Below are 115,343 nucleotides of genomic sequence, written 5' to 3'. Positions count from 1 at the left end.
CAAATCAACATCATTCTTAAAACTATCCTTCTTATTTTCTATATTTAATAGCTCAACTTTTTTTACTCTACCTTTCCAGTATTCTTTTAAAGTTCTTTCAAGAAGGGGATCATTTGCTGGGATTATTACAACTCCTTCGGGATTTAAAAACTTACTAATTTCACACTTTGCATGAGTAATATTTTTTTTTGAGCCTAATAATCCAATATGGGCTGTCCCAATGTTAGTAATTACTGCAATATCAGGTTCACTATATTTAGATAAATTTTCGATCTGTCCAAGACCTCTCATTCCCATCTCAAGAACCAAAACATTGTCTTCCATATCTGTCTCAAGAATAGTAAGACCAACACCAATCTCGTTATTAAAATTTGCGTGGGAAAGTTTAATTTTTCCAAGTTTCTTTAAAACTTCACCAATCATTTCTTTTGTAGTTGTTTTACCAACTGAACCAGTTATCGCAACCAAAGGAATATTTAATTTTTTTCTTTTGAGCAATGTTAATTTTTGAAATGCTTCTAAAGTGTCATTGACAACCCAACAAGGAAAATCATAAGGCAGTGATTTCTGCATACCTTCTTTAATAACTACTGATTTAACTCCTTTCTCTAAAACCTCTGGGAGAAAACTATGTCCGTCAAAATTTTTACCCTTAATAGCTATAAAAAGATCATCTTTAAATAAAGTTCTACTATCAATACTTATATTTTTAAAATTTAAAAATTTTTTTTTATCCTCGTCTAGATTTTTAATATTACCTAAAACAGCATTTAATTCTGACAAATAAAGGTCCATTAAAGTATTAAGTCATCCTTTATTTAAAGATGGATCAGCTGATTGTCCGTAAGAGAACTTTTCAACTTCTGCAACATCAGGTGAGGGTTCCTTTATTCCGCAAACATCTTTGTACATAATTTCGTATTCGAGTGCCGATCTTTGCCAGCTGAACTCTTGGCTCATAGCTCTTTTTTGCAGTAATTCCCAACTATCTTTATGCCTGAATGCCTCCCAAGATCTGACTAAAGAAGTATAGAAATCTATAGGTTCAAAACGATCAAAGCAAAAACCTGTACCACTATTATTTTCTGGATCATGAGGTAAAACTGTGTCAACTAAACCTCCAACTCGCCTTACTATTGGAATCGAGCCGTACCTCATAGCAAGAAGTTGACTAATACCACATGGTTCGAATCTACTTGGCATCAAAAATGCATCAGAGCCACCATAGATAAGCCTTGATAAAGAATCATCATAGGTAAGAAATACTGAAAATCTTCCTGGGTAATCTAATGCCAGTTGCCATAATCCTGACTCTAAAAACCGATCTCCAGTTCCTAAAACAGCTATTTGCGAATCTGTATATGCTAAAAGTCTTCTTGAAACTTGTAGAAGTAAATCAACTCCTTTTTGATCAACCAACCTACTAACCATCCCTAAAAGATATTTTTTAGGATTAACTTCAAGACCCATTTCTCTCTGAAGTATTTTCTTATTTTCACTCCTCTTTTCTAAATTCTTAATACTAAATTTAGCTGGCAAAACTGGATCTTTGGCTGGATTCCATTCATCTAGATCTATACCATTAAGAATACCTCGTAATTTACCTGATATGTAACAAAGTAATCCTTCGAGGCTTTCCCCGTATTCATGGGTTTTAATTTCATCTGCATAAGTCGGAGAAACAGCATTGACCCTATCTGCGTACAACATTGCCGCAGCCATTGTGTGGTCTCCATGCATATACCAAGGACACCAAGTCATTTTTTCAAGTTTCCATCTCCAAGGGCCTTGGTATTTTAAATTATGAATTGTGAAGACAGTACTAATTTCTGGGTCCTGGTGCATCCAGACGGGAATCATTCCAGTGTGCCAATCATGGCAATGGAGAACTTGAGGTTTCCAACAATTCCAGGCAAATTCTGCAGTGGCACTGGCAAAAAATGTAAAGCGCCAGTCCTCATTTTCGCCTCCGTATATTTGGTCAGAGTCAAATGTTGGATGACCCACTAGGTAAATCACATAATTATGAATGGGATGTTTTGCTTTATATACAGCAAAATCAGTGCCCATTGTATTTGCTCTAAAGACTGGCTCATTCGATACCTCTAAAAGACTCCACAATTTTCCATATCCTGGAATTATTACCCTTACATCGTGACCAAGTTTTATCAAAGATGGAGGCAACGAACCAACCACATCTCCCATACCTCCAACTTTGATCATTGGAGCACATTCGGCAGCGGCAAGAAGAATTCTCATTGATAATTATTTAAAAAAGTCCTTTTGAAAAATAAACTAGGGTGTCCACTTATATTCAGAGAAGTCTGGTGGACGCTTTTCAAGAAAGGCATCTCTACCTTCTTGGGCTTCTTCAGTCGAATAGAATAATTGAGTTGCATATCCAGATAATTCCTGAATACCAGCAATCCCATCATTCTCCGCATTGAATGAAGCTTTAAGAATACGAATAGCAGTTGGACTATTTCGTAAAATCTCTCTTGCCCAGATTACACCCTCAGCTTCTAATTCTTCAATCTTTGTAATTGCATTTATCAAGCCCATCTCAAGAGCTTCCTTGGAATTATATTTTCTACATAAAAACCAAATTTCTTTTGCTTTTCTTTGACCAACAACCCTTGCTAAATAACTAGATCCAAAACCGGCATCAAAACTACCAACTCTTGGGCCTGTTTGACCAAATATTGCATTTTCAGAGGCGATACTGAGATCACAAATTAAATGAAGTACCTGTCCTCCTCCAATTGCAAAACCGGGGACTAAGGCAATAACCACTTTAGGCAAACTTCTTATTAATCTTTGAAGTTCAAGTACATTTAATCTTTGCTGCCCTTCATCATTTTTATACCCATTTTTACCCCTTACACACTGATCACCTCCAGAGCAAAAAGAATAAATGCCTTTCTTGTCAGGTCCCGCACCTGTAAAGAGAACTACGCCAATAGTTTCATCATTTCTTACGATATCAAATGCGTCAATGAGTTCATCTATAGTTTGTGGCCTAAATGCATTTCTTTTTTCAGGTCGATTAATTGCAATTCTCGCAATTCCCTCATCTGATTTGTGAAACAATATATCTTCATAAGATTTGCACTCTGACCAATTTAAAGTTGTTTTACCAGGTAATACTTTCATGAAATCTAATTATTCAAAAATAGAAAATGATAAATTTAACTGCCAATTATTTTTTCTAGCAGGGCATTTTTTTCACAAATTTCATTTTCTGGATCAACATCAACTTTAATTATTACAGATTTCTGGATAGAAATGCTCCAATCTAATGCCTCTCGTAATTTTTTAAAATTTGCCACGCTTTTAAAGTTTACCTGATAGCCTTCCAAGAGTTTTGGCCAGTTTATTTCTTTTGGCATAAGGAACAGTTTTTTTAAATCATCTTTTTGTAAATTTTTTTTATAAATACGATTAAATATATTTCCGCCATTATTATTTATTAGAAGAATTGTTAAATTCATGTCGATTGAATTTTCAATCAGCCAACCATTTATATCATGAATAAAAGCCAAATCTCCAGTCACAAGAAGTAAAGGATTTTTAATTCTAGAAATACCCAATGCAAGAGATAAAGTACCGTCTATGCCAGAAGCACCCCTAAAGCTGAAACAGTCTCTTGTTAAAGTACCATTCTCAGAAAATGTGAGCCAATCTCTAATTGGGCTGCTTGCGGAGAGCATTATAGGATTTTCAGCTGGCCAAATTTTTGGTACAAGGTTTGCAAGCATATACTCAGTAATTTGATTATCTTGAGTAATTTTCTCTTTTAAAATTTCTTTTATTTGCTTACCTTCCTCTATAAGATCTTGGGCTAACGGCGTAAGAGACTTTTTGTTTTTTTCGTTAATTGATAATTCTTCTAGCAATAGAGTAGTAAAATTTAAAAGCCCAAAATCATATTCAAATGATTTTTTTATAGGATCCAATTTTCTATAGTTTTTTTCTTTTATAAGAATTTGTATACCTCCGAAAGTTATTAAAAATTTCTCCAAATCAATTGAAGATGACATGGGGCCAAGCCTCAAAAGTTGATGACAATTTATTGAATTTTTATTTTTTCTTAAGACTAATTCCCAATTCACAACTAATCCTCTCAAATCAGAATTAACTCCTGAAACAGGATCAGCAAATACTGGCCAACCAGTAATTTCTTGCAATCTTTCTAAAGATTTATTGAAAGAAATCAAATCATTCATGGAACCTTGATAGGGACCTACCAAAATAATGCCGGATTCATCTAAATTTAAACTTTTTGAAATTTCTAAGAATTTGTTTTTATCAGATTTTATTTCAACTTCCTGAAATGTATATTTTTTCTTTAAATAAATTCTTTCAAAAACCTCTAAAACATTTTTTTTATTTAAAAGTGAAATATCTAAAGGCTTATCAATAGGAATATTTAAATGAATAGGCCCAGGGAAAATTGATATTTGTTTCTCAGTAATTCGAACTAAATTCAGGATCTCGTTTTCTTGTGTTTCATGAAGTCCATTTAGATTTGTACTTAAAACCCTTCTGCAGACTGAAGTCAAAAAATCTTCTTGATTTACTGTTTGATTAGCGCCACAATCTTTTAATCTTAAAGGTCTATCAGCAGTAAGAAATATAATACCTTGACAAGATCGGTCTGCCTCAACTGCTGCTGGCAATAAGTTACTTACGGCAGTCCCAGAAGTGGTAATAACTAAAGAAAGATTACCTGATGCAGTAGAAATCCCAAGAGAGTGGAATCCCGCAGATCTCTCATCTATTGAATTAAAAATATTTACTAATCCTAATTTATTTAATTCTCCAGCAGCTATCGCTAGGGGTGCTGATCTACTACCTGGACATAGTATTAAATTTTGAACTCCTATTTTTATTAAGAGATTCAAAAGTTGTAAACTTCTAAGAAAATTTTTGCATTCAATAGATGATGTCATAATTTATATAAATGCTTTGGGATTTTCCTTATAACTGAATTAAATAAAACATGTCTAAAACTCAAGAAAAAAGAAATTCAATACTAAAAGATTTAAAAAATCTTTTAATCTGGATATCTATAGCTTTAATTATACGATGGCAGGTTATAGAGCCAAGATGGATCCCATCCGGTTCAATGCTTCCAACTCTTCAAATACAAGATAAAATTCTTGTTGAGAAGGTAACCCCCAAAATCACTTCCAAATCAAATCTTTCAAAATTAAAAAATAAAATAGTTGTTTTTAACGTTCCGGAACAATTAATTAATGCTGGTTATGAAGCAGATACTGCACTAATAAAAAGAGTAATTGGAACACCTGGAGACAAAGTAGAAGTAAGAGAAGGTAACCTTTACTTAAATGATATCGCTCAAAGAAATTACGTTTTTGACAAAAATATTAATTATTCTATAGGGCCTTTTATTGTCCCAGAAAAGTCATTATGGGTGATGGGAGATAATAGAAATAACAGTATGGACTCACATATTTGGGGGTTTTTACCCTATGACAAGGTTATTGGTAAAGCTATTTTTAGATATTGGCCGTTTAATAAAATTGGACCTATTCGGTTCCCTGCCCTTAATAATTTAGATTAATGGGTACGTGATGTTGTAGGGTTTTTATATCTTGAAGTTGTAGAAATGTTTAATCCAGAATTTCTTGCTACTGAAAATAATGACCCAAACGATGAGAATGATTTAATCCAATATTTACAAAAACAATCTCCAGAAGTTTTGCAAAGAGTAGCAAAATCAGCTAGTGAAGATATTCAAGAAATTATTAGACATAATGTTCAAGGTCTTCTTGGAATGCTTCCTTCAGATCAATTTGATGTAAAAATAACATCCTCAAAAGACAACATTGCAAATTTATTATCTTCTGCAATGATGACAGGATATTTCTTAAGACAAATGGAGCAAAGAAAAGAGCTGGAACAAACTCTTAAAAATGATGAGAAGATGTCTATTGAATAATAGTTGTTTTTAAAGATTTACTTCTTCAGGAATTATTCCTAGTTCAAACAACTTTTTATATAAACCCATCAAAAATTTATTATCCTCAGGAAGTTTGTCCCACTTTTGGGAATTAATTTCATTAATTAATTTTTGACAATCTTCTATTGTAAATTTTATAGGAGCCGTAAAATGAGCTGGAATTAAATATTCCATATCTTCAAAAGACTTGATATTTTCTAACCATTTGAGTAAAACTTCTTTTGAACGCGGAAAAATTAATTTCTGTAAAACTGGTGCAATTTGAATCTTAGGAGTATCTTTACCCATTATTTCAACAAGAGAAGATTCCCAATCTTCGTCCCATAAAAAGGGATAAATGCCGAAATGAGATCTCCAATTCCTCAGATCTTTTTTGAATGAATACTTAAATATTTTTTTTAAAGGTGGAATATTTAATTTACCTGGTTTTAAAAAAGATGAAAACAAGACTAATCTTTTCCATCCTTTTTTTCTATATTCGATGGAGTCAATCAAAGGTTCGTCTCCTCTCTCTCTAGAATGAAAAAGAAGTGGAGTTGGATCAAAATCAAATATCTCAGGGGGATTGGAGTCTATTCCAACTATTGCGTCTGTCACATGAAGTGTTTTCGTAGGATAATGGAAACAGCTTATCTCCTGATATCTTCCAAGTCCTAAATTCAGAGGGCCTAATGAAGACCATTTAAAGTAATTTGTATGTGGAGTACCTTCCTCAAAAAGTATTCTTGATCTTTTTGATGGAATTCCTAAGAAATCTAGTGGTAAATTTATGGGGAAACTCCATTGTCCTGGACAAAGCCAAATTTCTGCATCTTTAAAAGTTCTTGAAAGAGCTGGCAATCCGATTTTATGTTCTAGTCCAGAGGCACTCGGTAGAATTATTGTTTTTACTTTGCCATGAATCGAAATTAATTTTTCTAACTCATTTATTAATTCTTTTGTCGGAGGCAGTGGATTTATTAGCATCAATCCATTATCAACCTTTATTACCGTCATTCTTATTGGAACCGCAACATAATAAAGTCCCTGTATTTGTTCCAAGGACCATATTTGATCAGGAATTAATTCTTTTAAAATTGTTTTCTTTTTCCCATAAGGATATAAGGGGAATAATGGCCACCAATTCCACTTTTTATTTAAAGTTTCATCCACTACAATCATTTATACCCAGCAAATAATTTCTTTAACTTAAATATTCCGTATCTTGGGGCGAATAAAAAAGCAAATAAAAATATAAAAGTTTGTGCCAAGACAATTGATCCACCTGTTTCAAGATCAAACCAAAAACTAACATAGATTCCGATAAGGCTTGAGATGATTGCACTTAATACTGAAATTACTGTCATATTATCAAACTTATCCGTAAGTAAATATGCTGTAGCCCCTGGTGTAATCAACATTGCAACTACCAAAATAATTCCAACAGACTGCAGCCCCACAACAGCTGCCAAAGATAAGCATGTGAGGAGTAAATAATGAAGAAAAAATACATTAATCCCAACTGTTTTTGCATGCCTAGGATCAAAACAATAAAGCATTAAATCTTTTCTGAAAATTGATAAAAGGATTACTACCAATAAAGAAATGAATATAGTTTGTTTTACATCTGAAAGCGATATTCCTAATGGACTACCAAAAAGAATAGAGTGTAGATCAATATTACTTTTAATCTTAGAAACCAATACTATTCCAAGAGCGAAAAATCCAGTAAATACCAACCCAATAACAGTATCTTCCTTAACTCTAGATTTCTGCTTAATAAACCCTATCAAGGCTACAGAACCGACTCCGAAAATAAATGCCCCTAATGAGAAGGGAAGACCTAATGCATAAGCAACCACAACACCAGGCATTACCGAATGTGACACTGCATCTCCCATTAAAGCCCATCCTTTAAGAGTCAAATAACTTGATAGAAAACCACAAACAGCTGCAACTAATGAACTCATAAGAAGTGCTTTTCTCATAAAGTCATGAGTTAAAGGATCTGTGATGAATGAATCTAAAGTTAAAAAAGAACAGAGCTCCATATAAATTAAAATTTAGGATTCAGGTCCAAACAAGAAATCAGGTGAGATCCCTCCAAAAGTGGTTGTAATATTTTCAGGGGTAAACACTTCAGAGGTTTCACCATAAGCTACAACAGTTTTATTTATTAAAAGAACCAAATCACAAAATTCACGGACATGAATCATATCGTGCGTTGATAATAATATGGTTTTCCCCTCATTTTTAAATTGAATAAATAATTCCGAGATAAGTTTTTCAGTTCTTATATCAACACCTGAAAAAGGCTCATCAAGAAGAAGTATTGATGCTCTTTGCGCAATTGCTCTAGCTAAAAAAGTTCGTTTTCTCTGACCTCCAGATAAGTTTCCAATAGGTGTAGATAAATGATCAGTAAGATCAACTCTCTCAATAGCATCTTTGACCGCCTGAACATCAGATTCTCTAGGACACCTAAAAATATTCATCGAACCATATCTTCCCATCATTACTACATCCCAAACACTTATTGGAAATTGACTATCAATTCCCTCATTTTGAGGAACATAAGCAATTGTCTGATCTTTTTGAGCAGATCTTAGAGACTCTCCATTTATTCTAATTTTTCCCTTTGAAATATTTACAAAGCCAGTTAAAGCATTAAAGAAAGTTGTTTTACCAGCCCCGTTCATCCCTACTAACCCACAGATTTGGCCAGGTTGCAATCTTAAATTGGCATCATACAAAGCCACCTTACCGTTGTAATCTACGCAAATATTCTCTGCCTCAATCCTAAAGTTTTGATAATTGATTGTTTCCATAATTCAAAAAAGTCCTCTTTTAATCAAATCCAAATTATGCTCAAGCATTTTTATATAGGAACTAGCTGGCCCACTATCATCAGATAATGAATCAACATAAAGATTTCCTCCAAAATTAGCCCCAGTTTCGTTTGCAACAACCATTTGAGATTCGTTACTTACAGTACTTTCGCAAAATACAGATGGAACATTTTTTTCTTTAACTAGGGAAATTGTTCTTGCCATTCTTTTGGGAGTAATTTGACTCTCAGCATTAACTGGCCACAAATAAACTTCCTCTAATCCATAATCATTTGTTAGATACGAAAAAGCACCTTCACAACTTACTAGATACCTCCTGTCTTTATTTAAGTTATTAATAAAAAGTGAGAATTCTTTATCTATTTTAGATAGTTTATCTTTATAAATTTTTCCATTTTCTTCAAATAATGTCCTTTTGGATGGCCTCAATTCTGATAAAGAATCCACGAGAATATCTACGTATAGGATCCCTCTTTTTGGTGAAATCCAGGCATGAGGATTGGGTTTCCCTTTGTAAAAATCTTCACTTATAAAAATAGGATCCAAATCTTCCGCGACTGTAATTCTTTTAACTTTTAAATTAGAAACAAATTTTTCAGCCCATAATTCAAATCCAAATCCATTATCAAAAAAAACAAAAGCATTAGAGGCATTTACCAAATCGCTTGGAGTTGGTTGGTAGCCATGAACTTCAACTCCAGGTTTCGTTATTGATCTAACAATAAAATCATCTTTAGCGACATTGTTAATTATATCCGCCAAAACAGTGAAACTTGCCAGTATTACTTCTTTAGTTTCATTTTTATTTGATATTCTCTTACATGAGCCTGAAGCAATAGAAAGAAGAAGTATCAAACTTAAAAAAAAATATTTTTTTTTCATATTTAACATTCATCCCAAGATTATGAATTAAAAGATAGTTTCATAAGTGGTTTTCTAAGATCAGAAATAAATCCTTTCCAATTTATTTTTTCTTTTTCAAAAGCTTCTTGAACAATTTTCTTAGAATTTTTCTTTATAAAATCCAAATCAGGTTCTTCTACTCCTTTTGTTATTGCCATAAAATCAGCCAAAGAACTTGATACTACTCTTGTTAAATAAGCAGCACTGACAGCCTGAAATGTTCCAGAGACAAGCCAATTTGGGCCATGTAATTTTGTTATGCCAATTAGAGTCTGTCCACTCCATTCAATAACTCCTTGAGCAATTGCAGTCTTTAAAATCTCTTTGGATACCTTATCTAACATTTCAGGAGACCAATTACATCCCCATATAGACTTAATTTCTTTAATCATTAAAGAATTTAATACTGTCATTGCCATAACATCAATTGAAGGGATAGGAGATAAGAAAACAGTTGTTGCGACAAGAATTTGATTTTTTCTTTGTATACCTTTTAACTGCATTCTTCTAATACCTTCAATTTCAGATTGCCAGGCAGCATGAAGTTCTTTCAAGAGCCTTTTTTTTGTATTTTCAATATTTTTAGATGAACTTATGAAAAACTTCCTTAAAGAAAAAGGTATATTTGTTACTTCACTCTTATTCGCATCAAAAGTAATAATTTTGTTTATAAAGTCACTTGAAATTTGAGACTTTAGGTCTTCTATCTGATTTTTGCCTTCTATTTGGTTGGAAGTTAAAGCCACCAACCAGATTGGCATATTTTTAGGAAACTTTTCCAGCCACAAAAAATCATTTGCCGACAAAGGCAAGTTTATAAAATACAAGATTGCATCACTCTTCAAAGCTTCTTCTGGAATAACTTGAGAAGAATTGTATTTAGGGAGTTTTTCGTATAAATCCAAGTCAAACTTATCTGCTTTGAAATTACTTTTCATAACAGATTGAAAACTTTGATAATCTTTTTGTCCAAAGCAACTTATTTTTTCTTTTTCACATCTTTTAAGAATAGATTCAAGTGTTTTTTGTCTTTTTGAATTCTGTTTTTCTAATTCATTTATTGCTTCAAGTTCTTCAAAAAAATTTAAATCTTCATTACATAGATTTATCCAACCATCTAAATTATTTGGCTCATTAAATTTAGGTTTATCACTTTTCAAGTAAAAATATCCCCCCAAACACAAAGCAAAAAATCCTATTGAGCCTCCTGCAAAATGAATTAAGTCACTGACAAACCATTCCCCAAAACCTAACAATAATAAAATAATAAGAAGATTTTTTTTTGGAAACTTTATGAAATCCTTTAAAAGGTTGTCTTTACTAATATCAAACACAATATTTTATTTTTCTAATTTTATTTTAATGCAAGTTGTGAATGAGAAAAGCAAAATTTCATAAGTCGTTAATCAAAAGATAAAAATTTAACCCTTTTAAAAAGACTTATTGCGTAACAAGATGCTAAGTTAATAGACTATTTAAATAACTTAAGAAACATTAAGATGTCTAATTCAAATTTCAGCAATAATCCTAGACAAGAAAATTACAGAGGTCGTTCTAACAATGAAAGATCTAATTTCAGAGATAGATCGGGTGGCAGAAGAGATGGAGGAGGATTCCGCATAAGATTGAGTGATAACGAAATGAAAGCTGTTAAATCAATTCAAGAGACCTTTCAATTAAGATCTACCGTTGCAGTTCTGGGTTTCTCTGTTAGAACACTTAGCGAAATGATCAAAGACGAAAAATTGATTGATTCAATCAAAGAATATGCAAAAAACAATAAAAACTCTTCTCCGAGTAGACAATCACAAAATTCTTATGAAGAAAAGACAACAACAGCACCTGACCCTTTTGCAAGACCTGTAAAAAGTACATCAACTGAAGAGATCCAATCTAGCGAAGTAGAAGAGGATGGCAAATAAAAAAAGAATTCTTTCGGGGGTTCAACCCACTGGTGATTTACATATTGGGAATTGGCTTGGGGCCATAAATAATTGGGTTACGCTTCAAGAGCAATATGAAACATTTTTATGTGTAGTTGATTTGCACGCAATAACAGCTTCACATAATCCCAAAGAATTATCTCAGAACACTATCTCTACAGCTGCTTTGTACGTCGCTTGTGGGATTGATCCAAATATATGTTCAATTTTTGTCCAAAGTCATATTTCAGCGCATTCAGAACTTTGTTGGATATTAAATTGCATGACCCCAATAAATTGGATGGAAAGAATGATTCAATTTAAAGAAAAATCCATACAACAAGGTAATAATGTATCTATTGGATTATTTGACTATCCAATACTTATGGCTGCAGATATCCTTCTTTATGATGCTGACTTCGTACCAGTAGGTGAGGATCAAAAACAACATCTTGAACTTGCGAGAGATATTGCACAACAGAGAATTAATGCCAGATTTAGTAAGGATAAAAATATTTTAAAGATCCCTCAACCAATCATCATGAAGAATGGTTCCAAAATAATGAGTTTAATTGATGGTTCAAAAAAGATGAGCAAAAGTGATCCTAATGAGGGCAGTCGCATTAATTTATTAGATCCTCCTGAAATAATCACAAAAAAAATTAAAAGAGCAAAAAGTGACAGTTCTATTGGAATTGAATTTAACAACCCTGAGAGACCAGAATCTAAAAATCTTTTGATGATTTATTCAATATTATCCGGCAAAGAAATTTCTCAATGTGAAAATGAATTTTTAGAGACTGGATGGGGGGCATTTAAAAAATTAATTACCGAACAACTTATTGAATCACTAGAACCTATTCAGAAAAAATATAAATTATTAATTAATGATCCCTATCAACTAAATAAAATCCTTAATGAAGGGAAGGAAAAAGCTGAAGATTTAGCGAATCAGACTTTAAAAAGAGTCAAATCAAAATTGGGATTTTTTGAAATGGAGAAATAAATTATGCCAATAATTACCTTGCCTGATGGTTCAAAAAAAGTTTTCGAAAAATCTGTAACGATTCTAGAAATTGCCCAGAGTATAGGTGCTGGATTAGCTAAAGCAACAATTGCTGGGAAAGTAAATGATGTTCTTCTTGATGCAACAATCCCTATAAATAAAGATTCCAAAGTTGTAATCATCACATCAAAAGATAAAGAAGGAATTGAAATAATAAGACATTCTTTCGCTCACCTTATTGGTCATGCAGTTAAACAAATTTACTCTGATATTAAAATGGCGATTGGACCTGTAATTGAAGATGGTTTTTATTACGATATTTTCTCTGAATACAGATTTACTCCTGAAGATTTAATAAAAATCGAAAATAGAATTAATAAATTAATAAAAACAAACTATGACGTTGAGATTTTACAAGTTTCTAAAGAAGAAGCAATTAAAACTTTTCAAGAAAGAGATGAGACTTTTAAATTAAGAATAATTGAAGAAATTCCTGAAGAAGGTCTCATCAATTTATACAAGCACGAAGAATACATTGACATGTGTAGAGGGCCTCACGTGCCTAACACTAGACATTTGAGACACTTTAAATTACTTAAATTATCAGGTTCATATTGGAGAGGTAATAGTGAGAATGAATCATTACAGAGAATTTATGGAACTGCATGGGCAAAAGAAAAAGAACTCAAAGATTATTTAACAAGAATTGAAGAAGCGGAAAAAAGAGATCATAGAAAACTTGGAAAAAAACATTCACTATTTCATATACAAGAAGAATCTCCAGGAATGATTTTTTGGCATCCAAATGGATGGACAATCTACCAAGTACTGGAAAAGTACATAAGAGAAATACTCAAAAAAAATGATTATTTAGAAATTAAAACCCCACAAGCTGTTGATAAATCTCTTTGGGAGAAATCCGGTCATTGGGAAAAATTTAGAGACGATATGTTCACTACTGCATCAGAAAATAGAACTTATGCAATTAAACCAATGAATTGTCCATGCCATATTCAAGTATTTAATCAAGGTTTAAAAAGTTATAAGGATTTACCTATTCGTCTTGCTGAATTTGGTTCTTGTCACAGAAATGAGCCCTCTGGAGCACTGCACGGCTTAATGCGAGTAAGAAACTTTACTCAAGATGATGCACACATTTTCTGCACAGAAGAGCAAATTCAAGAAGAGGTATCAACCTTTATAGATCTTGTCTTCGAGGTTTATAAAACTTTTGGTTTTGATGAAATCATTATCAAATTATCAACCCGTCCTGAAAAAAGGGTAGGTAGTGAGGAGATTTGGGATAAATCAGAGGAGGCTCTTACCAAAGCTCTCGATAATAAGAACCTAAAATGGGAACTCCAACCAGGAGAGGGGGCTTTTTATGGTCCCAAAATAGAATTCTCATTAAAAGATTGTCTTAAGAGAGTTTGGCAATGCGGTACTATTCAGGTTGATTTCTCAATGCCTATTAGATTGGATGCAACTTATGTAGATATTGATAATGAGAAAAGAAATCCAGTTATGCTTCATAGAGCAATTTTAGGATCCTTTGAGAGATTTATCGGAATCTTAATTGAACAATATGAGGCAAAATTCCCAATTTGGCTTGCGCCTTATCAAATAATTTTATTGAGTATTACTGATAGAAATATTGAAAAGTGTTTAAAGTTTAATGATTTAATAAATAATAATGGTTACCGATCAAAAGTTGATGTTAGGAATGAAAAAGTAGGATATAAAATAAGAGAGGCAACTCTCGATAGAGTCCCCTTAATTGCTGTTATTGGGGATAAAGAAGAGGAAATTGATTCAGTCGCTTTAAGAGCTTTGGATGGAACAAATTTAGGTATTTTCAACCTCCCTAATCTATACAAATTAATGGATGAATTAATAGAAAAAAAAGGCAGAACAAAATAATTTAGGGTAGATGAATTTTCTGGCTTGTGATTTAGGAGGTACCAAGGTTCTATTGGGAATATTTGAAAAAGTAGTAAATGATGATTCGCCTAAATTGTTATTCAAAAAGAAATATATATCTTCTGATTGGGAGTCTTTTGAACTGATTCTAGAAGATTTTCTCAAAAATGAATGCAAAAATATTAATCATCCTTCTTCTGCATGTTTCGCGGTGGCTGGTCCTTTATCTAACAACAACGCAAAAATCATTAACTTGTCATGGGGTATTTCTGGAAATGCTTTACAGAACAAATTTAATTTTAAAAGCTGCGAGCTAATAAATGATTTTGCAGTACAAATTTATGGAATTCCTTTCTTAAAAAAAAATCAATATTCAACTATCCAGTATGGATCACAATCTGAAGGGACTAACAATGATTTACATGCCATTGTTGGAGCGGGTACTGGTTTGGGGATTGCAAGAGGAATAATATCAGGGAAAAAGGTAAAAGTTTTAGCTAGTGAAGGTGGCCATGTTGAGTACTCCCCAAAGTCAGAATTTGAGTGGGACTTGAAGACTTGGCTCAAAAATTCCTTAAATATTGAGAGGATATCTTGTGAAAGGATCGTTAGCGGCACTGGTTTATCAAGAATTGCTGAATGGAGACTTAGCAAATCTGATGCCAAAAACCATCCTCTACAAGAATTTTTTAGAGAAACTAAAATTTCTGAAAGTTTGAGAAAAGAGCTGCCCGAAAAAATTTGCAAGCTTTCTAAAGAAGGTGATCAGCTAATGATTGAAGTTGAGAGGATTTGGTTAGGCGCTTATGCCTCTTTATTGGGAGATGTTGCTCTTCAAGAATTATGCTTTGGTGGATTATGGATTTCTGGAGGAACAGCATCAAAACATTTCAAAAACTTTAAATCAGACTTATTTTTTAAACAATTTTTCGACAAGGGAAGATTAAAAGATATTCTTAAAACAATACCTATAAAAATAATTTTAGATGAAGAGTTTGGACTTTTTAGTGCAGCCTGCAGAGCAAAAATGCTTTTAAGAACTTAAAAAAAAAATGTCTATTCCTGAAGTAGGTAAAAAAATAAGGGTAACAGTGCCTTCCACAACTGCCAATTTAGGGCCTGGATTCGATTGCCTTGGAGCAGCATTAGATTTATATAATGAGTTTATTTTTACAAGAATTGAAGGTGGTGGAGATAGATTTGATTTAATAATGGAAAGTACAGATGGTAATCATTTAAGAGGAGGACCTGAAAACTTAGTATTTAGAGCAGCCCAGAAAGTATGGAATAGCGCAAATATCGACCCTTTCGCACTCGAAGCAAGAGTTAAGTTAGCAGTGCCGCCTGCACGCGGGCTTGGAAGTAGCGCTACTGCAATAGTTGCCGGATTAATCGGAGCAAATGCAATAATGAACTCTCCATTGACCAAAGAAAAACTCCTTGAACTTGCCATTGATATAGAAGGTCATCCTGATAATGTAGTTCCCTCTCTTCTGGGTGGGCTTTGCTTGACAGCCAGATCTTCTTCTCAAAGATGGAGAATCATTAGATGTGATTGGCACGATACAATTAAAGCTGTTGTAGCAATACCTGCAATTCGTTTAAGCACAAGTGAAGCAAGAAAGGTTATGCCCAAGAATGTACCTATATCTGATGCAGTTACAAATATGGGGGCACTTACTTTGTTACTAAACGGCTTAAAAGCAGGTAATGCGGAACTTATAAAAGAAGGAATGTTTGATAAGTTACATGAACCCTACAGATGGAAACTTATTAGGGGTGGATTAGAAGTCAAAGATGCCGCACTAAATGCAGGCGCTCTAGGATGCGCAATCAGTGGGGCTGGACCAAGTATCTTAGCTTTGTGTAAAAAAGAACATGGTAAAAACGTCAGTCAAGCAATGGTGAAAGCGTGGGAGAAGTCAGGTGTACCTAGCAGAGCACCGTTCTTAAACGTTCAAACAACTGGCAGCCAATTTAGCACTATCTCTGGTGAGTAGTTTTACTTAGGCATTTTTAATGTTATAGTCTCAAGCTAGTACAACTTCAACTAGAATAAAAAAATTATTCATTACATAAATGAATTTAGAATCTTTTCCTTGGCTATCATCTATTGTTTTACTGCCTTTAATTGGGGCATTGATAATGCCTTTCTTGAGTTCAAAAGAAGGAGAAGATAACTCACTCCCCAGAAATATCTCATTAAGTTTTTTATTTATAGATTTTTTATTAATAATTGGCGTCCTTTTTCAAAAATTCAATACTTCAGATAGTTCTTTACAACTAGTAGAAAGAGCTTCTTGGTTACCATCAATAGGCTTAGAGTGGTCTCTTGGCGTAGATGGGTTATCTGCTCCTTTAATAGCTTTAAGTGGGTTAATTACTTTTTTATCAGCTGCGGCTAGTTGGAAAATTAAGAAAAAATCTAATCTATATTTTGCTCTTTTATTAGTCCAAGCATCAGCACAGGCACTAGTTTTCCTCTCTCAAGATTTCCTATTATTTTTCTTGGCATGGGAACTTGAATTAGTTCCGGTATATCTTCTTATTGCGATTTGGGGAGGAAAAAAGAAATTATATGCGGCCACTAAATTCATTCTTTATACAGCTTTAGCTTCTTTATTGATACTCATAAGTGGGTTAGCACTTGCCTTGAGTGGTGATACCTTTACTTTAAATATTACTGATTTAACCAATAAACATGTATCCGGCAGCCTAGCTTTATTATCTTATTTAGGATTTTTAATTGGTTTTGGAGTAAAACTTCCTATCTTTCCATTACATACATGGTTACCTGATGCACATGGAGAGGCTAATGCTCCAGTTTCAATGTTACTAGCTGGAATACTCTTAAAAATGGGAGGTTATGCTCTCTTAAGATTCAATGTTCAAATACTTCCTGAAGTACATCTAAAAATTGCCCCTGCTTTAATTATTCTTGGAATCATTAATATAATTTACGGAGCTCTAAATGCATTTGCACAAGATAATGTTAAAAGGAGAATTGCATGTAGCTCTGTAAGTCATATGGGTTTTGTTCTTTTAGGGATTGGAGCAGTAGATGCTTTAGGGATAAGTGGAGCAATGCTACAAATGATAAGCCACGGACTTATAGCTGCAGCTATGTTCTTTGTTACGGGCTCATTCTATGAAAGAACAAATACTCTTTCTATACCAAATATGGGCGGCTTAGCAAAGGTCTTGCCTATAACTTTTGCTTTTTTCTTAGCAAGCTCTTTAGCCTCTCTAGCACTACCTGGGATGAGCGGTTTTATAAGTGAAATAACTGTATTTTTAGGTATCACTAGTCAAGAAGGATTTAGCTCTATCTTTAGATCAATCACGATTCTAATTGCAGCCATAGGATTAGTTCTAACACCAATATATCTATTATCAATGTGTAGAAGAGTATTCTTTGGCCCTAGAATTCCAGCACTAGCTACAGTTAAAGAAATGAATGGTAGAGAATTGACTATTGGTTTCAGTTTATTGTTACCTACATTGGTAATAGGTTTTTGGCCCAAAATCGCCATAAATTTATACGAATCTTCAACCAATGCTCTCAGTCAGCAGCTCACTTTAGCTAAATTGGTTGGACTAATCCCAACTTTTGTTAATTAAATTATCTTAATAAATGGATACAACAATTTTTAAATATGGAGAGTTACCACAATTTAAAAAATTTACTCCCGAAACCATAGGTAAACAATTTCCAGTAGTATTAGAAAAGATAACTGAAGAATTTAAAAACATAGAAAAAAATTTATCTAATTATTTGATTCAAAATGATTTAAATTGGGAAAAGGTAATAAATCCTTTAAATGAAATAAATGAAATTCTTAGATGGAGTTGGGGAGTAATAAGCCACCTAAATGCGGTAAATAATTCTGAAAGTTTAAGAAATATTTATTCAAAATTTCTTCCAGAGATTATTAGCTTGAGTAATAAATTTGGGCAAAGCAAAGTAATCTACAATTCTTTAGTCAAGCTTAAAGAAACAAATAACTTAGATCAAATTAAAAACAGAATTTTAGATAAAGAAATTCTTGAGATGCAACATAGAGGAATTTCACTACAAAAAAATGATCAGGAAGAATTTAACAAAATTTCAGAAAAACTTGGTAATCTGTCAACCGAGTTCAGTAACAATGTTCTTGATGCCACTAACGAATGGTTTTTAATATTAAATAAAAAATCTGAAGTCGATGGTCTTCCTGAACGAGTTCTTGAAATGATGGCAATTTCTGCACACAATCACTTAAAAAAAGATGAAGAAGTTGATATTGAAAATGGTCCTTGGAAATTAAGTCTAGATGTTCCAACTTATACTTCTTTCATGACTTATTCCACCGAGCGTAATCTTAGAGAAAAACTATACAAGGCATTCGTTAGTAGGGCATCTCAAGGAGAAAAAAATAATTCTCACATCATTGAAGATATATTATCTCTCAGAACTAAAAAAGCTAATCTTCTCGGTTATAAAAGTTGGGCAGAACTAAGTTTGTCAACGAAAATGGCGAAAGAAATTAAAAATGTAGAAAACCTTTTAGAAGAATTAAGAGAACCAGCATTCAAAACCGCAAAAATTGAATTAGAAACGCTCGATAAGTTTTCTAAAGCTAATGGGTTTCCAAAATCGCAGAATATTGAGCCATGGGATATTAGTTATTGGTCTGAACTTCTTAGAAAGGAAAAGCTCAATTTGGATCAAGAGTCTTTGAGACCTTGGTTCCCACTAAATGATGTTTTGAAAGGTTTATTCAAATTAAGTGAGAAGCTTTTTGAAATTAAAGTAGTTGAGGCGACTGATGAAGCTCCTCTATGGAATGATGACGTTTTATTTTTTAATATCCTTAATAAAGAAGATAAGAAAATAGCATCTTTTTACCTGGATCCATACTCTAGGCCTGAATCAAAGAGAGGAGGGGCTTGGATGGATGAATGTCTGAATAAAAATAATGTTGGCAAAAAGACCCTCCCGGTAGCTTATCTCGTTTGTAATCAGACTCCACCATCAAAAGATAAACCCAGTTTGATGAGTTTTGAGGAAGTTCAAACACTTTTCCATGAATTTGGTCATGGTCTTCAACACATGCTTACTACTGTAAATCTTCCTCAAGCAGCTGGTATAAACAACGTTGAATGGGATGCAGTCGAACTTCCGAGTCAATTTATGGAAAACTGGTGTTTTCATAAAAATACACTTATGAATATTGCTAAGCACTACAAAACAGGAGAAAAATTATCCGATGAGAATTTTGAGAAGCTCCTAAAGAATAGAACGTTTAATTGTGGTATGGCTACGCTTAGACAACTACATTTTGCAATTACAGACCTCAGATTGCATAGTAGTATTGATAAAAACGAAGGTAAAACAGCAGATGAAATAAGAAGAGAAATTGCAAAACAAACTACTGTTATTGATCCAATTCAAGAAGACCACTTTCTTTGTTGTTTTAGTCATATATTTGCAGGAGGGTATTCTGCAGGATATTACTCATATAAATGGGCTGAAGTTTTAAGTGCTGATGCATTTTCAATGTTTGAGGAAGCTGATCTAGAAAACTCTGAAGATTTAAAGTTAATAGGAAAGAAATTCAAAGATACAATACTTAGCTTAGGAGGAAGCTTACCTCCATTAGACATATTTAAACTATTTAGGGGAAGAGAGCCACAAACTGATTCCTTAATAAGACACTTAGGTCTATCTGGAGCTACATAATAATTTCATCGATTATTTTGTCAACCACAGATTTATTTCTAACAAGGTTTCTATGTTTATATACTTTTACTGATATTTTTTTTCCAAAATTTAAATTCGTCCACCAGCCAGGGAAAACCATCATATCCCAATAAGTAAAGAAATTTATACATTCTATATCATCAAGAAAAAAATCATTATTTGCGAGTTCTCTTAAAAACTTACTATTTATTTTCATTTCTGATATTCCTCTAAAAGGGTATTTAGGTATTAATTGAGCCATCAAAGTTCCTTTGTGAGGGGAACCTACTGATATTAATCTTCTTGTTCTTCTATACCCATTAAATTTTTGAAGCCAGTATCTACCAATTATTCCTCCCATAGAAAATCCCAAAATATCTAATTCTTTTTCTAAACCATATTTCTCTAAAATTAATTCGTTTAATTTATTAGTCAAATCCAGAATTGAAGTCATTCCACATGAATGCTTAAGAGTTGGGGCAAAATATTCAATGCCAATATCATCAAGTTTTGAGGTAATAAAAGAAAAAATACTTGAAGTATTCCAAAGACCGTGAATCAATATAACGGGATTTCTTTTTTCCAATACTTTAGTTATTTTCAAGAATTCTTACTATTGAGACCTTCCCATCGAAACCAGTGATTGGAGGATTACATTTTGTCAAAATAATTTTAACTTTAGAAAGCTTAAATTCCTGATCAATGATTTCTAAAATTGCGTTTGAATATTTTTCGATTGTGAAACAGTATATTTTCTTTGATTGATCTTTTATAATTTGAACTAATTTTGAATAGTCAATTGTTTTTTTAATATCATCTTTTACTGTACATTTTTCAAAATCAGTCCACAAAAATATATCTAAAATAAATAGTTGTCCTAATTCCCTTTCTTCATCAAGAACGCCAACTCTAGCCCAAAGTTTAATATTCTCAATTTTTAAAAAAGTTTCCATCTTTAAAAGTTTTAAAGATCTTTATGAGTATAGATAGCCTTTCCTGATGAAAAATCATCAACTATATTCCCAACACCTTTTAGGAAATATTTATAAGTTACTAAACCTTCTAGACCTACAGGTCCCCTTGGTGGAAGAGTTTGAGTAGATATGCCAACCTCAGCGCCTAATCCATATCTAAACCCATCTGCAAACCTAGTAGAGCAATTATGAAAAACACCTGCGCTATCAACTACATTCATAAATTTATTGGCAGTATTTGAATTTTCAGTAATTATTCCATCGGTATGTTTTGAACTATATTTTTGAATATGTGTGATTGCCTCCTCAAGATCATCAACAATTTTTACCGATAGAATTAAATCCAAATATTCGGTTTTCCAATCTTCTAGGCTAGCCTCATACTTTAACCCTAATTCAACTGATCTCTTATCTCCGATTAATTTAACATCATTAGAATTAAACAGAGGGATGGCCTTTTCTAAAAAAGCTGGTGCGATATCTTTATGGACTAATAAAGTTTCAATAGCATTACATGCTGCAGGATATTGAATTTTGCTGTCTAAAGCGACTGATAAAGACATCTCTAGATTTGCCTCAATATCTATAAACAAGTGACAAATTCCATCAGCATGGCCTAGCACAGGGATTCTTGTATTCTCCTGAATAAATTTAACTAATTCATTACTTCCTCTTGGAATTATCAAATTAATATATTTCTCAAGATTTAACATCGCCATGCTATCTTTTCTGCTTGTTAGTAAACATATTGCATTTTTATCAAGACCAGATTCATTTAAACCTTCTTGCAATGCTTTCACTATTGAAGTATTTGTTAAATTGGCTTCACTACCACCTTTTAGCATGACTCCATTACCTGATCTTATTGCTAAAGAACTAATCTGCATCACGGCATCTGGCCTTGATTCAAAAATAACCCCTAAAACTCCAATTGGTACTGTTTTTCTCTCTAAAATCAACCCCTTTGAAAGCTCTCTTTTTATTTGAACTTGATTTACAGGATCCGCCAAATCTCCAACTTTTCTTACTCCTTCAATTCCTGAATTTAATTTTGATTTTGATAACTTTAATCTAGAAAGTAAAGCCCTAGATATACCCTTTTTTTTTGCATTTGAATAATCCGCATTATTAGCTTCTAATATTTCTTTAGAATTTTTTTCTAGATAATCAGCCATAAAATTTAAGGCTTTAATTCGATTTTGATTTTCAGTCTGACTAATTTTTATTGATGCCAAACGAACTTTCTCAGCTTTTTCTAAAAGATCATTACCTGGTTGAGGAACTTCAAAGATATTAGCCATAATATTTTTTAGTTAGTTTAATAATAATTCAAATTCACGATTCTTTAAAGTAAATTTCTTTCTGAGTTAATATCTAAAAAATAATTGAACTTGACTTTTCCAATCCCCATTGGAATCATAAGAACCTAATAATTCTAAGTTTGGATTTGCCTGAAAAGTCAAAATTCCTAAAGGTGAAATATCATCTCTACCAGGAACCGTTTGAAAGGCAAAATTTATCGCATCAGTAATATCAAGACCTATTTCCGCCACCCAAGCTTGAGAAGAAAATTCTTCATTAGAAGATGATTGACCAGCATCATCTATATCTAAATTTTCATTGGAAAAAATATTATTTAATGAATCATTATTTTCTATTAACGCTGGATATAAAGATAACTGAAATCTTTCACTAAATGCATCAGCATTATTAAGTTGAGAAATAAATGCTCTATTTATTAAATTTGCAGAGTTACCTCCAATCAAACCAATTATTTGTGATCTGTTATAACTTGGCGTACTTCTTAATTGAATTCTTCTATTTTCATCAGCAAAAGATAATTGATCTAAAAATCCTTCATAAGATGCTTCAATTTTGATAAGCCTTGAATTGCCAATCCCGAATGATCCCAAACCACTAGAGGTCGCATTTACATCAAGATCACCCGAGATATTTGAATCCTGATTATTTTCACTTATGGGTATTATAGAATCTGGAACTTTACTAACAAGAGAAAAATTAATAAATGGAACAACACCACTTCTTGATGCAAATAAAATATAATTGTCTTTATTTTTATCAAGTTTAAATGGAGTAGTATATAGATTAGCTCTACCTTTTTTAAGATAAATTAGACCTCTAGCATTTAAATCTTTGCCAACCTTTCCGTTTATATTAAGATCTAATTTGGTATTTAAATAAGCTTGAACTAATTCTGAATATTGAAGTTTAAAATCTGGACCAAGTTTTAATTTAAGATTATTAAAACTCAAGTTATCCAAATAATTAGGCAAAGTTTCTCCCAAAAGAACTGAATTCAAAATTGTTTCATTTGAAATTATTTCAATATTTTCATTATTATTCCAATAGAGTTCTGGCCAATCTTTTTTTTCATCTTTTCGAATAAGATTTTTTCCTTTTTTATTATTTTGATTGGTACTATTTAAATTAATAAATCCATTATTAAAAGATAGAGATCCACTCAAAATGGGGCTTTCAAATGATCCACTTAAATCTATATCTGAATCTATTAAAAAATTAAAATTATCTTTCTTTAAAGTAAATCTATTCGTAATCAAATTAATTTCTGCCTTCTCGGAATCATTTTTACTATAAAAAGGCAAAGAACCTTTTATAAAAATTTCTCCAGAATCTTCAGACTGTGCTTTAAGATTATTGATCTCTAAAGAATCAAAATCAAAAATTATTAAGCTATTAATATCTTTTAGAATATTGTTAAAAAAATCAATTTCAGAATCTTTGATTATGACAAATCCATTTAATAGAGGTTTATTTAAGGTCCCTTTCAGTATCATTCTAAGATTTACATCACCTTCTTTAAAGGTAAAGTATTCAGCAGCAAAAATATCTAATAACTCAATAAATTTTCCATTCCCAATCAATCTTAGATCTAAGTTATCTGATTTATTTAAAGGTATTGAGCCTTTAAAACTGATTGGGATTTTAGAGTCATTTATAAGCAAAGAGAAGTCAATATCAAAAACTGAGTTATTAAATTCAATAATACCTTTTTCAAAAAATAATTTATTATTTTTAATTGATGAGTTTTTAGAAGATATTTGACTCAAGAAAGATTTATTATCAAGGTTATAAAATAAATCTATATCAAAACCTCCAAGAAAATCTCTTGGTTGATTTAAAAAAATATTTGCAGCACTTAATGGTATTTTTTTAATTTTTAAAGAACCATTACCTTTTAATAAGCCACCTTCTAAATCAATAGAAAATTCCTCTTTTTTATTTTTATTATCATCTCTAAAAACATCAAGATAGCCATTTAATTTTGCATTCAATTTATAGTTGCTTGGCCTATCCCCCTCAATAGTTACTTTTGCATTATATCTACTACTGAATTTATTAAAATATTTTTGAATGTTCAAATTATCTTCTTGAGCATTATTACTTTCAATAAAGTTATTTATAAAATCAATCCTCTCCTTAAACGAATTATTTTCTTTATTTATTTCTAAATCATCCAAGATATTCGACTTTATGGTTTGAATAGATTTTTTATTATCAAAATTAAAAATATCTAGCGTAGTTAGGATCGTCCAACTAGTACTTATATCGTTAAAGTCTAAATTAATCAAATTATTTTTATTTGAGTCATAATCGACTGCGATTATGCCTCCATCAATCGGATACAAAGATGAATTGACATAAAAGGAATTATCATTAAAACTAAAATCAAATAATGAGTTTGCCAACTTTATATTTCTATATCTACCTAGACTCCAAGCCAGTCTTCCATCAAGAAAGGACTGGTCTGAATTTATTGATCCAGAACCATTAATAATTCCTTCAATCCTATCGAATGGATTGTTTCCTATTGATAATTCAAGTTCATCAAGGGGGAAATTTTTAGCCTTCCAAATATAAATATTATCCTCTTTAAATACTTCTATGCTTCCTTTATTAGAATTAAATAGTCTGCTAAAGGATACATTATCTAATTTAAGATTAGAATCAAATCTTATAGAAAGAAATGAAGGAATTGGGGAGAATCTATTTTTCATATTTAAAAGGAATTGATTATTTTTATTTTTAATATCTCCCTCCCATATCTCTCTGATTCGTATCCCTTTGAAATGCGGATAATCAACATTAAACTTTAATGAAATCTCAGGATCAGTAACTTTTCCTTTTAATTCACCTTTAGCGGTAACAAAACCCCTAATGTCATTATTTCGGAAAATATTTAAATTAGATAATTGAGTTCTATTTATTTTTAAACTTGAATTGATTTCACCAAAATTAATTCCTCTTTTATCAAACCAATAGGGAAGATTCCCCGATAGTTCAATATCTGGATTCAGACTGTTAATATATCCAATAGTTCCTTTAAGGTCAATTTTATTAGAACTGTTATTTAATGGGATATTTAGATTAAAGTTTGAATTCAAAGTTCCGTAATTTAAGTTAGAAGAATTTCCTATTAAATTATTTTCTTTACAAAAAAAACTGGTTGAATCTGAATTTATATTCTCTAAGAAATTTACTGGTTTTATTTTTAAATTAGCAAAAGAAAATCTTCCTTCACAAAATGTACGATTTGGTGATTTATTAAATTTAAAGTTAGATTTAAATTTTCCCTTTTTAAAGCTAATTTTTCTTTTCCCAATAATATATTCAGAGTTCTCAAGATCTAATCCTCTTGAAAATAACTCCAACTTTAAAAAGTCTTTATTTAATTTTTTATTAAATTTAAATTCTAGAAAACCGTTACCATGAAAATTTGATTTTATATTTGCAATAATTTCTCTGTTACTGGACTTATAAATAACGTTCCCCTTTACTTTTGTTTCTAATCCTGATTTTTTAAGATTAAAAATTGAATATTTTTTAAAATTAAAATTTAAGTCATATTTTAATTTTGATTTTATTTTACTTCTATCTTTTTCATAAGGTTTATCCCTTTTAAAGAAATCTCTATCAATATTAATTGCAGCTTTCTCAGGACTTATTTTTACTATCCATTTTTGTTTAAAAAAAGATCTAAAAGGCATAATGCCCACGTATACATTTTTAGCTTTAATTTCAGAATCTATATTTTTCTTATCATTAATTGTTGAATTAGCCAAAGAAATACCTAGAAATCTAATACCGACATAATCACCTAATTCAACATTTTTATCTAAAAGATTCTCAATACTTTCTTCTATTTCTAATTTCCTAGAACTATATGTTTCTTTTAAAAAATTATTTAATAAAAAAGTGCCTAAAAAACCTAATGGGAAAAGCATCCCTACTAAAAGAATTTTAGTTTTTAAATTTAGAGATCTAATTTTTTTCAAGCTAGAGCCCAAAAATAGAGTAGGCTTACAAAATATAAGAAATTAATCAGGTCAAAGCCACTAAATGTCTTTTTTTGAACTATTAGAGAATACACCCAAATTTTTTGGATTCATGGGAATATTTCTTTTTATTTGTACCATAGCAGCTTTTATTTTTAATTTTAGCTTTAAATTTCGAATAATAGGAGCTACTATCTTTTCATTATTGCTTTCTTTGAGTAGTTGGGCATTTATACAAAGTTATAATGAAAAAGTTGTTATAGAAGATGCAAAATATCTTCCAATTGTTTATGACAATGGTTTTGATTTGATTATTGCTAAAGCAGATGATGATTTTCCCGAAGAATCTATTGAACCAACTTTAAAACAATTATCGGAAAACTTATTGAAAGGTAGCCGATCGGGAGCAAACGTAAAAATAAAGATAAGGAAACTTGAAAAAATTTCGGATAATATAAGTAAGCCAGTCGTAATAGGAGAAGTACAAAAAAATGTCAAAATGAATTTGTCTCTAAAAAATGAAAATTAAAAAATTTTTAGACTTTTTGCCCACTAACTTTAGACATGAGAAATCTTTTTTTATTCAAAACAACCTAACTGACTTTGAAAAATTAAGTAATCTTTCAGATCTAGATATAAATGAGATTCAAAGAAAATCTTCACTATGTACATTGAATAATCTTAAGAAAATTAGAGCTATAGCTATTTTAAAAAAAGAAATTGGAATTTCTCCACCACAAGCATATCTACTTTTACATTGCGGTATATCTTCTATAAAATCATTATCCCTATCTACTCCTTACGAATTAGAACGCAAAATTGGTAGATTAGAGAGAAATCTTAGAGTAAAAACTCAGGCAGATACAACTTTTACTCTTTTAAAAGAATGGATTAAAAAAGCTAGTCAAATCGACAAATCTATTTGAAATATTGGATAAAAAAATTTTTTAATGTAGAATTTAGAAAAAGTTAGTGATAATGAAACCTTTGTTATTTTTGTTATTTTTGTTTTCCAACTTTACATATCCTGTTTTAAGTCAATCTAACTTATTGGAAACTGTAAAAAAGAATCCAAACGAAGCTAGGAATTTTTGTAATAAGTTTAGAGAGTTTAATTCAAAAGGCATTTCAGCTAGTTCAGATAAAGCTATAGACTATGTATCAAATAAAAAAAAGTTAACTCCCGTTAACGCAGAGATCTTTTCTATTTACGTCATTGGGCTGCACTGTCCAGACATTATCTAAAACCTAAATGTCTGGTTCAAGATGGTTTGACAAGTCTCTAATACTTAGAGATGGAGTAAAACTTATATCAAGGATTTGGTTACCTAACAGTAATGGGCCATGGCCTGCATTATTAATGAGACAACCTTATGGCAGGGAAATTGCTTCAACTATTACCTATTCTCATCCTGAATGGTGGGCTTCCAAAGGGTATATGGTCATAATTCAAGACGTTAGAGGTATGGGTTCTTCTGAAGGAGTCTTTAATGGTTTTTCTCAAGAAGCTAGCGATACTTCAGAAACTCATGAATGGGTAAGGTCTCTAAAAGAATGTAATGGAAAACTTGGCTTATATGGTTTTTCATATCAAGGATTTACTCAATTAACTGGTGAATTAAATTCAAAGCCGCCCGATTGTTTATCTCCAGCAATGACTGGGATGAATATTAAGGATCATTGGTGCTCAGATGGAGGAGCATATTGGTGGCATAACAATATTGCATGGGGACTTCAAATCGCGGCTCTAAAAATGAAAAAAGAAAATAATTTACTTGAGTGGGGAAAGATAAGATTAGCATTAGAAAATAAAAGTTATTTAACGGAAGGAATTGAAATTTTAAAAAAATATGATCCTAATAGCTTTGTTTTGGAATGGCTTAAAAATTTAAATAATACTCGCCCATTTAAAGAATTTAAACCAATTTCAACCTGGATTAAACAACCTATGTTAATTATTGGAGGACTTTGGGATCCACATTTAAAAGGTGCCTTTGATCTTTATAAAAAATCTAAAGAAGCTGGTGGGAGCCCAGAGATTATTATTGGGAATGCAACACATCTAAATTGGTGGGAAGGATCACAAGAATCTTTATTAAATTTTTTTGATAAACATTTAAAGTTAGATGAAGATTTTAATTCTAAGAATTTAAAAGACGAGAAAAAAATATGGAATATTTCATTAAATAAATGGGAAGATTTAGATAACAAATTTAATCCTGAATTTATTTTTGGACTCAAAAGCGATGGTACAGCAAATGTAGAGGTTGAAGATGGAAGTCTGACCATAAATTCAAAAGGATCAGGATGGTTCACAATTGTTCATGACCCATGGAGACCCACTCCATCTGACGGTGGACATTTAGGTCCAAATCCAGGAAAGTTTAATAGAAGCATTATTGATAAACGACTGGATGTAGGTGTTTTTCAAACCAATTCTTTTGAAGAAGATCAATATTTAACAGGAGTCCCCACATTAGAAATCCAAGTAAAAAGTGATCAGCCCAATTTCGATATCTGCCTTGCTTTATCACTTGTTGAAGAAGGTAATGCAAAGGTGAATCAATTTTCAACCGGATTCTTAAGGGTTAAAAACTCCAAAATAAGTGAAGAATACAGTTATCAAATAACAATGCAACCAACAAATATTTGTTTGATTAAAGATAGCAAGCTTCGCTTATCTATATCTGCAGCAGCTTATCCCGCTATTGGAGTTAATCCTGGATTTGGGGAGGGAAATATTGGATCTCCTTCAGCAAATCATAGAGTTATTACTCTAAGTTTTAGCCTTGAAAAAACATTTATGAAAATGAACCCTTTTTTTTATAAATAATTAATTTTTTGGTTAATCATTTGATATTATTAATCGTTAATATCTACCAGTCATGATCGAGACAATTCAAGCAGACTGGATTAAATCAGAAGCTATCAACCTAGAAAATTGTTGCAATGATAATCCATTAAAAATATTAGGTCCTCATTTTTATGAAGAACAATGGGTAATAAGGGTATGGATGCCTGAAGCCGACGAAGTTAAAATAAATTTTAAAAACAATACCTACAAGGCTGAAAGCATAAACCATAAATGGCTTTTTGAAGCTATCCTGCCTGAAAATCCAAATCACAATTACGAAATAAATATTTCACGAGGAGGGATCACACATACACAACATGACCCTTGGTCATATAGAGAAGAGTGGATGGGAGAAGTTGATAGACATCTTTTTGCAGAAGGTAATCATCATCATATTTGGGAAAAAATGGGAGCACATCTCATTGAAGAAAAGAATCAAAAAGGGGTCATGTTTTGCATTTGGGCTCCAAATGCAAAATCAATCTCGATAATTGGAGATATAAATTCTTGGGATGGAAGACACCATCCAATGCAAAAAAGATTAGGGGGAATTTGGGAACTATTCATGCCATCAATGCAAGAGGGCGACACATATAAATACGAAATAAGAACACAACAAGGTCATATTTATGAGAAAGCTGATCCATATGGTTTCCTTCATGAAATCAGACCTCAAAATGGTTCAATAGTTTCAAAGTTGAGAAACTTTAATTGGAATGATAGTTCTTGGATTTCAAACAGAGATTCTTCTAGTCAAATTAACAAGCCAATTTCAGTTTATGAAATGCATTTAGGAAGTTGGCTCCATGAATCAACAGATAATAAATATCTGGAAGACAATGGTGAACCAAGAGACCCAGTGCCTGCCGCTGATTTAAAACCGGGAACGAGATTATTAACTTATCCAGAATTAACCGAGAAACTCATCCCTTATGTAAAAGAGAGAGGATTCACTCATATTGAACTTATGCCAATATCTGAACATCCTTTCGATGGCTCATGGGGTTACCAAGTTACAGGCTGGTATGCACCAACAAGTAGATTTGGTACCCCAAATGAATTCAGAGAGTTTGTTAATAAATGTCATGAAGAGGGCATTGGTGTAATTCTTGATTGGGTGCCTGGTCATTTTCCAAAAGATAAGCATGGTTTAGCGTTTTTTGATGGTTGTCATCTTTATGAACATGGAGATTCGCGCATTGGTGAACATAAAGAATGGGGAACCCTAATATTTAATTACAGCAGAAACGAAGTAAGAAATTTCTTAGTAGCAAACCTCGTTTATTGGTTTGAAGAGTTTCATATTGATGGCATAAGAGTAGATGCTGTAGCTTCAATGCTTTACAGAGATTATCTACGTCCAGATGGAGAATGGATACCCAATGAAAATGGTGGGAATGAAAATATAGAAGCCGTTAAATTTCTTCAACAGGCTAATCATGTACTCTTCCAACATTTCCCAGGTGCACTTTCTATCGCTGAAGAATCAACAACTTGGCCAATGGTAACCAAACCAACTGACATGGGAGGGTTAGGGTTTAACTTGAAATGGAATATGGGATGGATGCACGATATGCTCGATTACTTTGAAATAGATCCTTGGTTTAGGCAATTCCATCAAAATAGCGTAACTTTCTCAATAACATATAACTATACAGAGAACTTTATGCTTGCACTTAGTCATGATGAGGTTGTCCATGGGAAAAGTCATCTTTTGCATAAAATGCCTGGTGATGACTGGAAGAAATATGCAAATACTCGAGCTTTACTAACTTATATGTGGACCCACCCTGGTAAAAAAACTATATTTATGGGAATGGAATTTGGGCAAAGACAAGAATGGAATGTTTGGGATGATTTGCAATGGGAGTTACTAGAGTTTGAGCCTCATAAAGGTATAAGAAACTTGATTGATGACCTAAATGCACTCTATAAAAATGAACCTGCATTATGGAAAAATGACTTTGACCCGTATGGATTCCAATGGATTGATTGTAATGACAAATCTAATTCGGTTATAAGTTTCATGAGAAGAGAAAACGATACCAATGAATGGCTTGTTGTTGTTGCCAACTTTACACCTAATACTCATGGGTCATACAAAGTAGGTGTTCCTGTGAAAGGATTCTATAAAGAAATATTTAATTCAGATGGCTCTAGATACGGTGGAAGTAACAAAGGAAATATGGGGGGCAAAGAAACTATAAATTACAATATTCATGATTATCAAAATGCTCTAGAACTTGCTTTGCCCCCATTAAGCGTGAGTATCTTCAAGCATCAATCAAAAAAATAAGAAGGTTCATATAATTTAGTGCTTCATATAAATGTTCATATAACGCTTTTGCTCTGCTTTGCATTGTAAGATTTTTAAGTTGGATTTTAATTTTTTTTAAAAAATATCAAATTGAAAAATGGGTCAAGATTTACCACTACTACTTTCTGCCGCATTAGGTAAAAAAGTAAATAGGCCTCCAGTATGGATGATGAGGCAAGCAGGAAGATATATGAAAATCTATAGAGATTTAAGAGAGCGTTACCCAAGCTTTAGAGAGAGGTCTGAAAATCCAGAATTATCATATGAGATTTCAATGCAGCCTTTTCATGCTTTCAAACCTGATGGTGTGATCCTTTTTTCAGATATTCTCACACCCCTTCCAGGGATGGGCATAAATTTTGAAATAATAGAAAGTAAAGGTCCAATTATTGAGAACCCAATAAGAACTCTTAACCAGGTTGAAAAGTTACAAGAATTAAATCCAAGTGAGAGTTTAAGTTTTGTTGGACAAGTTCTTTCTTCACTAAAAAGAGATGTAAATAATGAGGCAACTGTTTTAGGTTTTGTTGGCGCCCCTTGGACTCTTGCTGCATATGTAGTTGAAGGAAAAAGCAGTAAAAATTATTCTTTAATAAAATCAATGGCTTTTAATGAACCAGATTTACTTCATAAACTTCTTGATCATTTTGCTAAATCTATTGGTGAATATCTTAAATATCAAATAAAATCTGGAGCGCAAGTAGTACAAATTTTTGATTCATGGGCAGGCCAACTAAGCCCACAAGATTACGATATCTTTGCTGGGCCGTATCAAAGAAAAGTTGTTGAAATTGTAAAAGCGGAATACCCTGAAACACCGATAATTCTTTACATTTCAGGAAGTGCTGGAGTCATAGAAAGAATGGCAAAAACAGGAGTAGATATAATCTCATTAGACTGGACAGTAGATATTGAAGAGGCTTGTAAAAGAATCCCTAGGGGGATAGGAATTCAAGGTAATGTTGACCCCGGCATCTTATTCGGAAACAAAGAATCAATAAAAGAAAGGATAGATAATACTTTCAATAAAATTAAAGACAGGAAATATATTCTTAATTTGGGTCATGGGATTTTACCTGGGACTCCAGAAGAAAATGCTCAAACATTTTTTGAACATGGAAAAAAACTCACTTACTAGTCAAAGTCTTGGGATATAAAAACTTATTAATAACGGGCGCTAATGGATGTGTTGGCCAATATTTAGTTGATTGGTTTTTGAAAAACACAAAATTCAGGCTTTATCTCATGGTAAGAGACAAAAGTAAGTTACCAATTTCTGTTCTAGAAAATAAAAAAGTCAAGTTAATGGTTTGCGATATCAGGGAATCAAATAGGTATAAAAAGGAAATTAGTCAAATTAATTACTTAATACATACTGCTACAGCTTGGGGAGATCCAAAAAGAGCCTATGAAGTAAACATTAAAGCTTTTGAAGAATTACTAGAAATGCTTGATATTGAAAAGTTAGAGAAGATTATTTATTTTTCAACAGCTAGTATTCTTGATACCCAAACAGAATTAATGAGGGAATCATTGATTTATGGAACAGAGTACATTCAAACAAAATATGAATGTTTCCAGAGACTAAAAGAAAGCTCATTTGCAGAAAAAACATTCGCTGTTTTCCCTACCTTGGTTTTTGGAGGGAATCTTGGAAAAAAAAGTAAATATCCCGTAAGTTATTTAACTAGTGGATTGAAAGAAATTGGGAAATGGCTTTGGTTAGCAAGATTTTTAAAACTCGATTCTAAATTTCACTTTATACACGCAAATGATATCGCCCAGATTTGCGGGTTTCTAATTAGAAATCATAAAGAAGAGCAATACAAAGGCTTTAGAAAATTTGTGCTAGGTCAAAAATTCATTTCAATAGATGATGCCATAATTACACTTTTAAAGAAACATAATATGAGGAGATTATTTGCGATACCCCTTACAAAAAAAATTCTAAAAATATTATTAAGAATTCTTCCCATCCAAACTACTGCTTGGGATAGCTTCAGTATCAAAAAATATGACTTTAATCATGTCCCCATCACTAATCCTGAGACTTTCAAACTTAAAAGTTATGCCAAGTCACTGAATGATATTCTAAGGTTATCAAAGTTACCAAGCTGTAATAACAATTAAAATTCTCGCAGTTAGGTTACCAAAGCCTTGTAATATATATAAATAAGCAAATTTTTTATTATGTTACGTTCAATCTTTGCAGGGTTATTTGCAATAGTTTTAACTCTAGGTATAGGTACTTCATCAGTTTCAGCTAAGACTGTTGAAGTTAAACTTGGAACAGATGCTGGAATGCTTGCATTTGAACCAAGTACAGTAACCATTAGTGCTGGCGATACAGTTAAATTCGTTAATAATAAACTTGCCCCTCACAATGCTGTTTTTGATGGACATGAGGAATTAAGTCATGCGGATCTAGCTTTTGCTCCAGGAGAGTCTTGGGAAGAAACATTTGATACTGCTGGAACTTATGATTACTATTGCGAGCCACACAGAGGCGCTGGAATGGTAGGTAAAGTTATTGTTGAATAAATCTCCTAAATAGTAAATACCCTTTTTGACTTAATATTTATTACGGTAATACCCAAATTTTGATTGATGAAAATTGTTCCAAGCGAATTCTCAAATTCTGCTTGGAACAATTTTATTTTCGCCAAAGAAATTGCTTATAAAAATTATCAACAAAATGTAGACTCTGATAATTTATTATTAGCTCTTATAAAAGATGACAATATTACAAAAAAAATTTTAAAAAAAAATAATGTGAATCTAAAAGATCTTGAGAGGGAAATAATTTTTTCATTAAATGCGAAGGCAAAAATGAAAAATAAACAAGATAATTTATATATTGGTGATACTCTTCACAAAATATTATGGAAGGCGAATGACATTAAAAATAATTTAAATGATGTAGTGATATCAACAGAACACTTAGTTTACGGTTTCACTTATGATGATAAATATGGATTTCAAATTTTAAATCAAAAAGGTATTCCAGAATTTTTTGAAATTATAAAGAAAATGAAGTCAGATCCGGCAGTAAAAAATGAATTTAATAGTTCTAATGAGTCTTTGGAAAAATATGGTATTGATCTAACTCAATCTGCACGAGATGGGATTTTAGACCCTGTTATTGGTAGGGATGAAGAGATCAGAAGAACAATTCAAATATTGAGTAGAAGAACAAAAAATAATCCAGTTCTTATTGGAGAACCTGGTGTTGGGAAAACAGCCATTGTAGAAGGGTTAGCTCAAAGAATTATTAATGGCGATGTACCTTCTGCGCTACAAGATAGGAAACTAATTTCATTAGATATGGGTTCACTTTTAGCTGGAGCAAAATATCGTGGAGAATTTGAAGAAAGAATAAAAAATATTCTAAAGAAAGTGAAAGAATCGGACGGTAAGATTATTCTTTTTATTGATGAAATCCATACGGTAGTTGGTGCAGGTGCTAGTGGAGGTTCTTTAGATGCAAGCAACCTATTAAAACCAATGCTTGCGAGAGGAGAACTTAGATGTATTGGTGCTACAACTATTAATGAACATAAACAAAATATAGAAAAAGATCCTGCTTTAGAACGAAGATTTCAAAAGATAAAAGTTGATGCTCCTTCAATAGATGATACTGTATCAATTTTAAGAGGATTGAGAGAAAGATACGAAGTTCATCATAGTGTGAGAATTTCTGATAATGCTTTAGTTGCTGCCGCAACCCTTAGCGAAAGATATATTAATGATAGATTTCTTCCTGACAAAGCAATTGATCTAATCGATGAAGCAGCCTCAAGATTAAATATGGTCATAACTTCCAAACCTGATGAAATTGATGAAATTGATCGAAAAGTTCTACAGTTTGAGATGGAAAAATTATCTTTAAAAAGAGAAACGGATGATTTTTCTATAGAAAGATTAAAAAAAATCAATAATGAACTTATATCCCTTAAAGATAAACAGGCAGAATTAGGCGCTCAATGGAAAAAAGAAAAAGATGAAATTGATGAGATTAGCACCATAAAAGAAGAAATTGAATCTGTTCAATTGCAAATAGATCAAGCCAAAAGGAGTTTTGACCTCAACAAAGCAGCAGAATTAGAATTTGGAACTTTAAATTCTTTGCAAAAAAAATTGAAAGAAAAAAGTCAGTCCCTTGTAAATTCTCAAAAAAATGGAGATACAAGTCTTTTAAGGCAAGAGGTAACTTTTGATGATATTGCAGAAGTTGTCTCAAAGTGGACCTCTATTCCAGTACAGAACTTAAACCAGTCAGAAAAAGATAAACTCTTGAGCCTCGAGTCAATCCTTAAAGAAAAAATTATTGGTCAAGATAGTGCAATTAGGGCAGTTGCAGATTCCATTAAGAGATCAAGGACTGGTCTAAATGATCCAAGCAAGCCATTAGCCAGTTTTCTCTTTTTAGGTCCAACTGGTGTTGGGAAAACAGAGCTAAGTAAAGTAACAGCCAAAATAATATTCGATTCAAATTCTTCGATTACAAGACTCGATATGTCTGAATATATGGAAAAGCATTCAGTAAGCAAAATTATAGGTGCGCCTCCTGGATATTTAGGTTTCGAATCAGGCGGTCAACTAACTGAAGCTGTACGCAAAAATCCTTATTCATTAATACTCCTAGATGAAATAGAGAAAGCTCACAAAGATATTTTAGATATTCTCTTACAGGTTCTTGATGATGGAATCATTACTGATGGTCAAGGTCGTACAATAAATTTCAAAAATTCAATCATTGTTCTCACAAGTAATTTAGGAAGTCAATCAATAAATGATTTATCAGTTAGAAAAGAAGATACAAATGAAATTAAAAAAGTTGTAGATAATGAAATTAAAAAATTTTTCAAGCCTGAGTTTTTAAATCGACTTGATGAAATAGTTATTTTTAATAATTTAGAAATATATGACATAAAAGAAATTGCAAAAATCCAGCTTCAACATTTAGAAAAAAGACTTAACAAAAAAAACTTAAAATTCAAAATTACGGATGAAGCAATTAACCAACTTGTCGAAAATAGTTTCGATCATACCTATGGTGCAAGGCCTTTAAAAAGAATTATTCAAAAACAAATTGAGACAAAAATTTCAAATAATATATTGAATAATCATTACCTTAATAAAGACGAGATTAATATTTATCTGATTAATGGAGAGATAAATGTTGATTAAATATCTAATTAAAGAATCCTATATGACTTTAAAATTAACAACTTTAATCTAAGTTTTGAACCAATCAGGAATTTCCTCATAACTTGCTTTATTCGATTTATTTTCTTTTGATTCTGTTTTCCAACAACATGTTCTGCCCTTATCCTTATCCTGTAAGTATTCATTAGCCCATCTCCAAATTAATTCAGAAGTGAACTCCATTCCCACATTATCCATAATTCTCAGATCTAAAGCATCTAAGTCATGTAATTTTTCCCAGTAATTCAGCAAAGGGTCATCTTTATTTATTAGAAAAGTATGGTCAAATTGCTCCTTTAGTCTATTTTCTAGAGGCTTTAGACTTGAAAAATCGACAACAAAACCATTTAGGTCTAGTTTTTTTGCAATGAACCAAAAGGTGAATGATCTTGAATATCCATGCACAAATCTGCAGTGGCCTTCATGACGCCATTGCCTATGTGAGCAGGGAAAATCCTCGTAACTTTTGCTGCATGAAAATTTCAGAGAATGAATATACATCAATTAACTGTTAGGATAATTTTTAATAAAACACATTGAGTAGGATTTAACATAACGAAAATAATGACTTATTCAACTAATTTTTCGATAGATGATCTACGCTTTGATAATTATGGATTAATCCCTGCAATAGCACAAGATTGGCTTGACGGATCAATTCTTATGCTTGCTTGGATGAACAAAGAATCTTTGACAATGACTCTTGAAACCAAAAACGTTCATTATTGGAGTAGATCAAGATCCGAAATCTGGAGAAAAGGAGCTACAAGTGGAAGTACCCAAATACTTAAGGAGATAAGATTCGACTGCGATAATGATGCACTAATCCTTTTGATAGAACAAAATGGTTCAGGAGCATGCCACACTGGAGAAAAAAGTTGTTTTTTCAACGAAATCAAAATTAATAAAAGTGATAAAAAAGAGAAAAAAACAACTCCCTTCTCAAATATTTGCTCTGAATTATTCAATACAATTAACGAAAGATCAATAAATCCATCAGAAAAAAGTTACACAAATCATTTATTAACAAAAGGTAGTAATACTATTTTAAAAAAAATAGGAGAGGAATCTGCAGAATTTATAATGGCTTGCAAAGATAATGATAAAAATTCAATCTCAAATGAAGCTGCTGATTTAATTTATCATCTGCAAGTAGCCCTTATGCATAAAGGGGTTGAGTGGAGAGATGTACTTGCTGTTCTAGAATCAAGAAGAAAAATTAAATAATTAAAATTTATAATTTTAACTTTTTTACCTAAAAAATTTTAAAAATAATGTAAATAAACTAATTAATAATTATTAATTAATTATTAATTAATTATTACATGTATGGCTTATCACTGGATTGACTATAAGTTAAATATATCAACAATGAGGTAAATCGTGAGTTCATTAAGCGATTTTCTTGGTGAAATAGGTCGTCATCAACTTTTGACTCCCGAAAGAGAACTCACAATGGGCAGAAAAGTCCAAGAAATGGTAGTACTTGTTAATAGATGTCAAGAGGCAGGAGGGAAAGGCCCCGCTTGTGAATACTCCGAAGCTGAGAGAAAAAAGATAAAAATTGGTGAAAAAGCTAAAAACGAAATGATAACAGCCAACCTAAGACTAGTTGTCAACCTCGCCAAGAGATACCAAGGGAAGGGATTAGAATTACTGGACTTAATTCAGGAGGGTACATTAGGTCTTACAAGGGCCGTAGAAAAATATGATCCGTCTAGAGGACATAGATTTTCCACCTATGCTTACTGGTGGATTAGGCAAGGTTTAAATAGAGCATTGTCAACTCAAAGTAGAACGATAAGGATCCCTGTCAACATTAATGAAAAACTTACAAAACTAAGATCAGCAAAATCAAAGCTCATGCAACTTAAAGGTATTCCACCTACTAGTGATGAACTAGCTGAAGAAATGAAAATAACCAAAGAGGAAATTGACGAACTCCTTTCTTGTGAATTGAGAAGTATCACTGTTAGTCTCCAAGGTACTGTTAAATCAAAATCAGATCCTTCCGAGTTAGTTGATATTCTTCCAAGTGATCAAACTCCCCCAATGGAATTAGCCGAATTAGCCGAAAGGACAGCCTCGGCTTGGAAGTTATTAGATAAAGCAAATTTAACTGAGAAAGAAAGAAAAATAGTAAGCTTAAGATTTGGTTTAGACGGTTCAAATGAATGGAGAACTCTAGCTGAAGTTGCAAGACATATGAGTTGTAGCAGGGAATATTGCCGACAAGTTGTCCAACGTGCTTTAAGAAAACTTAGAAAAGCAGGAATACAGAATGGATTAGTTGATAGTATTAGCTAAAAATTCCATTAAATATTTAAATTTCATTTATAAGGATGAAAGAGAATTACAAAACTCAAGAAAAAATCTATGATGCTGAAGTTTTAGAAAGTTCAACATTTGATGAAAATATCATTATCAAGATTCTTATTAAAGCGGGAAGAACAATTGCTAAGCCTGCCTTAGAAGTTTTGGAGATGGCATTAGATCCTTATACTCCTGCACAAGCGAGAGTTTCATTAATGGCTGCTCTAGCATATTTAATTATGCCATTTGATCTTTTCCCTGACTTTATGCCTTTAGTGGGTTTTAGTGATGATTTTGTTGCCCTCACAGCAGTACTCAGTATATGGAGCAAATACATGACTCCTTCAATAAGAGCAAGAGCAGAAAATAAGCTTAATAAGTTATTTCCTTTTTATTGAATGAGTAAATTATCTATACAGGAAGAAAAGGAACTCATCTCGTTCATTAAAGATTGGTTAAAAACGCATGGATTTACCCAAAAAGACTTAGCAAATGAATTAAATATTAAATCTAGTAGAACCTCCGAGATTATTCTCAAAATGAAAGAATTATATAAAAAAGGCGGAATGTTCAATATTGCAAAAAATCTTATAAAGATTGAGCAAAAATGGTTAAAAAATATCAAGAACGATTATCTAGAAACAAAACAAACACCACCTTATAATCAATTAGATATCGACTCATTAGTAAACCAAATAAATCAAGATGCTAGTAAATAAATATTATTTTAAATAATATATTTTTAATTAAAAATGACATAACTTTTTAAAACTAACGTTTAAATGAATATCGTTTCAACTCCTAAATAAGATAAATAATTGAATTATTAAAGCAAAAATAATATGTATTTTTAAGTTAAATTAATTCTTTTAATAAATAGTTAATAATTACTAAATTTTTTTGTAAATCATATTTAAAATGCTTGAATCCAGGGATAAATATCATAATTAATCCATATACCTTTTTCCCAATATATATCCTCCTCAATAAGATCTTTCAACTCGTTTACATCATTAGCATTAAAAATTCCAAACAAATATTTGGTACATTTTGTTGGCCCTAATGTAATTAAAATATTGCTATCTTTTAAGTTTTTAAGTCTCTTAAGATGTTGTTCTCGAAATGGTTCCCTTTTAATAATTGCATCTTCACAGTACCGTCCAAAAACTACAAACTTTTCCATTTTTAAATATAAATAATAGAATGAATAGATACTTAATAATTGCATATATTACACGCAGATTGCTATGTTATTTAATACAACTTTCTTTTAATTAATTATGCTAACTGGTAGCGATCTCCTTGCAAAAGTTAAAGAACTTGGTGATGTTAGCAAATCTGACCTAGTTCGCGCCTGTGGATATGTTTCCACTAAAAAAAACGGAGGTGAACGCTTAAACTTTACCGCATTTTATGAAGCACTTTTAGAAGCAAAAGGGGTTAATCTTGGTGATTCTGGAGTTGCAGGTATTGGAAAAGGTGGAAGAAAACTTAGTTATATTGCTACAGTTCAAGGCAATGGAAATCTTCTGATTGGGAAAGCATATACAGCACTTCTTGATTTAAAAGCGGGTGATGAATTCGAAATTAAGCTAGGAAGAAAACAAATCAGATTATTACCTACAGAAGAATCTTAAAGACAACAACAATAAATTTGTCATAACATTTTTAATAAATATTCTACATATAATTCTTTAAATAATAAATTATCTTTTTATTTATTTTTTTTATCAGCAGCTAAACGCATTTCTTTACAAAACTCACCAACATGATCGACTACATCTTTTTCACTTGAGCTCGAGATTCGTTTTACAAATGCACTACCAATAATTACTCCATCTGCTCCCCACTCACGAACTTTATTAACATGTTCTGGAGTTGATATTCCAAAACCAACAGCAATTGGATTGCTATTTACATTTTTTAATTTAGCGATAAGATTTTCTACTCTATTTTCCATTTTGTTTCTCTCACCAGTGACACCTGTAACACTTACTAAATAAGTAAAGCCTTTTGTATGATTTGATATTTGTTTCATTCTTTCAAAAGGAGTAGTTGGCGCTACCAATAAAATTAAGTCCATAGAATGTTTACTTACTATTTTAGAAAATTTATAAGCTTCCTCCAAAGGGAGGTCAGGAACTATTAGTCCAGAAACTCCAGCATCAGATGCCATCTCACAAAACCTTTCAAAGCCAAAGCATAGTAATGGATTCAAGTAAGAAAAAAGGATGATGGGGATATTTAATTTACCTTTTAAAGACTCTAAAAGAGTAATTACTTTTTTTAAGCTAGTACCTGACTTTAAGGCGCGAGAGGCCGCCACTTGAATAACAGGTCCATCTGCAAGTGGGTCACTATACGGGATACCTAATTCAATAAGGTCAGCTCCATTTTCTTGTAACTTTAATAAGATCTCAGAAGTTATTTCAATATTGGGATCTCCAGCCATTATAAAAGGCATTAAAGCAAATTTTTTTTTATTTTTTAACTCACAAAACATCTCATCTACCTTAGATAAAGATTTATTTTTGGTAATTTGCATTTTGTTATCTTTCATAATTTTTAGATATTTTTCTATGAAAAATTTATGGATTTTTCTCTAAATCTTCCATAAGTTTTTGCTGCTCTTCCTTTGACAGTGAGTTGAATTTGGTTTCTAGTTTATCATTAACAACTTTTTCATACTCTTTTCTATAACGCTTCCTTTGTTCCATAAAAGTCATTTTTCCATTTACAACTCTATAAACATAAGATGTTACCCAAGTAATAACAATCAAAATCAAGATACAACTTGATAGAGTAGTGGCTGTTAAATTATCGATACCAATTTGCGGTGCAAATTTATAACTAATCAATCCTATTAATGAAATAAATAAACCTATTTGTATAACTTTTCCTTTAGTCAATTATTTACCCTTTACCACTTCCTTTTAGTCTGAGATTTAAAAATGGAGAGAATAAAATTAAACCTGGAAAGAAAAGAAATACAAGGCCATAAATTCCTAATCTTTCAAATTTTCCCATAATATTCCATCTATTATTCATCCAGTAAAATAGTAACAATGGGATAAACAATAAATAGGTAGAAATAATTCCGATATAAGCAATTAAAGTAGCGAATGAATTATTGAAAAAACTTTCCATTTTAATTTATGGTTGCTTAGTTAAAACATAACAACTATTGGAAGTTATCGTCAGAACTAAAAATAAATAATTAAATAGTGGGAGTGGGGGGACTTGAACCCCCACGAGCTAAATCGCTCGACGGATTTTAAGTCCGGCGCGTCTACCAATTCCGCCACACTCCCAAAAGGAATTTGCGCTTTCTAATCGTAGCTGAAAGTAACCCATTTAACCAAGAAAAATTGGAATATTTACACTTTTAATTGTCAGATTAAATCTAATTTTTTAATTTACTATTCCTTCTACTTGCCATTGTAAAGTTTCACCTGCATGAAATGGTTTTATTTGACCGACAATATTTTTTTCTTCAACAATATCAATATATTCTTTAATTTTGTTAGGTCTAGAAACTAATTTTAATTTTTCTTTATTAGGTGGGACATTATAAAAATTAGGGCCATTCAAACTTGCAAACTTTTCAAAATTGTCTAGAGCATCCTCCTCTTCGAAAACTGTTAAGTAGCTTTCTATTGCTACTGGCGAATTAAAAATGCCTGCACATCCACAAAAAGCCTTCCACTTCCTAAGGTGTGGAGCAGAGTCAGTGCCCAAGAAAAAACATTTTTTCCCACTTGTTGCCGCTCTCCTTAAAGCGAGTCTATTATTTTCCCTTTTAGCAACTGGTAAGCAGTAAAAATCACTATTTAAGCCTCCAAAAAACATTGCATTTCTATTTATATGCAAATGATGCGGAGTAATAGTAGCCCCAATATTATTATCTTGCACAAAATCCACTGCGTAAGAGGTGGTTATATGTTCTAGAACTATTTTTAATTTTGGAAATCTTTTGGTTATTTGAGAAAGTTCTTTATCTATAAAAACTTCTTCTCTATCGAATACATCTACTTCAGAATCAGTCACTTCCCCATGAATTAAAAGAGGCATTCCAGATTCTTGCATTAATTCAAAGATCTTGTACAGATTTTCTATTTTCCTAACTCCATGACTGGAATTTGTTGTGGAATTAGCAGGATATAATTTTGCTGCAAAAAAAACATTATTTTTAAAACCATTAATTAGTTCCCCTTTATCAGTGTCATCTGTAAGATAAATTGTCATTAATGGTTCAAACTTAGAACTTTCTGGTAGCGCTTCAACAATAGATTTCCTATAAGAAATAGCGCTATTGATTGATGTTATAGGACTTTTAGTATTTGGCATAACAATGGCTCTTCCAAAATATTCCGAAGTAAACCGAATGATATTTTTTAATACAAGACCTTCTCTTAAATGTAAATGCCAATCATCAGGTTTTATTATGTTTAAAGTCTTCAAAATTTTTTCTATTTAATCAATTTTAACAGCAAATTAAAATTGACAATAAATTATAGATATTCGAGGATAGTTATTAACCAATTTTGAAAATTTTTATTATCTTAATTAAATCCTAAATATGAGTGATTTTTTATTTCCAATAATAGAAATTTTTTTAGGCGTAGTTCTACTTTTTGCTGGAGGAGAGTTCTTTATTCAAGGAGCCATATTTTTATCTTTAATTTTAGGAATACCTCAAATAGTAATAGGTTTAACAATTGTTTCTCTTGGAACAAGCTCTCCTGAGTTGTTGGTAAGTTTGAGTTCAATTTTAAAAGGCAGTGATTCGCTTGCGGCAAGCAATGTAATTGGAAGCAATATTTTTAATGTTCTCGTTGTTTTGGGCATAAGCTCATTAATAACACCTCTTAAAGTAAAAAGCAGAATAGTCAGAAGGGATGTACCTCTTTTAATTGCAATTTCTTGTGCAGTTTGGGCTATATCATCAACAGGCTTATTAACATTTCAAGCAGGGGTATTTCTAATATTTTGTTTAATCTTAAATACAATATGGGAAATCAATACCATCAATGAAAAAGGAGAGGAGACAAAAGATGCTGAACCAGAGATAGAAGAATTAGAAGATAAATATAAAGGAAAAATGAATATTTTACTAAAGTTAATATTGGGAATATTTCTTTTAAGCTTTGGTTCAAATATTTTAGTAAATGGTTCTCAAACTCTCGCTACTCTTTTGGGTGTAAATGAAATTGTTATTGGTTTAACTATCGTCGCAACTGGGACATCTTTACCAGAATTAGTAACTTCAATAATTGCAGCATTTAAAGGCAAAACAGATCTTGCGATTGGGAATGTAATAGGAAGTAATTTACTCAATCAACTTTTAATCCTTGGAAGTTGCAGTATTTTTTCAGGATTTAAAGGTTTAGTAATTGAACAGAGTCTAATAAAAGTTGACTTACCTTTTATGGTTTTAACTAGCTTTGCATGCTTACCAATTTTCTGGAGCAAAGGGAAAATCACAAGATTTGAAGGATTTATTTTGCTTAATCTTTATATTTTCTACATTCTCGATAAAATACTTTTCCTGAATGAATTTAACTTCCTTTATGAATTAAGGATAGGTTTATTTATTTACTTTGCATTACTTATTGTATTTCTGATTGTCCAAGAAAAATACAAATTTTCTAATTCATAATTTTATCCATACATAGTCACAAATTCTTCTGAGATAGTTGGGTGCAAAGCCATAGTAATATCAAATTCTTTTTTTGTTATCCCTGCATTTAATGAAATTGATACCATTTGAATAATCTCAGACGATGTTTCTCCAAACATATGACATCCTAGGACTTTGTCAGTTAGCTTATGAACTACAATCTTCAACATACATTTTGATTTATTCTTTTTAAAGGTATTAGACATAGGGGTAAATTTGCATTTAAAAATTTTTATATTTTTTTCAGAGTAAATCTCATTAGCTCTTTTCTCACTTAAGCCAACTGTTGAAATTTCTGGAATAGTAAAAACGGCCTTAGGGATATATTCATAATTTACTTTTCTTTTTTGGTCATTAAAAAAATTATCCGAAAAAACTCTCCCTTGTTCTATTGCTACCGGAGTTAAGTTTGGTTTATTTATGATATCGCCAACTGCAAAAATATTTGCGTTGCTTGTTTGATTAAGTGCATCGACATCTAAATATTGGCCATCCATCTTTAAATTTAAAAAATCCAAATTTAAAGGCAAAAGATTTGGTTCTCTTCCTGTAGCAATAAGAATATTATTAGTTAGGAGTTTATCTCCCGAGTCTAGGGTAGATTCCAGATTTCCATTTATTTTTTTGATAGAATTTAATTGAGTATTGGGGATTATATTGATTTCAGTAAAAGTAGGTGATTCCTCTAGGCATGAAGAAAGATCCTCATCAAAACCATTGAGTAAATGTTGACCTCTAATTAATTGAGTTACTTCAGTACCTAAATTTCTGAAAATAGAAGCAAATTCACAAGCAATATATCCACCTCCTACTATTAATATTGATTTAGGAAACTTTTCTAATTCAAAAATATCATCACTAGTCCATGCTAAATCTACCCCAGGAATATTCAATTTCTTTGGTTTACCTCCAACTGAAATAAGAATTTTTTTTGAACTTATTTTGTTTTTAATTTTCTTTGTATTTGAACAAATAATTTCTAATTCATTTTGAGTAATAAATCTTCCTAAGCCTTCAAAAATAGTTATATTCAACTTTTTTAAAGAATTTCTATGTAAATTACTTAACCTAGAGACCTCCTCTCTGACATTCTTCAACAAAATATTTGATTCAAAATTAATACCTTCATTTTTTAATCCATATCCTTCAGAAGAATCCATATTTTTTTTACTTTTAGCTGCATAAACCATCAATTTCTTGGGCACACATCCCCTTATCACACAAGTTCCTCCTATTTGATTTGCTTCTATGATTGCGACTTTTGCTCCATAACTAGCAGCACGTTTAGCCGCCGCGAGTCCTCCAGATCCAGCGCCAACAACAATTAAATCAAATTCAAATTCCAAGACTTTTTAAATCAATTATTATAACGTTAGTTTATAGCTTTAATTCAAATAATGAATGGAATTATGACATGGGATGATTTAAATAAATTTGAAGTTGAAGATCTTGATAGAGTCCATGGTATAAATAATTCCTACTCAAATTTAAGATTATTTGGACATAGTGAAAATGATGTATTAGTTACCCTCTATAGGGATAGGCATTCTTGGTGTCCTTACTGTCAGAAGATATGGTTATGGCTTGAATTTAAGAAAATTCCATACAGAGTCAAGAAAATAAATATGTTTTGCTACGGCCAGAAAGAAAGTTGGTTCCTTGAAAAAGTCAGATCGGGGAAATTACCTGCAATTGAATTTAAAGGGCAAGTTATAACTGAAAGCGACGATATCGTAGCTTTTTTAGAAAATAAATTTGGAGCACTTGGATCTTTTATTACATCTAGTCACCTTATCAAAATTCGAGAGTTAGAAAGAGAAATTTTCAGATCTTGGTGTAATTGGCTCTGCCGAGAAAGCTTTAATTTTATAGATAACTCTTTTAGAAAAAAAAGATTTAAAGAATCCATTTCAAAACTCGATGAAATCTTAAGTAGCTCAAAATCAGGGTTTGTTGATCCATCAGTTTCTAACACGGGTGATATAGAGCCTGGTGTTGGAGATATAATTTTCATTCCCTATATGGAGAGAATGAATGCATCACTTATATATTATAAAGGGTTTAATTTAAGATCTAATTATCGTCATGTAGATAACTGGCTTACCCTTTTTGAGGGGACAAGCGCTTATAGAGGCACACAAGGAGATTTTCATACTCATTCTCATGATTTACCCCCACAAATGGGAGGATGCTATAAAGAAAGCAATGAACAACAGATTTCTTTCTCAAAGCTAATAGATACTGGGGAGGGTTTAGGAAATTATGAATTAAACCAAAATTATGAGTCAAAATATTATGCAACAATTGCTCTTAAAAGAGTTATAAAGCATAAAGACAATTTACTAAAGGTAAACCCATACAATAAAGAATCCTTTGACGAATCATTGAGATCAGCTTTGAGCTATATGATCACAGGTGAAGTATTAATCCCAAAAAAACTTTCAGGAATTTCTTTAAGATACTTAAAAAATAGAATCTCAGTTCCAAGAGATATGCCAATCATTTCAGCGAGGTTACTAAGGCAATCATTAAATAGAATTGAATCGCTCAGTGATATCAATGAAATAGATAAGTTACCTTTAAAGCATAGATTTGATCAAAATCCTATAAATTTCATTTCTTGTTAATAGTAAAACTATAAACTTTTTCTTGAATCTATTTGAAGTAAATCTCTTATTTTTTGAACTTGACTTGCAATATTTGGATCAATAGATAATTTTTTTTCAACTTGTTCAATAGCATACATAACTGTTGTATGGTCCTTACCCCCAAACTCATCTCCAATTCTTGGTAGGCTTAGATCCGTCCCGTGCCTCATAAGATACATACCTATTTGTCTAGCTTGACTTACTGGTTTTCTCCTACTTGAACTGATCAATTCATCAGTAGAAACTTTAAAGAATTCTGAAACTTTATTAATAACTTGTTTTGGAGTAACAACGACTCCAACACTATTCGGATCAAGCATTGGAGCAATTGATTGGACTGTCATTGGCAAGCCTGTTATTGATGCAAATGCAACAGCTCTGGTAAATGCTCCTTCCAATTCTCGAATATTCGAAGTGAATCTTCCTGCTATAAATTGAATTAAATCTCTTGGAAGACTCATCCTCTCTTGTTCTGCTTTTTTCTGAAGGATGGCTGTCCTCGTCTCAAGATCAGGTGGTTGAATATCTGCCGTCATGCCCATTGAGAACCTAGAAATTAATCTCTCTTGAATTCCCGACAATTGATTTGGTGGCCTATCACTTGCAATAACTATTTGACTTCCTGACTCGTGAAGAGCATTAAAAGTATGAAAAAATTCTTCCTGTGTATACTCTTTGCCTTCTAAGAACTGTATATCGTCTATTAAAATCAAATCTACATTTCTATATTTATCTCGAATAGCTGTCATTCCATCTCTTCGAATACCACTAATAACATCATTAGTAAAAGTCTCTGTAGACACATATTTAACTTTTGCTTCTGGATCTATTTCTACTCGATAATGGCCTATTGCTTGCATTAAATGAGTTTTACCGAGACCTACTCCACCACAAATAAATAATGGATTAAATTCTCTCCCTGGTGATTCGGCAACTGCTAAAGCCGCAGCATGAGCCAACCTACTATTTGGACCTACAACAAATCTTTTAAAGACGTAGCGTAAATTTAGACCGTTGGGATTTTTGGATCGATTTTTTGAAGAAATCTCTTGACTATTATTAGGAAATAATTTTGTTTTATGATTCACAATCTGTTCATCTAGGTTCTCTTTATTTGTTGAATCGCTGCTTATATTTGTTTCAGATTTAAAAACAACTTTTACATCATGGCCGCATATTTCTTTTGCAGCCTTTTCGATAGTTTGACAATAATTCTTTCTTAACCAATCACTGGAAAATGTATTTGGAGCAATTAAAGTTAATAAGCCATTCTCAAAACAATTAAATTTAGCAGGCCTTATCCATGTCTCAAATGAAGGCTTACTTAAAGTTTTTTGAAGTGATTGTTGAACTTCCGCCCAAATAGGATTAATTGCTTGCAAAATTTTATTCTCTAGATTATTAATCTAGTTGGAATTTAATAATTGGCCATTAGGAAATCACAAGATCACGACAAATTTAAAATTACTTAACAAACCACTATACAAATTTATAAGAAAAATTTTATTTTTTATAGGCATATAATTATTTTAAATCGCAATAAATTTTTGGATAAAGCATTACTTATTATCATGGCAAAATGGCATGCTTTTGGAAGATGCAAAACAAGATTATCTAAAGATATAGGTAAAAGTAATTCTGCAAAGGTTCAAAGTGTAATGACCAAACACACTATTTCAGTCGCAAAATTTCTCCAAGATAATAAACTAATTGATATTTCTATTGCTATATCTGGTTTGGGGGTAGGTAACTGTAAAAGATGGACTAGAGAATTAGGCATCAAAAAATTTAATTTACAGGGGAAAGGCTGCTTGGGAGAAAAAATGAAGAGGCAAATAATTATCAACAAAAAATTTTGTGCAAGAAATAAGATCAAAAATATTATTTTTATTGGTACTGACCTTCCAGATTTATGCCATCAAGATTTATTGAATACTCTAAAAGAGCTTCAACAAAATGATCTTATTTTAGGACCATCTAATGATGGGGGATATTGGCTTATTGGTTTATCAGAAAAAATATTGTCATCACATATATATTTACCTTTTATCAACATAAAGTGGGGGACAGAAAATGTTCTTCAAAATACAATTAATAATTTTGCTACAACAAAATTAAAATATAAGTTTTTAGGTAAAAAAATTGATATAGATACAATTATTGATATTGAAAATAGAAAGTAATCGACTTGTCAAAAATCTCAATTATTATTCCAACTATTAATGAAGCTAATAATTTGCCATTATTGCTCTCAGACTTGTCAAGTATTCAGAAAGAGTGCGAAATCATAATTGTTGATTGTGGAAGTGAAGATAAAACTATTGATATAGCAAATATTTATGGGGCAAAAGTATTTATATCCAAAGAAAGGAATCGAGGACTCCAATTAGATATTGGAGCTAAAAATTCAAAAGGAGAGTGGCTCATATTTTTACATGCAGACACAAGATTAACTTATGATTTGTTTAAAAAAATTAACTCATTTTTAAAGGGAAACAAGAATATTATTTACTATTTTGAATTCAAAATTAATCACAAAAAGGTAATTTATAGAGTCCTCGAAATTCTCGTAAATATTAGAAGTAAATTTTTTAAACAACCGTATGGTGATCAAGGTTTAATAATTCATAGAACAATCTATTTTAAGAATAATGGATTTAGAAATATACCTTTGATGGAAGATGTAGATTTTTTAATGAGATTAAACCAAAAAAAAGATTTAAAACAATTAAATTTTCCTATTTTTATAAGTTCAAGGAAATGGGAAAGAACTAATATTTTTCTCCAAGCAATTAATAACTGGCACTTTAGAAGAAGATGGTTAAAAGGCGAATCGTTAAAATCTATATATTCTGACTACTACAAAAAATAATTAATTTGCATACCAAAAAGCACATTTCGACCCTCTAGGTTCTAAAATCCAACCTTGTCTTTTGTAAAACGAAACCACTTCAGCATCAGCAAAAAGGGTTACTTTATAAATGCCAATATTTTTCAATTCTTTTAGGACATATCTCATTATCTCTTTCCCCAATCCAAGTCCTTGATAGACAGGGTTAATAGCCACATCCCAAACTGTTGCTTCTAGAATTCCATCGCCAGTGCATCTTGCAAATCCAACAAGTCTGGGAAATTTATCATCATGACGCCATAAACCAACCACCAAAATACTGAAATCTAAAGCTCTTTTTACCCTCCTTATAGGTCTTCTGCTCCAACCAACAGTTTGCAAAAGTTGATCTAGTTCTATTAGATCTAAATCTTTATTTTTACTACATACAAATATTTCTTCTTTAGTTGTTTGAGTGAACTCATAAGAATTTAAACCATAGAGATCTATCAGCTCATCCTTTGATATACTGTTTGATTTTTTTATTAACGATCCTTGGTTTCTAAAAATCATTAAAAATTCACGAATCCCTTTTGTTGAAGCTCAGAGAGCTGAAAATATAAACCCTTTTTAAGTCTTAATTCACTATGTGTTCCCTCCTCAACTAATGATCCCCCTTTCAAGACTAAAATCTTATCAGAACTTTCAATAGTTGCTAATCTATGAGCTATTACTAATGCTGTTCTTTTTGACAGAATTCTCTCAAGATCTTTCTGCAAAGTAGCTTCTGTTGAAGGATCCATAAACGCTGTTGCTTCGTCCATTATTAAAACAACAGGATTTCTAATCGCTACTCGAGCTACGGAAAGAAGTTGTCTCTCTCCAGAAGAGAGATTTCCGCCTCTTTCTCTTAGTGAGGTGTTCAAACCGTCTGGTAATTTTTTTAACAAATTATCTAACCCTAATTCGTAACAAAGATTTTCTAATTCAAGATTGTCTAGATTCGAATTCAGTTTTAAATTATCTGCGACATTTCCACTAAAGATAAAGGTATCTTGTAAAACTACTCCCAACATATTTCTAAGAGTTGCAATAGGAATATCTTTGATATCTATATCATCGATTAAAATTTGACCCGATTGAGGTTCATACAATCTACACAATAGTCTTATTATCGTTGTCTTACCTGAACCAGTTGGACCTACAAAAGCCACATGCTCTCCTGGATTAATCTTGAAAGATAAATTCTTTATAATATGTTCCCCTTCGTTGTAGAAAAAATTAACATTTTTGAACTCAATTTTGCCCTTAAATTTTTTATTTACATTTTTAGCATTTTCTAAAAAATGTTTTGCGGAAGTAGAGTCCTTAATCTGTATTTCTTCATCCAATAATTCGTTTATTCTTTCTACAGCTGTTAAACCTCCTTGTATTTGAGTAAATCTTTCTGCAAGCTGCCTTAAAGGTTCAAAAAGTCTTTGAGAATATAAAATAAAAGTTGTTAATGTTCCTAAACCAATATTTCCAGAAGTAACAAGATATCCTCCAACTGCCAAAACCAAGGAAACTGCAGCAAGAGAAATCCATTCTATAAACGCTGAAATACTACTGTCATAAAATATTGTTCCATTAACTGCTTTCTTATAAGCAACTCCAGTTTTAGAAAATTTCTTGCTATTGAAAGCCTCTCTTCTGAACATCTGAACGACTTCTAAACCTTGAAGATTCTCTTGAAAATCAGAGTTTAGTTGAGACAATTCTTCCCTTACTTGATAATTGGCTCTTCTGTAACGTTTTTGAAGCCAGATAATAAAATATGAAACTGGGATTTGAGTCAAAAGTAATAAAATGGCAAGCCCCCGATCAATTGACAGCATTGTCAAAGAAATTACTATCAGACTAACGAAGTCAGCAATGACTCCTACTGCCCCACTACCAAAAACCTCGGCTAAAGCATCAACATCATTTGTTAATCTTGTTAATAATTTCCCCACAGGCATTTTATCGTGATACTTAAGAGATAAAGATATTGAATGATCAAAAAGTTCTCTTCTTATTCTTGCTGTCAAACGTTGACCCACTGCTTGGATATTGTAGGTTTGGTATCCCTGCAGAACTAATCTGAATAAAACAGTTATAAATAAAGTTACGATAATGGCATTTATCGACTGCCCAAAGAAAGTTTTGCTTAGCCAAACATCTGTAGTTTCGTTCTTTAGAATAGTAATTGCTTGACCAACTAATAATGGTTGAATAGCTCCAGAGAAAGAAACAGGTAACAAAACTATCAAGATTAGGTAGATTGTTTTTTTATCTTTAGTTAAATATTTACCTAACTTTTTAATCCTTCTAAAATCTTTAAAAAACATTTAGCTAAACTTCTATAAAGCATTAGTTGATTCTATTGATAAAATTGTATCTCTGAGATGATTATCATCTAACCTCATAGATAAAGGATTTCCAATTAGTCTTGCAGTCGAGTAATAAAGATCATCTATTTTAATTAAACCATTCTCTTTTAGAGTCGTTCCGGTTGCCACCAAATCGACTATTGCCTCTGCCATACCTGTAATAGGACCAAGCTCGACTGATCCCGTCAAATGTACTATTTCTACAGGAATATTTAATTCTTCAAAATAAGATCTTGCTGTTTTTATAAATTTACTTGCTACTTTACAATTCGCTGGAAGATCGGTTGGTTTTAAATAATTGCTATTTTTCTTAACCGCCAACGACATATGACAACCCCCAAATCCTAAATCTAATAATTTTGCGACTTTTAATTCAGATTCTCGTAAAACGTCATACCCAACAATACCCAAATCAGCCTGACCATAACTTACATAAACAGGCACATCTCCATTTCTTACTAATAGAGCTTTTGCCCGTTTGCAATTTGATTCAAAGGTTAATGATCTATTATTTTCTTCCAACGCATTAGAGAAATCTAACCCAGCTTTTTTAAAAGTTGAAATTGAATCTTTTAACAGAGCTCCTTTTGGTAAAGCTATAGTAATCATAGATCAATTTCTTCCAAGGATTCTTCATTCTAATTTAACAATGGAATTTAATAAAGCTCGGAATATAATCGGACTTAGAGTTTTAAGTGATAACGTCATATGGTTGTTGGTAAAAGATAAATCCGTTGTAGTTATAGATCCATCTGTACACGAACCAGTTATTAGATATATAAATGAAAACAATTTTCACTTAGAAGCTATTTTGCAAACTCATCATCATTCAGACCATATTGGAGGGACGAAGTCTCTTATTGAAAAATGGCCAAATGTAAAGGTGATTGCTTCCTCTAAAGAAAAAAAGCGAATCCCTTTTCAAAATGTATCTGTTGAAGATGGAGAAACTTTAAACATTTTAGGGGAAGAAGTAAAAATAATTGAAGTATTAGGTCATACAAACTCACATATTGCCTTCTTTTTGAATGGGGAAGATCCTGTTCTTTTTATTGGTGACACATTATTTTCTGGAGGCTGTGGAAGAATTTTTGAGGGAACTTATCAACAAATGTATTCTTCACTAGAAAGAATCAAATCCTTACCAAAAAATACTCTGATATATTGTGCACATGAATATACAAAGGGAAATATATTGTGGGCATTGAATCTCAAGCCAAAAGATCAAGATATAAAAAATAAACTTTCGGAAGTTGAAAAAAAACTTTCACTTAATGAATTGACAATTCCATTTTTACTTGATGAAGAGATGAAAATAAACCTTTTCTTAAGAGCAAAAAATTTAGAAGAATTTACTTTTTTAAGAGCAAATAAAGATTTATGGGCTTAAATAGATAGGTATCTTCTTAAACAAATGTCCCCCAAACAAGTAATTAAAACATCAAATGCTCCAGATCCAGTAGGACCTTATAATCAAGCAATAAAAGCTGGGGATTTTATCTATTGTTCTGGTCAAATTGCTATAGACCCAGCTTTAAATGAAATAACATGTTTAGGTGATATAGAGAAGGAAACTATTCAAGTTTTAAAAAATCTTGCAGAAGTTCTTAAAGCTGGTGGAGCCAAAATAGAGGATGTAATAAAAACAACTATTTACTTAACGGACTTAAGTAATTTTCAAATTGTCAATAAAATATATAGTGATTTTTTTAATGTTGAAAATCCTCCAGCACGGGCCTGTGTGGAAGTTTCATCTCTACCAAAAGGAGTTTTAGTTGAAATAGATTGCGTCGCATTTCTAGATTAATTTCTAATTATTGAGAAATTTGAAATATGAACCAATTGTGCACCATAGTTGTATAGATTATTAGTTGATAAATCATCTTTGATCTATGTCAGCAGCAAAGCTTAATATAGATGAACTAGAAGCAGGTTATCCTTTATTTTGCAAAGCTCTTAGACTATTAATCTTAAAAGGAAACTCAGTTAAAGATATAGAAAAGACAGTGTGTTGGGGTCATCTCGAGACTTTAAATAGATGTCTACCTGGTAGATATAAAGCCCCAACATATTTAATGGCTTTAATCAAAAGAGATATTGCAAAGCCTAATAATTATTAAAGAAGACTAATACTCTAAATAAAATTTATCAATATCCATTGAGAAGTCTTTTTCCTTTTCTGATATTTCTTTATTATCTAAAAATATTGTAAGACTTACAAAATTCTTACCGAAGCTGATATTTGGATAGATATCCCTTTCTTTGCATAATTTCTCAATTTCCCCCATGAATTTGCTAATTTTTGAGTATTGATCAAATTCAAATCTTTTTTCAATCCTCAAAGGTGATTCTCTTTCATTCCACATTAAATTCTTTATTCAAGACTAGTTACACTATACATTCAACAAAGTTTCTCAATAAATTTTTAAAGATAAAATTTTTAGTCACTCTCCCAATAATCAATAATCCCGCCAATTGTTAAATCGGTTTGAACTTCTGGATTAGGGCATGCAAATCTAGCAGCAGAGCCACTAGCAGTAAAAACCCAGTTACCTTCTCTAGCTCCAACAGGATCAACAGCAACTAATTTCTTTCCTTTATTATTTTCTAAAATTCGTAAATTCATATGGCCTAAGCCAGCGACTCTTTGAGTGCATACCATCCTTCCTAATACCTTCATAATTTCCATAATTTATATCCTCCTTTTTATGACTTATCAGGATCCCAATGATCAATAATTCCAACAATCGTTAAATCGCTTGGATAAGATTTACTTCCCGCAGCTTCTCTAGCAGCAGAGCTTCCAACACAAATAACCCAATCTCCTGGCTTACAGCCAACAGCATCAACTGCAACTTTATTAGAAGAACCATCTAATACAACCTGCAGATGTTTATGTTCAAAACCAGGAATCCTATTGGTAGAAACAAGTGGTTTAACAACCTTGCAAATTAACATAATTAGTGAGCCTCCTCTGTTTTTTTATCTAAAGACATTCCAATAATTTGGGCGGAATGAATTTTGTCCCTATCTCTAATAGTAGAGCAAGTATGTAACAAACCTTGATCAACTAAATTTTTATATCTAATTGATATCGCATTATTAACTCTTTCACAATCATTTATTGCCCTCTCTTTTGCGCCAGGTACTTTTCCTGAGTAATCAAATCTTATTACTACCGGAATAGGTAGATCTTGAGAAACATTTAATCCAGTAAAAATCTTTACTCCAACATCTAAATCCGGAGCCCCCTCTTCGACTGTATCTAAATGAGCAAAATAAGTTAAATTTCTGAGATGTACTTCTTTGAAACCTATACCTACTCCAATAAACCTCTCTGCATGTCCAATATCTTCATATGAACCATTATGAAAACTCTTAACATAATCAATTTGAGAAATATTATTGACAATTAATTTATATGTAAATTTTTCCAGTCCACTGAGTTTATCTTTTGAAGATTGCTTAGAAATTGTCTGGCAAATTTCTTTTTCCGCATCCTCTTTCGAAAAATTTATTGTTGAATTATAAATTTCTAATGTAGAAATAGTTTTTTCTAATTCTATACCGCCATCACTATTAGATAAATGTATTTTTAATGAATCAGTGTCTGTATCAAGTCCAATTAACATCAAATCCACAGAAGCTCCGCAGCAAAAGCTATTCTCTACAGCCTCTTTGAAAGCATATAATTTATTTCTACCTTCAGCTGCTGCTAACTCGTCATTACTGCCATGAGCTGCGCATCCCTGATGTAAAGGATCTACTGAACTAAAATGATAAGTTACAACTTTTAAGTACCTGGTATCTTTATGAGCTTCATTAGGAACATTCTCTCTATATCTTTTATGTTCAGTTTTTACCCATCGATTAACAGTATTTTCAATATCAAACAGCGCTCCAGCATGGGATCTTCTCCTTACTGAACTAAAAGGTATTCTCATTACATAAGCAACTGAATGAGCTAACCTTCCATCTGAACAAGGAGTTATATCAAGTAAATGTATTCCACTATCTAAGAGAAATTTATCAAAATCTTCCGCATCCCTACTTCCAGCAGCACCTTCAAGTGGATCATTGTTAAAAAAATTGTCGCTAAGTTTCTCATGCTGTTTGAAAGCACACCATGCATATAAAGCTCTCATATCAAGAGGTTTAACCCAAGATTTATCTAATACATGGAGAGGTAAATCTATTCCCAAATTTTTTCTTGATATTTTCTGAGCCTTATTTATAAAATCTTCGTGATGTTGAATTCGAGCAATTTCCTTGAGAGTTGGAACAATTTCGTCAAAATCACTTTTTATTTTGCTTTCATATCTAAATAGATTTTCATTTTGAATATTATTGGTTAATTTATGAGACTTTCCAGAATTTCGGAAATTATTAGATTCTTTAGTTTGTATATGTATATTTTCAGTAAAGGTTTTCATTGGAGCGGTTGGTCCCAATGTGAAATTCTTGGCTTTAGCCAGTCCTCTTAAAGGCATTATTTACTTAACCTCTTGCACCGCCTGAAAAGGTAACAAGTTGTCCTTCACGAGTATTTCCACTAGATCCAGTTATCAAGAAATCTGGTTTTTCTGTTTCCTCATTCCTTTTAACTTCCATAGGGGGCATTGCGCTCATGAATCCTGCTCTTGATGGATTTCGCTTTCTAGAAGAAGCTCCCTCTGTACCTGTTACCTTATCACCGCGATCCCAATCATCACCAGTTACGTTTCCTACTGATTGTCCTTCTCCAGTAATCCTTGATGCGACTCTTTTTTCTGGTGTCTTTGCAGCACGGTCTACCTCTTCAATTTCCATTTTTTGTTTATAAGTAATATTTTTATTCGGTTCAAATCTAAATTTTTCAGTGCCAGTGACCTTATCAACTGCCATATCAAAAGGTCCTGTTACCTTTGAACCATTTTCATATTCATTACCCGTAACACCTTGAGTATTTTTTTCAGAATATTTATCTCTTGATGGTGATTTAACAGAGAATTCCTTCCAAGAGTTACCTGCCGACTTTTCCGGATTCGCATAAGCCGCATCATGTGCAGGATTATCACAAGCTTGTGAGAGCTGATCTCCACCAACATAGGGAGTCCCTGTTAGATTTTTACAAGCACCTTTCTTAGCACCTGTCATTACTCCGCCAATTCCTGGTTGCTGTCCTGTAAGTCTGGCATTTGAATTATTTCCAGAATTAACTGTTGCTCGGGATTTCATATCTTCTGAAATCTCAGTACTACAATTTTCATTAATCTGATCTAAGCCTGCGTATGGTGTTCCTGTTAACACTTTGCATGAACCTGGTTCATCTCCAGTTACTATTTCTGATCTTCCTGTCATAGTGCCGCTTATTAAATTTGACTTTGAAGAAAGGCTTAAACCTACTTTTCTAGCTTCTGGTTTTGGTTTTGAACCGCAAAACTTCTCATATTGTTGAGATCCTATGTACTCATCGCCAGTTACATTCTTACAACTACCATGTTCATTACCTGTCATATGGTCTGATCTTCCAACCCCTGTACCAGTTACATTATTCCCATTAAGAGTGTTGTAACTGCCTACTTTTTCAAATGCCTTACCTTTTGGATTTGGCTCAGAGCCAAGATATTGATCTCCAGTTAATTGATGTCCAGAACCTGATTCATCTCCAGTAACTAGGGTGGATCTACCAGGTAGTGATCCAGATACTTTTAATCCATCGGTTGTAGTGCTGTGTTTAACCTTTGAAGGATTTCTTGGGACATCACCACAATACTTCTGCGATTGATTAGAAGATACATATTCAGTACCTGTAAGGTTTTTACAAGTTCCTGGCTCATCGCCTGTGACCCTATCAGATCTACCAACTTCATTTCCAGTTACTTTATTACCTGATGTTGTAGAGGTAACAGTAGATCTAAGTGGCTGTTTATAACTTGGTCTATCTTGACAAAATTGATCAGTAACTTCTGCTCCCATATATTGGGTACCAGTTACAGTTCTGCACGTACTTGCTTCATTACCTGTAGTTTTTACAGATCTATTAGCTTGAGTTCCAGTAACTATTTGACCTGAATCAGTTTCACTTTTACCAACTTTCCAGCTAGCATCTGCAATATTTTGTTTGGCACCATTTTTGTTTGGACCACATGGTCTACATTTACCATTACCTTTTTTGCCTGTGGCACCAGTTTTACTTCTTAGCTCTCTCACTCTCTGAGAAATTTCTCTACTACTTAAATCTGGGTCTCCCCTTCTAGCTAATGAAGCGGCACTAGTATTTTGTTTAGTTGCAGATTTACCATGTTTAGATTGAGCTTCTCTTCTCGCCAAAACAATATCTCTACTTGTATTAGTAATAGGCTTTCTCTTCTGATTAATTCTTCTCTTAAGGTTGGGTTTTAGGGACTTAGATTCTGTACTAGTTGAATCCTGAATTTCTTGATTTTTACTTATAGTTGATTTAACTGTGTTTACAGGACTTTCTTTTTTAACATCAGTACGGGTTCTATCGGATGAAGTTATAGCTGATTTCCCGTGGGTAGACATTGCTTTTCTTCTCTCTATTACTAACTCTTTACTAGATAAAGTTGTTGAAGAATTAATGTTTACCTGAGTTTTTGGAATATGTTTTGTAGCTGGTTTAGAAATATTATTATTAGGAGAAGACTGAGTCCCAGAAATCTGTATATCTTGAGAAGATCGAACTCTATCTTTGGTAGTTGAAGAATAAGCAGCAGCTTTTTTACCGCTATCACTCATCGCCTTTCTTCTCTCAAGTGCAATCTCTCTACTGGTTTTTTTTGACATGATCTTCAAGTTTAAATTCTTTAAAAAGACTTTTGAAAAACTTTCTCCAAAATTTTTTTTGGAGAAAGATATTAACTACGAAAAGTAGCTTTAACGTCCTTGGAAAACTACAAAAGCTGTTCCTTGACTTTGAGTGTAAGCATCGTATCCGATGATTCTTACATGATGATCAGGGTATGCTCTATGGCATGCCTCTAATTCGCTCACGATCAAGTTAAGATCTTTTTCCCCAAAGAATGGGAGTTTCCAATAAGACCAATAAGTTTGCATACATCCACTTGGATGAACATGCTCAATAACTGGACTCCAACCTTGAGCAATTATGTACGCAATTTGGTCATATATTTCTTCCTGGGTCATCGGTGGTAAAAAACCGAATGTTTCCAGGGTTGCAACTGTTTGATAGTCGCTTACTGTGCTCTGGAAAGGCATAATTAATCAAAATGTGAATGAAAGTACTCGTAAAAACGAGATTTTAATAAGTCTGAGGAGAATAAATCTCCTCGATTTCGAAACTTGAGTTAACCCTGAACATCAAGTTTGTCGACAGTGTCAAACTCAAACTTAATTTCCTTCCAAGTTTCTAGAGCAATAGCTAATTCAGGACTATGCTTAGCAGCTTCCATGAGAATGTCTCTACTCTCTTTTTCGATTTCGCGACCAGCATTACGAGCTTTTACACAAGCTTCTAATGCAACTCTGTTAGCTGCAGCTCCAGCAGCTGAACCCCATGGGTGACCATGTGTTCCTCCACCGAACTGAAGGCAGGAATCATCCCCAAAGATCGCTAGAAGTGCAGGCATATGCCAAACGTGGATACCACCTGATGCGACTGCAAATACTCCAGGCATTGAACCCCAATCTTGATCAAAGAAGTTACCTCTTGATCTATCTTCAGGAACAAATGACTCTCTTAAGTTGTCTATATAACCAAGAGTTGTTTGACGATCACCTTCTAGTTTTCCAACAACGGTTCCAGTATGTAATTGGTCTCCTCCAGAAAGTCTCAAACATTTTGCAAGAACTCTGAAGTGAATACCATGCTTTGGATGTCTATCAATAACAGCATGCATAGCTCTGTGAATATGTAGGAGCATGCCATTTTTGCGACACCAATTAGCTAATCCAGTATTTGCAGTAAAACCACCAGTTATGTAATCATGCATGATGATTGGCATATCTAGCTCTTTTGCAAATTCAGCTCTTTCATAGAGTTCTTCAGGAGTGTTAGCAGTACAATTTAGATAATGACCTTTAACTTCTCCAGTTTCCCGCTGAGCAAGCTTAACTGCTTCTGCAACAAACTCAAATCTTTCTCTCCAACGTTGGAATGGTTGAGAATTTATATTCTCATCATCCTTCGTTAAATCAAGACCGCCTCTAAGACATTCATATACAACCCGACCATAGTTTTTACCAGATAATCCTAATTTAGGTTTGATGGTACAACCAAGTAGAGGTCTTCCGTATTTGTTAAGTCGATCTCTTTCAACTACGATTCCGTTTGGTGGACCACCGCAGGTTTTAATGAAAGCAATTGGGAATCTAATATCTTCTAGACGAAGATGTCTTAGAGCTTTAAATCCAAAAACGTTTCCTACAAGAGATGTTAATACGTTTGTAATTGAGCCTTCTTCAAAAAGATCTAAAGGATATGCAATAAAAGCATAGAAAGCTTCAGGATCTCCAGGAACGTCTTCGATTCGATAACAACGTCCCTTATAAAATTCTAAGTCTGTAAGTAACTCGGACCAAACTGTTGACCAAGTACCTGTTGAAGATTCAGCGGCAACAGCTGCTGCAACTTCTTCTCTTGGAACACCTTCCTGACCTGTACATTTGAAACAGGCTAGTAAATCGGTGTCTAGGGGAACATATTCTGGAGTCCAGTAGGTATCTCTGTACTCCTTTACCCCTGCGTCATACTTCTTACTCATAAGGATAAATTTAGGTCTGTGTAGGGAAAATAATTATTGTGCAAAATTTATAAATCTTGCTTTACTTAATTAGTCCTTTTGACCAAGAAATTCACCGTTACCTAGAGCAGGTTCAACTTCTCTATGAGGACGAGCAATAATGTGAGCTGCAACTAAACCGTCACCAACTCTTTCACAAGCGTCAGCACCAGCTCTTACAGCTGCGTTAACTGCTCCTGTTTCGCCTCTAACTAATACTGTGACATAACCGCCACCAACGAATTCACGACCAATAAGGCGAACTTCTGCTGCCTTTGTCATTGCGTCTGCTGCTTCGATTGCAGGTACAAGTCCGCGTGTCTCGATCATGCCGAGAGCGATACCCATTGTTTCTGTAGCCATTGTCTACTAAATACTAAATGTGGAATGTTCAATTCGAAGAATGCTTCATTAAGTACTTATAAGTCAAGCGTTTTCGACAAAATCTCCATTAATGTTTTTTCTATCATTCATAAGTTAAACTTATCACCCTTGGTACTATTGATATGTCAATACTTATGCAAATTAGTTAGTGCATCAAAACATACTGTTGTGTTAAGAAAAAATTTACATTATGTTATTTCCGTACGAGGCAGGCCCTGTCTACACAGGTGTGGAATGTTCAACCTTTCCTGTCTCCGTATCAAGCTTTGAAGTAAGATAGAACTCACAATAAATTTATTAGTTATTTTGAACCTTCCAGTTCTGACTATTGCGAGTGGCAATCAAAGGAAAGTATCTGAGATTTCAGAGATGCTGGATGTTTTATCTTTAAAGGTTGAGAAGCAACCAGAATATTTAAATGTTGAAGAGACTGGAAACACATATTTTGAGAATGCACTTCTAAAAGCAAAAGCAGCTGCTTTAGAGACTAAAACTTGGGCATTAGCTGATGACTCGGGTCTTGAAGTAGATGTTTTAGATGGTCGACCAGGAATTTATTCTGCTCGATATGCTAAAAATAATGATGAGAAAATTAAAAAATTAATTAATGAACTTTCTGAAAGCCCTTATAGGAGTGCAAGATTTATAAGTTGTATGGTTTTGTGCGATCCCTTAGGAAACTTAGTTAAAGATACAACAGGAATATGCTGGGGAGAAATTCTTAAGAACCCCAAATATCCAAATGGGGAATTCGAATCTATTTTTTGGGTAAAAGAGGCTAACTGTGTTTACGGTGAGCTCTCACAATCACAACTAAATAAATTAGGTAGTAGAGGTAAAGCTGCAAAAATTATGTCACCCTTTTTAAAAAAAGAGATAGGTTTGAGTTAAAAAATTCTCAATAATTTGAAATCTCCTCAATTGCTCTTATAGCAGCAGCTGCAGCCTCTTCTACATCCCCTTCTTTCCCGGCAAGAGTTAATCTACCAAAAGCTCCAACTGCCTTAACATCAACAACAGTTATATTGGATGCCTTTTCAGCTTCATTAGCTGCTTTTAAAACATAACCAGCTGGTTCAGTTTCTAATATAAACATACTCATCCCAGATTGAATCATTGATCCACTCCTGTTTTGTCTATTTATTAAAACAGCATGATCTGGAGTAATAGCTCGAATAACTTCTGTCCAACTTGTTGAAGGTTTGGTTCTTTTTCTAACTTCACTACCAATAGCATCTAGAACAACATCCCCGGAATGCAAAACAGTACTTTGATCTTTATGGTAAAGGGCAAGAGAACCAAATGCTCTTTCAACGATCATCTGTCCAAGTCTTACATTGCTAGCCTTTAAGGCAATATCAGTGACTCTATGCACGGCCATCCCAGGTGAAACTTCCATCCATAGGCATGAATCTCCAGGGATTGGTAAAAAACCTCTACTAACAGTTCCCATATATGCAGCCAATTGAGGCTGAAGAGAATCTAAAAAAACATATGTTCTTAACTCAATTTGTTCTACTTGACTTGCTTGTCTGGATACCAAAGACTTTTCTGAGTCAGTTGTAATAAAACAGCTTGCACCACTAGCCTGAGATTGCACCTCAGATCCTGTGACAAGAGAACTCCCTTTCTTTCGTTCCCCTCTGTTTAAACTAGAAGTTGGTTCCATTCACGCGACTATAACGGATAATGGTTCATTTTTTCCATTAAATTTACTTGCATGCTTCCCACAAAACGATAACTTCAAGTAAAAGATATGCATTTTTATGGGAACTTCTCAAAAAAAAGAACCAAATGTTTCTGGCACTGAAAAAGAATTAACTCCTGATCAAACTCTTGGATTAGTAAGCCTAAGCTTGATGCAAAAATTATCTCAGAAAGATCCATCTTTTAGTTGGTTAGAAGAAGATAAAATCGAGAAGGTAAATCTTAAGAACCTTAGAGATAGATTGGAGTTAACGCAATTAGCTATAAATACTGGAGCACCTTTAACTACTTCAGAAGTTACAGCTTTAATTGGAGCAAAGCCAGGAAAATCTAAGTTAGAAAGAGCAGGATTATTAGCAACGAAAATAGCTAGAAATGTATGGAAAATCTCAAAAACAAGTCAAGGAAATTCCTTCTACAGAAATTAAAATACGTCCAAAAAGTTTTTTTCATAATTCCCATTTAAGTATTTAAACATTCATATAAGTTTTTTAAATGTGTTCATTTTGTAAGAGAACTTATTAATTACTTTCTTAAATTAAAAAGTTTATGCAAGCTTGAAATATAAGCTCTTGAAAATTTTAATGAGTAAAGTTGAATTTAATAAGGAAACTGGACCGAGAGAAGTTTTTTGCGGTTTAACTTCAATAGTTTGGCTCCATAGAAGAATGCCTGATGCATTTTTTCTGGTAGTAGGTTCAAGGACATGTGCTCATTTAATTCAAAGCGCTGCTGGAGTTATGATTTTTGCTGAGCCAAGATTTGGGACTGCTATTCTTGAAGAAAAAGATTTAGCTGGTCTTGCTGACGCTCATGAAGAATTAGATCGGGTGGTTAATGATCTTATTGCAAGAAGACCCGAAATAAAAACTCTTTTTCTAGTTGGATCTTGTCCAAGTGAAGTAATTAAACTAGATCTTGCAACTGTCGCTGAGAAATTAAATAAAAGATTTTTAGGTCAAGTAAGATTCGTTAATTACTCTGGAAGTGGGATAGAAACAACTTTTACCCAAGGAGAGGATGGCGCCTTAAAAGCTTTAATTCCATTAATGGAGTCATCAAATGAGGAAAAATTATTATTAGTTGGGACTCTCGCAAATAATGTAGAGGATAGGTTTAAAAAGATTTTTAGAAATTTAGGAATTTCAAATATTGAGAGCTTTCCACCACGGCAATCGACAGAATTACCAAAGATTGGCAAAAATACAAAAGTATTATTAACTCAGCCTTATTTAAGTGATACGGTACGAGACCTCAAACATCGGGGGTGTGAAATAATTTCAGCTCCATTTCCTCTAGGTATCGAAGGCAGTACAAAATGGTTTTTAGCCGCTGCCAAAGCCTTCAAAATTAGTGAACTTAAAGTTCATGAAATAATTTCGCCTTTAATCAATAGAGCAAAACTTGCTCTTGATTCACACAAAGAAATACTTAAGGGAAAAAGATTATTTCTTCTTCCTGAATCGCAACTAGAGATATCTTTGGCAAGATTCTTGCATAATGAATGCGAAATGGATCTTATAGAGGTAGGCACTCCTTACCTAAATAAGGATTTAATGAAAGAGGAGATTAATTTATTACCTGATAATACAAAAATTGTTGAAGGGCAACATGTAGAAAAACAATTAGATCGGGTGAGAGAATCTAATCCAGACTTAGTAGTTTGTGGAATGGGTTTAGCTAACCCACTTGAGGCGGAGGGGATTAGTACTAAGTGGTCAATAGAAATGGTATTCAGTCCAATTCATGGAATTGATCAAGCCGCAGATTTGGCTGGTCTCTTCTCCAAACCTTTAAAAAGAAATCAAATACTTACTTCAAAAACTTTAGTAACGCATTAAAAACTATGGAATTAACTCTTTGGACGTATGAAGGACCGCCACATGTTGGTGCTATGAGAATTGCCTCGTCAATGAAAGACATTCATTATGTGCTTCATGCCCCCCAAGGAGATACATATGCAGATCTTCTTTTTACCATGATCGAGAGGAGGGGGCAAAGGCCTCCAGTAACTTATACAACTTTTCAGGCTAGAGACCTTGGAGGCGATACAGCAGAATTAGTGAAGAAAAATATTAAGGAAGCGGTTGAACGATTCAAACCCAAAACTCTTTTAGTCGGAGAAAGTTGTACAGCAGAACTTATCCAAGACCAACCTGGAGCACTTGCAAAAGGGATGGGGTTTGATATGCCGATTGTTAATCTTGAATTACCTGCTTATAGCAAGAAAGAAAATTGGGGGGCCTCAGAAACCTTTTATCAACTAACAAGAACCCTTTTAAAAGAAAAAGTAAGTTCTTCAGACAAAATAAATCCCCTTAGGTGGAGGAAATTAGGTAGGAGACCAAAAGTTAATATACTGGGCCCTTCATTACTAGGATTTAGATGCAGAGATGATGTAATCGAAATCCAACGCATACTTTCGGAACAAGGTATAGATACAAACGTAGTTGCTCCATTAGGTGCTAGTCCTGATGATATTGAAAGACTAATTGATGCTGAAATAAATATCTGTCTTTATAAAGAAATTGCTGAAGCTTCATGTGAGTGGCTTAAACGGAACTTTGGAATGGAATATACGAATACTATACCTATTGGAATAAAAAATACAATTGAATTTATAAATGAAGTTCATGAGAAATTAGATCTTCCTTTAACGAATAAAGAAGAATTAGAAAATAAATCAAAACTTCCTTGGTACTCAAAATCAGTTGACTCTAATTATCTAACTGGTAAAAGAGTTTTTATTTTTGGTGATGGAACACATGCAATTGCAGCAGCCAAAATTGCTAAGGAAGAATTGGGTTTTGAAGTAGTGGGTCTTGGAACATACAGCAGGGAGATGGCCAGGCAAGTAAGAGCTACTGCAAAAGATCTTAATGTAGAAGCTCTGATAACTAACAATTATCTAGAAGTGGAAGATGCCATGAAAAAGGCCGCCCCTGAACTCGTTTTAGGGACCCAAATGGAAAGGCATAGTGCAAAAAGACTGGGCATTCCTTGTTCAGTAATTAGTACTCCAATGCATGTTCAAGATGTTCCCGCAAGATATAGCCCTCAAATGGGATGGGAAGGAGCAAATGTGATTTTTGATGACTGGGTACATCCCCTAATGATGGGCTTAGAAGAGCATCTTATTGATATGTTCAAACATGACTTTGAGTTTGTTGATGGTCATCAAAGCCATTTAGGACATACAGCGACAAACACAAATAACATTTTAAATTCTGACGAGAAAAAAGAAAAAAATGGTAAAGAAGGAATTATCTGGACTGAATCTGGTAGAGCTGAATTAACAAAAGTTCCATTTTTTGTAAGAGGTAAAGTTAAAACAAATACTGAAAAATACGCAATCTTGAGAGGAATTCCAGAGATAAGCGATGAGACTCTTTACGATGCTAAAGCATATTTCAGTTAATTTTTACTAATAAAATATAATTAAGTCATGAGTATTTTGACTCATAATCTAATAGATTTAATCGTAAAAATTCAGTTATAAAAACATATTTCACACTTTTAATACAATTAAATACATATTTGTTTAGAAACATATTTCATGTGTGTTTACGCTGCAAGAATATAAATAATAATGTGTTTTAAGCTTTAAATGACAAGTACTATAAATAGACCTCTTGATGGAGAAGGAAGTGTTCAAGTAAAGCAAGATCCAAAAATTAATATTGAGGAAGGGGCTTTAGTTATTGCCGTCTATGGGAAGGGTGGCATCGGAAAATCAACTACATCATCAAACCTTTCTGCAGCATTCTCAAAATTAGGTAAAAAGGTTCTACAAATTGGATGTGATCCGAAACACGATAGCACTTTCACTTTGACGCACAAAATGGTTCCTACAGTTATAGATATTCTCGAAGAGGTGGATTTTCATAGCGAAGAATTGAGGCCAACCGATTTCATGTTTGAAGGTTTTAATGGCGTAATGTGCGTTGAAAGTGGAGGTCCTCCTGCTGGAACAGGGTGCGGGGGCTATGTAACCGGTCAGACAGTTAAATTATTAAAAGAACATCATTTATTAGAGGATACTGACGTTGTTATCTTTGATGTCCTAGGAGACGTCGTTTGCGGAGGATTTGCAGCTCCATTGCAACATGCAAATTATTGTCTAATTGTTACTGCTAATGACTTCGATTCAATATTCGCTATGAATAGAATTGTCTCTGCAATTAAAGCAAAAGCAAAAAATTATAAAGTCAGATTAGGTGGGGTAGTCGCAAATAGATCAAAAGAAACAGATCAAATTGATAAATTCAATGAAAGAACAGGTTTAAAAACTATGGCCCACTTTAAAGATGTCGACGCCATTAGAAGATCTAGACTAAAAAAATGCACCATTTTTGAAATGGAACCAACGAAAGATGTTATTGAAGTTCAAAATGAATATTTATCTCTTGCTAAAAATATGCTTGAAAACGTAGAACCTTTAGAAGGTAATCCACTTAAAGATAGAGAAATTTTTGATTTATTAGGATTTGATTAGTCTAAATTAATCTAATCCAACCAATTGGCGTGTTAAATCATATGTTTGTTGAGAGGTCTTCGTATCAATTATTCTTTTTGACAACTTTTGAGAAAAAGCTTTTCTACCAGTTTTCTGACGATTTCCCCAGCTCCAATGGACTGATGTTTTAGCAAATTCTTTATAAGTTGCCACTTTAGCAACTCTCTCTCCTGCCAGTCTTTGTGAAACATATCCTTTTGTTATGAATTTTTGAAATATAGGGAAAAGGATTCTAAATAACCAAGGTGTATCTCTAAAAAGTTTTGTATCAGCAACACATCCAGGATATAGAGAATTTACAATAATCTTCTCTGCAGGATATCTTTTTGATAATTCCTGAACGGTCACCATATTGCAAAGTTTACTATCCTTATAAGCCTTACCAGGTTTAAATTTCTTTCCATTCGCCATACTTATTGGAGATAAAAAACCATTTTTGAATCCAGATAAATCTCCCAAATCAGCTGGGGCAGGAATGGGAATCCTTCCTCCAAGTTCTGAATAATTAGCTGTAACAGTCCCTAATACTGTAATTCTTGGCTTGAATACAGTTGACTTGCCATTTAAAACAATTTCCCTTTCAGAAGATAAAATATTTTTTATAAGTAGGTTTATCATAAGAAAATGCCCAAAATGATTTACTGCCATAGAGTTTTCAAACCCCTGAGCAGACCTTTCAGGTCTCTTTAGTCTCGGTTTATAAACTGCTGCATTACAGATAAGAGAATTTATTGGCTTCTTAAATCTTTCTAATATTTCATCGCAACCTTTTCTCACATCATTCAAGTTAGAGAGATCTATTTCTATAAAGTGAACATTTTCAACTTCCTCTTTTGTCAAGAATTCCTCAGCTATTTTTATAGCTCTTTTATTTGATCGATTAACTGCTATAACCTCCCATCCAAATCTTAAAAGAGGTTTTAGAGTATTTAATCCAACTCCTGAAGTTGTTCCTGTTATTAGAACTAAACCCTTAATGTTCTTACTCACTAGCAAAAAAGTTAATTGAAAAATGAAAAGTAGAATGATTTAAGATCACCCTTATCAACGCCATATTACTCTGATAATGTCCCTAGAAATTATTTGATCTTGATCCTTCATAAATCTTTGCTCACCTTCGGAAGAGAATAAATCATCAAACTTATTTGTTAAAACATTAAATCTATATTTTTCGTATGAAAATGATTCTTCAATTTCCTTTAATCTGGTTAACCTAAATTTGGAGCTATAACCAAGTTTAATCAGGCTTATTATTGCTAGAAGGGAAAAGCTAATTTTTATAATTAAAAAAATCAATGATACAAAATTATCCTGTTTCTGCTGTCTTTTTAGAAATACAGACCCAAAATATTTTTTGATGAAAATACTATTTTTATAAAAAGACTTTGACAAATTAAGTACTTTATATTTTTACTGAATAAATCAATTCAGTCTTACTTTATTATTACCTTATAAATTTTAAATTTTCTAATAGACTTTAGTTTCTACCTAAACTAATTCCTAGTCTTAATGCTAAAACTCCTGCATGCATAACAACTATGAGGCTTAATGCAATAAGATTTATTGTTTGAGTTGGCTCCATGGGAAAAAAATCATTTTCTATATTCTCCACCTAAAAGAGAAGATTTGAAACACTATTACAAAATGATGTTACGTAATTAACAAATTGAAAGAAAAAATTTATTGAAAATTATCATAAATAAACCTACAAATTTAGTTTTGGGAATTGAAAATCAGGCTTTAATTTTTTCAACAAATACTTTACCTGGATTTGATCAGATGGCTTTAGATTTAAATTCTTTAGATCAGACAATTTCGAATCCCGAAATAATTCTCACATTGAGGTTCTACTATTGGACTGGGGATTGGCTATCAATTGGCTTTCACCAAAAGGAAATTCCTCTTCATTGGAAAAATTTATTATCAAATGGGGAAATTAATATTGTTAGACGTCCCTCTGGAGGGGGAGCTGTTCTGCATTCAGGAGGTATAACATATGCATTAACATTTAAAAAAACTTACTATAAAGTCTTAAGTTATGAAATGGTTAATAATTGGTTAATTAAAAGTTTTGGAGAATTAGGCCTAAACTTACAATATGGTAATTTAAGAAAATCAAGTATTAAAACGAATTGTTTTGGGACTTCATTAATTTCCGATTTAGTTGATCAGGATGGATTTAAGAGAATAGGTAGTGCTCAATTTCGTAAAAAAGGTGCATTCCTTCAACATGGAGAAATTCAAACAAATCCTTCAAGAGATTTGTGGTTCAAATTATTTAAAGAAGAAGCTCCACCAAAAATAAATTTAAAACTAACAAATGATGAAATAGTTCAACATTTGAGAAATTCATTCATGGAAAAAAAATCAAATATAAATTTCAAAAATATTGCCATAGATAATAAAAAATAGAAATTTTTAATAGCAAGAATTATTAAAGATCTCCTTTCTGCTTCATTGAATTAATTATTCTCGGCAATTCAATTCCTAAGGGATAATTATTTTTAAAGTTTAATTTGTTAACAATATCTGTAGGCAAATTAAAACCTAATTTATTCAAGACAAAGTTTCCAATTTTTGACCTATCAATTATCCCCAAAGGGATATTTGCAGCATTTAGAACCAATAAAAAACCTTCATTTGTTTCTTCAAGTCTTTCTATAGTTCTCCATAATTTATCGTCATAAGATACACTTTCAAAACTATCGATTGGTTTCTTAAAATCTCCAACAAAGTTCTGTTCCCATTTTTTTAAGGAAACAGTTTTTAAAATATTCTCATCAACAAAACCGGTCCATCTACCATTATTCGTAACAAAAAAATATTTATCCGATGCATCCTTCTTATTTTTTATTAACTTATTAAATTCTGAGAAATTTAAATCGTATTCAATTTTCCTCAAAGGTTTTAATTTGATCTCAGAAACTTTACTAAATTTAAGTATGTTCTCAATTTTAAAAAATTGACTTTCAGATTTTGAAGAATTAATTCCAAACAAGCCCAAAAAAGAAAGAATAAAACCAAAGTAAAAGTTAAATCTAAACAAACAAATTATCCCAAAAAATAAAACAAAAAAAGATAATAATAAATTTACTTTATTGAGGAAATTTCTTCCTTTATTTTTACTCCCTGAGAAATGCCAAATAATACTTTTTAATAAATTCCCTCCATCTAAAGAACTAATTGGAATCAAATTTAAGAAGCCTAAGAATAGATTAAATATACCTACTCTTGAAATTACATTAACTGCTATTTGTTCCTGAGATGCACTGTTATTACTAATCAAAAGTAAGATAGAGGCTGTAGCAAAACATAAAAGAGGTCTTACAATTGCAATTTTTATATTACCTAAAGCAGTTTGACAATACTTATCTATTTGTAAAATTGCTCCTAAAAAATAAAAAGTAATTTTTTTTATTTTTACGCCCTGATTAAGTGAAACAAAAGTATGAAAAACCTCATGAAAAATAATTGAAGATAATAAGAAAAAAGAAGTTAAAAACCCTATAATCCAAGCTTCTTTATTATTGTAGATATCGCCAGAAGATAAATTGACCTGATTACTTATACTCCATGAGAATAAAAAGAGAATAACAAACCAATAGGGATGAACTTTAAAGGGAATTCCCCATATTTTAAAAATTTGCCAACTTCTCAAAAATAATCTCCGCTATATTTAGCAATAATATTAATCTTACATGCAGGATAATGATATGCTCAAGACTAATCCTCTAGTTAAAATTTGTGGACTAACTTCTGAAGAACAAGCTCTTCAAGTCGCTAAATTAGGAGCGAATGCTATCGGCATTATTTCAGTGGAAGAGTCACCAAGATATATATCAGCTGAAATTAAGAAAAAAATTTTTAAAACATTAGAAAAGTTGCATCCAAAAATCGAGAGGGTTTCAGTTGTACAAAATTGTCCAATAGACTTAATTATTAAAAATTTCTTAGGAAACCCGAGTGAAACTATCATTCAATTACATGGAGATGAAGATATTGATTACTGCAAAAAAATAAGAGAAAAAATTCCTAATATTGGCCTATGGAAGGCTTTCAGAATAAAAACGGAAAAGGATATAGATAAAATAAAGCCTTTTGAGGATTTTGTAGATGCTATCCTACTTGATTCTTGGAATGAAAAAACTTATGGAGGTTCAGGGAAAAAAATAAAATCTACTTATTTAAAGAATCTCCAATTTAGCAAACCTTGGTGGTTAGCAGGTGGAATATCAATTGAATGGCTTAATGAAATCCTTGCAGATATAAAACCTGATGGACTAGATATTTCAAGTAGTATTGAATTTTCTCCGGGTTTAAAAGATTTAAAAAAAACGGAAGATCTTTTTAATTTTTTAAATAGAAATTAGTAATTATTTGTAGCAGACTGCTGTTTTACAAGCTCAAAAAATTCTTGTTTTAAACTTAAATCGTGTCTAAAATCGCCTCTAACCACAGAATTTATCATACTTGTATTTGGTTCTTTGACTCCCCTCCACTTCATACAATAATGTTGGGCTTTTACAATAATGCCTAAACCTTTAGGTTCGCACAGTTTTTCAATTTCATCTGCAAGGATCATTACAGCTTCTTCCTGAATATGAGGTCTTGAAAAAACCCAATCAGCAACTCTCGCAAATTTTGAAAGTCCTATGACTTTATTTCCAGGTTTAATACCTATCCAACACTCTCCTAGAATTGGAACTAAGTGATGTGAACATGCAGATCTTACCGAGATTGGACCAACTGTATAGATTTCATCAAGATTCTTGTCATTAGGAAAACTTGTAACTTTAGGTTGTTCATGATATCTACCTTTAAAAACTTCATTTAGATACATTTTTGAAACTCTTTCAGCAGTTTCTTGAGTATTATGATCATTCTCAACATCAATTACGAGGGACTTTAGTAAGTCTTTAACTCTTGAGGCTACTTCTTTTTCTAAAATTTCTAATTCGCCTGGATTTATAAAATCAGAAATATTATCGTTAGCACTAAATCTTGTACCAGAATTCTTAATTCTGTCTCTTATAATTTCAGAAATTAGTTTATTAGTAATCTGGTCGTCAAAGTTTCTAATATTATCGTTGGGTAATGTAGAGGTCATAAAATTTTAAACAGAAAATTGTATGCAACTTAATTTACTGTATCTTCCAAAAGCTTAATTGCTCATATACTATATCACATTCTCTTGTTCAATCGGGTTCTAGTATCACTAAAAAAAATCACTGTTTTAAGATTAATCAGATAAACAATATGTTTAAAAGGCTCCGCCAGAAGGCATCAAAGTCAAGTCTTCGATCAATTGTGATTCAGGTTTTTGAGCCATGTATAGAATAGTTTCTGATACCTCTTTTGAGGAGAGCATAGAAGTTCTATCAAAATCAGAATTGATTGATTCGGAGTCCCAAAGAGGAGTATTTACTGAACCAAGAGTGATTGTGCACGCTCTTATTGAATTAGATCTCTCCTCCTCCCTCAAGCATTTAGTAAACATAGCTAGTGCAGATTTTGAAACACAATAAGCTCCCCATTGGGGGAATGCATTATAAGAGGCATGACTACTAACATTTATAACTAAACCACCATTTTTTCTCATTTGAGGAATTATTGAACTACAAATTTGAAAAACACTTGTGAGATTTATTTGAATAGTTTGTTCCCATTGACCTAATTCCATTTCAACTAAAGGACCATTAAATGCGCAACCGGCATTATTTATCAATACTGAAGGGCATCCATACTTCTCAATTGCCTCTATAACACGATGCTTTATTTGTAGAGGATTAGATAAATCACACTTCACCAGGTTAATTTTTGATTTAGTGGTCAACAGTTCGCTCTTTAGTTTCTCCATTAAATCTATATTCCTGGAGAGTAAAATTAAATCCCAGCCAGCATTAGCAAAAGTAATTGCGGTAGATCTACCAATACCTTTCGTAGCACCCGTTATAAAAGCTAGTTTCAAGTTATTCAGTTTTTTGGGGGATTTCACTATAAATCTCTTCAATATTATTTGCTTCGATAAATTTACCTAAAACCCTAAACTTTTTGTATCTTTCCTCAATTAATTCGTTTTCAGGCATTTGCAGTAAAGCATTAAGGTGTTTCTCAATAGCCTCTTTTAGTGTGTTACCAGCATCCAAAGGAGCCCAATTATTCCCACCAGAAGGTTCTGGTAATACCTCATCTATTATACCTAATTTAAGTAAATCTTTACCTGTAATTTTAAGTGCTGATGCAGCTTCTGGAGCCTTCGCAGCATCTCTCCACAAAATTGATGCACATGCTTCTGGACTAGCAACTGTGTAAACACTGTGTTCAAACATTAATAACCTATCGGCAACACCTATTCCAAGTGCTCCTCCAGAACCTCCTTCTCCAATAACGGTAGCCACAATTGGAACTTTCAATCCAAACATCTCTCGAAGGTTTCTTGCAATCGCTTCACCTTGACCTTGTTCTTCAGCCTTTAAACCAGCATAAGCTCCAGGAGTATCAATAAATGTAAGAATTGGCAAAGAAAATCTATTTGCATGCTGCATTAATCTAAGAGCTTTTCTGTAACCTCCTGGTTTTGCCATCCCAAAATTTCTTACTACATTTTCTTTTGTGTCCCTTCCTTTCTGATGCCCTAACATCAGCACTGGTCTATTATTTATCGAACCTATCCCACCAATTAGTGCCATATCATCGCCACCATTTCTGTCTCCATGTAATTCGATCCAGTCATCACAAAACATTTGAACAAAATCCAACGTACTTGGTCTTTGAGGATGTCTAGCTACCTGAATCTTTTGAGCAGGGGTGAGAGATTTAAATATTTCTTCTCTTCTCCTAGCAGCTAAGGTTTCAAGCTGCAAAAGCTGTTGACTAACATCTACTTCTGAATCTCGGGCTAATTCTTTAATTTGCTCTATCTGCTTCTCAAGTTCAACAAGAGGCTTTTCAAAATCAAGGAGGTAACGTTTAGCCATAATTTAGACAGTTAATACTTTAGGCTGCTTATCAAGTCCAATAGCAGAAAAACCATGTTTTAAAGACGCTGCTCCAATAAATTCCATCTTTTCAAGGGAAATGTTATTTCTTCCCCAACTAAAGTTTGTATGACACTTTTCAAATTCTAAAATCATAGCTTCTGCAAAGCAAGCAAACATCTCTCGCTGAGGGTTTTGCATTTCCGCAAGTTCCATCATATTCCAACCAATATCATTAAAAAACTCTACTATACCTCCTTTTAAAACATGAATATTTTCACCCTGAAATTTCTCATCAAGATTTTTGGGGTATCCGCCATCAATCATTAAACATGGTTTTTTTAAGTTATCTGTATCAATTTCAATAGTTTTAGGCATACTTGCAACCCATACAACAATATCCGCCTGAGGCAATGCCTCATTTAAGCTTGTTACAGTGCCACCATCTAATTCTTTTTGTAACAGCGCCAGTGGTTCTTGTTGTCTTGCTACCATAAGAAGCTCTGAAATCCCAGTTTTATTGATAAGCCATCTACAAACAGCACTACCAATATCCCCTGTAGCACCAATTACAGCAACAGTTGCTTTTTTAAGGTCTATACCAATACGAGGCGCATTTATTTCTAGTTGCTTACAAATAACCCAGGCGGTATGAGTATTGCCCGTAGTAAACCTTTCCCACTCTAATGAAGTATTTCTAATTTGTTTATGCTGTAGAAGATTAAAATTCTCAAAAATAATAGAAGTAAATCCTCCTAAAGCGGTAATGTTAATCCCTTTTTTCTGAGCTAGTTCCATAGCATTTAGTACTTTTCTTCTAGCCGTTTTAAACCTAGAAAGCATTTCAGGAACAAAGCACGAATCTATATAAGAACCTTCAATAGATATTCCAGTAGCACTCTTAACTTCTACATTTTCAACAAGCTGAGGAGGAGCAGTACACCAAACATCCAAGTCGCCATCAGCAATATGATCAAAGCCTAGCATCGAAGCTTTTCTTTTCGCATCTTCAAAACTGGTTGAGTGGCCTATTAACCCAAACATTTAAAATTTATAAATGGTTTCTATACAATGTTATGAACAATAGCACAGAGGTAACTACTTAAATAGGATTGATTAATTATTAAAATTCTTAATTAATTAGAAATGTAATTAGACGATAGCTGCCATAGCCATTCTTGCAATTTCTCTATTGTCTAGACCTATTTCCATCAATGTATCTTGATAAGCAATCATAAATTCTTCCATTAATTCTTCTCTGTCCATAGCTAAAGCTGATGCGTCATCAGCTACTTCATCTAACATCTTTTTAATTAACGGAAGATTAACCTTATTAGCTTCCATTAATTCCTCTTTACAAGTAGATAAATTCTCTTTAAGCCACTCTTGACCATAATTTAAATGCAGATATTCATCTTTAACAACTCCCTCTGTTATTTTTTTTGCAAAAGGATCCGCAACTCTTATGTAAACGTTATAAGCAGAAATTGCAAATGCTTCAATTAAGATAGCTTGTATTAAAAGACATGTTGTTAAATTTCCTTTTTCAAGGGCTACTTGAAAATTACCATGTAATTTAGAAAAGAATTTTTTAGCAAATTCCATATCAGCTACTACACCTAAATTTCTTCCACATGCAGTAAAGCCTTTTTTATGCTTCATTTCCATTCTTGCCAATTTAGTTAACTCCTCTATCTCATTTGGAATTAAAGTTGCTATTGAAATGTAATTATCATGAGCTTCTTGCTCTCCTTCTATAACAATTGCATTAATTCTGCTGTACGCATCCTTATAAGAATCTGTAGTGAAGTCGGGCAATTCTAAAGAAATCGGATTAGTCGATTCTTCAATAATTTTTTTATTTGATTCTAGAGTTTGCATGTCAGTAATCTTTAGCTCATTATGCATGAATATTACACGATTATAGAGAGTTTATTTAAATATCATGAAAATAGTTTCAATTGTTAAGTCACATTTTTTACTTAAACTTATTTAAGAATTGTTTGGCCAATCTGATTGCATCAGATTCATAATCAATTTGAACCAATGATTAATCAATAATTCTTTTAAATTTTTCCCTAAAGACTCATTTGCTCCTCTACTATCTCCAATAACACCTGATTTACTGAAGTCGTCAGTAAGCCAAGAAGTAGGCGCATTGCCCTCTAGACTCCAGCCTTCAGGGATCTCTGCGTTATTACCTTCATTTGGGCGTTCATCACCTACCAATTCTGGTTTCAAAGCCAGCATCAAACTTGTTTCAGCTAAAGAAGCATGAAGCCCATCTTCAATCTCAGTTTTTGTTAACAATTCATTCAATCCATTCACGCCACTCCATAAAAAACAAGGGAAAACTGCAATACTTGGTGCGACACTTCTTAGCTCTCTTGCAGCTGTATTTAAAAGTGAAATTTGACCTCCATGTCCATTAATTAATATCAATCTTTTAAAACCCATTTCAGATAATTGACCTCCGACTTCCTTTATCATTGACGTTATTAAATTTGAGGAAAATGAAATTGTCCCTGCAAAACCCTTATGTTCTGGAGAAAAACCAATATATTGTGTTGGAAGTTTTTTTAATGGAATATCGGCAGGGAATAATTTGAAAACTTCGCTAATAATTTCATCAACAAAAATACTGTCTGTAGCTAGAGGCAAATGCGGCCCATGTTGCTCAACAGCACCGAATGGCCAAATCACTGTTGATCTTTTGTCTTTTGCAACACACTCAATTTCTTGCCAATTTAAATATTCAAATTTATTAGGTATTGGTTTAAAGTTCATTAATTTTAATTTTGAGTACTAACATTTAGAGTATGTTAATAATTAATTATTCTTATTTTACCTACAATGGGAGTCAGTAATAAAAATGCCCAAGAGAATATCCAACCAAAGGGCAATAAAAAACCTCTTCAGGTACTTCACATAAGCAAGAAAGATACTCAAAAAATAGATAATGAGCAAACCAATTCGCAAGAAGAAATTAAGAAAGAAGATATCGCAATCAAACCGCAAATCATTAAAAATGATTCAGTAAAAAAAGTTGAGGACAATAATGAAAGCACCAAGAATTTTGATATTTCTCAACAAAATTTAACTCAACAAGACCTAAATAGACCCCTTAACTTTTCTGAGCAAAACACAGATTTTCAATTAGAAAGAACAGTTGATGAATTCGACTTTGATGAAAGTGCTTTTTTGGAGGCTTTAAATGCAAATGAGCCAATTGGGGCTACAGGAGAAACAATTTCAGGTAAGGTTATAGCAATCGAAAGTGATGGATTATATGTAGACATTGGGGGGAAAGCACCTGGTTATATGCCCAAAAAAGAATGTGGTTTGGGTGTAATCACTAACTTTAAAGAAAAGTTTTCTATAGGCCTTGAAATGGAAGTTTTGGTAATCAAAGAACAAAATGCTGATGGGATGGTAACGGTGAGCGCTAGAGCATTAATTCTCAGGCAAAGTTGGGAGAAAGTATCAAGTTCCGCAAAAAATGGAGAATTAATCAACGTTTTAATTAATGGATTTAATAGGGGTGGGCTTACTTGTGATGTAGATGGATTAAGAGGATTCATCCCAAGATCCCAACTTGAAGATGGTCAAGATTATCAATCTTTTGTTGGCAAAACTCTAAAAGTAGCGTTTCTTGAGGTGAATCCAGAATCCAGAAAATTAGTTCTCTCTGAAAAGAAAGCATCATTAGTCTCTAAAATTACAAGTTTAGAATTAGGTCAATTAATTGAAGGAGAAGTTTTAGCAGTAAAACCATATGGCTTCTTTATAGATTTAGGTGGAGCTAGTGGACTTCTTCATCAATCCTCACTAACAAATGGATCGATTCGTTCTTTAAGAGAAGTTTTTAGAGAAGGGGAAATGATAAAAGCTTTAATATCTGAAATAGACCTCGAAAAAGGTCGTATTGGTCTCAATACAGCACTCCTAGAAAACTCTGCGGGAGAATTAATTATTGATAAGCAAAAAGTTATGCAAGAAGCCACAGAGAGAGCACTAAAAACTAAAGCACTCTTCGATAAAAAAGAACAAGATAAATGAACATTAAAAAAAGAATGGAGTCAAGTCTTAAATTAAAAATTTCAGATTGGGAATTAGACTTTTACTCAAGGCCCATTATTGAATCAAATGGAAAAAAAAGGTGGGAATTAATTATCTGCTCTACAAGAAGTTATAAGACACAAGATGTTTTTCTCTGGAACAAAAAGTGTCCTGCTAATGAAGTTAATTCAGTTTGGCTTACAAAGGCGCTAAATGAAGCAATAAGTGAAGCAAAAAAACAAGGGTGGGAGAAACCTTCTCTAGTTCGATTCTGGAGGTCATCAATGAAATCGATCATTAAGAAATCTCTTGAGGCCGTAAGTATTGAGGCTATTGTAAGTAGGAGAACTTACAATTTATTAGATAGAATCGAATTTCTTGAAAAAGAGATTTATCCAAAGGAAAAAGGTTATGTAAGAGGTGTATTAGCTCCTACTTTTACTTCTAAAATGGAAAACTCACCTACACCTCTACCAGAAGCAGTAAGAGGTGATGCTTTAACTATCTCTGAAATATCAATTGGCGAATTAAAATCAGCAGAAAATTGGCCTATGGAATTTGGAGATATTTTCCCAATTCAGCAAGATTTAGATGATAATTACTTAGTTCCAGGATTAAGACTTTTTAGCAAAGATAGATCTTTGGCACTTTCTGCATGGTTTAGTTGTTTAGAACCTATTAAATTAATCGTAAATAAGAACCAACTAATACTTGAAGCTTCAGAAGATGATAAGTGGCTGGTAACTGATTTACCAGAAAAAGATGCAAGCATTTTGAATACAAAGTTTTTAGAGAATAAAAAAAATTCTTTTGATTATCAATTTATTTCCATACAGTCAACGCCTTATATCGAAAAATTTGCAGGATTCTGGATCTTAAGAGATATTGAATTAATTCCATAAATTTAATTTAGGAGCAGGAACTATTCCATACAAAGAAATATATTTCTCAAAAGATGAAATTTATATTCAAAACAAAAAATTTGAGTATTATTCATCACCTATTCTTAGTCAAAATAATTTCAAACATGCATACTTCACGAAGTCTTGCTCCGAGAAATATCTTCAATTATTAGGAAATCACTTGAATGAAAATTCCATAAATTGTGTTTCCAATCAAATTCACAGTAATGTGATAGTGTTTGGATCTCATTCGCAAAAAGGAACTAAGACTGATGCAGATGGTCTTGTTGGCAATAAATGCAATCAAAACTTATGGGTTTACACAGCTGATTGTATGCCAATATTTTTTGCAGATAAAAGTACAAGAAATGTAGCAACCTTGCATTGTGGAAGAAAGGGTTTAGAAAAAAAAATAATAAAAAATCTGGTAAAAATTTTCGATACTCTTGGTACATCCAGAGATGACTTACTTGTTGCAATAGGACCAGCTATTTCTAAGGAACATTATCTAGTTGATAAAATTACACTCAAAAAATTTTATAGAAAGGCCGAAAACAAAAACATAACTGTCAAATTGACTAAAACTAAAAAAGATCTTAGTTTTATTGATTCAAATCACATCAGAGAACAAAACTTAAATCAACTTGATCTAAAAAGATCTGCCTATAAACAACTTTTAAATGAGAACATCCCTCATACAAATATAGACATCTCAAATATATGCACATACAAATTCAATAATGAATTTTATTCTTGGAGGAGGAGCAAAACAATCTCGAGACAATGGAATCTTATTTGCTCATAAAGATAATTAACTTGGACAAATTTCACTACTTAAGTTTTTAGCCACCAATAATTCCGTCATCTCCTTAGTACCTTTAATATTAAAAACTTTGGCTAACAAAACATTCTCTTTGAAACCAAAAGGCTTTATTTTCACTTTGCTTCCCCTTGGGAATTCACTCTTAAGTAAATTAGTTGCTTCAATCTCATCATTTTCATTTACATCTACACAAAATAATCCAATAGTTAAATTTCTATTTTGATCCCCCACCAAAATAGTATTTGAACTTTTAATTTGAAGAATTTCGGCCGAGTTTACTATTACAGGATTAATAGCAATCAAGCACACTATAATTAAAATTTTTGATAATTTTTTCAATTCAGAAATATCTTAGATTTTTGAATTATCATAAAGTTAATTTTTAAAAATCAAGAATTTTTTTTTTTAAAATTAGTCTTCACAATTAACATATCCAACCATTTGAGCATTACTTTTACCAGGCGGAACCATTGGATAACAATTTTCACCTCTTCTGACAAGGATATTAATCAAGGCAGGGCCGTCATGATCAAGCGCATTTTTTAATTCATTCTGTAATTGTTTTCTATCAGAAATTAAGTATCCTTTAACTCCAAAAGACTCTGCAAGTTTTACAAAATCAGGTTCGCCACAACTCATATCAGATGAGGAATATCTTTCATCATAGAAACTTTCCTGCCATTGTCTTACCATCCCTTGCCAGCGATTATTGATAATAATCAATTTCACCTTTAGACCATATTGAGATAAGGTTCCTAATTCTTGAATATTCATTAATACACTTGCATCTCCTGCAATACAAATTACATCTGAATTAGGTAAGGCTGCTTTTACTCCAATTGCCGCTGGTAATCCAAAACCCATAGTTCCTAAGCCTGCACTACTAATCCATTTTCTTGGAGAATTCCTAAGATATTGAGCAGCCCACATCTGATGTTGCCCTACATCTGTAGTTATATAAGCTTCTGGTGAAAGTTCCCTCACTTTTAAAAGAACTTCCTGAGGATAAATTTCTCCTTCTTTAGGCGGTTCATATAAAGGGTGTTTATGTTTCCAAAAATGAATTTTTTCTAACCAGTTTTTCGTCCGGCAAGTAAATTTGTTTTTTAGAGATTGTTCATTAATTTTTAGAACGGCTTTTGAAACATCAGCAACAATTGCAACATCTACACGTCTATTTTTATTAACTTCTGCTGGGTCGATATCTATATGAATTACCTTTGCATTAGGTGCAAAAGTATCTAATTTCCCTGTCACCCTATCATCGAATCTAGCTCCAATAGCAATTAAAAGATCGCATTCTGTAACAGCAAAATTTGCATAAGCAGTTCCATGCATTCCTAACATCCCTACTGATAAATTATCTTTTTCATCAAAAGCGCCCTTCCCCATTAAAGTTGTGGTAACTGGTATTTGATAATTCTTTGCCAAAGTTTTTATTGAATCATGAGCTCCTGAAGATATTGCTCCACCTCCTACGTATAGAAGAGGTCTTTCAGAATCTTCTATTAATTTAATTGCTTTGTTGATATCGCAATCATTAATTTCTCCATTCCTTTTAAATCCTTTAGGAATAATCTCACCAGGCAAAACTCTTTGGTAATTAAAGAACTCCTGACCTACATCTTTGGGTATATCAATTAAAACAGGGCCAGGCCTTCCAGATGAGGCTATAAAAAAAGCTTCAGAAACTACTTTCGCGATATCTGAAGGATCCCTTATTACCCATGAATGTTTCACTATTGGAAGAGTTATGCCAAAAATATCAGTTTCTTGAAAAGCGTCTGTCCCTATAGCAGGTCTTGGGACTTGACCTGTAACTACAACTAGAGGGACTGAATCCATTTGCGCAGTGGCAATTCCAGTTACCAAATTTGTTGCACCTGGGCCTGAGGTTCCAAAACATACTCCTACTTCACCAGTAGATCTTGCATATCCATCAGCCGCATGTGAACCACCTTGTTCATGCCTAACCATATAGTGCTTTAACCAACCATCTTGTTCTGCCTTATGAACAGCATCATATATTGGTAGTATGGCTCCCCCAGGATATCCAAATATAACTTTTACTCCATGAATTTTTAAAGAATCCATTAGTGCATCTGCACCAGTTATCCAAACTGGATTTTCATGTTTTAAACTACCCTTTGAAAAGGATCTCGAAGTAAGGGTCACTAAAGAAATTCAATATTTACTATAAATATTAAACTTATTTAAATACTTTTGCCTCATTTAGAAATGTAATGTCAGAAATGTATTCAAAAAAATTTAAAAATTTTCAAATAAATATCAATTTTTTTTTTATAAGATTCCTAATTTATGTAGAGGTCCAGAGCCTGAAATAAGTTCAATAAAAAGCACAAGAAAAATAATCATTGCAACTCTTCCATTCCACACCTCTGAACTATTATTCCAACCCCATTGCCACTTTTCCTGAGGATAAAGTTTAACTTTTTCAGGTAATTGAGAAGCCTCCTCAATATTAACTAGAGGCCCTTCCAAGCAGGAAATCACTAGTTCACTAAGACCTTCAATAAAAGTAGGATGAGTATTAAGAGCCTTAACTCTCCGAAAATTTTTGATACCAGCCTTTTCAGCAATTTCTTTATATTCAATATCAATTTCTTGCAAGGTTTCGATGTGCTCTCCAACAAAACTTATAGGGACCACAATCAGATCATTAACATTTGACTTTCCAAGATCAGCTAACACTTCTTCTGTATAAGGCTTCAACCATTCAACAGGGCCAACTCTACTTTGATAAGAAAGTGTATAAGGGTTACTATGACCTAAACATTTTTCCAGCTCATTTATAATTAATAAAGAACAATCTTCAATTTGTTGTTTGTAAGGGTCTCCAGCTTCCTCTACGTAACTCTTAGGAACTCCATGAGCAGTAAAAAATATATGGGCTTTTGAAGGTGATTCACAAAGGGATATCTGTTCAGAAATTAATTCGACCATAGACTTTAAATAACCTGATTGACTGAACCAACTCCTTACACATCTCATTGGAACCTTCTTAAATTCATCATCAGAATCTCGCAATTTTTTTAATTCTCTAAAGCTCGAACCACTAGTACTTATAGAAAAATGCGGATACAAGGGTATTACAACAACTTGATCTATGCCATCTGCTTTCATATCAGCAATAGCTGATTCGGTAAAAGGATGCCAATACCTCATAGCAATGTAGGTAGTGGCATTAAAACCCTTGTCCCTTAATTTAGATTGTAATTCTCTTGCTTGTTGTTCAGTTATCCTTCTGATAGGTGAACCTCCACCTATGGAAAGGTAGGCCTGTTGTGAAGTAGTACTCCTAAGCGTACTAATTAACCAAGCTAGGGGCTTTTGAAAAACAGGGAAAGGGGTCCTGATTATTTCTGGATCAGAAAAAAGATTATATAAGAATGGGCCTACATCGTTAATGCGTTCAGGCCCCCCTAAATTCATTAGTAAGACGCCTATTTTATCCATCTAAAATTTATGGAGATTGAAAATAAACATTAAAAACGTCATTATAAGGTCAATTATATAAGTTAATGAACGTAATTCAGGAAATTAATAATGTCAATGATAAATTTGCTACTCAAGGAAGCAAGCTTAAAATTGAGAAAAGAGGAGAGAAATTAAATATTCGTGGTTCATTACCCTCCAAAGAAGATAAAAATAACTTTAAAGTTCAAAGAATATCTCTTGGTTTAAAGGCTAATATTTCTGGATTAGAAGAAGCTAAAAAAAAATTACAATTAATCAATTTACAATTGGAATTGAATCAATTTGATTGGATTAATTGGATAGGCAATCCCTATAAAAAGCAAATAAAAGATGGTTTTGAATTCCCAAATAAATTAAATCAATTTGAGGAATTTTTTTTTAAAGAAAAAAAAGGTGATTTTAGAACCAGCACTAGAAAATCTACCTGGAGAAGTTCTTACAAACCATATATGAAAAGAATCCTAGATGTTTATAGTGATCACGAAAATGAAGCTTTAGAGAAAATATTTCAAAAGACAGTCGAAAGTTATAAGGAAGGAAGCAGAAGTAGAAAACAATGCGCTACTTCTCTAAATGTTTTGGCCAAGTTTTTGGACATTAAACTACCAGAAGATTGGAAATTAAATTCTAGAGGATATGGTCTAAACAAAGCAGGATTTAGGGACCTCCCGACAGACGAATTAATAGAGAAACTTTGGGAGAAGATACCAAACAAATCTTGGAAATTTGTTTTTGGTTTGATGGCTACATATGGATTAAGAAATCATGAAGTATTTTTTTGTGATTTAAGTTCTCTAACAAATTTTGGGGACAAAATTATTAGAGTTTTACCTACAACTAAAACTGGGGAGCATCAAGTTTGGCCATTTCATCCTGAATGGGTGGAAAAATTCGAATTATCAAAACTTGGTGAAAATCCAGAACTTCTACCAAATATCAATAGAGACCTTAAAATTACAACCTTACAAAATATTGGAAAAAAAATAACAGACCAGTTTAAGCGTTACTCTTTGCAAATAAAACCTTATGATCTAAGGCATGCATGGGCAGTAAGAACAATTTTTTATGATTTACCTGATACTGTGGCTGCCAGAATGATGGGACATTCGGTTAGTTTACATACTCAAACCTATCACCACTGGATTACTAAAAGAGATCAACAACAGGCGGTAAATAATGCACTTTTAAAAGTTAAAAGAGTTAAAAATATTTAAAGTTTTATAATGAATATATAAATATAAGGGTCATATGCGAGAAAAACATTCATCTTCTGAGAAAATATTTAACCTCGATAATCAAGCAAATAAACTTGGGATGGGAGGTAAATTATCACCGGATAGCGATGAAAGTTCATATAAAAGAAGAATGCAGCAAAGAAAAGATATTCAAGCCGAAAGACTACAAATTAGAAAAACAAAAAAAGGATTATTAATGGTTTTCACAGGAAATGGCAAGGGCAAGACAACGGCATCTTTAGGTATGGCTTTAAGGACGATAGGGCATGGCTATAAGGTAGCAATAATTCAATTTATCAAAGGAGGCTGGACCACTGGAGAAGAAAAAGCACTTAAAAGCTTTTCTTCAAATCTATCTTGGCATTCATTAGGAGAGGGATTTACTTGGGAAACACAAGACAGAATAAGAGATGAAAAATTTGTTCAAGAGGCCTGGCAGTTAGCCAAAAAATACATTCAAGACGAATCTTATAAACTTATCATTCTTGATGAAATTAATATTGCGACAAAACTTGGTTATCTTGAACCTGAAGAAATAATCACTTTTTTAAAAAGCTTGAATAATAGAAAAAATCATATTGTTTTAACTGGAAGGGGAGCATCTGATTCAATTATTAATTACGCTGATCTAGTTACAGAAATGAAACTTATAAGACATCCATTTAAAGAACAAGGAATAAAAGCACAAAAGTGTATTGAATTTTAGTTAAGGTAAATTATTATTTAAAATTTCTTTAGGCTAGTTTAGAAATGTTTAAAGACGCAAGCAATATCTGAACAAAAAATAAATTTGGTGCTTTTACTTGCTAAGGTCTTAAAAGTACAATTATTGAATGACTTACAAAAGAGTTCTCTTAAAACTTAGTGGTGAAGCACTAATGGGTGAAAAACCTTATGGTATTGATCCTGCTATAGTTCAGTCAATTGCAGAGGATGTTTCAAAAGTAGTCGAAAATAATGTAGAACTTGCAATAGTTGTTGGGGGCGGGAATATTTTTAGAGGGCTTAAAGGGTCTGCAGATGGCATGGATAGAGCGACAGCTGATTATGTTGGGATGCTCGCAACAGTAATGAATGCTATTTCACTTCAAGATGGATTAGAAAGAGTAGGAGTTGCAACACGAGTTCAAACTGCAATAGAAATGCAGGAAATTGCCGAACCCTACATAAGAAGAAGGGCCATGAGGCACTTAGAAAAAGGTAGAGTTGTAGTTTTCGGAGGTGGATGCGGAAATCCGTTTTTTACAACTGATACTACGGCAGCTTTGAGAGCAGCAGAAATAAACGCTGAAGTTGTTATGAAGGCTACTAAAGTTGATGGAGTATACGATCGTGATCCTAATCAATTTAAAGATGCCAAAAAATATTCCTCTCTCAGTTATCAACAAGTTCTTAGTGATGAAATTGCCGTAATGGACAGTACTGCGATTGCTCTTTGCAAAGATAATAATATCCCTATTATGGTTTTTGATATATTCAAAAAAGGGAACATTTCTAAAGCTGTTGCTGGTGAGCCAATAGGCTCTTTAATTAGTTAAAGATCATTAAATTTTTTTTATTATGAAAGAAAAAGAAATTCAAGAAAATATGAATAAAAGTATTGAAGCCACACAAAGAAACTTTAATACAATTAGGACAGGCAGAGCTAATGCTTCTTTGTTGGACAGAGTAAGTGTTGAGTACTACGGAGCAGAAACACCAATCAAATCGCTTGCTACTATAAGCACTGTTGATTCGCAAACAATTTCAATACAACCTTTCGATATTTCATGTTTACAAGCGATAGAGAAATCTATTTCTATGAGTGATTTAGGTATTACTCCAAATAATGATGGTAAAGTAATAAGAATAAATGTTCCTCCGTTAACAGAAGAAAGAAGAAAAGAATTTTGTAAATTAGCCTCTAAATATGCTGAGGAAGGGAAAGTAGCTTTGAGAAATATCAGAAGAGATGCTGTAGATAAAGAAAAAAAAGACGAAAAAGATGGCCTTATTTCCATTGACGAATTGAGAGACAATCAATCTGAAATTCAAAAAATAACTGATAAATATATTGCCTTAATAGAAACTAAATTGTCTGAAAAAGAAAAGGAAATTCTAAAAGTTTGATAGAATTTGATGTTGTAATAATAGGTGGAGGTTTGTCAGGATCTTCCACCGCTCTTAACCTATCGAAGAAAGGATATTCAGTTTTAATCATCGACAAAGAGAAATTACAAGATTACAAACCATGTGCTGGCGGGATGGCATCTTCAATGCAAAGATTTCTTCCTTTAGATATAAAAGATTCCATAGAATCAAAAATTAAGAATGTTGAATTCAGATGGAAGGCTACAGATAATGTAACTGCGGATCTGACTGGTGAATCCCCATTTTGGATTATTAAAAGAGAAAAACTTGATCAACTATTACTTGATGAGTCTCTAAGTAATGGAGCTCAGATAATGAGACCATTATTTATAGAAAAAATTATAAAAGAAAATGATAAATGGGAAATTACGTGCAATAACAAAATAAAATATAAATCAAAATTTCTTGTTGTTGCAGATGGATCCCAATCGAAATGGGCTAGTTATTTCAATTTAGGGCCAAAAAAACCGAAATTTGCGAACACAATCTCATTAAGACTGAAAGGGTTAGGTGATATTCCTAAAGATGCCGTTAGATTTGAGTTTGGATTTATAAAATATGGTTTTGCATGGGCATTCCCCCTAAGAGAAAGCTTAAATATTGGTTTAGGTACTTTTATAAATAATGGTCTTGTAGAAAATCAGGCTATAAATAAACAAGTAATCAGAAGCTTCGGTTTTGATGATTTTACTTATAAAACGACTAGTAAGAAACTGAGAATATGGAATGGCTTCCACTCAATTAATGGTGACCAAGTTTTAGCGGTTGGAGATGCCGCATCTTTATGTGATCCATTTTTAGCAGAAGGAATTAGACCATCATTAATTAGTAGTTTTTATGCTGCAGAATACATCGATCAGTGCCTAGCAGGAAAAGTAGATGATTTAAATCTTTATACGAAAAAGATTAACAACATTTGGGGGAAATCAATGGCTTGGGGGAAAAGAATAGCCCAAGTATTCTATAGATTCCCCAGAACTGGATACCAATTAGGTGTCAAAAGAAAAACAGCGCCTAAGCGTATTGCTCAAATATTATCAGGAGAAATGAGTTATGAAGATATTGCAAAAAGAGTTATCAGAAGACTTTTAACAAAAAGTGGGACTTAATTCCTTTTCAATTCAAACTTAAATTTAGTTAGCAGAAATCAATTTATGATTTTTAATCTCTGAATATCTCTTAAGTAGAAGCTCTTCCAATTCTTCTATAGCCTTACTGAACCCAGTGATACCTTCACTAAGCTTTTCACTTGCCATTTGATCTTCTAGCATACTTAGTCTGAAATCTTTTTCTTCAAAATCGTAGTCAATAGAATTATTTATTTGAGAACTTACATCTAATTTTCTAACTAACTCTCCTTTTTCTTTTTTCAGTTCCTCAAGAAATTTTGGTGCGATTGTTAAAAGATCACAACCTGCTAATTCTTTTATTTCATCAATATTTCTAAAACTCGCTCCCATTACTTCTGTCTTGAATCCCTTTTCTTTAAAGTACTTGTATATTTGTGTAACCGAAATAACACCAGGGTCTTCAGCACCAACAAAACTAGTTTTACCAGTTTTTGCTTTATGCCAATCCAATATACGACCAACGAATGGAGAAATTAGAGTTATCTTTGCATTGGCACAAGTTACCGCTTGGCAGAAGTTAAAAAGTAAAGTTAAGTTGCACTTAATACCCTCTTTTTCCAAAATTTCAGCTGCCTTAATTCCCTCCCAAGTTGCAGCAATCTTTATCAAAATTCTTTCCTTTTTAATTCCAAAATTTTTGTAAAGATTGATCAATTTTCTCGCTTTTTCTACCGTAGCTTCAGTGTCAAAGCTCAGTCTTGCATCTACTTCTGTAGATACGCGCCCTGAAATAATATTCAATATTTCTTTTCCAAAAAATACTGAAACTTGGTCAACAGTTTCTTTGATTAATTCAATTTCGGAGCATCCTTGGGGCAATGCATTTTCTGAACTTTCTAAAGCTTTATCAATTAATTTCACATAATTAGAGTTCTTAGCAGCAGCAAGTATTAGCGATGGATTAGTGGTGGCGTCCCTTGGTTGAAATTTTTTTATCGAATCTAAATCTCCAGTATCAGCAACAACAACGGTCATTGAGGACAATTGTTCTAAAATTGATTTCATATCTAGATAATCATACATATACATAAACTAGCTTTTATTCCTGATGAAATCATCAGATAATGAACTAAATATTTATAAAATTGCAAAATTTTAGGGTTTTTTAACAATCATTCCATGATCTTTCATATTGGGAGGTATTTTTTCAATTACTATCAAACTCTCGATAATTTCTTTAGCAACTGGTACAGCAACAGTTGAACCATATGCATAAGATTTAGATGGCTCATCAACAACTACTAGGACAGCATATTTCGGATCATTAACTGGTAAGGTCGCCACAAAACTGCAAACTTTTTTATTTGTATAGGAACCATTTAAGGCTTTCTGAGAAGTGCCCGTTTTCCCCGCTATCCTATAACCCTCGATTTTCACTCCAGATCCACTACCTTTATCAACTACGCTTTCCATCCATTCGAGAACAGTTTTAGAAACCTCGTGTGAAAAAAATTGTTTTTTTGGATTTTTATTAACTCTTTCTCTGAAAGTTGAGGTTACATGAGGAGTCACTTCAAAACCACCATTTGCTAGAGCTGCATGAAGTTGAACCAATTTAAGTGGCGAGATTGAGAACCCTTTACCAAAAGAAGTTACAGCAGGCTCAATTGATTGATTTACAAATAAATCTTTTTTCTTTAGCTGGCCAGCAGTTGATTCAAATAAGTCAGTCTCTAAATTTTTATTTATACCTAAATTTTTTAGCCAATCCCAATAAATTGTAGGCTCTAAATTTTGCATTATTTTTACCATCCCAACATTACTTGAAACCTGCAAAACTTTTGGATAGTCAATATATCCGTTACCTTTTTTATCCCAATTAGAAAGTGTCCATCCTCCAACATTAATCTCTCCAATATCTTCAACTAATCCATCTTTCTGGATAATTTTTTCTTCTAAAGCTAAGGCAAGATTAATAGGTTTAAAAGTTGAGCCCGGTTCAAATAAATCTTGAGAATACCAACCCCTAAAGAGTTCAGAATCATACTGCCAAAATTTATTTGGATCATATGAAGGGAATGTAACCAAGGAAAGAATCCGACCATTATTAACATCCATAACTATGGCAAATCCCTTCTTTGCTTTCCATTTGCTTACTTGCTTTGATAATGCATTGAATGACGCTTTCTGTAATTTTGAATCTAAAGTTAAGCCTAAACTTTTGTAATCAGAAATAAAATCACCTGGTGCTGAATTATCCGGAAGAGGAGTTCCATCTCCTCCTCTTTTTATTAAATTACTTTTATTAAAAACTTTAATTTGATTATCTAAATGAAGTTCTAAACCTGCTGAAGCTACATTCTCATCATTAACAAAACCTACAAGATTAGAGTAAAGTTCCCCTTGAGGATAATATCTCTGCGAATATTTAAACAAATCAATTCCGCTTATTTGAAGGTTCTTAATCTCTTCTGCCTTTTCTTCGGAAATTTTATCCCAAAGCTCTATACCACTCATTTTATTATTAAATTTCCTCAGGAGTATTTCATCATTAATACCCAAGATAGGTGATAATTTTTCTGTAACTTCTTCAATACTGCGAACTCTGTTAATTGAATCACCAGGAAAATTAAAATATTTTGGATGGGCCCATAATTTATAGAGCGGTTTATCGTAAGCAATTACTCTATTATTTCTATCAACGATTGATCTCCTTTTTTTTAAGGAGTTAGTTTTAGAAGATTGTATTAATCTAGCTTTCCTTTGCAAATCAGAGGCGTTAAAGACTTGCAATTTAACTAACCTACCAAACAAACAAAAAATTAAAATTAAGCTAAAAATATAGAGAAATTTAAATCTTCTTTGATCAAGGGGTATTAGACTAACAATTTTTTTGTATTTTTTCATCAATATCCCCTTTGATATTTGCTATCACTAAAACCTTCAATGAGGCTATTTAAATTTTTCTTAAATGAACTTTCTTTTTTTTCAGTAAGTTTATTTATATAAATTAAATCTTCAGGTTTAGTTTTCCTATAAATATTGAGCGAGTCAAGTTCAATAATATAAGATTCCTCAATTTTAGAAATATAATCAATAAGATTATTATTGATAGCTCTTGTTTTAGATAAAGTTTTATATGTATTTGACCATTTCCTTTGGCTATCAAAAGATAAGAAAAATAAGATAAAAATTAATACCAATAGAGAGATATTAATGGTATCGAAAATTTGATGTACTAATTTGATATTAATTATGGATATTTTTTCGGATTTTTTTTTACCTTCATATGGAATTTTTTTTTTAAAATTAAGTTGATTCCCATAAGGTTTCATCAATGATTTATTTTTTAAATGAAAGGAGTATTACTAATTAAATAAACATCTTTTTGTGTGATTCGCAAGTAAAAAATTAAATTCTTTATGTCCTCAATAAGAACAAATTTAAGAAGGTCAATCCATTCCATAAAGAATGCATAATCACTGAAGAGAACAAACTCCCTGAAGCAATTCTTGTAATTGCTAATCCAATCCCTAGAACAAACAATGGCGGCATTTCTCCCAAACTTAAATGGGCTAATGCAAAGATAAAAGCTGAAACTATGATGCCCGAAATTACTCCAAAATCTCTTGAAAGAGTAGGTAGTAAAATACCGCGAAATATAATCTCTTCAAATAGAGGAGCTAATAGAGTTGTTGTTAGAAATAATAGAAAAAATGACAAGTAATTATTATTATTAAGAACAATTTCTAGCAAGGGGTTACTACCATTCTGATTATCGATCAGACTATTCATAATTAGAGAGATCAATAGAACAAAAGGAACAATTGTTAACCAACCTTTAATTCCCTGAATAATTGAATATTTTATTGGCAAGAAATTGAACTGTAAATAATCCTTTTTAAAATTAAATTCACCATTCAAGGATTTAATTTGAGAAAAAACTATCCATAATGGCGGAATAGCCATAAAAAGATATCCAAAGAAAATTTTTAAAGATTGAGACAATTCATTAGAGATATTCTTAGAAAAAAGTTCAACCAAACTGATAGAAAATAAAGGTGATACCACTTCTCCTAAAACAACAAATCCTCCTGCAATTAATAAAACCATATCTATTAATTCTAAATCTAAGGATTTAATTTCTTTCCAACCAAATTTTTTCAAAGATATGGTTGTCCATAATATTTTTAAAGCCAGAATAGAGCCAATAAGTATTGTTAAAAGTGGTATTAGTCTGATGGCTAATATTTTAAAAAACATCTTGCTTGAAAATGATTTTGTTATTAATGCACTATCGTCAAAATCAAATTTCCTGCTTAAAAGGTGATATAAAAATCTATCACCTTTAAATAAATCAAATTTATCAGAATTTGCTTTATATAAATTATTATTAGATTTTTTTTCTATCTCATCAATCAGAAATTTAAAGTTATTATCTTCAAAATCCTTGGATATATTTTTATAAATTAAAGGATCACTTAAGTCTGAAGTAATTATTCGAATTAATTTATTTCTTTCTGTTAGCTTTTCAAATGAGACTTCAGAGAGTGATTTATTTATTTGATCAACTGGATCATTAATTATAAAAAATTTTTTAAGATTTTCAGGTATTGATTGGACAGATAATTCAGCAATTTCTTGCTCTTTTTGACCAATATCAAATGAAACAGATGGTCTATTTAAACTGTCTCTTAAGCCTTGTTGCCATACAAAAAAAGTTATGACGATAGAAATAAAAGCTAAAGTGAGTTTTGACTTTGAAGTATTTTTAAAGATCATAATTTATTATATTCTTGAAAACTATAGTTAGTTATCATTGAATTTCCTTATATTTATGTATCTATTTTAATCACGCCATGAGATGATTAAATTATCTTAATTTTCAAATTTATATAATGGCTATAAGATTAGTTTTAGTTAGGCATGGACTAAGCAGTTTCAATGCAAAAGGATTAATTCAAGGAAGAACAGATGATTCATTATTAACCGATGAAGGATACGAACAAGCTCGAAAAGCAGGAAAAGCATTATCAAAAATAAAATTCGATAAAATCTTTTCCTCCCCACTTGTAAGAGCAGCAGAGACTGCAAAAACAATTAAAAAGACCTTCAATAAAGAACAAAATATTGTATTCGACGATAATTTGCTAGAGGTAGATCTTAGTGAATGGTCTGGTCTAAAAATTGATGAAATAAAAGAGAAATTTCCAGAAATTTACCCTATATGGAAAAATGAACCAGAAAATCTTATCTTAAAAAGAAATGACAATAAAACTTATAAACCAATTCAAGAGTTATTTTTTCAAGCAACAAATTTTGTAGAAGATATTTTAAAAATTTATCTAGACAAAGAAGATGTAAATATTTTAATTGTAGGACATAATGCAATTCTCAGATGTTTAATACTCTTGTTATTAGGAAAGCCTAAGCAAGGTTTTAGAAAAATAAGATTAGAAAATGCTTCTTTCTCGATACTCAATATTTCAAAAAAAGAAAACTCTTATAAGACTCAAATTGAATGCCTAAATCAAACTTCCCATCTTAATAAAAATATTCCAAATAAAATTGGAGATTCCAGAATATTTCTTATAAGGCATGGTGAAACTAACTGGAACAAAGAAGGTAGATTTCAAGGCCAAATTGATATCCCTTTAAATGAAAACGGAAAAGATCAAGCTAGAAAGACTTTTGAATATTTGAGACATATTTCTTTCAATAAGGCATTTTCAAGTTCAATGCAAAGGCCTTATGAGACTGCACAAATCATCCTTCAAAATAACAAAGATTTAAAAATTGAGAAAATAGATTCACTCGTAGAAATCAGTCACGGATTATGGGAGGGTAAATTGGAAGCAGAAATTAGAGAAGAGTGGCCTACTTTATTAAAAAATTGGCATGATAAACCTGAAGAAGTAATAATGCCTGAAGGTGAATGTATAAAAGATGTATCAGAAAGGTCAGTAGAAGCTTTTGACAAAATTTGTTTATCTCAAAAGGATAATGATCAAACCATCATGGTTGCTCATGATGCAGTCAATAAAACTCTGATTTGTAATATCCTTGGGATTAATTATTCAAATATTTGGATGATAAAACAGGGTAATGGCGGCATAACTATAATTGACCTTTTTAATGATCCCAATAAGCCCCCTGTGATTAGCGCTCTAAACATCACAACACATCTAGGGGGAATACTTGATTCAACTGCTTCAGGAGCACTTTAAATTAAGCCTTGTTAAAAATTTATTTTGATGAAGTCAGAGTCAGAAAAAGGCTTCATTTACTGAAAAAGCCAACTTGGCTAAGAGGCCAAAATCTGAAATATGCTTTACCAATTATCTCTTTTTTATGAAGAAATTTACTTCCAGGCCAATATCTTCCATCCCAGCTATTTGCCCTATTATCACCTAAAACTAAAAAATGATCTTCTGGCACCTTTATGTTTTCAAATTTACCACAATTACTAAATAGGGATAATGAGCACTTAAAAGAGACATAGGGTTCAGGAATTAATTTATTATTTATAATTAATTCACCATTAGAGTTTACACTTACAATTTCTCCTGGAAGTGCCACCACTCTTTTAATATAAGCATCGCAAGCTTGATCCCTTAAACCAGGAATAAAGGATATGGGAGGAAAACTCATAAAAAAACAATATCTTTTTTTTGGTAAAGGCTTAGATCTTGATGAAATTAATTTTTTGTCAAACGAGTAAGGTGAGTTAAAAACAACTATATCTCCTCTTTTTGGAAAAGAGTTTCTTAGCGATAATTTTTCAATAATTAACCTATCATTTATTTGTAATTCTGGGAGCATTGAACCAGAAGGGATATAACGTGGTTCTGCAAAAAACGATCTACAAGAAGAAACAAAAAAAGTTAATAGAATTAGTAGACCCCATTCTTTTAAAAAACTTTTTATGGAACCACTCATAGGATTAATAAAGTCTTGATTGTCTAAACTTATATAAATTGTTTTGCATATTCAATTTCATTAAAACCTAATATTACTTTTTTTCCTTCAGAAATCAAAAATGGTCTTTTTATTAATTTGCCATCATTTAAAAAAAGTTGAATAATTTCTTCCTTTGACAAACGATTAATATCAAGATTAAGAGTTTTAAAGGCTTTACCTCTTGTATTAAAAATCCTTTTCTTATCATCAGAGTATTGTTCTAAGGCTAGATTTAAATAATTAACAAGTGGAGGTTCTTTTACAATATCAATTAACTGATATTCAAAATTTTTGCTTTCAAGCCACTTGGCAGCTTTTCGGCATGTAGAGCATTTTAAATAACTGTAAAAAATTATTTTTTTCAATTTAATTTACTAATATTTGATTTCTTAAGTACTTTAAAGTTTTTCTTTTTTAGAGGCATACAACTTTTTAATAAATTTTCAACAACATCAAAATCCCTCCAACCATCAATTTGAACTGTTCTTCCATCGAGTCCTTTACTTGTTCTAAAAAATTCTGCAACATCCTCAAGCTGATTAGGAGCAATTTGATTAATACTAACTATATTAGCCTGCCTAGGATTAGCCATAGGCACACATAAAAGTTTCCCATCATATGCACCACAATCATGCATATCCAAAACTCCAATAGGTCTAGCTTTTATTAGACAACCCGCAAAAGTAGGTTCGTCCATTATCACCATTGCATCAAGGGGAGCTCCATCATCAGCGAGGGTATTTGGGATAAAACCATAATCAAAAGGGTATCTAACTGAAGAATGTAATACTCTGTCTAGGGCCATTATTCCTGCTTCAGAGCAATATTCATATTTATTCCTACTACCTGCAGGTATTTCAACAACAATATTCACTATTCCCTTCATTGGAGATGGAGGTATTGAACTAAGGTCCATCTTTTTTAAAATCGTGATTATGAATTATCTCGTTTCCTTGAGATAAAGGTCTGCCAATTAAAATGCTTATTGAAGGTAAAAAAATTGTCAAAAAGGCAACAATAATACCTAAAGATGTTATTGATAAACTCCTTATACTTAAGGGGTCATCATCATCTCTTTCAAAATCATTTCGAGCAGAATCATGAGAAGATTCTTCACTTGATTTACTTTGAATAAACTGCTTTGATTTCGTGTAACTCAAGAACTCTTAATTGGTAAAGATTAAGGAGATAATTAGACATCATTATCCTACATTTAAAATGTCAATAAATCAAAACATTGATTAGTAACTTTTTAATTACTCTTTTTCTAGCAAAGACCTGATAGATTTTAGTTCCTCCAATATTTGCACCAGTATATTTTGAGCAGCCGAGGAAGGTGTATTAAAAACCTCAACAGTAACCTCCTTAATTCTTAAAATATCTTTTGCAAATCTTGCTACTTCATTAGGATGAAATTTTAAAGGATCTTTTTGATCAGTTCTAAATTCGGGATTTAATTTTCTTGGATTAAAGCTAGGGTTTAGATTTCTTAAATCTGTATTTGTATATCTATAAACAGAAGCTCTTGATCTGTTTAGGAATTTTTGAACTTCATCAATACCTACTAATTCCTCTTCACTAGAAATATTGGAATCTATATTTTCCATAAACTTAAGAAAATGATTTAGTAGTAATGAACTTTTTAAAGAGTTTGAACTTCATTACTGAAGAAGTTAGCAAAAAGAATATTCTTAGACTAGCCGCGTTGAGGGACTCAAGACACTTTAAATTATTTTTTCACCTTAATTGATAAAATTAAATATTATTAAGGATTTTTCTGTATGCGCGTGACAACCTCATTTCCTCTGGGGACACTTCGTGACACACCTTCTGAAGCTGAGATTATTTCACATCAATTACTGTTAAAAGCTGGGTATATCCGCAGAGTTAACAGCGGTATTTATGCATATATGCCACTAATGCTTAGAGTTATTGAAAAAATATCCGCAATAATAGAGAAAGAACTTAATAGTATTGGTTGTACAAAATTACTATTACCCCAACTTCATCCTGCAGATTTATGGAAAAAAAGTGAAAGGTGGGAAGGATATACCGCTGGTGAAGGAATAATGTTTTACCTCAATGATAGACAAGGTAAAGAATTTGGTTTAGCACCAACTCACGAAGAGGTGATCACAAGTATTGCATCAGAGACCATAAACTCCTATAAGCAATTACCTCAATGTTTTTACCAAATTCAGACAAAATTTAGAGATGAAATAAGGCCAAGGTTTGGATTGATGAGAAGTAGAGAATTTATAATGAAAGATGGTTATTCTTTTCACTCTTCTGAAAACGATCTAGCTTCTTTCTATGAAAAGGTGGGCAATGCTTATGAAAATATTTTTAAATCTTGTGGACTACAGACAGTAGGGGTTGAAGCTGATAGTGGAGCAATTGGCGGTGCTTCATCTAAAGAATTTATGGTCACTGCTGATGCTGGGGAAGATTCCATTTTGTTCACTGAAAGTGGTTCTTATGCTGCCAATATCGAAAAAGCTGTATCTTTACCCTCCCAAACTATTCCACTAAAAGATAATATTCCAGAGTGGTTGGAAACACCTCATCAAAAAACAATCTTAGAAGTTTGCGATAATAATAATCTAGACCCAAGTCAGATTATTAAAGTAGTAATATTCCTTGCACAGTTCGAAGGTGAATTTAGTGTCCCAATTCTTGCATGCATAAGAGGCGATCAACACATAAATGAAGTAAAGCTTTTTAACTTAATCAATAAGCTTTATCACTTAAATCTCATTAATCTTAAAAAGATTGAAGACAAAAATACTATCGAAGTAAATCTAGTTGATTTACCCTTAGGTTTTATCGGGCCAGATTTAGATAATAAAACCATTAAAGCTAGTTCTAATTGGGAAAAAAAATGGACAAGAATAATTGACCATTCTGCAAGTGACCTTTCAAAATTTATAAGTGGTGGGAATAAAGTTAATTTCCATAAAGTTTTTCAAGAATTTTCTTTTGATTCTAAAGACTATCTAATTGGGGATATCAGGAATGCCAAAAAAGGAGATAAAATAAGTATTTATAATGATGAAGTACTTAAAGAAAAAAAAGGTATCGAGATTGGACATATTTTCCAACTAGGTCAGAAATATAGTGAAAAATTAAATGCCAAGTTCTCTGATAAGGACGGTCAGTTAAAAAATTTATGGATGGGTTGTTACGGAATTGGAGTGACAAGAATAGCTCAAGCTGCTATCGAACAGAATCATGATCAAAAAGGAATTTGTTGGCCTATCCAGATTGCTCCTTTTGAAGTTATTATTATCCCAACAAACCTAAAAGATCCTATTCAAAGTGACCTTACTGAGGAAATTTATAACAAATTTTTAATTAATAAAATTGATGTCCTTCTTGATGATAGAAACGATAGAGCTGGAGTGAAATTTAAAGATGCGGAATTAATTGGTATTCCTATTCAGATAATTATTGGCAGAGATTCTATTAATAAAGAAGTAGAACTTTTATGCAGAACAAATAATACTAAGCTAAAAGTTAATACTGATAAATTATTAGAAACATTTATTTCCGAATCTAAAATAATGTACAATAAAAAGTCTTGAGGCTTATTTTTTTTGGGAGCTAAGTTATGTTAATGAAATGGACATCAAAATTATTTTTTAAAAATCTTACCAAAGCCATATCTTTTGCAATATCCTTAATTGTTGTTTTTACGCTCTTTAGTTCCCCTTCCATAGCTGCTAAAACGGCTATGACAGGTGACTATACAAAGGATACAATTTCAGTCGTTAAAACATTACAAACAGCTGTTGATACTCCAAAAGATTCTCCAAATAAAGATGAAGTAAGAAGTGAGGCTCTTACACTCATAACTGACTATATTTCTAGATATAGAAATAGAGGGATGGTGAATAAAACGCAATCATTTACCACAATGCAAACAGCATTAAATGCTATGGCAGGTCATTACAAAAACTTTGCAAGTAGACCTTTACCCGATAAACTTAAAGAGCGTTTAACCAAAGAATTTTCTCTTGCTGAAAAAATGGTTCTAAGAGAAAGTTGATACAATTCATTTACTTTTTAAAAGTAAACCAAGATTTTTGAATATATTAAATATTCGCACAAAAATAATGCTCTTCTAAAATTGGCCAATGTTGTTGTAATCGGAGCCCAATGGGGTGACGAAGGAAAAGGTAAAATTACGGATTTACTTAGTCGTTCGGCAGATGTTGTTGTTCGCTATCAAGGGGGAGTAAATGCAGGTCACACTATAGTCGTAGATGATAAAGTCTTAAAATTACATTTAATTCCCTCAGGGATACTTTATAAAAATACTTCTTGTCTAATTGGTTCGGGAACTGTAGTAGATCCAAAAATCTTGCTCAAAGAAATTGACATGTTAATTGATAATGGAATTGATATCTCAGGATTACAAATTTCATCAACATCACATGTAACAATGCCTTACCACCGAATATTAGATGAAGCGATGGAGGCTGATAGAGGTTCAAACAAAATAGGGACAACAGGTCGTGGGATTGGCCCAACTTATGCGGATAAGTCACAAAGAAATGGCATTAGGATAAGAGACTTGCTCAATAAGGAAAGGCTAAGTGATGTGATCGAAATTCCATTAAGAGAAAAAAACGGTCTATTAGAAAAAATCTATGGCATTAAACCACTTAAATTAGAAGATATTGTTGAAGAATATCTTGACTATGGGGAAAGATTATCAAAGCATGTTGTTGACTGCACGAGGACTATTCATGCAGCTTCAAAAAACAAGAAGAATATTCTTTTCGAAGGTGCTCAAGGGACTTTACTTGACTTAGATCATGGGACTTATCCTTTTGTTACCTCATCAAACCCTATATCAGGAGGGGCATGTATTGGAGCTGGAGTGGGTCCAACTTTAATTGATAGAGTCATAGGTGTCGCAAAAGCTTATACCACAAGAGTAGGTGAAGGGCCATTCCCAACTGAATTACAAGGAAGTATTAATGATCAACTCTGTGATAGAGGCAGTGAATTTGGAACCACTACTGGGAGAAGGAGAAGATGTGGGTGGTTTGATGGAGTTATTGGTAAATATGCTGTATCTGTAAATGGTCTTGATTGTTTAGCCGTTACGAAACTTGATGTGTTAGATGAATTAGATGAGATTCAAGTTTGCATTGCATATGATCTCGATGGAGAGGAAATAGACTACTTTCCTACAAATTCAGATGACTTAAAAAAATGTAAGCCAATTTTCAAAAAATTAAAAGGTTGGCAATGTTCAACTGCAGATTGCAGAAAACTATCTGATCTCCCAGAAAATGCTATGAATTATCTAAGATTTTTAGCTGAATTAATGGAGGTTCCAATTGCCATTGTCTCGTTGGGGGCGAATAGAGATCAAACTATAGTAATTGAAGACCCAATACATGGTCCTAAAAGAGCACTGCTAAGGTAATTTAGTTCCAAATTAATGAAGGAATCCTTTAGACATTTTGAACATAAAAAAGTTGATCTCATTGGTTTGGGCAACGCAATAGTAGATATTATTGTAAATATTGAAGATGAGTTTCTTGAGATAAATAATCTGGATAAAGGATCAATGAATCTAATTAATTCTGATGAATCTCAAAGATTGTTAAAAAATTGCAAAGTGATAAAACAAATTTCAGGTGGGTCTTCAGCAAATACCGTTGTTTCTTTAGCAGAATTAGGCAATCATGTGCAGTTTATAGGAAGAGTGAAAAATGATCGATTTGGGAATTTCTTTTCTGACGATATAAAAAAAAGTAAAACTATATTTAATACTCCACCAACTATCGAAGGCGCTCCAACAGCTCATTCAATCATTTTGGTTACACCTGATGCACAAAGAACTATGTGTACTTACCTAGGAGCATCTGTAGAGTTTGAACCAAAAGACATTGACTTTAATGTAATTAAGGAAAGTAAATACTTATATCTAGAAGGATATTTATGGGACAGCGAATTAGCTAAAAAAGCTTTTATTAAAGCCGCCCAAATTGCAAAACAATCTAATACAAAAATAATCCTTTCTTTGTCTGATTCATTTTGTGTAGGTAGACATCGGGAGAGTTTCTTGGAATTAATTTATGAATATATAGATATTGTTTTTTGTAATGAATCCGAGGCGTTAAGTCTATTAAAAAATGATAAATTAGCAAGCTGTCAAGAAGACCTATCTTCCTTATGTGAATTAGTCATAGTAACTCTCGGAAGCAATGGTTCTCTCATAGTTAACAAAAATAATGTTGAAATAATTGAGTCAATAACGAAAGGGAAGATTATTGATACTACAGGAGCGGGAGATATCTATGCGGGAGGATTCATCCATGGATTAATAAACAATTGTTCTCTCAAAAAATGTGGAGAGATAGCTTCAATTTGTGCTGGTCAAATAATTACGCAATTAGGATCCAGATCAGATATTGATCTTAAAGAGTTAATAAAATAGATTTAATCAAATAGTCTTATTCAACCAACCATAATATTTCATCTCGGCATGGTATTTTTTGTAAATAATTTGAGGGACATCATATGTGGAATTTTTATTTACGAAATCAATTAAACAATCTTTAAATTCTAGTTTACTTTTTATTGTAATTTCAAACTCTTTAGTTTCTTCAATATCATCATTCCACTTATAAATTGAAAAAATTTGCTTTATAGAAACACAAGCTGCAAGTTTATTTTGTATTAGTAATTTAGCCATTCGCAAAGCATTTGCGTTATTAGATTCAGTTGTGATCATGACTAATACTTCCATAATGAATTAAACATCAATATTTTTTAATTATTTGATTTATCAAATTGTGATATTGATCAAAAGAGTAAGAATATTCATTTTTAACTTTCGGCCTTTTAACCAAAAATAACTTCATTTTACTTCCAGAAACTATACTCTCCCAGTTTTTCTGGGAATAACTTCCAGATTCTCTGCATAAAACATAATCTATCTCCCAAAAATCACAAAGTTTTTTTTCTAAAATGCTTTTATTATTTTTACTCGGTGAAAGTATCGCTATATTTGTATTTTTAATACATGATCCAAAAGCTTTAGTTATACTCTCATAAGTTGGAAGTACCCTTGCGAATACATTTGCTTTACAATTCATATAATAACTAGCTGTATCGTTAAGGAATCTTGAGCCTATTGCTAGAAGAATATTTTTATTCTCAATATCAACGTTATTTATATCCTTTAAATCATCAATATAAAAAAAATTATTTGTGTTATTTATTAGAGATTTCCTCTCAAATAGTAAAAGAGGTGTATTAATCTCTTTACATGCATTATTAAGATTTTTAGAAATTATTACGGCAAACGGATGAGTAGCATCGACAACGCATGTGATTTTATTTTTATTTATGAAATTAATTATTTGATCTTTATTATTTAATTTCCCCGTAATGATATGTAACTTTGGATTTTCAATATAAGCTTGCCCTGCTTTATAAGTTAAAACACTTGCAAAGACTGAGTAATTAAGTTCTAGAAGCCTATTAGCTATTACAGGTCCATCCGAAGTTCCTGATAGGATCCAAACATTTTTATAGCAATTTCCTTGATTCTGCATCAGTATATCTTTAATTAAATAGTAAGTAATGAATCATTGTTTAATTCAGGCGGTCATTAATAGCGCTCCCCAAATGAGGTATACCAAAGAGAACCAAACTCCAATTGCAGAAATGATTGTTAATTTTAAAGGATTACGTACTGAAGATCCAACCAGAGATCTCAAGATCATAGGATGGGGAAATATTGCCCAAGAAATGGTAGATGAACTAAAGGAGGGGCAAAATATTGTAATTGAGGGACGTTTAAAGATGAATTCTGTCACCAGAAAAGACGGAACTAAAGAAAAGCAACCGGAACTAACAGCTTCAAAGATTCATCAAATATCGCCAGTTGAAGTTATTAAGTCTGATCAAAAAGAGAATAATGAGTCATTTGAAAAAAAAGAGAGCAACAAAAACTCTAGTTGGGATAGTTCACCATTAGTACCTGAAGTTGACGAAATACCTTTTTAAATCAAATATCAACATTATTTTCTTGAACACTTATAATAAATTTGCTTATTTTTCTTTCAAGTGCGGCAAGTTCCCCTCTAATTTCTGGCCATTTACCCTTATCAAGATTTTCTAATAGCCATGATCTATCTTGATCAAGTTTAAAAATTAAATCTCCTTGATTTGCAGTATTAGTATCTTGCATAATACTTGTTAGACCATTTTATACTCATTCTACTAAATCAAAATGAAGAAATACCTATCCCCTGGAAACTTAATAGTAACCGCTGGGGGTATATTAGCTTTTGTTGGAATGACTGCTTATTTTACAGACTCAGTAAATTTAAGTGTACCTACTTTTTTTTATGGAGTACCTATTTTTTTAATTGGATTAGGTTTAAAGACTTCCGAAATACCTCCTGTAGAGTTGTTTAACAAGAAAGATTTTGCGACAAATAAATTTAATAGACCAAAAGAATTAACAGCACTAGTTAAAGATGTTACAAGATGGAGGTATGGGATAAAAGCTCATCTTGAATCATCATTAGAATCTTTAAATTTATGGGACGAAGATAATCCCCCTCAATTAAAAGAAATAGAGGAAATTGCAAAAGAAGAAAAAAATGGTCTCAGAATGCGTTTCGAATTAAACGCTGTCCCTCTAGAAAAATGGATTGAAAAACAAGAAAGGTTAAACAGGTTTTTCGTCAAAGGTCTTGAATCAGAATTTATTATCGACGATAATAAAAAAGAATTTGATTTTATTCTCTTTTATTGAATATAGGGATATATTTGTAAAAACCTAATTTCTCAATTCAATCAAGTTTTAATGAATTTTAATAATGAATGATTCTCAAAGAGTATCAATATTAAGCGAAGCACTTCCATATATACAAAGTTTCTCAGGTAGAAAAATTGTTATCAAGTATGGCGGTTCTGTTATGGAGAATGATAATTTAAAAAATGCTTTTTTTAGAGACATAGCACTTTTATCAACCGTTGGGGTTTGTCCGATAGTAATTCATGGAGGCGGACCCGAGATTAATAATTGGTTAAAGAAATTAGAAATATCTCCTAAATTCGAAAATGGATTAAGAATTACTGATCAAAAAACAATGGAAATTGTTGAGATGGTTCTAATGGGTAGAGTTAACAAACAAATTGTAAAAGGCATTAATAAAACAGGATCCTTAGCTGTGGGAATATCAGGTCTTGATGGCAACTTAATTCAATCTAGAGAACTAGGAGATGGGAGCCATGGGTTAGTGGGAGAGGTTACAAAAATCAATCCTGAAATATTAGATCCTCTTATTTCTAAAGGATACATACCAATTATTTCTAGCATTGGATCAACCTTGGAGGGTATTTCCCATAACATCAATGCAGATTTTGTGGCTGGAGAAATTGCTGCTTCAATAAATGCAGAAAAACTTATTCTTCTTACTGATACTCAAGGGATTTTAAAAGAAAAAGATAACAAAAATAGTCTTGTTGAAAAAACTAATCTCAAAGAGGCGAGAGATTTTATTGATAAAAAAATTGTGACTGAAGGTATGATTCCAAAGACAGAATGCTGTATAAGAGCTTTAGCACAAGGAGTCAAAGCAGCTCACATAATTGATGGAAGAATAGAACATTCATTACTTCTTGAGATTTTTACAAATTCTGGAATAGGTACAATGATAGTCGCCTAAGCCATGAAAACTTATGAGCAAGTTTTAGAAAAAGTAGAACTTGCTTTAGCTAAAGGTGAGTATCATTACTGTATTGAATTTCTTTTACCCATAATCGAATCATTTCCTTTATCAAGTAAAGAGGGAGTAAATTTAAGAACAATCTTAATTACTGCTCTTTGTGGTATCAATAAAAAGGAGGAAGCTAAAAGTTTTTGTAGAGAACTTCTAAAATCTTACGATAATAAGACAAGAGAAAATGCAAAATATTTGATGGAAGTTATAGACTCTCCTGAAATTAAGAAGCCAGAAAATTGGAACGTACAGTTTGAAAGCGACCCGTCACTCAATAAAAAATCTCTTAACTCACTGCGCAAAAAAAGAGAAGTATTGAAGAAAAAAAAATTTATTAATGTAACTGAAACACCAACTGGTGAAACAAAAACCTTTCAGAGAGGCTTTTCACTTATCATTTTTTTAATACTATTATTATTAATTCCGCTTTTAAGTGGCTGCGTTAAAATTGAGGATACTCTTGACCTTAGTGAACTTGATTCAATAACCAATAATTTAGTGATAGAAAGTAAATACATAAAGAAATTTCCTTGGCAATTAAAATTCGAAGAGAATATGAAAGATATTTTTCCTGACGCAGAAATTGAACAAGACGAATCAACCTTTTCTTTAAAACATAAAAATCTCAATTTAGAAGATACAAAACAAGTTCTTAAAATTACCCAAAATATCGCTGGAGAATTAGCGGGAGGATCAACAAATATAGAAATTAATACTACTCAAAAAAACTTCATTTTTTTTAAAAAATACTTTTACAGGTTAAATATGGATATAAATTCTATTCAAGGTATTGATAATTTAGAACTCATTTTCAAAATTATTCATCCTAATAAAGCTATCCTTACTGATAAAAATAATTCAAATTTAGAAATCGCAAAAAATCTAATAATTTGGAATTTAAATCAAGGACAGATAAATAGTCTTGAATTTTCTTTCTGGAGCCTCAACAAACTTTTGATTGGCATATCTATTATTTTAATAATTATAATATTGGCTTATTTATTAAGATTCTATAGATTTAAATTAGGTTCAGATTTACCTCAACTTCCATCAAAGTAATTACAACTCTGCTGGATTAACATCTATTGTTAAAAAAACATTTTTTGGAATAAGTTCCCATAATATTGATCTATCAGGTAGAGGTATCTTTGTTCCTTCAGGGCCATGTATTAATATCTGCCATCTAAATTTTTTACCGACTTTAGCAATTAAACTAGGAGCAGGACCAATTAATTTCCAGTTCTTTTTCTCACAAAAATTAAGAAGATATTTTGCTAATTTTAATGCAATTGACTCAGTTAATTCATAATTCTCGCCTGATAATTTAAGAAGGCAAATCCTGCAAAATGGAAATAAATTAGCCTCTTTTCTCAATTTCGAGTTTTCACTTAAGAATCTTTCATAATCTCTTTTCTGAAGATACGAAATAACCGGGTGGTTAGGTTTATATGTTTGAAATATTACTTTTCCTTTTTTTTGAGCCCTGCCTGCCCTGCCAGCTAATTGCAAAAACAATTGTAATGATTTTTCTTCTGCTGAAATATCTGGGCGATGAAGCAACCCATCTGCTGCAATAACTACTGAAAGAGTAATATTGGGGATATCAATCCCTTTGGCCAACATTTGAGTTCCCACAAGTATATCAGCATCGCCTTTGGAGAACTTTGAAAGAATATCTCTATGACCATCTTTCCCTGAGGTTGTATCTCTATCAAAGCGAAGTACTCTTAAGTCAGGAAATTCTTCATTTAAAAACTCTATTACCCTCTGTGTACCTATTCCAAAAGGTTTAAAGGCAGTTGAATGACAATCAGGACAACTATTGATCAATCTCGATTTATGATCACACCAATGACAGCTTAACCATTTTTTTCCTTGTGAACCGAGATGCACTGATAAAGGAACGTCACAGTTAGGGCAATTTATTAAATATCCGCAATTTCTACAACTTAAAAACCCACTGTGCCCCCTCCTAGGGATCAAAATTATTGCCTGCTCTTTCTTTAAGCGTAGTTGAGGAAGCAATTGTAATAATTCATTTGAAAAAATTTTCATATTTCCTTTCTTGAACTCATCACGCATATCAACAATTTTTATTTCAGGAATCTCATTACTAGATATCCTTTGAATCATTCTTACCAATTTAAAATTCTTTTCAAAAATACACTTTTTCCAAGTCTTCATTGATGGGGTTGCACTCCCAAAAATTAACTTTGCAGAATTCCTTTTTACAATTTCAATAGCAATCTCTCTTGCGTCATAACAAGGCATAGGACTGTCTTGTTTATAAGAAACATCATGCTCTTCATCCATGATTATTAATCCTAGATTTTTCATTGGAAGAAAAACTGCGGACCTTGTTCCTATCACTATTAGAGGTTCATTAGCATTATTAATTTTCTTCCAAACCATAGTTCTATGATTGGGAGAACAGTTACTATGATATTCATAAATCCCATTATTAAATCGCCGACTAAACCTATCAATAAGTTGAGGAATTAGTCCGATTTCTGGGGCAAGTATCAAACAACTTTTTTTCTTATGTAATTGATCTTCAGCAATTCTCATATAAACTTCTGTTTTACCTGAACCTGTTTCGCCCCAAAGAAGTAAAACATCTCCTGGTTTCATTGTTTGAAATTCTTGAAATGCAATTTTTTGCTCATTTGTAAGATTTGGTCTTTTCGTTGCAATATGATCATTTAAAAAGGAATTTAATTTAGTATTTATATTTTTTTTTCTTTTAGATTTAACAAGGTAATTTTTACTAACCATTGAATTAATTAGAGTGTAATTAAAACCAGACTTTATTAATTCACTTTGCCAATTACCTTTTACAGGCAAAGTATTCATTAAAAAAAATTCTTTTTTAGTTAATCCATTTTTCTTAATATCAAATTCTTTTTTAGTTTCAATCCATGTTTGATCTTTTAAACCTTTAGAAAAATTCTTATATTTACCAATCCAGCCAGGGGGAAATGCAGTTTTAAACATTTTTAAATTACTAACCATATAAAAAGAGGCTAGGGACTCTATCCATTCTCTCCAAGAGTCATCAATTATTTTTTTCTGCAAAATACTTTCAATAAACAAATATCTTATGCTTTTTCCTCCAGTAATATTTGCTTCATCATTATTGATTGTCGAAAAATTTTTTTTTGAGATCACCAATCCATTCAATAATCTTCCTCTTAATCTCGCACTTACAATATCTCCAACTTCTACCCCAAGATTATTTCCATCTAAATAGTAAAAGCTTTCATTACTACTACCTATATCAAGCAAAATTTCCAATTTGTAGGAGATATTTAATAACTGATTACTTGCCGGCTTCAAAACTTTTTCTTAGTATTGGATTGTTGAACATTCCACAAAGTGTTTTTTGCACATTGTAAGTATCCTGCTCTTAAGGGAGACATGAAGCTTTGATCATTGACTGAAAATTCAAAAAATGATCTGCCTGTCTGAGAAATCCCAAGACTTTTTACTTAGGTAATCTATAGCACTATTTAAATTTTTCAACAATTTAGAAAACTTTTATTATTCTCATTTTGTGAAAAAGTTTTTTAAACAATAAGGGGAACTTTACTACTAAATGTTCAAATTAGCCCTAAATAAAATTTTATCTAGTTAAATTCACCGTAGAAAGGAGTCAATTATGTGTCCAGTAGCAGCAGAATCAAAGAATTTCAAGCCTAGTTCAAAAAAAAAGATCAATAAAAAAATTAATACAGATTTAGAAACAGTAGTTGAAGAAGATAGTAATAAAAGTATTCAAAATTTACAGACATCTTCAGAGTTAAACAAAAGCAGTATTGAAAATAATAATGAGTTTAGTGATTCTGAAGAAGAAGATAAAGGGCTCGGAAATGTAAAGCTTGGGCCAAAAGGTATCTACACTGAAGATTCAATAAGAGTGTATCTTCAGGAAATTGGAAGAATTAGACTTTTAAGACCAGATGAAGAAATTGAGCTTGCAAGAAAAATTGCTGACTTACTCCAATTAGAAGAGCTGGCAACTCAATATGAGTCAGAAAAAGGACATTTCCCATCTGTTAGAGAATGGGCAGAGTTAATAGATATGCCTCTTCCCAAATTTAGAAGAAGACTTCTCTTAGGTAGGAGAGCTAAAGAAAAAATGGTTCAATCAAATTTAAGATTAGTTGTTTCCATTGCAAAAAAATATATGAATAGAGGTTTATCATTCCAAGACTTAATCCAAGAAGGAAGTTTGGGTCTAATTAGAGCAGCGGAAAAATTTGACCATGAAAAAGGTTACAAGTTCTCAACATACGCAACTTGGTGGATTCGCCAAGCTATTACAAGGGCAATTGCGGATCAAAGTAGAACCATTAGATTGCCTGTTCACTTATACGAGACAATATCCAGAATTAAAAAAACTACAAAAGTGCTTAGCCAAGAATTTGGTAGGAAACCTAGTGAAGAAGAAATCGCTGAGAGTATGGAAATGACAATTGAAAAATTAAGGTTTATAGCTAAAAGTGCCCAGCTTCCTATTTCTTTAGAAACTCCAATAGGTAAAGAAGAAGACTCTAGACTCGGAGATTTTATAGAAGCTGATATAGAAAATCCAGAGCAAGATGTTTCTAAAACTCTATTAAGAGAAGATTTGGAAGGAGTTTTAGCCACTCTAAGTCCGAGGGAAAGAGATGTTCTCAGATTAAGATACGGAATTGATGATGGAAGAATGAAAACTCTTGAAGAAATTGGTCAAATTTTTGATGTTACGAGAGAAAGAATTAGGCAAATAGAAGCAAAAGCCCTAAGAAAACTTAGACATCCAAATCGAAATGGTGTTTTAAAAGAATATATAAAATAAAAAAAGTTAAGTAAAATTTTCAGCTTTAAAAACTTGCAAAAGAATAGCTTAAGATAGATTCGACTCTATATTTAATTTAAACTCAAAATAATATTTAATGACTAATTTTAAGCTGAAAATAGCTAGTAGAAGAAGTAAACTAGCAATGGTTCAAACTTTATGGGTTAAAGATCAACTAGAAAGGAATATTCCCAATTTAGAGGTATCTATAGAAGCTATGGCAACTCAAGGTGACAAAATCCTAGATGTGGCCTTAGCAAAAATAGGTGACAAAGGCTTATTTACAAAAGAACTTGAAGCACAAATGCTCGTTGGCCATGCAGATATAGCAGTACATTCTCTGAAAGATTTACCAACCAATTTACCTAGTGGCCTTAAATTAGGATGCATTACAAAAAGGGAAGATCCTGCAGATGCTTTAGTAGTAAGCAAAAAAAATGACTGTTATAAATTAGAAACCTTACCTGAAGGTTCGATTGTTGGAACAAGCTCTCTAAGAAGACTTGCACAATTAAGAAATAAGTACCCACATCTTGTTTTCAAAGATATCAGGGGAAATGTCATAACAAGAATTGAAAAATTAGATAGCGGAGAATTTGATTGTATAATTCTTGCGGCCGCTGGTTTAAAGAGATTAGGCTTTGAATCAAGAATTCACCAGCTTATACCAAGTGAAATTTCCCTTCATGCTGTTGGCCAAGGGGCTCTGGGCATTGAATGTAAATCTGATGATAAAAAAGTTTTAGAAATTATAAATGTCTTAGAAGATAAACCAACTAGTCAAAGATGTCTGGCGGAAAGGGCTTTTTTAAGAGAACTTGAAGGTGGATGCCAAGTCCCAATAGGTGTTAATAGTAGTATTGATAACGGACAACTTTGCCTTACTGGTATGGTAGCCTCTCTTGATGGAGAAAGGCTTATAAAAGATCAAGTTATTGGAAATATTAATGACCCTGAACTGCTAGGTATAGAACTAGCAAAGAGACTAAAGCTCAAAGGTGCAGACAAAATTCTCAGCGAAATATTTGAAGAATTTAGAGAAAACAAAAATTAGTTAATTTACTAATTTAGGATCAATTTCTTTTTTGTATCTTTCTTCACAATCTTTAATCACTTTAACGGCTTCTTCTATTCCAAAAAAACCATTTACAGTACATGTTCCAGGTTTTTTTAGATCTTTATAGTGCTCCCAATAATACTTTGTTTCTTTTAACCAATGCTCTCCAAGATCTTCATAACTTGAGATATGATCCATTCTTTTATCATCTGCGAGAACCGCTATTACCTTATCATCGACCTCGCCACCATCATCAAATTTCATGACACCAATTATCCTTGCCTCCACAATAGAACCCGGTATCAATGGCTCAGTAACACTTACAATTTCGACATCAAGTGGATCTCCATCTTCATCCCATGTCCTTGGTATACATCCATAAGCAAAAGGATAAGCAAGTGAAGAATAACCTACCCTATCAAGTTTAAGGTGGCCCGTTTCTGTAATTAATTCATATTTATTTATTGTATTAGAGTTCAATTCAACAATAGTGTTTATGATTGTATTTGAGCTATCAGTGAAAGCATTTAGTATATGCAATAAATTTGGTGTAACCCTGCTTGGGGGTTGATTAAGGTTTGCCATCAAGAAATATTTTTTTATTTATCTTACATCCTCACACTCAACCAAATTCTTTAAAAGTAATGTTTCAGCAAAAATCATTTATTTTAGACTTTAAATGATTAATAAAATAGTTTGGCGATAGTTCTTCGTTAGTGACTTTTCTTATCAATTCCATAGAATTAACTGATCTACCAAATTTATGAACATTTTTTCTTAACCAAAGTATGATTTTTTGATATTCACCATTTTGGATTAAATCATCTATCAAACCAATCTCTCTTTCCATTTGAGAAGATATTTGCGCACTTATAAGATGACCTAACAAATATGAAGGGAAATATCCAAATGCCCCTTCGCTCCAATGAACATCTTGAAGACAACCTTCAGAATCATTAGAAGGTCTTATTCCTAGAAGTTCACTATACCTTTTATTCCATTCCTCTGGAATATCTTCAGCAGGTAACCCTCCCTCAATTAAATCTATTTCAAGTTCAGTTCTAACCAGAATGTGTAACCCATAAGTCAATTCATCTGCCTCAACCCTATTTAATCCTGCTTCTAAATGATTTATAGATTTCCATAGTTCAAAGTAATTATTTAATGTACATCCAGCTGAAACAAATTTTTTAAAAAATCTTTTCGAAAAAGATTTTGATTTAACTACTCTATTTTCCCAAAATAATGATTGACTTTCATGTATCCCCATGGAAGTTGCTTGACCTAAAGGCCAAGCAAACCACTGATGACTTTGTGATGGCAGACCTTGCTCATAAATTGAATGTCCCCACTCATGTGCAGTTGCTAAAAAACTTGATAATGGTTCACCTTCAACGATTCTTGTCGTAATCCTATAATCATTAGGCCCTAATGTAATCGAAAAAGGATGAGGGGATTTACCGACAACAACTAGACCTTTATCTCTACCAAACTCATCAAGTAATTTAGAACATAAATTCTGTTGAGATTCTGGACTTAAATCCCAGTGATATTTCTTAGACTTGTTAATTCCTCTAATCAACTCTGGTAGAGCGTCTTTCAAAGGCTGAAACATTTTATTCAACCACTTTAAAGTTAATTCCGGTTCAAAAGGCTGGGCTAAAGTCTCCCAAGGTGAATATTGATCTGATATTTGTTTTGCCTCTTCAATCCGTAATTTAACTAGTTCTTTGAAGAATGGAAGGAAAACTTTAAAATCTGATTTTTTCTTAGCTTCTTGCCAACTTTCATATCCTTTAGATTTTGCCTTTGCTAAAGACGCAACTAATTTAGGATCTAAATTTTTCGCTCGATTAAATTCCTTGATTAAAAGATTAATGTTTTTTTCTTTACCTTGAATAAAAAGTTGATTATTGGAGTTTTGTTCAGTATTTAATAATTCATTCTTAGCGGATTGTATTAAATCAGAAAATTCTTCAGAAGAATTTCTTCTATGCAAGGTTTTTGCAATATAGGTAAGTTGTTCAGATCTCCAAGAAGCTCCCTTCTTGGGCATCCCTGTATTCTGATCCCAATAAAGTGTATTTTGAATTGAACCTAATATTTGAGTTTCTTTAAGATAAGCCCCCAGCTTATTCCATTGAATTTCGGCCAAAATTTAGAGATAAATTTAATTTATTCTAAGATAAAATTTTTGATGTTTGCATTTAACATACATTGTTTATCCATAATAGAATATTAATTAATTAAGTTTTTAGATTACATAAATGGAACAAATATTCTCAAAATTAGAATTTACAACTAATGGTGAGGGTTTTATTGACATAACAAATGATTTGAATTTATTTATTGAAAAAAACAATTTTGATTCGGGAATTTTAAATTTAACTTCACTTCATACCAGTTGCAGCTTAACAATTAACGAAAATGCTGATCCAAACGTGCTAAGAGACTTGAAAAAATATATCCAATCTATAGTCCCATATAATTCCTACTTGACTTTATCAAAAAACAGAGAAGAAATTTCTTATAAACATTATCAAGAAGGAGCTGACGATATGCCAGCACATATTAAAACATCTTTAACTAACACCTGTTTATCTTTGAGTTTTCAGGATAGGAATATTATACTTGGAACATGGCAAGCAGTTTATTTATGGGAACATAGATTTGATCAAAGAAAGAGAATTTTAAATGTACATATAATTGGTGAGAAAAGGCAAAATATTTATAATGTAATTAATAAAAACTAATATTAATCATTTAATGGAACCTTACCTTTTGCAAGATGAAGAATTGCGGGAATTAATTGTCAAAATACCGGGCTGGGAAATTAACAATGCACAAATCCAGAAAGATTTTAAATTTAATAATTTTATTGAAGCCTTCTCATTTATGACCAAAATTGCTTTAATCTGCGAAAAATATAACCATCATCCTAACTGGGAAAACGTTTATTCAAAAGTAACAATTAGGTTAAGTACACATGATTTGGGGGGCATAACAAATCTGGATCAAACAATAGCTTTAGAAATAAATAAAGTTTTCTATCAATAAAATTAAAAATTTAAATTAATTCATTTACAAAATTAGTGAAAATGTCTAAAAAGTTATTACCTGTTACGATTATTAGTGGATTTTTAGGTTCTGGCAAAACTACACTTTTAAATTATATTCTAAAAAATCAAATTGGTCTTAAAACAGCTGTTTTGGTTAATGAATTTGGAGAGATAGGAATTGATAATGACTTAATAATAGAAGGCTCAGAAGATATGATCGAATTAAATAATGGATGTATATGTTGCACTATTAATGGTGAATTATTAAATACAGTATCCAAAGTTTTAGAAAGATCTGAAAAAATAGACTATTTAATTGTCGAGACTACCGGGCTAGCAGATCCATTACCAGTAGCGATGACTTTTGCAGCTGGAGATCTTCGAGAAAAAGTAAGATTAGATTCAATCATCACTGTGATTGATGGAGAAAATTTTGATTTTAAAATTAATAATAAAAGTGTCGCCTATGCTCAGATTTTATACGGTGATATCCTTTTACTAAACAAATGTGATTTAGTCAACGAAGAACAATTAAAGAAAGTCGAAAAATTCATTAATAAAATAAAAAAAGAACCAAGGATATTGAGATCAACCAATAGTGAAGTTGGATTACAAACAATAATGAGTGTAGGTCTATTTGAAACAGATACTTTTAAATACGATAAGGATAAAGAAGATGTAGAAGACAATTCACACGATCATTCTTCACATGCACACGATCATTCTTCACATTCACACGATCATTCTTCACATTCACACGATCATTCTTCACATTCACACGATT

119 protein-coding genes and 1 tRNA gene (1 of these 120 running past the window's edge) are annotated in these 115,343 nt (G+C 32.2%); 59 read left to right on the top strand and 61 right to left on the bottom strand.

The genetic code is table 11. The features are described from left to right. The 4 genes in view from EU98_RS08070 to menD are tightly spaced (at most 36 nt apart) and all read right to left on the bottom strand, a layout consistent with a single transcriptional unit that may run on beyond the window. Positions 1-795, bottom strand: partial view of a UDP-N-acetylmuramoyl-tripeptide--D-alanyl-D-alanine ligase gene (locus EU98_RS08070; RefSeq protein WP_032514967.1) — the 5' portion only. The gene continues 579 nt to the left of window position 1, outside the view; only the first 795 of its 1,374 coding nucleotides appear in the window; it begins with the start codon at positions 793-795; its stop codon lies off the left edge, out of view. A 12-nt stretch (positions 796-807) separates the two neighbouring features. Continuing rightward, positions 808-2,259: a glycogen synthase GlgA gene (gene glgA, locus EU98_RS08075; protein ID WP_032514966.1), complete on the bottom strand. Its 1,452-nt coding sequence runs from the start codon at positions 2,257-2,259 to the stop codon at positions 808-810. Positions 2,260-2,295: 36 nt separating this feature from the next. Then, a complete protein-coding gene (menB, locus tag EU98_RS08080; protein ID WP_032514965.1) occupies positions 2,296-3,153 on the bottom strand; it encodes a 1,4-dihydroxy-2-naphthoyl-CoA synthase in 858 nt (285 codons plus the stop codon). Between the two features lie 35 nt (positions 3,154-3,188). After that, a complete protein-coding gene (menD, locus tag EU98_RS08085) occupies positions 3,189-4,952 on the bottom strand; it encodes a 2-succinyl-5-enolpyruvyl-6-hydroxy-3-cyclohexene-1-carboxylic-acid synthase (RefSeq protein WP_032514964.1) in 1,764 nt (587 codons plus the stop codon). Between the two features lie 50 nt (positions 4,953-5,002). Between menD and lepB (EU98_RS08090) the strand changes: the two genes are divergently transcribed. Next, the gene (gene lepB, locus EU98_RS08090; RefSeq protein ID WP_032514963.1) at positions 5,003-5,587 is read left to right on the top strand and encodes a signal peptidase I; all 585 of its coding nucleotides are present in this window, start codon (positions 5,003-5,005) and stop codon (positions 5,585-5,587) included. Between the two features lie 45 nt (positions 5,588-5,632). Beyond that, positions 5,633-5,965, top strand: a complete 333-nt coding sequence (locus tag EU98_RS08095; RefSeq protein ID WP_032514962.1) for a DUF760 domain-containing protein — start codon at positions 5,633-5,635, stop codon at positions 5,963-5,965. A 9-nt stretch (positions 5,966-5,974) separates the two neighbouring features. On the opposite strand, the gene EU98_RS08100 is transcribed toward EU98_RS08095, so the two are convergent. From EU98_RS08100 to EU98_RS08120, 5 genes are read right to left on the bottom strand one after another with little or no spacing between them, the layout of a single operon-like run. Next, positions 5,975-7,147: a DUF4336 domain-containing protein gene (locus tag EU98_RS08100; RefSeq protein WP_032514961.1), complete on the bottom strand. Its 1,173-nt coding sequence runs from the start codon at positions 7,145-7,147 to the stop codon at positions 5,975-5,977. Then, positions 7,144-8,016: a metal ABC transporter permease gene (locus tag EU98_RS08105; protein WP_032514960.1), complete on the bottom strand. Its 873-nt coding sequence runs from the start codon at positions 8,014-8,016 to the stop codon at positions 7,144-7,146. Before EU98_RS08105 ends, EU98_RS08100 begins: the two co-directional genes overlap by 4 nt. A 12-nt stretch (positions 8,017-8,028) precedes the next feature. Beyond that, positions 8,029-8,793, bottom strand: coding sequence for a metal ABC transporter ATP-binding protein (locus tag EU98_RS08110; RefSeq protein WP_032514959.1), 765 nt, complete (start codon positions 8,791-8,793; stop codon positions 8,029-8,031). Between the two features lie 3 nt (positions 8,794-8,796). Continuing rightward, positions 8,797-9,696, bottom strand: coding sequence for a metal ABC transporter substrate-binding protein (locus tag EU98_RS08115; protein ID WP_032514983.1), 900 nt, complete (start codon positions 9,694-9,696; stop codon positions 8,797-8,799). Between the two features lie 20 nt (positions 9,697-9,716). Further along, a complete protein-coding gene (locus EU98_RS08120; protein ID WP_032514958.1) occupies positions 9,717-11,051 on the bottom strand; it encodes a YcjF family protein in 1,335 nt (444 codons plus the stop codon). Between the two features lie 165 nt (positions 11,052-11,216). On the opposite strand from EU98_RS08120, the gene EU98_RS08125 reads away from it, so the two are divergent. The 7 genes from EU98_RS08125 (at position 11,217) to EU98_RS08155 (ending at position 20,287) form a co-directional block, all read left to right on the top strand. Continuing rightward, positions 11,217-11,639 carry a hypothetical protein gene (locus tag EU98_RS08125; protein WP_032514957.1) on the top strand — a complete coding sequence of 141 codons (423 nt, stop codon included), beginning with the start codon at positions 11,217-11,219 and terminating at the stop codon, positions 11,637-11,639. Then, on the top strand, positions 11,629-12,645 hold the full coding sequence (gene trpS, locus EU98_RS08130) for a tryptophan--tRNA ligase (protein WP_032514955.1): 1,017 nt from the start codon (positions 11,629-11,631) through the stop codon (positions 12,643-12,645). The genes EU98_RS08125 and trpS overlap by 11 nt, the downstream gene beginning before the upstream one ends. A gap of 3 nt (positions 12,646-12,648) precedes the next feature. Continuing rightward, positions 12,649-14,565 carry a threonine--tRNA ligase gene (gene thrS, locus EU98_RS08135; protein WP_032514954.1) on the top strand — a complete coding sequence of 639 codons (1,917 nt, stop codon included), beginning with the start codon at positions 12,649-12,651 and terminating at the stop codon, positions 14,563-14,565. A gap of 10 nt (positions 14,566-14,575) precedes the next feature. Continuing rightward, positions 14,576-15,610 carry a glucokinase gene (locus EU98_RS08140; RefSeq protein ID WP_032514953.1) on the top strand — a complete coding sequence of 345 codons (1,035 nt, stop codon included), beginning with the start codon at positions 14,576-14,578 and terminating at the stop codon, positions 15,608-15,610. A gap of 7 nt (positions 15,611-15,617) precedes the next feature. Further along, entirely contained in the window at positions 15,618-16,565 is a 948-nt protein-coding gene (thrB, locus tag EU98_RS08145) for a homoserine kinase (protein WP_032514952.1), read from the top strand. A gap of 79 nt (positions 16,566-16,644) precedes the next feature. Then, positions 16,645-18,186 carry an NAD(P)H-quinone oxidoreductase subunit 4 gene (locus EU98_RS08150; protein ID WP_032514951.1) on the top strand — a complete coding sequence of 514 codons (1,542 nt, stop codon included), beginning with the start codon at positions 16,645-16,647 and terminating at the stop codon, positions 18,184-18,186. A 13-nt stretch (positions 18,187-18,199) separates the two neighbouring features. Beyond that, positions 18,200-20,287, top strand: coding sequence for a M3 family metallopeptidase (locus EU98_RS08155; protein ID WP_032514950.1), 2,088 nt, complete (start codon positions 18,200-18,202; stop codon positions 20,285-20,287). Here EU98_RS08155 and EU98_RS08160 read toward each other — a convergent pair. The 4 genes from EU98_RS08160 to EU98_RS08175 form a co-directional block, all read right to left on the bottom strand. Further along, positions 20,280-20,873, bottom strand: coding sequence for an esterase/lipase family protein (locus tag EU98_RS08160; protein WP_032514982.1), 594 nt, complete (start codon positions 20,871-20,873; stop codon positions 20,280-20,282). The two genes, EU98_RS08155 and EU98_RS08160, sit on opposite strands and share 8 nt — an antisense overlap. 4 nt (positions 20,874-20,877) lie before the next feature. After that, on the bottom strand, positions 20,878-21,240 hold the full coding sequence (gene folB, locus EU98_RS08165) for a dihydroneopterin aldolase (protein ID WP_032514949.1): 363 nt from the start codon (positions 21,238-21,240) through the stop codon (positions 20,878-20,880). 11 nt (positions 21,241-21,251) lie between these two features. Continuing rightward, positions 21,252-22,562 (bottom strand): glutamate-5-semialdehyde dehydrogenase, encoded by a 1,311-nt coding sequence (locus tag EU98_RS08170; RefSeq protein WP_032514948.1) that lies wholly within the window; start codon positions 22,560-22,562, stop codon positions 21,252-21,254. Between the two features lie 66 nt (positions 22,563-22,628). Beyond that, on the bottom strand, positions 22,629-26,525 hold the full coding sequence (locus EU98_RS08175; protein ID WP_032514981.1) for a translocation/assembly module TamB domain-containing protein: 3,897 nt from the start codon (positions 26,523-26,525) through the stop codon (positions 22,629-22,631). Between the two features lie 115 nt (positions 26,526-26,640). On the opposite strand from EU98_RS08175, the gene EU98_RS0108670 reads away from it, so the two are divergent. The 9 genes from EU98_RS0108670 to EU98_RS08210 all read left to right on the top strand — a co-directional run bounded on the left by EU98_RS0108670 (position 26,641) and on the right by EU98_RS08210 (position 36,937). Next, positions 26,641-27,105: a DUF2518 family protein gene (locus tag EU98_RS0108670; RefSeq protein WP_032514947.1), complete on the top strand. Its 465-nt coding sequence runs from the start codon at positions 26,641-26,643 to the stop codon at positions 27,103-27,105. Beyond that, positions 27,095-27,502 (top strand): DUF4332 domain-containing protein, encoded by a 408-nt coding sequence (locus EU98_RS08180; protein ID WP_032514946.1) that lies wholly within the window; start codon positions 27,095-27,097, stop codon positions 27,500-27,502. The genes EU98_RS0108670 and EU98_RS08180 overlap by 11 nt, the downstream gene beginning before the upstream one ends. Before the next feature lie 52 nt (positions 27,503-27,554). Continuing rightward, positions 27,555-27,821, top strand: coding sequence for a hypothetical protein (locus EU98_RS10075; RefSeq protein ID WP_032514945.1), 267 nt, complete (start codon positions 27,555-27,557; stop codon positions 27,819-27,821). A 7-nt stretch (positions 27,822-27,828) separates the two neighbouring features. Continuing rightward, the gene (locus tag EU98_RS08185; RefSeq protein ID WP_032514944.1) at positions 27,829-29,409 is read left to right on the top strand and encodes a CocE/NonD family hydrolase; all 1,581 of its coding nucleotides are present in this window, start codon (positions 27,829-27,831) and stop codon (positions 29,407-29,409) included. A gap of 52 nt (positions 29,410-29,461) precedes the next feature. Further along, the gene (gene glgB / locus EU98_RS08190) at positions 29,462-31,726 is read left to right on the top strand and encodes a 1,4-alpha-glucan branching protein GlgB (protein WP_032514943.1); all 2,265 of its coding nucleotides are present in this window, start codon (positions 29,462-29,464) and stop codon (positions 31,724-31,726) included. A gap of 118 nt (positions 31,727-31,844) precedes the next feature. Further along, positions 31,845-32,885, top strand: a complete 1,041-nt coding sequence (hemE, locus tag EU98_RS08195; protein ID WP_032514942.1) for a uroporphyrinogen decarboxylase — start codon at positions 31,845-31,847, stop codon at positions 32,883-32,885. Positions 32,886-32,893: 8 nt separating this feature from the next. Beyond that, on the top strand, positions 32,894-33,877 hold the full coding sequence (locus EU98_RS08200; RefSeq protein ID WP_032514941.1) for an NAD-dependent epimerase/dehydratase family protein: 984 nt from the start codon (positions 32,894-32,896) through the stop codon (positions 33,875-33,877). Between the two features lie 60 nt (positions 33,878-33,937). Beyond that, entirely contained in the window at positions 33,938-34,288 is a 351-nt protein-coding gene (gene petE, locus EU98_RS08205; protein ID WP_032514940.1) for a plastocyanin, read from the top strand. A gap of 66 nt (positions 34,289-34,354) precedes the next feature. Further along, the gene (locus tag EU98_RS08210; protein ID WP_032514939.1) at positions 34,355-36,937 is read left to right on the top strand and encodes an ATP-dependent Clp protease ATP-binding subunit; all 2,583 of its coding nucleotides are present in this window, start codon (positions 34,355-34,357) and stop codon (positions 36,935-36,937) included. 48 nt (positions 36,938-36,985) lie between these two features. On the opposite strand, the gene EU98_RS0108660 is transcribed toward EU98_RS08210, so the two are convergent. After that, positions 36,986-37,456: a 6-carboxytetrahydropterin synthase gene (locus EU98_RS0108660; protein ID WP_032514938.1), complete on the bottom strand. Its 471-nt coding sequence runs from the start codon at positions 37,454-37,456 to the stop codon at positions 36,986-36,988. Between the two features lie 63 nt (positions 37,457-37,519). Between EU98_RS0108660 and hisIE the strand changes: the two genes are divergently transcribed. The 4 genes from hisIE to EU98_RS08230 all read left to right on the top strand — a co-directional run bounded on the left by hisIE (position 37,520) and on the right by EU98_RS08230 (position 39,987). Further along, positions 37,520-38,182: a bifunctional phosphoribosyl-AMP cyclohydrolase/phosphoribosyl-ATP diphosphatase HisIE gene (hisIE, locus tag EU98_RS08215; protein ID WP_032514937.1), complete on the top strand. Its 663-nt coding sequence runs from the start codon at positions 37,520-37,522 to the stop codon at positions 38,180-38,182. Positions 38,183-38,338: 156 nt separating this feature from the next. Beyond that, entirely contained in the window at positions 38,339-39,262 is a 924-nt protein-coding gene (locus EU98_RS08220; RefSeq protein WP_025924308.1) for a sigma-70 family RNA polymerase sigma factor, read from the top strand. Positions 39,263-39,297: 35 nt separating this feature from the next. Further along, positions 39,298-39,666 carry a YkvA family protein gene (locus EU98_RS08225; RefSeq protein WP_025955403.1) on the top strand — a complete coding sequence of 123 codons (369 nt, stop codon included), beginning with the start codon at positions 39,298-39,300 and terminating at the stop codon, positions 39,664-39,666. Further along, the gene (locus tag EU98_RS08230; RefSeq protein ID WP_032514935.1) at positions 39,667-39,987 is read left to right on the top strand and encodes a hypothetical protein; all 321 of its coding nucleotides are present in this window, start codon (positions 39,667-39,669) and stop codon (positions 39,985-39,987) included. Positions 39,988-40,181: 194 nt separating this feature from the next. Here the strand turns inward: EU98_RS08230 and EU98_RS08235 are convergent, their stop codons facing one another. After that, positions 40,182-40,451 carry a YciI family protein gene (locus EU98_RS08235; protein ID WP_032514934.1) on the bottom strand — a complete coding sequence of 90 codons (270 nt, stop codon included), beginning with the start codon at positions 40,449-40,451 and terminating at the stop codon, positions 40,182-40,184. 97 nt (positions 40,452-40,548) lie between these two features. Here EU98_RS08235 and EU98_RS08240 point away from each other — a divergent pair, with 97 nt between their 5' ends. Next, entirely contained in the window at positions 40,549-40,905 is a 357-nt protein-coding gene (locus EU98_RS08240) for an AbrB family transcriptional regulator (RefSeq protein WP_011818077.1), read from the top strand. 77 nt (positions 40,906-40,982) lie between these two features. Here the strand turns inward: EU98_RS08240 and trpA are convergent, their stop codons facing one another. From trpA to pyrC, 5 genes are all read right to left on the bottom strand, one after another. After that, entirely contained in the window at positions 40,983-41,828 is an 846-nt protein-coding gene (gene trpA / locus EU98_RS08245; protein WP_032514933.1) for a tryptophan synthase subunit alpha, read from the bottom strand. A gap of 28 nt (positions 41,829-41,856) precedes the next feature. Continuing rightward, the gene (locus EU98_RS08250; RefSeq protein ID WP_032514932.1) at positions 41,857-42,177 is read right to left on the bottom strand and encodes a DUF3007 family protein; all 321 of its coding nucleotides are present in this window, start codon (positions 42,175-42,177) and stop codon (positions 41,857-41,859) included. A 4-nt stretch (positions 42,178-42,181) separates the two neighbouring features. Next, positions 42,182-42,415 (bottom strand): NAD(P)H-quinone oxidoreductase subunit L, encoded by a 234-nt coding sequence (gene ndhL, locus EU98_RS0108655; protein ID WP_032514931.1) that lies wholly within the window; start codon positions 42,413-42,415, stop codon positions 42,182-42,184. 78 nt (positions 42,416-42,493) lie between these two features. Further along, positions 42,494-42,579 (bottom strand) — tRNA-Leu (locus tag EU98_RS08255). A 100-nt stretch (positions 42,580-42,679) separates the two neighbouring features. Next, on the bottom strand, positions 42,680-43,729 hold the full coding sequence (gene pyrC / locus EU98_RS08260) for a dihydroorotase (RefSeq protein WP_080725810.1): 1,050 nt from the start codon (positions 43,727-43,729) through the stop codon (positions 42,680-42,682). Positions 43,730-43,847: 118 nt separating this feature from the next. Here pyrC and EU98_RS08265 point away from each other — a divergent pair, with 118 nt between their 5' ends. Continuing rightward, positions 43,848-44,927 (top strand): calcium/sodium antiporter, encoded by a 1,080-nt coding sequence (locus EU98_RS08265; protein ID WP_032514928.1) that lies wholly within the window; start codon positions 43,848-43,850, stop codon positions 44,925-44,927. Between the two features lie 2 nt (positions 44,928-44,929). Here the strand turns inward: EU98_RS08265 and gorA are convergent, their stop codons facing one another. Next, positions 44,930-46,294 (bottom strand): glutathione-disulfide reductase, encoded by a 1,365-nt coding sequence (gene gorA, locus EU98_RS08270; protein WP_032514927.1) that lies wholly within the window; start codon positions 46,292-46,294, stop codon positions 44,930-44,932. 51 nt (positions 46,295-46,345) lie between these two features. On the opposite strand from gorA, the gene EU98_RS08275 reads away from it, so the two are divergent. Then, a complete protein-coding gene (locus EU98_RS08275; protein ID WP_032514926.1) occupies positions 46,346-47,575 on the top strand; it encodes a glutathione S-transferase in 1,230 nt (409 codons plus the stop codon). 8 nt (positions 47,576-47,583) lie between these two features. Here EU98_RS08275 and dnaA read toward each other — a convergent pair whose 3' ends face one another. Beyond that, positions 47,584-48,978 (bottom strand): chromosomal replication initiator protein DnaA, encoded by a 1,395-nt coding sequence (gene dnaA, locus EU98_RS08280; RefSeq protein WP_032514925.1) that lies wholly within the window; start codon positions 48,976-48,978, stop codon positions 47,584-47,586. 189 nt (positions 48,979-49,167) lie between these two features. Here dnaA and EU98_RS08285 point away from each other — a divergent pair, with 189 nt between their 5' ends. Together EU98_RS08285 and EU98_RS08290 are read left to right on the top strand one after the other, a co-directional pair. Continuing rightward, positions 49,168-49,779 (top strand): TIGR04282 family arsenosugar biosynthesis glycosyltransferase, encoded by a 612-nt coding sequence (locus EU98_RS08285; RefSeq protein WP_032514924.1) that lies wholly within the window; start codon positions 49,168-49,170, stop codon positions 49,777-49,779. Between the two features lie 5 nt (positions 49,780-49,784). Then, positions 49,785-50,468 carry a TIGR04283 family arsenosugar biosynthesis glycosyltransferase gene (locus tag EU98_RS08290; RefSeq protein ID WP_032514923.1) on the top strand — a complete coding sequence of 228 codons (684 nt, stop codon included), beginning with the start codon at positions 49,785-49,787 and terminating at the stop codon, positions 50,466-50,468. Here the strand turns inward: EU98_RS08290 and EU98_RS08295 are convergent, their stop codons facing one another. Genes EU98_RS08295 through hisG form a run of 3 tightly spaced genes read right to left on the bottom strand, consistent with a single transcriptional unit; the run spans position 50,469 to position 53,446 of the window. Beyond that, positions 50,469-50,999 (bottom strand): GNAT family N-acetyltransferase, encoded by a 531-nt coding sequence (locus tag EU98_RS08295; protein WP_032514922.1) that lies wholly within the window; start codon positions 50,997-50,999, stop codon positions 50,469-50,471. Continuing rightward, positions 50,999-52,795: an ABC transporter ATP-binding protein gene (locus tag EU98_RS08300; RefSeq protein ID WP_032514921.1), complete on the bottom strand. Its 1,797-nt coding sequence runs from the start codon at positions 52,793-52,795 to the stop codon at positions 50,999-51,001. Before EU98_RS08300 ends, EU98_RS08295 begins: the two co-directional genes overlap by 1 nt. 12 nt (positions 52,796-52,807) lie before the next feature. After that, entirely contained in the window at positions 52,808-53,446 is a 639-nt protein-coding gene (hisG, locus tag EU98_RS08305) for an ATP phosphoribosyltransferase (protein ID WP_032514920.1), read from the bottom strand. Positions 53,447-53,486: 40 nt separating this feature from the next. On the opposite strand from hisG, the gene gloB reads away from it, so the two are divergent. From gloB to EU98_RS08320, 3 genes are all read left to right on the top strand, one after another. Continuing rightward, entirely contained in the window at positions 53,487-54,227 is a 741-nt protein-coding gene (gene gloB / locus EU98_RS08310) for a hydroxyacylglutathione hydrolase (protein WP_032514918.1), read from the top strand. Positions 54,228-54,251: 24 nt separating this feature from the next. Then, positions 54,252-54,644: a Rid family detoxifying hydrolase gene (locus EU98_RS08315; protein ID WP_032514917.1), complete on the top strand. Its 393-nt coding sequence runs from the start codon at positions 54,252-54,254 to the stop codon at positions 54,642-54,644. An 85-nt stretch (positions 54,645-54,729) separates the two neighbouring features. Then, the gene (locus EU98_RS08320) at positions 54,730-54,957 is read left to right on the top strand and encodes a DUF3136 domain-containing protein (protein ID WP_002806681.1); all 228 of its coding nucleotides are present in this window, start codon (positions 54,730-54,732) and stop codon (positions 54,955-54,957) included. A gap of 6 nt (positions 54,958-54,963) precedes the next feature. On the opposite strand, the gene EU98_RS08325 is transcribed toward EU98_RS08320, so the two are convergent. The 8 genes from EU98_RS08325 to EU98_RS08355 all read right to left on the bottom strand — a co-directional run bounded on the left by EU98_RS08325 (position 54,964) and on the right by EU98_RS08355 (position 61,944). Further along, positions 54,964-55,203, bottom strand: a complete 240-nt coding sequence (locus EU98_RS08325; RefSeq protein WP_032514916.1) for a 4a-hydroxytetrahydrobiopterin dehydratase — start codon at positions 55,201-55,203, stop codon at positions 54,964-54,966. Between the two features lie 74 nt (positions 55,204-55,277). Then, positions 55,278-55,526 (bottom strand): carboxysome peptide B, encoded by a 249-nt coding sequence (locus tag EU98_RS08330; protein ID WP_011376112.1) that lies wholly within the window; start codon positions 55,524-55,526, stop codon positions 55,278-55,280. 17 nt (positions 55,527-55,543) lie between these two features. Then, complete coding sequence (locus tag EU98_RS08335; protein ID WP_002805244.1) at positions 55,544-55,795, bottom strand: carboxysome peptide A; 252 nt, start codon at positions 55,793-55,795, stop codon at positions 55,544-55,546. A gap of 2 nt (positions 55,796-55,797) precedes the next feature. Next, the gene (locus tag EU98_RS08340; RefSeq protein WP_032514915.1) at positions 55,798-57,327 is read right to left on the bottom strand and encodes a carboxysome shell carbonic anhydrase; all 1,530 of its coding nucleotides are present in this window, start codon (positions 57,325-57,327) and stop codon (positions 55,798-55,800) included. 7 nt (positions 57,328-57,334) lie between these two features. Then, positions 57,335-59,626, bottom strand: coding sequence for a CsoS2 family carboxysome shell protein (locus EU98_RS08345; RefSeq protein ID WP_032514914.1), 2,292 nt, complete (start codon positions 59,624-59,626; stop codon positions 57,335-57,337). A 90-nt stretch (positions 59,627-59,716) separates the two neighbouring features. After that, the gene (locus tag EU98_RS0108650; RefSeq protein WP_011862568.1) at positions 59,717-60,058 is read right to left on the bottom strand and encodes a ribulose bisphosphate carboxylase small subunit; all 342 of its coding nucleotides are present in this window, start codon (positions 60,056-60,058) and stop codon (positions 59,717-59,719) included. 89 nt (positions 60,059-60,147) lie between these two features. Beyond that, a complete protein-coding gene (locus EU98_RS08350) occupies positions 60,148-61,563 on the bottom strand; it encodes a form I ribulose bisphosphate carboxylase large subunit (RefSeq protein ID WP_011862567.1) in 1,416 nt (471 codons plus the stop codon). A gap of 69 nt (positions 61,564-61,632) precedes the next feature. After that, complete coding sequence (locus tag EU98_RS08355) at positions 61,633-61,944, bottom strand: BMC domain-containing protein (protein WP_002807869.1); 312 nt, start codon at positions 61,942-61,944, stop codon at positions 61,633-61,635. 327 nt (positions 61,945-62,271) lie between these two features. Between EU98_RS08355 and EU98_RS08360 the strand changes: the two genes are divergently transcribed. After that, positions 62,272-62,856: a non-canonical purine NTP pyrophosphatase gene (locus EU98_RS08360; RefSeq protein WP_032514913.1), complete on the top strand. Its 585-nt coding sequence runs from the start codon at positions 62,272-62,274 to the stop codon at positions 62,854-62,856. A 7-nt stretch (positions 62,857-62,863) separates the two neighbouring features. On the opposite strand, the gene EU98_RS08365 is transcribed toward EU98_RS08360, so the two are convergent. Next, positions 62,864-63,634: a microcompartment protein gene (locus tag EU98_RS08365; RefSeq protein WP_025894192.1), complete on the bottom strand. Its 771-nt coding sequence runs from the start codon at positions 63,632-63,634 to the stop codon at positions 62,864-62,866. A 97-nt stretch (positions 63,635-63,731) separates the two neighbouring features. On the opposite strand from EU98_RS08365, the gene EU98_RS08370 reads away from it, so the two are divergent. The 4 genes from EU98_RS08370 (at position 63,732) to bchL (ending at position 68,167) form a co-directional block, all read left to right on the top strand. Beyond that, complete coding sequence (locus EU98_RS08370; RefSeq protein WP_011862565.1) at positions 63,732-64,100, top strand: hypothetical protein; 369 nt, start codon at positions 63,732-63,734, stop codon at positions 64,098-64,100. 156 nt (positions 64,101-64,256) lie between these two features. Further along, positions 64,257-65,513: a ferredoxin:protochlorophyllide reductase (ATP-dependent) subunit N gene (locus tag EU98_RS08375; protein ID WP_025965465.1), complete on the top strand. Its 1,257-nt coding sequence runs from the start codon at positions 64,257-64,259 to the stop codon at positions 65,511-65,513. 5 nt (positions 65,514-65,518) lie between these two features. Then, positions 65,519-67,090 (top strand): ferredoxin:protochlorophyllide reductase (ATP-dependent) subunit B, encoded by a 1,572-nt coding sequence (locus tag EU98_RS08380; protein WP_032514912.1) that lies wholly within the window; start codon positions 65,519-65,521, stop codon positions 67,088-67,090. Positions 67,091-67,279: 189 nt separating this feature from the next. Then, complete coding sequence (bchL, locus tag EU98_RS08385) at positions 67,280-68,167, top strand: ferredoxin:protochlorophyllide reductase (ATP-dependent) iron-sulfur ATP-binding protein (protein ID WP_032514911.1); 888 nt, start codon at positions 67,280-67,282, stop codon at positions 68,165-68,167. 6 nt (positions 68,168-68,173) lie between these two features. Here bchL and EU98_RS08390 read toward each other — a convergent pair whose 3' ends face one another. Together EU98_RS08390 and psaM are read right to left on the bottom strand one after the other, a co-directional pair. Next, complete coding sequence (locus EU98_RS08390) at positions 68,174-69,178, bottom strand: protochlorophyllide reductase (protein ID WP_032514910.1); 1,005 nt, start codon at positions 69,176-69,178, stop codon at positions 68,174-68,176. Positions 69,179-69,665: 487 nt separating this feature from the next. Further along, positions 69,666-69,770: a photosystem I reaction center subunit XII gene (gene psaM / locus EU98_RS08395; RefSeq protein ID WP_025887817.1), complete on the bottom strand. Its 105-nt coding sequence runs from the start codon at positions 69,768-69,770 to the stop codon at positions 69,666-69,668. Between the two features lie 101 nt (positions 69,771-69,871). On the opposite strand from psaM, the gene EU98_RS08400 reads away from it, so the two are divergent. Further along, the gene (locus EU98_RS08400; protein ID WP_032514907.1) at positions 69,872-70,600 is read left to right on the top strand and encodes a lipoyl protein ligase domain-containing protein; all 729 of its coding nucleotides are present in this window, start codon (positions 69,872-69,874) and stop codon (positions 70,598-70,600) included. A gap of 22 nt (positions 70,601-70,622) precedes the next feature. On the opposite strand, the gene EU98_RS08405 is transcribed toward EU98_RS08400, so the two are convergent. Then, complete coding sequence (locus tag EU98_RS08405; RefSeq protein WP_032514906.1) at positions 70,623-71,846, bottom strand: site-2 protease family protein; 1,224 nt, start codon at positions 71,844-71,846, stop codon at positions 70,623-70,625. Between the two features lie 55 nt (positions 71,847-71,901). Between EU98_RS08405 and EU98_RS08410 the strand changes: the two genes are divergently transcribed. Next, positions 71,902-72,558, top strand: a complete 657-nt coding sequence (locus EU98_RS08410; protein WP_032514980.1) for a phosphoribosylanthranilate isomerase — start codon at positions 71,902-71,904, stop codon at positions 72,556-72,558. Here EU98_RS08410 and folE read toward each other — a convergent pair. The 6 genes from folE to EU98_RS08440 form a co-directional block, all read right to left on the bottom strand. Next, on the bottom strand, positions 72,555-73,295 hold the full coding sequence (gene folE, locus EU98_RS08415) for a GTP cyclohydrolase I (RefSeq protein ID WP_025945790.1): 741 nt from the start codon (positions 73,293-73,295) through the stop codon (positions 72,555-72,557). The genes EU98_RS08410 and folE overlap by 4 nt on opposite strands. A 153-nt stretch (positions 73,296-73,448) precedes the next feature. After that, positions 73,449-74,183 (bottom strand): SDR family oxidoreductase, encoded by a 735-nt coding sequence (locus EU98_RS08420; protein ID WP_032514905.1) that lies wholly within the window; start codon positions 74,181-74,183, stop codon positions 73,449-73,451. Then, a complete protein-coding gene (locus EU98_RS08425) occupies positions 74,158-75,165 on the bottom strand; it encodes an acetyl-CoA carboxylase carboxyltransferase subunit alpha (RefSeq protein ID WP_032514903.1) in 1,008 nt (335 codons plus the stop codon). Before EU98_RS08425 ends, EU98_RS08420 begins: the two co-directional genes overlap by 26 nt. 3 nt (positions 75,166-75,168) lie before the next feature. Then, positions 75,169-76,209: a long-chain acyl-[acyl-carrier-protein] reductase gene (locus EU98_RS08430; RefSeq protein ID WP_025924281.1), complete on the bottom strand. Its 1,041-nt coding sequence runs from the start codon at positions 76,207-76,209 to the stop codon at positions 75,169-75,171. A gap of 108 nt (positions 76,210-76,317) precedes the next feature. Then, positions 76,318-77,046, bottom strand: a complete 729-nt coding sequence (locus EU98_RS08435) for an aldehyde oxygenase (deformylating) (RefSeq protein WP_032514978.1) — start codon at positions 77,044-77,046, stop codon at positions 76,318-76,320. A gap of 111 nt (positions 77,047-77,157) precedes the next feature. Then, on the bottom strand, positions 77,158-77,952 hold the full coding sequence (locus EU98_RS08440) for a creatininase family protein (RefSeq protein ID WP_032514902.1): 795 nt from the start codon (positions 77,950-77,952) through the stop codon (positions 77,158-77,160). Positions 77,953-78,018: 66 nt separating this feature from the next. Between EU98_RS08440 and EU98_RS08445 the strand changes: the two genes are divergently transcribed. Genes EU98_RS08445 through pgeF form a run of 3 tightly spaced genes read left to right on the top strand, consistent with a single transcriptional unit; the run spans position 78,019 to position 80,931 of the window. Next, complete coding sequence (locus tag EU98_RS08445; protein WP_032514901.1) at positions 78,019-79,224, top strand: S1 RNA-binding domain-containing protein; 1,206 nt, start codon at positions 78,019-78,021, stop codon at positions 79,222-79,224. Next, positions 79,221-80,126: a Tab2 family RNA-binding protein gene (locus EU98_RS08450; protein ID WP_032514900.1), complete on the top strand. Its 906-nt coding sequence runs from the start codon at positions 79,221-79,223 to the stop codon at positions 80,124-80,126. Before EU98_RS08445 ends, EU98_RS08450 begins: the two co-directional genes overlap by 4 nt. Positions 80,127-80,148: 22 nt before the next feature. Then, positions 80,149-80,931, top strand: a complete 783-nt coding sequence (pgeF, locus tag EU98_RS09390) for a peptidoglycan editing factor PgeF (RefSeq protein WP_342665649.1) — start codon at positions 80,149-80,151, stop codon at positions 80,929-80,931. Positions 80,932-80,937: 6 nt separating this feature from the next. Here pgeF and EU98_RS08460 read toward each other — a convergent pair whose 3' ends face one another. The 3 genes from EU98_RS08460 to hemH form a co-directional block, all read right to left on the bottom strand. After that, complete coding sequence (locus tag EU98_RS08460) at positions 80,938-81,288, bottom strand: hypothetical protein (protein ID WP_032514899.1); 351 nt, start codon at positions 81,286-81,288, stop codon at positions 80,938-80,940. Positions 81,289-81,360: 72 nt separating this feature from the next. Then, positions 81,361-83,124, bottom strand: coding sequence for a biosynthetic-type acetolactate synthase large subunit (gene ilvB / locus EU98_RS08465; RefSeq protein ID WP_032514898.1), 1,764 nt, complete (start codon positions 83,122-83,124; stop codon positions 81,361-81,363). Positions 83,125-83,250: 126 nt separating this feature from the next. Then, a complete protein-coding gene (gene hemH / locus EU98_RS08470) occupies positions 83,251-84,426 on the bottom strand; it encodes a ferrochelatase (RefSeq protein WP_032514897.1) in 1,176 nt (391 codons plus the stop codon). 65 nt (positions 84,427-84,491) lie between these two features. Between hemH and EU98_RS08475 the strand changes: the two genes are divergently transcribed. From EU98_RS08475 to EU98_RS08495, 5 genes are all read left to right on the top strand, one after another. Continuing rightward, positions 84,492-85,661 (top strand): site-specific integrase, encoded by a 1,170-nt coding sequence (locus tag EU98_RS08475; RefSeq protein ID WP_032514896.1) that lies wholly within the window; start codon positions 84,492-84,494, stop codon positions 85,659-85,661. A gap of 34 nt (positions 85,662-85,695) precedes the next feature. Continuing rightward, positions 85,696-86,388, top strand: coding sequence for a cob(I)yrinic acid a,c-diamide adenosyltransferase (gene cobO, locus EU98_RS08480; protein ID WP_032514895.1), 693 nt, complete (start codon positions 85,696-85,698; stop codon positions 86,386-86,388). Between the two features lie 127 nt (positions 86,389-86,515). Continuing rightward, positions 86,516-87,220: a UMP kinase gene (gene pyrH / locus EU98_RS08485; protein WP_025965445.1), complete on the top strand. Its 705-nt coding sequence runs from the start codon at positions 86,516-86,518 to the stop codon at positions 87,218-87,220. 22 nt (positions 87,221-87,242) lie between these two features. Further along, complete coding sequence (frr, locus tag EU98_RS08490; RefSeq protein WP_032514894.1) at positions 87,243-87,791, top strand: ribosome recycling factor; 549 nt, start codon at positions 87,243-87,245, stop codon at positions 87,789-87,791. Then, the gene (locus EU98_RS08495; protein ID WP_032514893.1) at positions 87,788-88,921 is read left to right on the top strand and encodes an NAD(P)/FAD-dependent oxidoreductase; all 1,134 of its coding nucleotides are present in this window, start codon (positions 87,788-87,790) and stop codon (positions 88,919-88,921) included. The genes frr and EU98_RS08495 overlap by 4 nt, the downstream gene beginning before the upstream one ends. A gap of 24 nt (positions 88,922-88,945) precedes the next feature. On the opposite strand, the gene tal is transcribed toward EU98_RS08495, so the two are convergent. From tal to EU98_RS08515, 4 genes are all read right to left on the bottom strand, one after another. Next, the gene (gene tal, locus EU98_RS08500; RefSeq protein WP_032514975.1) at positions 88,946-89,947 is read right to left on the bottom strand and encodes a transaldolase; all 1,002 of its coding nucleotides are present in this window, start codon (positions 89,945-89,947) and stop codon (positions 88,946-88,948) included. A 90-nt stretch (positions 89,948-90,037) separates the two neighbouring features. After that, entirely contained in the window at positions 90,038-91,789 is a 1,752-nt protein-coding gene (locus tag EU98_RS08505; protein WP_032514891.1) for a peptidoglycan D,D-transpeptidase FtsI family protein, read from the bottom strand. Continuing rightward, positions 91,789-92,217, bottom strand: coding sequence for a hypothetical protein (locus EU98_RS08510; protein ID WP_032514890.1), 429 nt, complete (start codon positions 92,215-92,217; stop codon positions 91,789-91,791). The genes EU98_RS08505 and EU98_RS08510 overlap by 1 nt, the downstream gene beginning before the upstream one ends. 85 nt (positions 92,218-92,302) lie before the next feature. Next, positions 92,303-93,664 (bottom strand): CPBP family intramembrane glutamic endopeptidase, encoded by a 1,362-nt coding sequence (locus tag EU98_RS08515; protein WP_032514888.1) that lies wholly within the window; start codon positions 93,662-93,664, stop codon positions 92,303-92,305. A gap of 116 nt (positions 93,665-93,780) precedes the next feature. Here EU98_RS08515 and EU98_RS08520 point away from each other — a divergent pair, with 116 nt between their 5' ends. Further along, a complete protein-coding gene (locus EU98_RS08520) occupies positions 93,781-95,109 on the top strand; it encodes a histidine phosphatase family protein (protein ID WP_032514886.1) in 1,329 nt (442 codons plus the stop codon). 52 nt (positions 95,110-95,161) lie between these two features. Here EU98_RS08520 and lepB (EU98_RS08525) read toward each other — a convergent pair whose 3' ends face one another. The 5 genes from lepB (EU98_RS08525) to EU98_RS08545 all read right to left on the bottom strand — a co-directional run bounded on the left by lepB (EU98_RS08525) (position 95,162) and on the right by EU98_RS08545 (position 97,449). After that, positions 95,162-95,821, bottom strand: a complete 660-nt coding sequence (lepB, locus tag EU98_RS08525) for a signal peptidase I (RefSeq protein WP_032514885.1) — start codon at positions 95,819-95,821, stop codon at positions 95,162-95,164. Positions 95,822-95,850: 29 nt separating this feature from the next. After that, positions 95,851-96,207, bottom strand: coding sequence for a Spx/MgsR family RNA polymerase-binding regulatory protein (locus EU98_RS08530; protein WP_032514884.1), 357 nt, complete (start codon positions 96,205-96,207; stop codon positions 95,851-95,853). Further along, positions 96,204-96,758 carry an inorganic diphosphatase gene (locus EU98_RS08535; protein ID WP_011862531.1) on the bottom strand — a complete coding sequence of 185 codons (555 nt, stop codon included), beginning with the start codon at positions 96,756-96,758 and terminating at the stop codon, positions 96,204-96,206. Before EU98_RS08535 ends, EU98_RS08530 begins: the two co-directional genes overlap by 4 nt. Beyond that, complete coding sequence (locus EU98_RS08540; protein ID WP_032514883.1) at positions 96,748-97,002, bottom strand: hypothetical protein; 255 nt, start codon at positions 97,000-97,002, stop codon at positions 96,748-96,750. The genes EU98_RS08535 and EU98_RS08540 overlap by 11 nt, the downstream gene beginning before the upstream one ends. A gap of 96 nt (positions 97,003-97,098) precedes the next feature. Further along, positions 97,099-97,449, bottom strand: coding sequence for a hypothetical protein (locus EU98_RS08545; RefSeq protein WP_025887761.1), 351 nt, complete (start codon positions 97,447-97,449; stop codon positions 97,099-97,101). 174 nt (positions 97,450-97,623) lie between these two features. Here EU98_RS08545 and EU98_RS08550 point away from each other — a divergent pair, with 174 nt between their 5' ends. From EU98_RS08550 to EU98_RS08565, 4 genes are all read left to right on the top strand, one after another. Next, on the top strand, positions 97,624-99,426 hold the full coding sequence (locus EU98_RS08550) for a proline--tRNA ligase (protein WP_032514881.1): 1,803 nt from the start codon (positions 97,624-97,626) through the stop codon (positions 99,424-99,426). A 26-nt stretch (positions 99,427-99,452) separates the two neighbouring features. Next, a complete protein-coding gene (psb27, locus tag EU98_RS08555; RefSeq protein ID WP_032514880.1) occupies positions 99,453-99,890 on the top strand; it encodes a photosystem II protein Psb27 in 438 nt (145 codons plus the stop codon). Between the two features lie 81 nt (positions 99,891-99,971). After that, a complete protein-coding gene (locus EU98_RS08560) occupies positions 99,972-101,282 on the top strand; it encodes an adenylosuccinate synthase (RefSeq protein ID WP_032514879.1) in 1,311 nt (436 codons plus the stop codon). Positions 101,283-101,297: 15 nt separating this feature from the next. After that, a complete protein-coding gene (locus EU98_RS08565; protein WP_032514878.1) occupies positions 101,298-102,299 on the top strand; it encodes an adenosine kinase in 1,002 nt (333 codons plus the stop codon). 6 nt (positions 102,300-102,305) lie between these two features. On the opposite strand, the gene cutA is transcribed toward EU98_RS08565, so the two are convergent. Both cutA and cobK read right to left on the bottom strand, forming a co-directional pair. Next, the gene (cutA, locus tag EU98_RS08570; protein WP_241466368.1) at positions 102,306-102,596 is read right to left on the bottom strand and encodes a divalent cation tolerance protein CutA; all 291 of its coding nucleotides are present in this window, start codon (positions 102,594-102,596) and stop codon (positions 102,306-102,308) included. 28 nt (positions 102,597-102,624) lie between these two features. After that, positions 102,625-103,422, bottom strand: a complete 798-nt coding sequence (cobK, locus tag EU98_RS08575; protein ID WP_052045495.1) for a precorrin-6A reductase — start codon at positions 103,420-103,422, stop codon at positions 102,625-102,627. A 28-nt stretch (positions 103,423-103,450) separates the two neighbouring features. Here cobK and EU98_RS08580 point away from each other — a divergent pair, with 28 nt between their 5' ends. Further along, positions 103,451-103,876: a single-stranded DNA-binding protein gene (locus EU98_RS08580; RefSeq protein WP_032514876.1), complete on the top strand. Its 426-nt coding sequence runs from the start codon at positions 103,451-103,453 to the stop codon at positions 103,874-103,876. A gap of 1 nt (position 103,877) precedes the next feature. On the opposite strand, the gene EU98_RS08585 is transcribed toward EU98_RS08580, so the two are convergent. Then, on the bottom strand, positions 103,878-104,060 hold the full coding sequence (locus EU98_RS08585; RefSeq protein ID WP_032514875.1) for a hypothetical protein: 183 nt from the start codon (positions 104,058-104,060) through the stop codon (positions 103,878-103,880). A gap of 42 nt (positions 104,061-104,102) precedes the next feature. On the opposite strand from EU98_RS08585, the gene EU98_RS08590 reads away from it, so the two are divergent. The 3 genes from EU98_RS08590 (at position 104,103) to EU98_RS08600 (ending at position 106,662) form a co-directional block, all read left to right on the top strand. After that, the gene (locus tag EU98_RS08590; protein ID WP_032514874.1) at positions 104,103-104,633 is read left to right on the top strand and encodes a DUF2854 domain-containing protein; all 531 of its coding nucleotides are present in this window, start codon (positions 104,103-104,105) and stop codon (positions 104,631-104,633) included. Positions 104,634-104,697: 64 nt separating this feature from the next. Next, positions 104,698-105,549, top strand: coding sequence for an acetylglutamate kinase (argB, locus tag EU98_RS08595; RefSeq protein WP_032514873.1), 852 nt, complete (start codon positions 104,698-104,700; stop codon positions 105,547-105,549). A gap of 3 nt (positions 105,550-105,552) precedes the next feature. Beyond that, the gene (locus EU98_RS08600; RefSeq protein ID WP_032514872.1) at positions 105,553-106,662 is read left to right on the top strand and encodes a DUF3153 domain-containing protein; all 1,110 of its coding nucleotides are present in this window, start codon (positions 105,553-105,555) and stop codon (positions 106,660-106,662) included. Here EU98_RS08600 and priA read toward each other — a convergent pair whose 3' ends face one another. Then, complete coding sequence (priA, locus tag EU98_RS08605) at positions 106,663-108,939, bottom strand: replication restart helicase PriA (RefSeq protein ID WP_032514871.1); 2,277 nt, start codon at positions 108,937-108,939, stop codon at positions 106,663-106,665. 322 nt (positions 108,940-109,261) lie between these two features. Here priA and rpoD point away from each other — a divergent pair, with 322 nt between their 5' ends. Beyond that, positions 109,262-110,443: an RNA polymerase sigma factor RpoD gene (rpoD, locus tag EU98_RS08610; protein ID WP_032514870.1), complete on the top strand. Its 1,182-nt coding sequence runs from the start codon at positions 109,262-109,264 to the stop codon at positions 110,441-110,443. 97 nt (positions 110,444-110,540) lie between these two features. Next, the gene (hemC, locus tag EU98_RS08615; protein ID WP_032514869.1) at positions 110,541-111,497 is read left to right on the top strand and encodes a hydroxymethylbilane synthase; all 957 of its coding nucleotides are present in this window, start codon (positions 110,541-110,543) and stop codon (positions 111,495-111,497) included. Here the strand turns inward: hemC and EU98_RS08620 are convergent, their stop codons facing one another. Further along, the gene (locus tag EU98_RS08620; protein WP_032514868.1) at positions 111,498-112,085 is read right to left on the bottom strand and encodes an inorganic diphosphatase; all 588 of its coding nucleotides are present in this window, start codon (positions 112,083-112,085) and stop codon (positions 111,498-111,500) included. Between the two features lie 64 nt (positions 112,086-112,149). After that, complete coding sequence (locus EU98_RS08625) at positions 112,150-113,655, bottom strand: carboxypeptidase M32 (RefSeq protein ID WP_032514867.1); 1,506 nt, start codon at positions 113,653-113,655, stop codon at positions 112,150-112,152. A 112-nt stretch (positions 113,656-113,767) separates the two neighbouring features. Between EU98_RS08625 and EU98_RS08630 the strand changes: the two genes are divergently transcribed. The 3 genes from EU98_RS08630 to EU98_RS0108640 all read left to right on the top strand — a co-directional run. Further along, complete coding sequence (locus EU98_RS08630; protein WP_032514866.1) at positions 113,768-114,253, top strand: secondary thiamine-phosphate synthase enzyme YjbQ; 486 nt, start codon at positions 113,768-113,770, stop codon at positions 114,251-114,253. A 13-nt stretch (positions 114,254-114,266) separates the two neighbouring features. Then, positions 114,267-114,557 carry a 4a-hydroxytetrahydrobiopterin dehydratase gene (locus EU98_RS08635; RefSeq protein ID WP_032514865.1) on the top strand — a complete coding sequence of 97 codons (291 nt, stop codon included), beginning with the start codon at positions 114,267-114,269 and terminating at the stop codon, positions 114,555-114,557. A 41-nt stretch (positions 114,558-114,598) separates the two neighbouring features. Continuing rightward, positions 114,599-115,343 (top strand): CobW family GTP-binding protein (locus EU98_RS0108640; protein WP_032514863.1); only part of this gene is annotated, 745 nt, incomplete at its 3' end.

This window comes from Prochlorococcus marinus str. MIT 9314 (assembly GCF_000760035.1).
Lineage (GTDB): Bacteria > Cyanobacteriota > Cyanobacteriia > PCC-6307 > Cyanobiaceae > Prochlorococcus_A > Prochlorococcus_A marinus_B.
This window is presented reverse-complemented; position numbering and strand designations above follow the sequence as displayed.

Excerpts from the sequence above, each read along its gene's own strand:
- EU98_RS08430 (WP_025924281.1), bottom strand. The coding sequence starts at position 76,209 with ATGTTTGGGTTAATAGGCCACTCAACCAGTTTTGAAGATGCGAAAAGA.
- hemH (WP_032514897.1), bottom strand. The coding sequence starts at position 84,426 with ATGGATAAAATAGGCGTCTTACTAATGAATTTAGGGGGGCCTGAACGC.
- EU98_RS08545 (WP_025887761.1), bottom strand. The coding sequence starts at position 97,449 with ATGGAAAATATAGATTCCAATATTTCTAGTGAAGAGGAATTAGTAGGT.
- EU98_RS08365 (WP_025894192.1), bottom strand. The coding sequence starts at position 63,634 with ATGGAACCAACTTCTAGTTTAAACAGAGGGGAACGAAAGAAAGGGAGT.
- EU98_RS08170 (WP_032514948.1), bottom strand. The coding sequence starts at position 22,562 with ATGGCTAATATCTTTGAAGTTCCTCAACCAGGTAATGATCTTTTAGAA.
- EU98_RS08210 (WP_032514939.1), top strand. The coding sequence starts at position 34,355 with ATGAAAATTGTTCCAAGCGAATTCTCAAATTCTGCTTGGAACAATTTT.
- EU98_RS08150 (WP_032514951.1), top strand. The coding sequence starts at position 16,645 with ATGAATTTAGAATCTTTTCCTTGGCTATCATCTATTGTTTTACTGCCT.
- EU98_RS08340 (WP_032514915.1), bottom strand. The coding sequence starts at position 57,327 with ATGCCTTTAAGAGGACTGGCTAAAGCCAAGAATTTCACATTGGGACCA.
- EU98_RS08265 (WP_032514928.1), top strand. The coding sequence starts at position 43,848 with ATGAGTGATTTTTTATTTCCAATAATAGAAATTTTTTTAGGCGTAGTT.
- thrB (WP_032514952.1), top strand. The coding sequence starts at position 15,618 with ATGTCTATTCCTGAAGTAGGTAAAAAAATAAGGGTAACAGTGCCTTCC.
- EU98_RS08105 (WP_032514960.1), bottom strand. The coding sequence starts at position 8,016 with ATGGAGCTCTGTTCTTTTTTAACTTTAGATTCATTCATCACAGATCCT.
- EU98_RS08185 (WP_032514944.1), top strand. The coding sequence starts at position 27,829 with ATGTCTGGTTCAAGATGGTTTGACAAGTCTCTAATACTTAGAGATGGA.
- petE (WP_032514940.1), top strand. The coding sequence starts at position 33,938 with ATGTTACGTTCAATCTTTGCAGGGTTATTTGCAATAGTTTTAACTCTA.
- ndhL (WP_032514931.1), bottom strand. The coding sequence starts at position 42,415 with ATGGAAAGTTTTTTCAATAATTCATTCGCTACTTTAATTGCTTATATC.
- pyrH (WP_025965445.1), top strand. The coding sequence starts at position 86,516 with ATGACTTACAAAAGAGTTCTCTTAAAACTTAGTGGTGAAGCACTAATG.
- EU98_RS08425 (WP_032514903.1), bottom strand. The coding sequence starts at position 75,165 with ATGGCTAAACGTTACCTCCTTGATTTTGAAAAGCCTCTTGTTGAACTT.
- EU98_RS08505 (WP_032514891.1), bottom strand. The coding sequence starts at position 91,789 with ATGAAAAAATACAAAAAAATTGTTAGTCTAATACCCCTTGATCAAAGA.
- trpS (WP_032514955.1), top strand. The coding sequence starts at position 11,629 with ATGGCAAATAAAAAAAGAATTCTTTCGGGGGTTCAACCCACTGGTGAT.
- EU98_RS08225 (WP_025955403.1), top strand. The coding sequence starts at position 39,298 with ATGAAAGAGAATTACAAAACTCAAGAAAAAATCTATGATGCTGAAGTT.
- EU98_RS08315 (WP_032514917.1), top strand. The coding sequence starts at position 54,252 with ATGTCCCCCAAACAAGTAATTAAAACATCAAATGCTCCAGATCCAGTA.
- EU98_RS08380 (WP_032514912.1), top strand. The coding sequence starts at position 65,519 with ATGGAATTAACTCTTTGGACGTATGAAGGACCGCCACATGTTGGTGCT.
- EU98_RS08515 (WP_032514888.1), bottom strand. The coding sequence starts at position 93,664 with ATGATCTTTAAAAATACTTCAAAGTCAAAACTCACTTTAGCTTTTATT.
- menB (WP_032514965.1), bottom strand. The coding sequence starts at position 3,153 with ATGAAAGTATTACCTGGTAAAACAACTTTAAATTGGTCAGAGTGCAAA.
- EU98_RS08275 (WP_032514926.1), top strand. The coding sequence starts at position 46,346 with ATGAATGGAATTATGACATGGGATGATTTAAATAAATTTGAAGTTGAA.
- EU98_RS08445 (WP_032514901.1), top strand. The coding sequence starts at position 78,019 with ATGGGAGTCAGTAATAAAAATGCCCAAGAGAATATCCAACCAAAGGGC.
- EU98_RS08295 (WP_032514922.1), bottom strand. The coding sequence starts at position 50,999 with ATGATTTTTAGAAACCAAGGATCGTTAATAAAAAAATCAAACAGTATA.
- lepB (WP_032514963.1), top strand. The coding sequence starts at position 5,003 with ATGTCTAAAACTCAAGAAAAAAGAAATTCAATACTAAAAGATTTAAAA.
- EU98_RS0108670 (WP_032514947.1), top strand. The coding sequence starts at position 26,641 with ATGTCTTTTTTTGAACTATTAGAGAATACACCCAAATTTTTTGGATTC.
- hisG (WP_032514920.1), bottom strand. The coding sequence starts at position 53,446 with ATGATTACTATAGCTTTACCAAAAGGAGCTCTGTTAAAAGATTCAATT.
- EU98_RS08450 (WP_032514900.1), top strand. The coding sequence starts at position 79,221 with ATGAACATTAAAAAAAGAATGGAGTCAAGTCTTAAATTAAAAATTTCA.
- thrS (WP_032514954.1), top strand. The coding sequence starts at position 12,649 with ATGCCAATAATTACCTTGCCTGATGGTTCAAAAAAAGTTTTCGAAAAA.
- EU98_RS0108660 (WP_032514938.1), bottom strand. The coding sequence starts at position 37,456 with ATGTATATTCATTCTCTGAAATTTTCATGCAGCAAAAGTTACGAGGAT.
- EU98_RS10075 (WP_032514945.1), top strand. The coding sequence starts at position 27,555 with ATGAAACCTTTGTTATTTTTGTTATTTTTGTTTTCCAACTTTACATAT.
- EU98_RS08410 (WP_032514980.1), top strand. The coding sequence starts at position 71,902 with ATGCTCAAGACTAATCCTCTAGTTAAAATTTGTGGACTAACTTCTGAA.
- EU98_RS08600 (WP_032514872.1), top strand. The coding sequence starts at position 105,553 with ATGAAAACTTATGAGCAAGTTTTAGAAAAAGTAGAACTTGCTTTAGCT.
- EU98_RS08630 (WP_032514866.1), top strand. The coding sequence starts at position 113,768 with ATGGAACAAATATTCTCAAAATTAGAATTTACAACTAATGGTGAGGGT.
- EU98_RS08175 (WP_032514981.1), bottom strand. The coding sequence starts at position 26,525 with ATGCTTTTCCCATTAGGTTTTTTAGGCACTTTTTTATTAAATAATTTT.
- EU98_RS08320 (WP_002806681.1), top strand. The coding sequence starts at position 54,730 with ATGTCAGCAGCAAAGCTTAATATAGATGAACTAGAAGCAGGTTATCCT.
- EU98_RS08550 (WP_032514881.1), top strand. The coding sequence starts at position 97,624 with ATGCGCGTGACAACCTCATTTCCTCTGGGGACACTTCGTGACACACCT.
- EU98_RS08350 (WP_011862567.1), bottom strand. The coding sequence starts at position 61,563 with ATGAGTAAGAAGTATGACGCAGGGGTAAAGGAGTACAGAGATACCTAC.
- bchL (WP_032514911.1), top strand. The coding sequence starts at position 67,280 with ATGACAAGTACTATAAATAGACCTCTTGATGGAGAAGGAAGTGTTCAA.
- psaM (WP_025887817.1), bottom strand. The coding sequence starts at position 69,770 with ATGGAGCCAACTCAAACAATAAATCTTATTGCATTAAGCCTCATAGTT.
- EU98_RS08355 (WP_002807869.1), bottom strand. The coding sequence starts at position 61,944 with ATGGCTACAGAAACAATGGGTATCGCTCTCGGCATGATCGAGACACGC.
- psb27 (WP_032514880.1), top strand. The coding sequence starts at position 99,453 with ATGTTAATGAAATGGACATCAAAATTATTTTTTAAAAATCTTACCAAA.
- EU98_RS08475 (WP_032514896.1), top strand. The coding sequence starts at position 84,492 with ATGAACGTAATTCAGGAAATTAATAATGTCAATGATAAATTTGCTACT.
- EU98_RS08375 (WP_025965465.1), top strand. The coding sequence starts at position 64,257 with ATGAGTAAAGTTGAATTTAATAAGGAAACTGGACCGAGAGAAGTTTTT.
- EU98_RS0108650 (WP_011862568.1), bottom strand. The coding sequence starts at position 60,058 with ATGCCTTTCCAGAGCACAGTAAGCGACTATCAAACAGTTGCAACCCTG.
- EU98_RS08345 (WP_032514914.1), bottom strand. The coding sequence starts at position 59,626 with ATGTCAAAAAAAACCAGTAGAGAGATTGCACTTGAGAGAAGAAAGGCG.
- cutA (WP_241466368.1), bottom strand. The coding sequence starts at position 102,596 with ATGATCACAACTGAATCTAATAACGCAAATGCTTTGCGAATGGCTAAA.
- EU98_RS08095 (WP_032514962.1), top strand. The coding sequence starts at position 5,633 with ATGTTTAATCCAGAATTTCTTGCTACTGAAAATAATGACCCAAACGAT.
- hisIE (WP_032514937.1), top strand. The coding sequence starts at position 37,520 with ATGACTTATTCAACTAATTTTTCGATAGATGATCTACGCTTTGATAAT.
- folB (WP_032514949.1), bottom strand. The coding sequence starts at position 21,240 with ATGGAAACTTTTTTAAAAATTGAGAATATTAAACTTTGGGCTAGAGTT.
- EU98_RS08590 (WP_032514874.1), top strand. The coding sequence starts at position 104,103 with ATGAAGAAATACCTATCCCCTGGAAACTTAATAGTAACCGCTGGGGGT.
- tal (WP_032514975.1), bottom strand. The coding sequence starts at position 89,947 with ATGAAATCAATTTTAGAACAATTGTCCTCAATGACCGTTGTTGTTGCT.
- EU98_RS08240 (WP_011818077.1), top strand. The coding sequence starts at position 40,549 with ATGCTAACTGGTAGCGATCTCCTTGCAAAAGTTAAAGAACTTGGTGAT.
- rpoD (WP_032514870.1), top strand. The coding sequence starts at position 109,262 with ATGTGTCCAGTAGCAGCAGAATCAAAGAATTTCAAGCCTAGTTCAAAA.
- cobK (WP_052045495.1), bottom strand. The coding sequence starts at position 103,422 with ATGCAGAATCAAGGAAATTGCTATAAAAATGTTTGGATCCTATCAGGA.
- EU98_RS08285 (WP_032514924.1), top strand. The coding sequence starts at position 49,168 with ATGGCAAAATGGCATGCTTTTGGAAGATGCAAAACAAGATTATCTAAA.
- hemC (WP_032514869.1), top strand. The coding sequence starts at position 110,541 with ATGACTAATTTTAAGCTGAAAATAGCTAGTAGAAGAAGTAAACTAGCA.
- EU98_RS08585 (WP_032514875.1), bottom strand. The coding sequence starts at position 104,060 with ATGCAAGATACTAATACTGCAAATCAAGGAGATTTAATTTTTAAACTT.
- hemE (WP_032514942.1), top strand. The coding sequence starts at position 31,845 with ATGGGTCAAGATTTACCACTACTACTTTCTGCCGCATTAGGTAAAAAA.
- argB (WP_032514873.1), top strand. The coding sequence starts at position 104,698 with ATGAATGATTCTCAAAGAGTATCAATATTAAGCGAAGCACTTCCATAT.
- EU98_RS08335 (WP_002805244.1), bottom strand. The coding sequence starts at position 55,795 with ATGTTAATTTGCAAGGTTGTTAAACCACTTGTTTCTACCAATAGGATT.
- EU98_RS08535 (WP_011862531.1), bottom strand. The coding sequence starts at position 96,758 with ATGGACCTTAGTTCAATACCTCCATCTCCAATGAAGGGAATAGTGAAT.
- EU98_RS08325 (WP_032514916.1), bottom strand. The coding sequence starts at position 55,203 with ATGTGGAATGAAAGAGAATCACCTTTGAGGATTGAAAAAAGATTTGAA.
- EU98_RS08100 (WP_032514961.1), bottom strand. The coding sequence starts at position 7,147 with ATGATTGTAGTGGATGAAACTTTAAATAAAAAGTGGAATTGGTGGCCA.
- EU98_RS08140 (WP_032514953.1), top strand. The coding sequence starts at position 14,576 with ATGAATTTTCTGGCTTGTGATTTAGGAGGTACCAAGGTTCTATTGGGA.
- EU98_RS08155 (WP_032514950.1), top strand. The coding sequence starts at position 18,200 with ATGGATACAACAATTTTTAAATATGGAGAGTTACCACAATTTAAAAAA.
- cobO (WP_032514895.1), top strand. The coding sequence starts at position 85,696 with ATGCGAGAAAAACATTCATCTTCTGAGAAAATATTTAACCTCGATAAT.
- EU98_RS08125 (WP_032514957.1), top strand. The coding sequence starts at position 11,217 with ATGTCTAATTCAAATTTCAGCAATAATCCTAGACAAGAAAATTACAGA.
- EU98_RS08510 (WP_032514890.1), bottom strand. The coding sequence starts at position 92,217 with ATGAAACCTTATGGGAATCAACTTAATTTTAAAAAAAAAATTCCATAT.
- EU98_RS08565 (WP_032514878.1), top strand. The coding sequence starts at position 101,298 with ATGAAGGAATCCTTTAGACATTTTGAACATAAAAAAGTTGATCTCATT.
- EU98_RS08520 (WP_032514886.1), top strand. The coding sequence starts at position 93,781 with ATGGCTATAAGATTAGTTTTAGTTAGGCATGGACTAAGCAGTTTCAAT.
- folE (WP_025945790.1), bottom strand. The coding sequence starts at position 73,295 with ATGACCTCTACATTACCCAACGATAATATTAGAAACTTTGACGACCAG.
- EU98_RS08180 (WP_032514946.1), top strand. The coding sequence starts at position 27,095 with ATGAAAATTAAAAAATTTTTAGACTTTTTGCCCACTAACTTTAGACAT.
- EU98_RS08435 (WP_032514978.1), bottom strand. The coding sequence starts at position 77,046 with ATGCAAACTCTAGAATCAAATAAAAAAATTATTGAAGAATCGACTAAT.
- EU98_RS08235 (WP_032514934.1), bottom strand. The coding sequence starts at position 40,451 with ATGGAAAAGTTTGTAGTTTTTGGACGGTACTGTGAAGATGCAATTATT.
- gloB (WP_032514918.1), top strand. The coding sequence starts at position 53,487 with ATGGAATTTAATAAAGCTCGGAATATAATCGGACTTAGAGTTTTAAGT.
- EU98_RS08330 (WP_011376112.1), bottom strand. The coding sequence starts at position 55,526 with ATGGAAATTATGAAGGTATTAGGAAGGATGGTATGCACTCAAAGAGTC.
- menD (WP_032514964.1), bottom strand. The coding sequence starts at position 4,952 with ATGACATCATCTATTGAATGCAAAAATTTTCTTAGAAGTTTACAACTT.
- glgA (WP_032514966.1), bottom strand. The coding sequence starts at position 2,259 with ATGAGAATTCTTCTTGCCGCTGCCGAATGTGCTCCAATGATCAAAGTT.
- EU98_RS08620 (WP_032514868.1), bottom strand. The coding sequence starts at position 112,085 with ATGGCAAACCTTAATCAACCCCCAAGCAGGGTTACACCAAATTTATTG.
- EU98_RS08110 (WP_032514959.1), bottom strand. The coding sequence starts at position 8,793 with ATGGAAACAATCAATTATCAAAACTTTAGGATTGAGGCAGAGAATATT.
- EU98_RS08115 (WP_032514983.1), bottom strand. The coding sequence starts at position 9,696 with ATGAAAAAAAAATATTTTTTTTTAAGTTTGATACTTCTTCTTTCTATT.
- glgB (WP_032514943.1), top strand. The coding sequence starts at position 29,462 with ATGATCGAGACAATTCAAGCAGACTGGATTAAATCAGAAGCTATCAAC.
- frr (WP_032514894.1), top strand. The coding sequence starts at position 87,243 with ATGAAAGAAAAAGAAATTCAAGAAAATATGAATAAAAGTATTGAAGCC.
- EU98_RS08635 (WP_032514865.1), top strand. The coding sequence starts at position 114,267 with ATGGAACCTTACCTTTTGCAAGATGAAGAATTGCGGGAATTAATTGTC.
- trpA (WP_032514933.1), bottom strand. The coding sequence starts at position 41,828 with ATGAAAGATAACAAAATGCAAATTACCAAAAATAAATCTTTATCTAAG.
- EU98_RS08440 (WP_032514902.1), bottom strand. The coding sequence starts at position 77,952 with ATGAACTTTAAACCAATACCTAATAAATTTGAATATTTAAATTGGCAA.
- EU98_RS08580 (WP_032514876.1), top strand. The coding sequence starts at position 103,451 with ATGAATCATTGTTTAATTCAGGCGGTCATTAATAGCGCTCCCCAAATG.
- EU98_RS08230 (WP_032514935.1), top strand. The coding sequence starts at position 39,667 with ATGAGTAAATTATCTATACAGGAAGAAAAGGAACTCATCTCGTTCATT.
- EU98_RS08370 (WP_011862565.1), top strand. The coding sequence starts at position 63,732 with ATGGGAACTTCTCAAAAAAAAGAACCAAATGTTTCTGGCACTGAAAAA.
- EU98_RS08300 (WP_032514921.1), bottom strand. The coding sequence starts at position 52,795 with ATGTTTTTTAAAGATTTTAGAAGGATTAAAAAGTTAGGTAAATATTTA.
- lepB (WP_032514885.1), bottom strand. The coding sequence starts at position 95,821 with ATGAGTGGTTCCATAAAAAGTTTTTTAAAAGAATGGGGTCTACTAATT.